Annotated in this window: 105 protein-coding genes, 2 pseudogenes and 1 riboswitch (2 of these 108 cut by a window edge); of the genes and pseudogenes, 64 read left to right on the top strand and 43 right to left on the bottom strand. The window is 71.3% G+C overall.

What is annotated here, in order from left to right:
- Positions 1 to 933, top strand: the 3' portion of a protein-coding gene (locus OG758_RS39325; RefSeq protein WP_326714230.1) for a flavin reductase. Its footprint begins 804 nt before the window's first position; only the last 933 of its 1,737 coding nucleotides appear in the window; its start codon lies off the left edge, out of view; its stop codon occupies positions 931 to 933.
- A gap of 429 nt (positions 934 to 1,362) precedes the next feature.
- Here OG758_RS39325 and OG758_RS39320 read toward each other — a convergent pair whose 3' ends face one another.
- Positions 1,363 to 1,506 (bottom strand): hypothetical protein, encoded by a 144-nt coding sequence (locus tag OG758_RS39320; protein WP_326714229.1) that lies wholly within the window; start codon positions 1,504 to 1,506, stop codon positions 1,363 to 1,365.
- 243 nt (positions 1,507 to 1,749) lie between these two features.
- Positions 1,750 to 2,172, bottom strand: a complete 423-nt coding sequence (locus OG758_RS39315) for a YjbQ family protein (protein WP_326714228.1) — start codon at positions 2,170 to 2,172, stop codon at positions 1,750 to 1,752.
- Between the two features lie 121 nt (positions 2,173 to 2,293).
- Here OG758_RS39315 and OG758_RS49170 point away from each other — a divergent pair, with 121 nt between their 5' ends.
- The 6 genes from OG758_RS49170 to OG758_RS39290 all read left to right on the top strand — a co-directional run bounded on the left by OG758_RS49170 (position 2,294) and on the right by OG758_RS39290 (position 7,697).
- Positions 2,294 to 2,377 carry a putative leader peptide gene (locus OG758_RS49170; protein WP_350495123.1) on the top strand — a complete coding sequence of 28 codons (84 nt, stop codon included), beginning with the start codon at positions 2,294 to 2,296 and terminating at the stop codon, positions 2,375 to 2,377.
- A gap of 147 nt (positions 2,378 to 2,524) precedes the next feature.
- Positions 2,525 to 3,427, top strand: a complete 903-nt coding sequence (locus OG758_RS39310) for an ABC transporter permease (RefSeq protein WP_326714227.1) — start codon at positions 2,525 to 2,527, stop codon at positions 3,425 to 3,427.
- Positions 3,400 to 4,176: an ABC transporter ATP-binding protein gene (locus OG758_RS39305; RefSeq protein ID WP_326714226.1), complete on the top strand. Its 777-nt coding sequence runs from the start codon at positions 3,400 to 3,402 to the stop codon at positions 4,174 to 4,176. The genes OG758_RS39310 and OG758_RS39305 overlap by 28 nt, the downstream gene beginning before the upstream one ends.
- Before the next feature lie 137 nt (positions 4,177 to 4,313).
- Complete coding sequence (locus tag OG758_RS39300; protein ID WP_326714225.1) at positions 4,314 to 5,357, top strand: ABC transporter substrate-binding protein; 1,044 nt, start codon at positions 4,314 to 4,316, stop codon at positions 5,355 to 5,357.
- 2 nt (positions 5,358 to 5,359) lie between these two features.
- The gene (locus tag OG758_RS39295; RefSeq protein ID WP_326714224.1) at positions 5,360 to 6,541 is read left to right on the top strand and encodes an LLM class flavin-dependent oxidoreductase; all 1,182 of its coding nucleotides are present in this window, start codon (positions 5,360 to 5,362) and stop codon (positions 6,539 to 6,541) included.
- Between the two features lie 55 nt (positions 6,542 to 6,596).
- Entirely contained in the window at positions 6,597 to 7,697 is a 1,101-nt protein-coding gene (locus OG758_RS39290) for an NAD(P)-binding domain-containing protein (RefSeq protein WP_326714223.1), read from the top strand.
- A 57-nt stretch (positions 7,698 to 7,754) separates the two neighbouring features.
- Here OG758_RS39290 and OG758_RS39285 read toward each other — a convergent pair whose 3' ends face one another.
- Positions 7,755 to 9,569, bottom strand: a complete 1,815-nt coding sequence (locus OG758_RS39285; RefSeq protein ID WP_326714222.1) for an ABC transporter ATP-binding protein — start codon at positions 9,567 to 9,569, stop codon at positions 7,755 to 7,757.
- Positions 9,570 to 9,662: 93 nt separating this feature from the next.
- Between OG758_RS39285 and OG758_RS39280 the strand changes: the two genes are divergently transcribed.
- The 4 genes from OG758_RS39280 to OG758_RS39265 all read left to right on the top strand — a co-directional run bounded on the left by OG758_RS39280 (position 9,663) and on the right by OG758_RS39265 (position 16,298).
- Positions 9,663 to 10,106: a MarR family winged helix-turn-helix transcriptional regulator gene (locus OG758_RS39280; protein WP_266667935.1), complete on the top strand. Its 444-nt coding sequence runs from the start codon at positions 9,663 to 9,665 to the stop codon at positions 10,104 to 10,106.
- Positions 10,107 to 10,144: 38 nt separating this feature from the next.
- Entirely contained in the window at positions 10,145 to 13,063 is a 2,919-nt protein-coding gene (locus OG758_RS39275) for an FAD-binding and (Fe-S)-binding domain-containing protein (protein ID WP_326714221.1), read from the top strand.
- A 234-nt stretch (positions 13,064 to 13,297) separates the two neighbouring features.
- Entirely contained in the window at positions 13,298 to 14,455 is a 1,158-nt protein-coding gene (locus OG758_RS39270; RefSeq protein ID WP_326714220.1) for an RNA-guided endonuclease InsQ/TnpB family protein, read from the top strand.
- 361 nt (positions 14,456 to 14,816) lie between these two features.
- Entirely contained in the window at positions 14,817 to 16,298 is a 1,482-nt protein-coding gene (locus OG758_RS39265; RefSeq protein WP_326714219.1) for a Gfo/Idh/MocA family protein, read from the top strand.
- 52 nt (positions 16,299 to 16,350) lie between these two features.
- Here the strand turns inward: OG758_RS39265 and OG758_RS39260 are convergent, their stop codons facing one another.
- From OG758_RS39260 to OG758_RS39250, 3 genes are all read right to left on the bottom strand, one after another.
- On the bottom strand, positions 16,351 to 17,736 hold the full coding sequence (locus tag OG758_RS39260) for a cation:dicarboxylate symporter family transporter (protein ID WP_326714218.1): 1,386 nt from the start codon (positions 17,734 to 17,736) through the stop codon (positions 16,351 to 16,353).
- A 188-nt stretch (positions 17,737 to 17,924) separates the two neighbouring features.
- Positions 17,925 to 19,580, bottom strand: a complete 1,656-nt coding sequence (locus OG758_RS39255; RefSeq protein ID WP_326714217.1) for a peptide-N4-asparagine amidase — start codon at positions 19,578 to 19,580, stop codon at positions 17,925 to 17,927.
- 87 nt (positions 19,581 to 19,667) lie between these two features.
- Positions 19,668 to 20,411, bottom strand: a complete 744-nt coding sequence (locus tag OG758_RS39250; RefSeq protein ID WP_326714216.1) for a L,D-transpeptidase family protein — start codon at positions 20,409 to 20,411, stop codon at positions 19,668 to 19,670.
- Positions 20,412 to 20,598: 187 nt separating this feature from the next.
- Here OG758_RS39250 and OG758_RS39245 point away from each other — a divergent pair, with 187 nt between their 5' ends.
- On the top strand, positions 20,599 to 22,590 hold the full coding sequence (locus tag OG758_RS39245) for an ABC transporter ATP-binding protein (protein WP_326714215.1): 1,992 nt from the start codon (positions 20,599 to 20,601) through the stop codon (positions 22,588 to 22,590).
- Positions 22,587 to 24,377, top strand: coding sequence for an ABC transporter ATP-binding protein (locus OG758_RS39240; protein WP_326714214.1), 1,791 nt, complete (start codon positions 22,587 to 22,589; stop codon positions 24,375 to 24,377). Before OG758_RS39245 ends, OG758_RS39240 begins: the two co-directional genes overlap by 4 nt.
- A gap of 32 nt (positions 24,378 to 24,409) precedes the next feature.
- On the opposite strand, the gene OG758_RS39235 is transcribed toward OG758_RS39240, so the two are convergent.
- The gene (locus OG758_RS39235) at positions 24,410 to 25,204 is read right to left on the bottom strand and encodes a metal-dependent hydrolase (protein ID WP_326714213.1); all 795 of its coding nucleotides are present in this window, start codon (positions 25,202 to 25,204) and stop codon (positions 24,410 to 24,412) included.
- Positions 25,205 to 25,361: 157 nt separating this feature from the next.
- Between OG758_RS39235 and OG758_RS39230 the strand changes: the two genes are divergently transcribed.
- The 3 genes from OG758_RS39230 to OG758_RS39220 all read left to right on the top strand — a co-directional run bounded on the left by OG758_RS39230 (position 25,362) and on the right by OG758_RS39220 (position 29,357).
- Complete coding sequence (locus OG758_RS39230; RefSeq protein ID WP_326714212.1) at positions 25,362 to 27,875, top strand: DEAD/DEAH box helicase; 2,514 nt, start codon at positions 25,362 to 25,364, stop codon at positions 27,873 to 27,875.
- Positions 27,876 to 27,942: 67 nt separating this feature from the next.
- A complete protein-coding gene (locus OG758_RS39225) occupies positions 27,943 to 28,815 on the top strand; it encodes an acyl-CoA thioesterase (RefSeq protein WP_326714211.1) in 873 nt (290 codons plus the stop codon).
- On the top strand, positions 28,812 to 29,357 hold the full coding sequence (locus OG758_RS39220) for a tetratricopeptide repeat protein (protein ID WP_326714210.1): 546 nt from the start codon (positions 28,812 to 28,814) through the stop codon (positions 29,355 to 29,357). The genes OG758_RS39225 and OG758_RS39220 overlap by 4 nt, the downstream gene beginning before the upstream one ends.
- 37 nt (positions 29,358 to 29,394) lie before the next feature.
- On the opposite strand, the gene OG758_RS39215 is transcribed toward OG758_RS39220, so the two are convergent.
- Both OG758_RS39215 and OG758_RS39210 read right to left on the bottom strand, forming a co-directional pair.
- The gene (locus OG758_RS39215; protein WP_326714209.1) at positions 29,395 to 30,381 is read right to left on the bottom strand and encodes a DUF6397 family protein; all 987 of its coding nucleotides are present in this window, start codon (positions 30,379 to 30,381) and stop codon (positions 29,395 to 29,397) included.
- Positions 30,382 to 30,491: 110 nt separating this feature from the next.
- Entirely contained in the window at positions 30,492 to 30,890 is a 399-nt protein-coding gene (locus tag OG758_RS39210; protein WP_116500198.1) for a roadblock/LC7 domain-containing protein, read from the bottom strand.
- 96 nt (positions 30,891 to 30,986) lie between these two features.
- Between OG758_RS39210 and OG758_RS39205 the strand changes: the two genes are divergently transcribed.
- On the top strand, positions 30,987 to 31,415 hold the full coding sequence (locus OG758_RS39205) for a PPOX class F420-dependent oxidoreductase (protein ID WP_326714208.1): 429 nt from the start codon (positions 30,987 to 30,989) through the stop codon (positions 31,413 to 31,415).
- A gap of 85 nt (positions 31,416 to 31,500) precedes the next feature.
- Here OG758_RS39205 and OG758_RS39200 read toward each other — a convergent pair whose 3' ends face one another.
- The 5 genes from OG758_RS39200 to OG758_RS39180 are packed head-to-tail and all read right to left on the bottom strand — an operon-like array spanning position 31,501 to position 36,330.
- A complete protein-coding gene (locus OG758_RS39200; RefSeq protein WP_326714207.1) occupies positions 31,501 to 32,106 on the bottom strand; it encodes a GTP-binding protein in 606 nt (201 codons plus the stop codon).
- Positions 32,087 to 32,518, bottom strand: coding sequence for a DUF742 domain-containing protein (locus OG758_RS39195; protein WP_326714206.1), 432 nt, complete (start codon positions 32,516 to 32,518; stop codon positions 32,087 to 32,089). Before OG758_RS39195 ends, OG758_RS39200 begins: the two co-directional genes overlap by 20 nt.
- A gap of 16 nt (positions 32,519 to 32,534) precedes the next feature.
- Complete coding sequence (locus tag OG758_RS39190) at positions 32,535 to 32,972, bottom strand: roadblock/LC7 domain-containing protein (RefSeq protein WP_326714205.1); 438 nt, start codon at positions 32,970 to 32,972, stop codon at positions 32,535 to 32,537.
- The gene (locus tag OG758_RS39185) at positions 32,969 to 35,500 is read right to left on the bottom strand and encodes a sensor histidine kinase (protein ID WP_326714204.1); all 2,532 of its coding nucleotides are present in this window, start codon (positions 35,498 to 35,500) and stop codon (positions 32,969 to 32,971) included. Before OG758_RS39185 ends, OG758_RS39190 begins: the two co-directional genes overlap by 4 nt.
- Positions 35,501 to 35,556: 56 nt before the next feature.
- Entirely contained in the window at positions 35,557 to 36,330 is a 774-nt protein-coding gene (locus tag OG758_RS39180) for an MHYT domain-containing protein (RefSeq protein WP_266566994.1), read from the bottom strand.
- A gap of 225 nt (positions 36,331 to 36,555) precedes the next feature.
- Here OG758_RS39180 and OG758_RS39175 point away from each other — a divergent pair, with 225 nt between their 5' ends.
- Positions 36,556 to 37,155 (top strand): class I SAM-dependent methyltransferase, encoded by a 600-nt coding sequence (locus OG758_RS39175; RefSeq protein WP_326714203.1) that lies wholly within the window; start codon positions 36,556 to 36,558, stop codon positions 37,153 to 37,155.
- Here the strand turns inward: OG758_RS39175 and OG758_RS39170 are convergent.
- A complete protein-coding gene (locus tag OG758_RS39170; RefSeq protein WP_326716180.1) occupies positions 37,152 to 37,931 on the bottom strand; it encodes an alpha/beta fold hydrolase in 780 nt (259 codons plus the stop codon). The two genes, OG758_RS39175 and OG758_RS39170, sit on opposite strands and share 4 nt — an antisense overlap.
- Before the next feature lie 136 nt (positions 37,932 to 38,067).
- Here OG758_RS39170 and OG758_RS39165 point away from each other — a divergent pair, with 136 nt between their 5' ends.
- The 4 genes from OG758_RS39165 to OG758_RS39150 all read left to right on the top strand — a co-directional run bounded on the left by OG758_RS39165 (position 38,068) and on the right by OG758_RS39150 (position 41,675).
- Positions 38,068 to 38,613, top strand: a complete 546-nt coding sequence (locus OG758_RS39165; RefSeq protein ID WP_326714202.1) for a PadR family transcriptional regulator — start codon at positions 38,068 to 38,070, stop codon at positions 38,611 to 38,613.
- A gap of 71 nt (positions 38,614 to 38,684) precedes the next feature.
- Positions 38,685 to 38,981: a hypothetical protein gene (locus OG758_RS39160; RefSeq protein ID WP_326714201.1), complete on the top strand. Its 297-nt coding sequence runs from the start codon at positions 38,685 to 38,687 to the stop codon at positions 38,979 to 38,981.
- A gap of 179 nt (positions 38,982 to 39,160) precedes the next feature.
- Positions 39,161 to 40,096 carry a hypothetical protein gene (locus tag OG758_RS39155; protein WP_326714200.1) on the top strand — a complete coding sequence of 312 codons (936 nt, stop codon included), beginning with the start codon at positions 39,161 to 39,163 and terminating at the stop codon, positions 40,094 to 40,096.
- A 175-nt stretch (positions 40,097 to 40,271) separates the two neighbouring features.
- Positions 40,272 to 41,675: a tannase/feruloyl esterase family alpha/beta hydrolase gene (locus tag OG758_RS39150; protein WP_326714199.1), complete on the top strand. Its 1,404-nt coding sequence runs from the start codon at positions 40,272 to 40,274 to the stop codon at positions 41,673 to 41,675.
- 9 nt (positions 41,676 to 41,684) lie between these two features.
- On the opposite strand, the gene OG758_RS39145 is transcribed toward OG758_RS39150, so the two are convergent.
- Both OG758_RS39145 and OG758_RS39140 read right to left on the bottom strand, forming a co-directional pair.
- Entirely contained in the window at positions 41,685 to 41,867 is a 183-nt protein-coding gene (locus tag OG758_RS39145) for a hypothetical protein (protein ID WP_326714198.1), read from the bottom strand.
- Between the two features lie 281 nt (positions 41,868 to 42,148).
- Positions 42,149 to 43,204, bottom strand: a complete 1,056-nt coding sequence (locus OG758_RS39140; RefSeq protein ID WP_326714197.1) for a fatty acid desaturase family protein — start codon at positions 43,202 to 43,204, stop codon at positions 42,149 to 42,151.
- A gap of 250 nt (positions 43,205 to 43,454) precedes the next feature.
- Between OG758_RS39140 and OG758_RS39135 the strand changes: the two genes are divergently transcribed.
- From OG758_RS39135 to OG758_RS39125, 3 genes are all read left to right on the top strand, one after another.
- Entirely contained in the window at positions 43,455 to 46,397 is a 2,943-nt protein-coding gene (locus tag OG758_RS39135) for a DEAD/DEAH box helicase (RefSeq protein ID WP_326714196.1), read from the top strand.
- On the top strand, positions 46,394 to 47,731 hold the full coding sequence (locus tag OG758_RS39130; RefSeq protein ID WP_326714195.1) for an SWIM zinc finger family protein: 1,338 nt from the start codon (positions 46,394 to 46,396) through the stop codon (positions 47,729 to 47,731). Before OG758_RS39135 ends, OG758_RS39130 begins: the two co-directional genes overlap by 4 nt.
- 164 nt (positions 47,732 to 47,895) lie before the next feature.
- Positions 47,896 to 50,088 carry an alpha-N-acetylglucosaminidase gene (locus OG758_RS39125; protein WP_326714194.1) on the top strand — a complete coding sequence of 731 codons (2,193 nt, stop codon included), beginning with the start codon at positions 47,896 to 47,898 and terminating at the stop codon, positions 50,086 to 50,088.
- Positions 50,089 to 50,150: 62 nt separating this feature from the next.
- Here OG758_RS39125 and OG758_RS39120 read toward each other — a convergent pair whose 3' ends face one another.
- Positions 50,151 to 51,380, bottom strand: coding sequence for an acyl-CoA dehydrogenase family protein (locus OG758_RS39120; protein ID WP_266667975.1), 1,230 nt, complete (start codon positions 51,378 to 51,380; stop codon positions 50,151 to 50,153).
- Between the two features lie 164 nt (positions 51,381 to 51,544).
- Here OG758_RS39120 and OG758_RS39115 point away from each other — a divergent pair, with 164 nt between their 5' ends.
- On the top strand, positions 51,545 to 52,201 hold the full coding sequence (locus OG758_RS39115; protein ID WP_326714193.1) for a TetR family transcriptional regulator: 657 nt from the start codon (positions 51,545 to 51,547) through the stop codon (positions 52,199 to 52,201).
- Positions 52,202 to 52,211: 10 nt separating this feature from the next.
- Here OG758_RS39115 and def read toward each other — a convergent pair whose 3' ends face one another.
- Positions 52,212 to 52,766, bottom strand: a complete 555-nt coding sequence (gene def, locus OG758_RS39110) for a peptide deformylase (RefSeq protein WP_326714192.1) — start codon at positions 52,764 to 52,766, stop codon at positions 52,212 to 52,214.
- A 141-nt stretch (positions 52,767 to 52,907) separates the two neighbouring features.
- On the opposite strand from def, the gene OG758_RS39105 reads away from it, so the two are divergent.
- The 5 genes from OG758_RS39105 (at position 52,908) to OG758_RS39085 (ending at position 57,364) form a co-directional block, all read left to right on the top strand.
- Entirely contained in the window at positions 52,908 to 54,146 is a 1,239-nt protein-coding gene (locus tag OG758_RS39105) for a Mur ligase family protein (protein WP_100597528.1), read from the top strand.
- A gap of 23 nt (positions 54,147 to 54,169) precedes the next feature.
- Entirely contained in the window at positions 54,170 to 54,898 is a 729-nt protein-coding gene (locus OG758_RS39100; RefSeq protein WP_266566966.1) for a type 1 glutamine amidotransferase, read from the top strand.
- Positions 54,899 to 55,041: 143 nt separating this feature from the next.
- Positions 55,042 to 56,067 carry a 6-phosphofructokinase gene (locus tag OG758_RS39095; protein WP_326714191.1) on the top strand — a complete coding sequence of 342 codons (1,026 nt, stop codon included), beginning with the start codon at positions 55,042 to 55,044 and terminating at the stop codon, positions 56,065 to 56,067.
- 103 nt (positions 56,068 to 56,170) lie between these two features.
- Complete coding sequence (locus OG758_RS39090; protein ID WP_326714190.1) at positions 56,171 to 57,121, top strand: cytochrome c oxidase assembly protein; 951 nt, start codon at positions 56,171 to 56,173, stop codon at positions 57,119 to 57,121.
- Between the two features lie 84 nt (positions 57,122 to 57,205).
- Positions 57,206 to 57,364, top strand: a complete 159-nt coding sequence (locus OG758_RS39085; RefSeq protein WP_326714189.1) for a hypothetical protein — start codon at positions 57,206 to 57,208, stop codon at positions 57,362 to 57,364.
- Between the two features lie 38 nt (positions 57,365 to 57,402).
- On the opposite strand, the gene OG758_RS39080 is transcribed toward OG758_RS39085, so the two are convergent.
- On the bottom strand, positions 57,403 to 57,804 hold the full coding sequence (locus OG758_RS39080; RefSeq protein WP_326714188.1) for an SSI family serine proteinase inhibitor: 402 nt from the start codon (positions 57,802 to 57,804) through the stop codon (positions 57,403 to 57,405).
- A gap of 188 nt (positions 57,805 to 57,992) precedes the next feature.
- On the opposite strand from OG758_RS39080, the gene OG758_RS39075 reads away from it, so the two are divergent.
- On the top strand, positions 57,993 to 58,715 hold the full coding sequence (locus OG758_RS39075) for a lysophospholipid acyltransferase family protein (RefSeq protein WP_326714187.1): 723 nt from the start codon (positions 57,993 to 57,995) through the stop codon (positions 58,713 to 58,715).
- A 92-nt stretch (positions 58,716 to 58,807) separates the two neighbouring features.
- Here OG758_RS39075 and OG758_RS39070 read toward each other — a convergent pair whose 3' ends face one another.
- The 7 genes from OG758_RS39070 to OG758_RS39040 all read right to left on the bottom strand — a co-directional run bounded on the left by OG758_RS39070 (position 58,808) and on the right by OG758_RS39040 (position 65,143).
- Positions 58,808 to 60,319 (bottom strand): alpha/beta hydrolase, encoded by a 1,512-nt coding sequence (locus OG758_RS39070; RefSeq protein WP_326716179.1) that lies wholly within the window; start codon positions 60,317 to 60,319, stop codon positions 58,808 to 58,810.
- A 296-nt stretch (positions 60,320 to 60,615) separates the two neighbouring features.
- Positions 60,616 to 61,371 carry an urease accessory protein UreD gene (locus tag OG758_RS39065; RefSeq protein ID WP_326714186.1) on the bottom strand — a complete coding sequence of 252 codons (756 nt, stop codon included), beginning with the start codon at positions 61,369 to 61,371 and terminating at the stop codon, positions 60,616 to 60,618.
- The gene (ureG, locus tag OG758_RS39060; RefSeq protein ID WP_326714185.1) at positions 61,368 to 62,045 is read right to left on the bottom strand and encodes an urease accessory protein UreG; all 678 of its coding nucleotides are present in this window, start codon (positions 62,043 to 62,045) and stop codon (positions 61,368 to 61,370) included. The genes OG758_RS39065 and ureG overlap by 4 nt, the downstream gene beginning before the upstream one ends.
- A 59-nt stretch (positions 62,046 to 62,104) precedes the next feature.
- Positions 62,105 to 62,779, bottom strand: coding sequence for an urease accessory protein UreF (locus tag OG758_RS39055; protein ID WP_326714184.1), 675 nt, complete (start codon positions 62,777 to 62,779; stop codon positions 62,105 to 62,107).
- A 19-nt stretch (positions 62,780 to 62,798) separates the two neighbouring features.
- Complete coding sequence (locus OG758_RS39050) at positions 62,799 to 64,520, bottom strand: urease subunit alpha (RefSeq protein ID WP_326714183.1); 1,722 nt, start codon at positions 64,518 to 64,520, stop codon at positions 62,799 to 62,801.
- Positions 64,513 to 64,824, bottom strand: a complete 312-nt coding sequence (locus tag OG758_RS39045) for an urease subunit beta (protein WP_326714182.1) — start codon at positions 64,822 to 64,824, stop codon at positions 64,513 to 64,515. Before OG758_RS39045 ends, OG758_RS39050 begins: the two co-directional genes overlap by 8 nt.
- 16 nt (positions 64,825 to 64,840) lie before the next feature.
- Positions 64,841 to 65,143, bottom strand: a complete 303-nt coding sequence (locus OG758_RS39040; protein WP_326714181.1) for an urease subunit gamma — start codon at positions 65,141 to 65,143, stop codon at positions 64,841 to 64,843.
- Between the two features lie 365 nt (positions 65,144 to 65,508).
- Here OG758_RS39040 and OG758_RS39035 point away from each other — a divergent pair, with 365 nt between their 5' ends.
- On the top strand, positions 65,509 to 65,670 hold the full coding sequence (locus tag OG758_RS39035; RefSeq protein WP_326714180.1) for a hypothetical protein: 162 nt from the start codon (positions 65,509 to 65,511) through the stop codon (positions 65,668 to 65,670).
- A gap of 194 nt (positions 65,671 to 65,864) precedes the next feature.
- Here the strand turns inward: OG758_RS39035 and OG758_RS39030 are convergent, their stop codons facing one another.
- Positions 65,865 to 66,143 (bottom strand): type II toxin-antitoxin system Phd/YefM family antitoxin, encoded by a 279-nt coding sequence (locus OG758_RS39030; protein ID WP_326714179.1) that lies wholly within the window; start codon positions 66,141 to 66,143, stop codon positions 65,865 to 65,867.
- Positions 66,144 to 66,373: 230 nt separating this feature from the next.
- On the opposite strand from OG758_RS39030, the gene OG758_RS39025 reads away from it, so the two are divergent.
- The 5 genes from OG758_RS39025 (at position 66,374) to OG758_RS39005 (ending at position 69,541) form a co-directional block, all read left to right on the top strand.
- Complete coding sequence (locus tag OG758_RS39025) at positions 66,374 to 66,730, top strand: hypothetical protein (RefSeq protein ID WP_326714178.1); 357 nt, start codon at positions 66,374 to 66,376, stop codon at positions 66,728 to 66,730.
- 193 nt (positions 66,731 to 66,923) lie between these two features.
- Entirely contained in the window at positions 66,924 to 67,559 is a 636-nt protein-coding gene (locus OG758_RS39020) for an ATP-dependent Clp protease proteolytic subunit (RefSeq protein WP_326714177.1), read from the top strand.
- A gap of 7 nt (positions 67,560 to 67,566) precedes the next feature.
- Positions 67,567 to 67,875 (top strand): hypothetical protein, encoded by a 309-nt coding sequence (locus OG758_RS39015; protein WP_326714176.1) that lies wholly within the window; start codon positions 67,567 to 67,569, stop codon positions 67,873 to 67,875.
- A 353-nt stretch (positions 67,876 to 68,228) separates the two neighbouring features.
- Positions 68,229 to 68,406: riboswitch (cyclic di-AMP (ydaO/yuaA leader) on the top strand.
- Between the two features lie 3 nt (positions 68,407 to 68,409).
- Complete coding sequence (locus OG758_RS39010; RefSeq protein ID WP_326714175.1) at positions 68,410 to 68,883, top strand: C40 family peptidase; 474 nt, start codon at positions 68,410 to 68,412, stop codon at positions 68,881 to 68,883.
- Between the two features lie 103 nt (positions 68,884 to 68,986).
- Positions 68,987 to 69,541 carry a DUF6328 family protein gene (locus OG758_RS39005; RefSeq protein WP_442810377.1) on the top strand — a complete coding sequence of 185 codons (555 nt, stop codon included), beginning with the start codon at positions 68,987 to 68,989 and terminating at the stop codon, positions 69,539 to 69,541.
- A gap of 54 nt (positions 69,542 to 69,595) precedes the next feature.
- On the opposite strand, the gene OG758_RS39000 is transcribed toward OG758_RS39005, so the two are convergent.
- Positions 69,596 to 70,030 (bottom strand): ATP-binding protein, encoded by a 435-nt coding sequence (locus tag OG758_RS39000; RefSeq protein WP_326714174.1) that lies wholly within the window; start codon positions 70,028 to 70,030, stop codon positions 69,596 to 69,598.
- 273 nt (positions 70,031 to 70,303) lie between these two features.
- Between OG758_RS39000 and OG758_RS38995 the strand changes: the two genes are divergently transcribed.
- The gene (locus tag OG758_RS38995; RefSeq protein ID WP_326714173.1) at positions 70,304 to 71,185 is read left to right on the top strand and encodes a helix-turn-helix domain-containing protein; all 882 of its coding nucleotides are present in this window, start codon (positions 70,304 to 70,306) and stop codon (positions 71,183 to 71,185) included.
- A 9-nt stretch (positions 71,186 to 71,194) separates the two neighbouring features.
- On the top strand, positions 71,195 to 71,431 hold the full coding sequence (locus tag OG758_RS38990; protein WP_326714172.1) for a DUF397 domain-containing protein: 237 nt from the start codon (positions 71,195 to 71,197) through the stop codon (positions 71,429 to 71,431).
- Here OG758_RS38990 and OG758_RS38985 read toward each other — a convergent pair.
- A complete protein-coding gene (locus tag OG758_RS38985) occupies positions 71,415 to 72,575 on the bottom strand; it encodes an 8-amino-7-oxononanoate synthase (protein WP_326714171.1) in 1,161 nt (386 codons plus the stop codon). The two genes, OG758_RS38990 and OG758_RS38985, sit on opposite strands and share 17 nt — an antisense overlap.
- 210 nt (positions 72,576 to 72,785) lie before the next feature.
- On the opposite strand from OG758_RS38985, the gene bioB reads away from it, so the two are divergent.
- The 3 genes from bioB to bioD are packed head-to-tail and all read left to right on the top strand — an operon-like array spanning position 72,786 to position 76,046.
- On the top strand, positions 72,786 to 74,006 hold the full coding sequence (bioB, locus tag OG758_RS38980) for a biotin synthase BioB (RefSeq protein WP_326714170.1): 1,221 nt from the start codon (positions 72,786 to 72,788) through the stop codon (positions 74,004 to 74,006).
- Positions 73,999 to 75,330 (top strand): adenosylmethionine--8-amino-7-oxononanoate transaminase, encoded by a 1,332-nt coding sequence (locus OG758_RS38975; RefSeq protein WP_326714169.1) that lies wholly within the window; start codon positions 73,999 to 74,001, stop codon positions 75,328 to 75,330. Before bioB ends, OG758_RS38975 begins: the two co-directional genes overlap by 8 nt.
- 5 nt (positions 75,331 to 75,335) lie before the next feature.
- A complete protein-coding gene (bioD, locus tag OG758_RS38970; RefSeq protein ID WP_326714168.1) occupies positions 75,336 to 76,046 on the top strand; it encodes a dethiobiotin synthase in 711 nt (236 codons plus the stop codon).
- Between the two features lie 21 nt (positions 76,047 to 76,067).
- Here the strand turns inward: bioD and OG758_RS38965 are convergent, their stop codons facing one another.
- Entirely contained in the window at positions 76,068 to 76,406 is a 339-nt protein-coding gene (locus OG758_RS38965) for a fic family toxin-antitoxin system, toxin component (RefSeq protein ID WP_326716177.1), read from the bottom strand.
- A 49-nt stretch (positions 76,407 to 76,455) separates the two neighbouring features.
- Positions 76,456 to 76,683 carry a toxin-antitoxin system HicB family antitoxin gene (locus tag OG758_RS38960; protein ID WP_100597555.1) on the bottom strand — a complete coding sequence of 76 codons (228 nt, stop codon included), beginning with the start codon at positions 76,681 to 76,683 and terminating at the stop codon, positions 76,456 to 76,458.
- Between the two features lie 177 nt (positions 76,684 to 76,860).
- On the opposite strand from OG758_RS38960, the gene OG758_RS38955 reads away from it, so the two are divergent.
- The 8 genes from OG758_RS38955 (at position 76,861) to OG758_RS38920 (ending at position 86,538) form a co-directional block, all read left to right on the top strand.
- Complete coding sequence (locus OG758_RS38955) at positions 76,861 to 77,658, top strand: ABC transporter ATP-binding protein (protein ID WP_326714167.1); 798 nt, start codon at positions 76,861 to 76,863, stop codon at positions 77,656 to 77,658.
- A gap of 10 nt (positions 77,659 to 77,668) precedes the next feature.
- Complete coding sequence (locus OG758_RS38950) at positions 77,669 to 80,236, top strand: ABC transporter permease (RefSeq protein WP_326714166.1); 2,568 nt, start codon at positions 77,669 to 77,671, stop codon at positions 80,234 to 80,236.
- Positions 80,237 to 80,307: 71 nt separating this feature from the next.
- On the top strand, positions 80,308 to 81,198 hold the full coding sequence (locus tag OG758_RS38945; RefSeq protein ID WP_326714165.1) for an LLM class F420-dependent oxidoreductase: 891 nt from the start codon (positions 80,308 to 80,310) through the stop codon (positions 81,196 to 81,198).
- Positions 81,199 to 81,265: 67 nt separating this feature from the next.
- Positions 81,266 to 81,691: a GNAT family N-acetyltransferase gene (locus OG758_RS38940; RefSeq protein ID WP_326714164.1), complete on the top strand. Its 426-nt coding sequence runs from the start codon at positions 81,266 to 81,268 to the stop codon at positions 81,689 to 81,691.
- A 196-nt stretch (positions 81,692 to 81,887) separates the two neighbouring features.
- Positions 81,888 to 83,228 (top strand): hemolysin family protein, encoded by a 1,341-nt coding sequence (locus OG758_RS38935; RefSeq protein WP_326714163.1) that lies wholly within the window; start codon positions 81,888 to 81,890, stop codon positions 83,226 to 83,228.
- On the top strand, positions 83,225 to 84,238 hold the full coding sequence (locus tag OG758_RS38930; RefSeq protein ID WP_326714162.1) for a hemolysin family protein: 1,014 nt from the start codon (positions 83,225 to 83,227) through the stop codon (positions 84,236 to 84,238). The genes OG758_RS38935 and OG758_RS38930 overlap by 4 nt, the downstream gene beginning before the upstream one ends.
- A 79-nt stretch (positions 84,239 to 84,317) precedes the next feature.
- Positions 84,318 to 85,106, top strand: a complete 789-nt coding sequence (locus tag OG758_RS38925; protein WP_326714161.1) for an SGNH/GDSL hydrolase family protein — start codon at positions 84,318 to 84,320, stop codon at positions 85,104 to 85,106.
- A 286-nt stretch (positions 85,107 to 85,392) separates the two neighbouring features.
- The gene (locus tag OG758_RS38920; protein WP_326714160.1) at positions 85,393 to 86,538 is read left to right on the top strand and encodes a CapA family protein; all 1,146 of its coding nucleotides are present in this window, start codon (positions 85,393 to 85,395) and stop codon (positions 86,536 to 86,538) included.
- Positions 86,539 to 86,550: 12 nt separating this feature from the next.
- Here OG758_RS38920 and OG758_RS38915 read toward each other — a convergent pair.
- Positions 86,551 to 87,309 (bottom strand): annotated as a pseudogene (locus OG758_RS38915) (DUF72 domain-containing protein); the annotation flags it as partial.
- Positions 87,310 to 87,437: 128 nt separating this feature from the next.
- Between OG758_RS38915 and OG758_RS38910 the strand changes: the two are divergent.
- The 3 genes from OG758_RS38910 to mug all read left to right on the top strand — a co-directional run bounded on the left by OG758_RS38910 (position 87,438) and on the right by mug (position 90,292).
- Entirely contained in the window at positions 87,438 to 87,740 is a 303-nt protein-coding gene (locus OG758_RS38910; RefSeq protein WP_326714159.1) for a DUF1876 domain-containing protein, read from the top strand.
- Positions 87,741 to 88,283: 543 nt separating this feature from the next.
- Positions 88,284 to 89,726 carry an adenylosuccinate lyase gene (purB, locus tag OG758_RS38905; RefSeq protein ID WP_326714158.1) on the top strand — a complete coding sequence of 481 codons (1,443 nt, stop codon included), beginning with the start codon at positions 88,284 to 88,286 and terminating at the stop codon, positions 89,724 to 89,726.
- A 5-nt stretch (positions 89,727 to 89,731) separates the two neighbouring features.
- Positions 89,732 to 90,292, top strand: a complete 561-nt coding sequence (mug, locus tag OG758_RS38900; RefSeq protein ID WP_326716176.1) for a G/U mismatch-specific DNA glycosylase — start codon at positions 89,732 to 89,734, stop codon at positions 90,290 to 90,292.
- Positions 90,293 to 90,337: 45 nt separating this feature from the next.
- On the opposite strand, the gene OG758_RS38895 is transcribed toward mug, so the two are convergent.
- The 4 genes from OG758_RS38895 to OG758_RS38880 all read right to left on the bottom strand — a co-directional run bounded on the left by OG758_RS38895 (position 90,338) and on the right by OG758_RS38880 (position 93,402).
- Positions 90,338 to 91,144 (bottom strand): SAM-dependent methyltransferase, encoded by an 807-nt coding sequence (locus OG758_RS38895; protein WP_326714157.1) that lies wholly within the window; start codon positions 91,142 to 91,144, stop codon positions 90,338 to 90,340.
- Between the two features lie 90 nt (positions 91,145 to 91,234).
- Positions 91,235 to 91,669, bottom strand: coding sequence for a hypothetical protein (locus OG758_RS38890; protein WP_326714156.1), 435 nt, complete (start codon positions 91,667 to 91,669; stop codon positions 91,235 to 91,237).
- 63 nt (positions 91,670 to 91,732) lie between these two features.
- On the bottom strand, positions 91,733 to 92,470 hold the full coding sequence (locus OG758_RS38885) for an ABC transporter permease (RefSeq protein WP_326714155.1): 738 nt from the start codon (positions 92,468 to 92,470) through the stop codon (positions 91,733 to 91,735).
- Between the two features lie 2 nt (positions 92,471 to 92,472).
- The gene (locus OG758_RS38880; RefSeq protein WP_326714154.1) at positions 92,473 to 93,402 is read right to left on the bottom strand and encodes an ATP-binding cassette domain-containing protein; all 930 of its coding nucleotides are present in this window, start codon (positions 93,400 to 93,402) and stop codon (positions 92,473 to 92,475) included.
- Positions 93,403 to 93,510: 108 nt separating this feature from the next.
- Here OG758_RS38880 and OG758_RS38875 point away from each other — a divergent pair, with 108 nt between their 5' ends.
- The 3 genes from OG758_RS38875 to OG758_RS38865 all read left to right on the top strand — a co-directional run bounded on the left by OG758_RS38875 (position 93,511) and on the right by OG758_RS38865 (position 96,725).
- On the top strand, positions 93,511 to 94,752 hold the full coding sequence (locus OG758_RS38875) for a sensor histidine kinase (protein ID WP_326714153.1): 1,242 nt from the start codon (positions 93,511 to 93,513) through the stop codon (positions 94,750 to 94,752).
- A 45-nt stretch (positions 94,753 to 94,797) separates the two neighbouring features.
- Positions 94,798 to 95,448, top strand: a complete 651-nt coding sequence (locus tag OG758_RS38870) for a response regulator transcription factor (protein ID WP_326714152.1) — start codon at positions 94,798 to 94,800, stop codon at positions 95,446 to 95,448.
- A 119-nt stretch (positions 95,449 to 95,567) separates the two neighbouring features.
- A complete protein-coding gene (locus OG758_RS38865) occupies positions 95,568 to 96,725 on the top strand; it encodes an ROK family transcriptional regulator (RefSeq protein WP_326714151.1) in 1,158 nt (385 codons plus the stop codon).
- Positions 96,726 to 96,815: 90 nt separating this feature from the next.
- On the opposite strand, the gene OG758_RS38860 is transcribed toward OG758_RS38865, so the two are convergent.
- Together OG758_RS38860 and OG758_RS38855 are read right to left on the bottom strand one after the other, a co-directional pair.
- On the bottom strand, positions 96,816 to 97,583 hold the full coding sequence (locus OG758_RS38860; protein WP_227293472.1) for a GntR family transcriptional regulator: 768 nt from the start codon (positions 97,581 to 97,583) through the stop codon (positions 96,816 to 96,818).
- A gap of 258 nt (positions 97,584 to 97,841) precedes the next feature.
- Positions 97,842 to 98,720, bottom strand: coding sequence for an RNA polymerase sigma-70 factor (locus OG758_RS38855; protein WP_326714150.1), 879 nt, complete (start codon positions 98,718 to 98,720; stop codon positions 97,842 to 97,844).
- Positions 98,721 to 98,903: 183 nt separating this feature from the next.
- On the opposite strand from OG758_RS38855, the gene OG758_RS38850 reads away from it, so the two are divergent.
- On the top strand, positions 98,904 to 99,734 hold the full coding sequence (locus OG758_RS38850; RefSeq protein ID WP_326714149.1) for an alpha/beta fold hydrolase: 831 nt from the start codon (positions 98,904 to 98,906) through the stop codon (positions 99,732 to 99,734).
- A 516-nt stretch (positions 99,735 to 100,250) separates the two neighbouring features.
- Here the strand turns inward: OG758_RS38850 and OG758_RS49165 are convergent.
- Positions 100,251 to 100,607: pseudogene (locus OG758_RS49165) on the bottom strand (EamA family transporter); the annotation flags it as partial.
- Positions 100,608 to 100,654: 47 nt separating this feature from the next.
- Here OG758_RS49165 and pdxR point away from each other — a divergent pair.
- From pdxR to OG758_RS38830, 3 genes are all read left to right on the top strand, one after another.
- Complete coding sequence (pdxR, locus tag OG758_RS38840; RefSeq protein WP_326714148.1) at positions 100,655 to 102,133, top strand: MocR-like pyridoxine biosynthesis transcription factor PdxR; 1,479 nt, start codon at positions 100,655 to 100,657, stop codon at positions 102,131 to 102,133.
- 175 nt (positions 102,134 to 102,308) lie between these two features.
- Positions 102,309 to 103,892, top strand: a complete 1,584-nt coding sequence (locus OG758_RS38835; RefSeq protein WP_326714147.1) for an alkaline phosphatase D family protein — start codon at positions 102,309 to 102,311, stop codon at positions 103,890 to 103,892.
- Positions 103,893 to 103,988: 96 nt separating this feature from the next.
- Complete coding sequence (locus OG758_RS38830) at positions 103,989 to 105,440, top strand: GNAT family N-acetyltransferase (protein WP_326714146.1); 1,452 nt, start codon at positions 103,989 to 103,991, stop codon at positions 105,438 to 105,440.
- Between the two features lie 88 nt (positions 105,441 to 105,528).
- Here OG758_RS38830 and OG758_RS38825 read toward each other — a convergent pair whose 3' ends face one another.
- Positions 105,529 to 106,740, bottom strand: a complete 1,212-nt coding sequence (locus OG758_RS38825; RefSeq protein WP_326714145.1) for a trans-sulfuration enzyme family protein — start codon at positions 106,738 to 106,740, stop codon at positions 105,529 to 105,531.
- A 60-nt stretch (positions 106,741 to 106,800) separates the two neighbouring features.
- On the opposite strand from OG758_RS38825, the gene OG758_RS38820 reads away from it, so the two are divergent.
- Positions 106,801 to 107,295 (top strand): Lrp/AsnC family transcriptional regulator, encoded by a 495-nt coding sequence (locus OG758_RS38820; protein ID WP_326714144.1) that lies wholly within the window; start codon positions 106,801 to 106,803, stop codon positions 107,293 to 107,295.
- A 35-nt stretch (positions 107,296 to 107,330) separates the two neighbouring features.
- Positions 107,331 to 109,034, top strand: coding sequence for a DUF885 domain-containing protein (locus OG758_RS38815; protein ID WP_326714143.1), 1,704 nt, complete (start codon positions 107,331 to 107,333; stop codon positions 109,032 to 109,034).
- Positions 109,035 to 109,089: 55 nt separating this feature from the next.
- Here OG758_RS38815 and OG758_RS38810 read toward each other — a convergent pair whose 3' ends face one another.
- Positions 109,090 to 109,575: a rhodanese-like domain-containing protein gene (locus tag OG758_RS38810; protein WP_326714142.1), complete on the bottom strand. Its 486-nt coding sequence runs from the start codon at positions 109,573 to 109,575 to the stop codon at positions 109,090 to 109,092.
- Positions 109,576 to 109,721: 146 nt separating this feature from the next.
- On the opposite strand from OG758_RS38810, the gene OG758_RS38800 reads away from it, so the two are divergent.
- On the top strand, positions 109,722 to 110,177 hold the full coding sequence (locus OG758_RS38800; RefSeq protein WP_116500112.1) for an Lrp/AsnC family transcriptional regulator: 456 nt from the start codon (positions 109,722 to 109,724) through the stop codon (positions 110,175 to 110,177).
- Positions 110,178 to 110,204: 27 nt separating this feature from the next.
- Here OG758_RS38800 and OG758_RS38795 read toward each other — a convergent pair whose 3' ends face one another.
- Positions 110,205 to 111,485 carry the 3' end of an SMC family ATPase gene (locus tag OG758_RS38795; protein WP_326714141.1) on the bottom strand. The gene runs 1,716 nt beyond the window's last position, so 1,281 of the gene's 2,997 nt are visible here — the last part of the coding sequence; its start codon lies beyond the right edge, outside the window; the stop codon is at positions 110,205 to 110,207.

Below are 111,485 nucleotides of genomic sequence, written 5' to 3'. Positions count from 1 at the left end.
GGCGTGTTGCGCGGCGGGGTCACCCCGACCGTGCGGCATCCCGTCGCCCGCCTCACCTCCGGCCGGCACGTCCTCGGCATGGCCGACGCCGTCGTCCTCAACGACCCGATCACCGGCCAGGGTTCGAACAACGCGGCCCAGGCCGCCACCCACTACCTCGACAGCATCCTCCGCCATGGCACCGCCGAATTCACCCCGCAGTGGATGCAGCGCACCTTCGACAACTTCTGGCGCGGGTGGGCCCAATGGGCCGTCGGCTGGACCAACTCCCTCCTGACCGACCTGCGCCCGCACCACCGCGAACTCCTTTCCGCAGCGGCCGAAATCCCCTCGGTCGCCGGCGCTCTCGCCGCCGGATTCGACGACCCGCGCACCTTGTACCGCTGGTGGTTCGAGGAGGCCGAGGCGCACCGCTTCCTCGCCGAGAAGCGCGCCCAGCACGCCGCCCGCTTCAACGGCCGCGAACTGCGCCGCGCACTGGGCCAGTACGCCACCGGCGTGACCGTGGTGACGGCCCGCGCCCCCGACGGCCGCAACGTCGGGATGACCGCGAACTCCTTCACCTCCGTCTCCCTGGACCCGCCCCTCGTCCTGTGGTGCCCCGGCAAAAACGCCCCGAGCCTCCCGGACTTCACCGACGCCTCGCACTTCGCCGTCCACGTACTGGCCGCCGACCAGCACCACCTCTCCCGCCAGTTCGCCACCCCGGCCGACGACAAGTTCCGCGGCACCCCCACCACCCCCGGCATCGCCGGCACCCCCCTCCTGGGCGGCGCCGTCGCCCGCTTCCAATGCCGCACCGTCCAACGCCTGGACGCCGGCGACCACATCATCTTCCTCGGCGAGGTCGAACAGTACGAGGCCGACGGCGGCACCCCTCTGGTGTTCCACTCGGGGTACTACCACGTGGCGACGAAGCATCCGGATCTGTGAACGCGTAAGCGGAACTGCGGCGCCCAGGGCCATGTCCGTCTGTCCGTCCGCCGGCCTGTCGCGGTCAGGCCGACACCTGCCGGCCGTGCACCTGGCAGGTGTCGAAGAGGTGGGGGCAGCTCGGCGAGGGTGGTCCACGACCACGGAACCCCAGCCCCGCACCGCCGCTGAAAACGTGAACATCCTGACCGGCGGTTCTCACCCGGCTCTGACCTTGACCACGGCGGCGGCTTACCTCCGTGCGCAGGCGTGACGGACCCCGCCTGGCAGCCGTCGGCACGCCGGTTCCCGCCTCCCCGGGACCGGCCGCTGCCGTGGCGGCCCCGAGCAGCACGCCCAGGTGAGACGCACGCCCTCGACGCCGGCCCGAAGGAGGGAGACATGGGTGACCGTGATGATTCCGACGACGCCCTGAGCGACCTGAGCGGCCTACGGCTTCTGCTGGCTGGTCGAGGTCCACGAGCTGGCCCGCCGCTCCACGTGGACCTCCAACGACCCGGGCTGGCACGTCTCCTGGCTCGGCTCGGTCACGGTCTTCACCGTGCTGCTGATGCTGCTCGTGCTCTGCGTCATCGGCCCGCTCGCCCCCCTCGACGTTCGCTGGCTCAGCACGGGGGCGCCATGACGTACCCGCTGTACGTGCTCCACGACGAGGTCGGGTACACCGCGATCCGGGCGTTCCACCACGACGTTCCGCGGTGGCGCCGCAGCTGATCGCGCTGGTGGTGGTGCTGCTCGCTGTCCTACGCGGTGGCCCGGTGGGTGGAGAAGCGGCGCTTGCTGGACGTGCCTCCTGCGGTCCGAAACGAGTCGGTTCTACGCGAGGAAGCTCAACCGCACCTGACGGTCCGCGTTGTCCTTGTTCGTGTCCACCAGGCACACCGACTGCCACGTGCCCATTTCCAGGGCGCCGGCGATCACCGGGAGGGTGGCGTGGGGCGGGACCAGGGCCGGGAGGACGTGGTCGCGGCCGTGGCCCGGGGAGCCGTGGCGGTGCTGCCAGCGGTCGTCCGCGGGGAGCAGGGAGTGGAGGGCGGTGAGGAGGTCGTCGTCACTTCCCGCGCCCGTCTCGATGACGGCCACGCCGGCGGTCGCGTGGGGCACGAAGATGTTGAGCAGGCCGTCGCGGCCCGCGGCGACCTCGCTCAGGAAGCTCTCGCAGTCGTGGGTCAGGTCGACGACCCGCTCCGCGGAGCCGGTGGATACGTTCAGGATGCGCGTGGTGAAGGCGTCGGACATGCGTCCATCCTCACTCATCGGGCGCCGTCCGCGCCCGAACCGGGACCGTCACCTGATACTGCGCGTCCATCCATCGAGACGGCATTGACCTTGCGTCGACAAGGTGGCTACTTTCTGCGGCATGTTGCGTTCAGTCCTGCTCACCACGCGCGGTCACATCGACCTGCTGCGGGTGGCCTCCGCCGCGTGTCGCCGCGGCTGCTGACGCCCTTTCCCCGCATCTCCGGCTACGTCGCGTAGCCCCGTACGCCCCTGCCTCGCCCCTGCGTGAACTCACGTGTCGGCGCTGACGCATACGCGTACCCCTTTCACCTTCACCGCTGCCCTCCCCTGCCTTCTGCGTGGAGCACCCATGAGCATCAGCCATGCCCCGCCGGATCCGGACGTCGTCACCGAGTCGCCTGCCCCGGAAGCCGTCCCGGCCGATTCCGATGCCGATTCCGTCGGCCGTCCCGAGCTCGTCCGTCTCGTCCCCTCCTCCACCCGACGCACTCGGGTCCCGCGGTGGCTGCGCCGCACCTCCGGACCCGTCCTGCTGCTCATTCTGTGGCAACTCCTCAGCGGCACAGGCGTGTTGACCGCCGATGTCCTGGCCTCGCCCGGCACCATCGCCCGGGTCGCCGCTGATCTCTTCTCCGACGGGTCGCTGCCGAACGCCATGGGGGTCTCGCTCCAGCGCGTCGCGATCGGCCTGCTGTTCGGGGTCGTCGTCGGTACCGGACTCGCGCTCGTCTCAGGCCTGTTCCGGGTCGGCGAGGATCTCGTCGACGCAAGCGTGCAGATGCTGCGGACCGTGCCGTTCGTAGGGCTGATCCCGCTGTTCATCATCTGGTTCGGGATCGGCGAGGCGCCGAAGATCGCCATCATCACGCTCGGCGTCTCGTTCCCCCTGTATCTGAACGTGTACGCCGGAATCCGCGGCGTGGACGCGCAGTTGATCGAGGCCGGGGAGTCGCTCGGACTCTCCCGCCGGGGTCTCGTACGCCATGTGGTCCTGCCGGGCGCGCTCCCCGGCGCCATGACCGGGCTGCGGTACTCGCTCGGCATCTCCTGGCTGGCCCTCGTCTTCGCCGAGCAGATCAACGCGGACGCCGGCATCGGCTTCCTGATGGTGCAGGCCCGCGACTTCCTGCGGACCGACGTCATCGTCGTCTGCCTGATCGTCTACGCGTTCCTCGGCCTGCTCGCCGACTTCGTCGTCCGTACCCTCGAAAGGCTGCTGCTGCAATGGCGACCGACGTTCACCGGCCGGTGACCACCCCCAAGTCCCCGTCCACAGAGACTCGTTCGGCCGTACGTGTGGAGGGACTCACCCGCTCCTTCGGCGGGCGTGCCGTCATCGACCGCCTCGATCTCGACGTGAAGCCGGGCGAGTTCGTGGCGCTGCTCGGCCGCAGCGGCTGCGGCAAGTCGACCCTGCTGCGCATCCTCGCCGGGCTCGACCGCGACATCGAGGGCACCGTGCTCGTGCCGCGCCGCAAGGCCGTCGCATTCCAGGCGCCGCGTCTCATGCCGTGGAAGCGGGTGTGGCGCAATGTACTGCTCGGGTTGCCGGGCAAACCCGAACGGGCTCGCGCCGAGCGGGCGTTGAAAGAGGTCGGCCTCGACCATCGCACGCACGCGTGGCCCAAGACCCTGTCCGGCGGCGAGGCCCAGCGCGCGTCGCTGGCCCGCGCTCTGGTGCGCGAGCCCGATCTGCTGCTGCTCGACGAGCCGTTCGGCGCACTCGACGCGCTCACCCGCATCAAGGCGCAGCGCCTCGTCGACGAGCTGTGGCAGCGACGCGGCTGCGCCGTCCTCCTGGTCACGCACGACGTCGAGGAGGCCGTCCTGCTCGCCGACCGTGTGCTCGTGATGGACGAAGGCGTCATCGCGTACGAGACCGAGATCGATCTGGAGCGTCCGCGCGGGATATCCGACCCGCGCTTCGGCGAACTGCGCGCCGAGCTGCTCCAGCGACTGGGGGTCGACGTGCCGGAGACGCCCTCCCCTGCTGGCACCTGACGTTTCGCCAGGCTCTCCACCCCTCCCCTGCACACACCACCCGTACCGGCGCACCGCCCTACGGCCATTCCGGCCTGCGCCGACAGACCGACGCCGGCCATGACCTACCGGCCATGAACCCACGAAACGGACTCCCCATGCGACGACGCCTCGCCTCTGCTCTGCTGATCCCCCTGGCCCTGCCGCTCGCCGCCTGCTCCGGTACCTCCGCCGCCGACACGTCCACCGGTGGCTCGGGCGGCGGCCGGACCGACGGGAAGGGAGCCCTCACGCTCAACGTCGGTGACCAGAAGGGCGGTTCGGAAGCCGTACTCCGGGCCGCCGGCGAGCTCGACGACCTCGACTACAAGATCCGCTGGTCGACCTTCACGTCCGGGCCGCCACTCCTTGAGGCCCTCAACGCCAAGGCCGTCGACATCGGCGGGGTCGGCAACACCCCGCCCGTCTTCGCGGCCGGCGCCAACTCGAAGATCAGCATCGTGGCGGCCAGCCACGGGACCGCGAAGGGCGACACCATCCTCGTCCCGAACGACTCGAAGCTGAAGAAGCCCGAGGATCTCAAGGGCAGGTCCATCGCCGTGGCGCAGGGCTCGTCCGCGCACTACCAGCTGGTCGCGTCCTTGAAGAAGGCCGGTCTTTCCCTGAAGGACGTGCAGGTCAAGTACCTCCAGCCGGCCGACGCGCTCGCCGCGTTCACCGGCGGCAAGGTGGACGCCTGGGCTGTCTGGGACCCGTACACCTCCCAGGTCCTGCGCGGGAAGCAGGGGCGGGTACTCACTGATGGGGACGGGCTCACCAATGGGCTCGCGTTCCAGGTCGCGGCGCCCTCCTCGCTCAAGGACAGCAAGAAGGCCGCCGCGATCGGCGACTATCTCAAGCGGCTCAAGCGCGCCCAGGACTGGGTCTTCAAGCACCCCGAGGCATGGGCAAAGGTCTGGGCGAAGGACACCGGGCTGCCCTACGACGTCGCGCTGGACGCGGTGAAGCGCACCAACGGCACCCGGGTCACCGTCGCCGTCGACAAGCCCGCCATCGCCTCGGAGCAGCAGATCGCCGACACCTTCGCGACGCTGAAGCTGATCCCCCGGAAGGTCGACTTCGCGTCGTTCGTGGACACCCGCTTCAACGGTGGTCTGCCGGCGTCGACGACCGCGCCCCGCACCTTCGACAAGGAGTCCTGACGATGAGCGTCCACCTTCACTGGTTTCTGCCGACCGGCGGCGACGGCCGCACGCTCGTGGACCGGCACGCCTACACCGACGGGGGCGTCAAGCGTTCGCGGATCGCTCCGGTCAGCGGCGTGCGCGCGCCCGACATCGACTATCTGACCCAAATAGCCAAGGCCGCCGAGCAGTTGGGGTTCGAGGCGGTCCTGACGCCGACGGGCACGTGGTGCGAGGACGCCTGGCTGACGACGGTGGCCCTCGCCCAGCACACGGAGCGGCTGAAGTTCCTGGTGGCGTTCCGGCCCGGGGTGATCTCACCGGTGCTCGCCGCCCAGATGGCGGCGACGTATCAGCGGATCACGCGCGGGCGGCTGCTCCTGAACGTGGTGACGGGTGGGGACTCGACCGAGCAGCGGCGCTTCGGCGACCATCTGGACCACGACCGGCGCTACGCGCGGACCGACGAGTTCCTGTCGGTCGTGCGGGGTGTGTGGAGCGGGCAGCCGTTCGACTTCGACGGTGAGCACTACCAGGTGGAGGGCGGTCTCACCGCGCTGCCGCCGGACCCGCTGCCGGAGATCTTCTTCGGCGGTTCGTCGGCCGCGGCGGGCCCGGTCGCCGCCCGGCACACCGATGTCTATCTGACCTGGGGCGAGCCGCCCGAGCAGGTGAAGCAGAAGATCGACTGGATCCGGGGGCTCGCCGAGAAGGAGGGGCGCACGGTCCGCTTCGGGATCCGGCTGCACACCATCTCGCGCGACTCGTCGGCGGAGGCATGGGCGACGGCGAACCGGCTGCTCGACGACCTGTCGCCGGAGACGGTGGCCGCCGCTCAGGAGGCGCTCGGCCGCAGCGAGTCGGTCGGGCAGCAGCGGATGCTGGCGCTCCACGGGGGTTCGCGCGACGACCTGGAGATCTCCCCGAACCTGTGGGCGGGCGTCGGTCTGGTGCGGGGCGGCGCGGGCACGGCGCTCGTCGGCAGCCACTCCGACGTCGCGGACCGGATCGAGGAGTACCACGCGCTGGGCGTCGAGCACTTCGTCCTGTCCGGCTATCCCCATCTGGAGGAGGCGTACTGGTTCGGGGAGGGCGTGATCCCGGATCTGGCGGCGCGCGGTCTGCTGCCGCGGATACCGGCGTCGCCGCTCACCAGGCCGGCCGTCGGTGGCGCGCCGCTTCTGGTCGCCGGGGGCCGGTGAACCGTCGCGCGCCCACTGCGGGAAGATCCACGGCCCCGGTGCAGTTAGTAGAAGCGTGAACGATATCGGGGTGCGGGACTCGGCGGACGTACGCGAGGTCGACGTGGTCGTCATAGGCGCTGGACAGGCAGGACTGTCCAGCGCCTATCACCTGCGCCGGGCCGGCTTCGAGCCGGAGCGGGACTTCGTCGTGCTCGACCACTCCCCTCGCCCCGGCGGCGCCTGGCAGTTCCGCTGGCCTTCGCTGACGTACGGCAAGGTGCACGGCATGCACGCGCTGCCGGGCTTGGAACTGACCGGCGCGGACCCGGCCCGGCCGTCGTCGGAGGTGATCGCGGCGTACTTCGCCTCGTACGAGGCGACGTTCGACCTGCGGGTGCGGCGTCCCGTCGATGTGCGTGCCGTGCGGGAAGGGGACGGCGGGAGGCTGCTCGTCGAGACGTCCGACGGAACGTGGTCGACGCGGGCGCTGATCAATGCGACGGGGACCTGGGACCGGCCGTTCTGGCCGCGCTACCCGGGACAGGAGACGTTCCTCGGGCGTCAGCTCCACACCGCGATCTACCCGGGCCCCGAGGCGTTCCGCGGACAGCGGGTGATCGTGGTGGGCGGCGGCGCCTCCGGGACGCAGCACCTGATGGAGATCGCGCCCTACGCTGCCGCGACGACCTGGGTGACGCGCCGGCCGCCCGTCTACAACGAGGGCCCCTTCGACGAGAACCTCGGCCGCGCGGCCGTCGCCCTGGTCGACGAGCGGGTCCGGGCGGGGCTGCCCCCGCAGAGCGTGGTGTCGGTGACGGGGCTGCCGCTGAACGACGCGATCCGGCAGGCACGCGCCGACGGTGTGCTCGACCGGCTGCCCATGTTCGACCGGATCACGCCGTCCGGCGTGGAGTGGGACGACGGCCGGCGGGTCGACGCGGACGTCATCCTGTGGGCCACGGGCTTCCGGCCCGCGATCGAGCATCTGGCACCACTGAAGCTGCGCGGTCCCGGCGGCGGCATCCAGGCCGAGGACACCCGGGTGGTCGCCGATCCGCGGATCCATCTGGTGGGCTACGGACCTTCGGCCAGCACGATCGGCGCCAACCGCGCGGGACGCGCGGCCGTACGGGACATCAAGCGCCTGCTGGCCGAGGCGCCGGTCGCCGTGTGACACCCCGAACGGGACGCCCCCGCGCGGCCCGACGTCACCCGCGGGCCCGTCCACTGCCTAGCGTGCGGGCTCCAGTTGGGAGTCTCTGCGGACCAGGGCGGCATAGCGGCCGTCCCGCTCCAGAAGCTCCTCATGGGTGCCGCGCTCGGCCACCTGCCCGCCGTCGAGAACGACGATCTGGTCGGCGCTCCGGATCGTGGAGAGCCGGTGGGCGATGGTCACGGTCGTGCGGTTGGCCGACAGCGCGTCGATGGCCTCCTGCACGGCGAACTCGGTGCGGGTGTCCAGTGCGCTCGTCGCCTCGTCGAGGATGAGGATCGGTGGGTCGCGCAGGATCGTGCGGGCGATGGCCAGGCGCTGCTTCTCGCCGCCGGAGAACCGGTGGCCGCGCTCGCCGACGACGGTGTCGTACCCGTCGGGCAGGGAGGCGATGTGCTCGTGGATCTGGGCCGCCCTGGCCGCCGCGTGCAGCTCCTCCTCCGTGGCGTCGGGCTTGGCGAAGCGGAGGTTCTCCGCGACGGAGGCGTGGAAGAGGTACGTCTCCTGGGAGACGACTCCGACGGCCCTCGCCAGGGTGTCGAAGTCCAGGTCACGCACGTCCACTCCGTCGAGAGTGACGCGGCCGCCGGTGACGTCGTACAGACGCGGCACCAGGTAACTCAGCGTGGACTTGCCGGAACCGGTGGGGCCGACGACGGCCAGGCTGCCGCCCGCGGGGACGGTGACGTCGATCCCGTCGAGTATCGCCGCGCTCTTGCCGTCGGGGGCGTCGTATCGGAACTCGACGTCCTCGAAGCGGACTTCGCCCTTGATCGTGTCGAGGCGGACGGGCTTCTCGGGCTCGGTGATGTCGATCGGCAGGTCGAGGTACTCGAAGATGCGCTGGAAGAGCGCCAGCGAGGTCTGAATCTGGACGCCGGTGGCGAGCAGGCTCACGGTCGGCCGGAACAGGCCCTGCTGGAGCGAGACGAAAGCGACCAGGGTGCCGATCGAGACCGAGGGACCGCCGAACTGGAGCGCGACGCCCGCGACCCAGTAGATGACGGCGGGCATGGCGGCCATGACGATCGTGATGACGGCCATGCGCCAGCGCCCCGCCATGTTCGACCGGACCTCGAGCCCGACGAGCTGCTCGGACTCGTCGGCGAACGACCGGGTGAGCGAGTCGGCGCGGCCCATGGTGCGGCCGAGGAGGATACCGCTCACGGAGAGGGACTCGGTGACCGTGGCGGCCATCGCGGCCATCTGCTTCTGGCGTTCCGTGGTGATCTTCTTGCGCTCGCGGCCGACACGGCGGCTGATCCACACGAAGACGGGCAGCAGGAGGAGCGAGACGGCCGTGAGCCGCCAGTCGAGCGCGACCATCGCCACAATGGTGGCGACCACACTCGTGAGGTTCGAGACCAGGGACGTGGCGGTGGAGGTGACCGTCGCCTGCATGCCACCGATGTCGTTGGCGATGCGGGACTGGACCTCGCCCGTGCGGGTCCTGGTGAAGAAGGCGAGCGACATGCGCTGGAGCCGGCCATACACGGCGGTGCGCAGGTCGTGCATGACGCGCTGGCCGACCGTCGTGGAGATCAGGGTCTGCAGGACGCCGAAGATGCTGGTCATGACGGCGCTGAGGATCATGCCCAGGGCGAGCAGGCTCAGCAGGCCCGTGCGCCCTTGCGGGATCGCGGTGTCGAGGATCTCCTTGAGCAGGAAGGGCGTGGCGACCGAGACCAGCGAGGCGGCGCCGACGAGCAGGCCGACCAGCGCGAGGCGGGCGCGGTAGGGACGGAAGAGGGCCAGGATGCGGCGCATCTGCCGCGGCTCCGGCGACGTGGTGTCGGAGGGCGACGGCGTCCAGCCGGGTTCGTCGTGATGCATGAGCCTCCTACGAGTGGCGATTCAAGGTCTCAGGGAGCATAGCTCATTGTTACCTATACTCACAATGCACAAGGTCCTGATATTGTTCCGCACATGAGTACCCCGGACGCCGACGGCCTTCTCGCGGAACAGCTGCTCCGGCTGACCCGGCGGCTGCAGCGGATCCAGAAGCGCTATCTGGAGCCGGTCGGGATCACGCCCGCCCAGTCCCGGCTCCTGCGCACCCTCGTGCACTACGACACACCGCCGCGCATGGCCGACCTCGCCGAGCGCCTCGAAGTCGTGCCCCGCGCCGTGACGACCCTGGTCGACGGCCTGGAGACGGCCGACCTGGTGCGCCGGGTGCCCGATCCCACCAACCGCAGGGTGATCCGCATCGAGCTCACCGAACAGGGCCGCAAGGCGCTGCGTGAGCTGCGCAGCGCGCGCAGGACCGCCGCAGAGGACATCCTGGCTCCATTGAGCCCCGACCAGCGCGCCCAGCTGGGCGTCCTGCTGAACGCGCTGTTCGAGACACCGTACGACCACCGCTGTTAGCCCCGGGCCGACAGCGGCCGAGGAGAGGTTGGAGAGGCATGCCCCTGCTGGAGCCGAAGCCGCAAGCGCTGCGCCCGGGACCGCACGCGGGAGGCCCGGCGCCCGACCGGGTGCCGGACGCGCAGGCCGGCGGGACCCCCGAGCCGCTGCGCTCCGAGCTGTCCGGGCTCCTGGGGACGGACAAGGTCCTCACACACATCTCCGACCTCGTGCGGTACGCGTCCGACGCGAGTCCCTACCGTTTCGTGCCCCAGGTCGTGGTGGTCGCCGAGGACATCGACGACGTGTCGGCCATCCTGTCGTACGCACACGGCAAGGGCCGCGAGGTGGTCTTCCGCGCGGCGGGCACCTCGCTGAACGGGCAGGCACAGGGCGAGGACATCCTCGTGGACGTCCGCAAGCACTGGGCAGGCGTCGAGGTCATCGGTGACGGCGAGCGGGCCAGGATCGGCCCGGGCACGACGGTCGTACGTGCCAACATGACGCTCGCGCGGCACGGGCGCGTGCTCGGCCCGGACCCGGCCAGCGCGATCGCCTGCACCATCGGCGGGGTCGTCGCGAACAACGCCTCGGGCATGACGGCGGGCACCACCAGGAACTCGTACCGGACAGTCGCCTCGCTCACCTTCGTGCTGCCCTCGGGCACCGTGGTGGACACGGCCGACCCCGACGCGGACGCGCTGCTCGAGCACGCGGAACCGGCCCTGTGCGTGGGCCTGTTGGAGATCAAGCGCGAGATCGAGGCCGACGCGGAGCTCGTCGCCCGTATCCGCGCCAAGTACGAGATCAAGAACACCAACGGCTACCGCCTGGACGCGTTCCTGGACGGCGCGACCCCGGTGGAGATCCTGCGCGGCCTCATGGTGGGGTCCGAGGGGACGTTCGGCTTCATCTCCGAGGTCGTCTTCGACACGCTGCCCCTCGACCGGAAGGTGTCCACGGCGCTGCTGTTCTTCCCCTCGCTGCCCGCGGCGGCAGCGGCGGTCCCGCTGTTCAACGAGGCGGGCGCGATCGCCGTCGAGGTGATGGACGGCAATACGCTGCGGGCCTCGGTGCGTGTGGAGGGGGTGCCCGCCGACTGGGCGCGCCTGCCCAAGTCGACGACGGCGCTCCTGGTGGAGTTCCGCGCCCCGGACGAGCACGCCCAGGAGCGTTACGAGGCGGCGGCCGCCGAGGTGCTGGACAGGCTCGAACTGGTGGCGCCCGTGGCCTCGGTGACCAACGCGTTCACGCGGGACGCGAAGACGATCGGTGGCTACTGGAAGGCCCGCAAGGCGTTCGTGACGGCGGTCGGCGGATCACGCCCCTCCGGGACGACGCTGATCACCGAGGACTTCGCGGTGCCGCCGTCACGCCTGGCCGAGGCGTGCGAGGCGCTCCTCGAACTCCAGACGCGGCACGGCTTCGACGCCGCCGTCGCCGGTCATGCGGCGCACGGCAATCTGCACTTCCTGCTCGCCTTCGACGCGGGCAGGCCCGAGGACGTCGAGCGGTACGCGGCGTTCATGGACGAGTTCTGCCGCCTCACCGTCGAGCGCTTCGACGGTTCCCTCAAGGCCGAGCACGCCACGGGGCGCAACATCGCGCCGTTCCTGGAGCTCGAATGGGGCGCGAAGGCCACGGAGTTGATGTGGCGCACCAAGCAGGTCATCGACCCGGACGGCGTCCTCGCGCCGCGTATCGTCCTCGACCGCGATCCCAAGGCCCATCTGCGCGGCCTCAAGACGATCCCCAAGGTGGAGCTGATCGCCGACCCGTGCATCGAGTGCGGCTTCTGTGAACCGACGTGCCCCAGCGAGGACCTGACGACCACGCCCCGCCAACGGATCGTCCTGCGCCGCGAGATGATGCGCCAGCCGTCCGGTTCGCCGGTCGAGGACGGTCTCGTCGAGGCGTACGGGTACGACGCGGTGGACACGTGCGCGGGCGACTCGACCTGCAAGCTGGCGTGCCCGGTCGGCATCGACACGGGCGCCTTCATGAAGGAGTTCCGGCACGCGCGGCACACCCCGCGCGAGGAGAAGGTGGCCGCGTTCACGGCGAAGAACTTCAAGGTCGTGGAGGCGTCGGCGCGGCTCGCCGTGGCGGCCGCCGGAAAGATCGGCGACCGGCTCCTGACCTCCGTGACCCAGGCCGCCCGCAAGGCCGTCCGCCCCGACCTCGTACCGGAGTGGCTGCCCGAGATCCCCGCTGCCGCCGCCCGGAAGCTGCCGCGCACCGCGCGCGTGGGGGCCGCCGCGGTCTACTACCCGGCCTGCGTCAACCGCATCTTCGGCACCCCGGGGGACGTGTCCCTCGCGCAGGCCATGGTCGCCGTCTCCGCGCGCGCGGGGCGGTCGGTCTGGATTCCGGACGATGTCGCGGGGACATGCTGCGCCACGATCTGGCACTCGAAGGGCTACGACGAGGGCAACACCGTCATGGCGAACCGGATCGTCGAGGCGGCCTGGGGCTGGACCGCCGGCGGCAGACTGCCGCTCGTCGTCGACGCCTCGTCGTGCACGCTCGGCATCGCCCATGAGGTCGTCCCCTATCTGACGGACGACAACAGGGAGTTGCACAAGGAACTCAAGATCGTCGACTCGATCGTGTGGGCGGCGGACGAGCTGTTGCCGCACCTGACGGTGCACCGGACGGTCGGTTCGGCGGTCCTTCATCCGACGTGTTCCATGGAACACCTGGGCGATGTGGCACAGTTGCGGGCCGTCGCCGAGGCGTGCGCCGACGAGGTCGTCGTCCCGGACGACGCGGGGTGCTGTGCCTTCGCAGGCGACCGGGGCATGCTCCACAAGGAACTCACCGAGTCGGCCACCCGCAAGGAGGCGGCCGAGGTGACCGCCCGTGGCTTCGACGCGCATCTGTCGGCGAACCGGATGTGCGAGGTGGGCATGGATCACGCGACGGGCCGCAGCTACTACTCCGTGATCGTGGAGCTGGAGCACGCGACGCGTCCCTAGGGTCTGTCGCGCCGCGTTCGCGTCGTCCGCCCGGAGGCGCATGGATACCGACTTGAAGGACCTGTCGCCACATTCCGGCCGTGCGCCCGCAGGGGCGTGGATCCAGATTCCAGCGTGATCTAGCGTGGGCCCCCGGGCGTTTGCGCCCGGGAGGAATCGCTTCTCTGCGCTGCTCTGACCTGCACGTGTGTATGGATCTGCACTGTTGTCAGTGCCCTCCGTTAGGTTGGCCCGGTGAAGATCGTGGTGCAGGTGAAGCTGATCCCGGAGGCCGAGCAGGCCGCCGCGCTGTCGGCGACCCTGACAGCGTGCAACGACGCCGCGAACTGGGTGTCGGTGGTGGCGTTCGAGCACGGTGTGCCGCGTGAGTACGAGCTGCGCAAGCACACCTACGCCGAACTCAAAGCCCGTGGCCTCGGCGCGCAGGCAGCGCAGCACGTGATCAAAAAGGTGCGCGACTCCTACACCACGCTCAAGGCGAACGTGCGGGCGGGGAACCTCGGCAAGGAAGGCACCAAGCGCCGCCGCAAAGCCGAGTCCAAGCCCATCTCGTTCCGGCCAGACGCAGCGCAGCCCTTCGATGACCGATGTCTGTCCTGGCAGTTGGACGCACAGACGGTGTCCATCTGGACCACCAGCAAACGCCTTCGGGGTATCCGGTTCGCCTGCTCCACCGACGCGCTCAAGACGCTCCAGGACCACCGGCGGGGCGAGTCGGACCTGATCGAACGAGACGGCGTCTTCTATCTGATCGCCACCTGCGACGTGCCCGAAGCCGAAACCTACGAGCCGGACGGGTTTGTCGGCGTGGACCTGGGCATCGTCAACATCGCCACCACCTCCACCGGCTACCAGGCCGCCGGACGCGGCCTCAACCGCTACCGCAAGCGGCAACTCGTCTTGCGGGCCAAACTCCAGAGAAAGCGCACCAAGTCCGCCAAACGCAGGCTCAAGGAGCGCTCCCGCCGCGAGCAGCGGCATGTGAAGAACACCAACCACGTCATCGCCAAGACGATCGTGACCGAGGCTGAACGCACCTCGGCCGGGATCTCCCTGGAAGAACTCAAGGGAATCCGGCAGAGGGTACGGCTCCGCAAGCCCCAACGGGTCGCACTCCACTCCTGGGCCTTTGCCCAGCTCGGGGAATTCATCGTCTACAAGGCCCGCCGGGCGGGCGTCCCGCTGGTGTTCGTCGATCCGGCGTACACGTCGCAGATGTGCTGCGAGTGCGAGCACGTCGACCGGCGTAACCGTGTGGACCAGGGCCTGTTCATCTGCCGGGGCTGCGGCGTCGTTGCGCACGCTGACCGCAATGCTTCCCACAACATCGCCTCCCGTGGTGTAGCTGTGTGGAATGCGGGGCGTGAGTCACGCGCCCCTGCCACCCCATAAGGGGTGTCTGGACGGAGGAGCCCACCCGACAGCCAGTTGGGGACCTACCTCCAAACCCGGTCCTTCAGGGCCAGGTCAAGTTGACGGCCACGCTCGTGGACAGGGTCCCCGCCCATGGGCGGGGACCGCGGCAAGCTGCGCGGCGGCGAACGCGGCGGTCAGGATCCCCCGATGAGGCGGCAGTGAAGCATGTCGCCACGCGGGATGCGTGAGAGCGCGGACGCCTCCCCGCTACCCATGAGTCCCAAAGAGTCCGTAAAGAAAGTCCAACTCCCTGACCACTTCTGTCCCTTGCGCCCCGGTGTCGTCCCCTCCAGGGTGGCTAGCGCTTGCAGCGCACCCACCCATCGATGGAGGTCCGATGCACGACGACAACGCGACACCGGCACCCGACGCGAGCCACGAGCACCCCGAGCATTTCGAAGACGACAGCGCCGGGCAGTCCCGCAGGTCCGTCCTGAGGACGGCCGGCATCGCCGGGGCGGGGCTCGGACTCGGCGCGTTCACCGGTGGCGTGGCGCAGGCCGCCGACGGGCAGGCCGAGGCCGGGCGCGGCGGGGCCGGGGCGACGGCCGCCGAGGCTCCGGCCCGGAAGGGCGAGACCATGGTCGGCGTGCCCTTCGAGGGGCGTTCCACCGTGCGGGTCGGCATCATCGGGCTCGGCAACCGTGGCGGCAGCATGATCGATCTGTTCCTGGCGATCCCTGGGGTCCAAGTGGTCGCGCTCTGCGACCCGGTGAAGGACAAGACCGCGCGTGCGGCGGCCAAGGTGACAGCCGCGGGGCAGCCCGCCCCGGCGACGTACACCAAGGGCGATCACGACTTCGAGAACCTGTGCAAGCGGGGCGACATCGACTTCGTGTACGCGGCGACGCCCTGGGACTGGCACTTCGAGATGGCGAAGACGGCGATGCTGAACGGCAAGCATGTTGGCGTGGAGTGTCCGATCGCACTCCAGCTCGACCAGCTCTGGGAGTTGGTCGATCTCTCCGAGCGCACCCGCAGGCACTGCATGCAGCTGGAGAACTGCTGCTACGGCAGGAACGAGATGCGAGTCCTGCGGATGGCGCACGCCGGCAAGTTCGGCGACCTGCTGCACGGAGCGGGCGCCTACAACCACGACCTGCGCGGCCTGATGTTCGACCCCGACTACTACGAGGGGCCGTGGCGGCGCCTGTGGCACACGCGGCTGCGCGGCGATCTGTACCCCAACCACGGCTTCGGCCCGGTCGCCAACTACATGGACATCAACCGCGGTGACCGCGTCACGCACATCTCCAGCTTCGGAACGCCCTCGCTGGGCCTCGCCCAGTACCGCGAGGCCCACATGCCGAAGGGTGACCCGAGCTGGAAGGAGACGTACATCGAGTCCGACCGCACCATCAGCCTGGTCCAGACGGCGAAGGGGCGCGTCATTCGGCTCGAACACGATGTGTCCACGCCCCACCCCTACTCGCGGATCAACAACCTCGGCGGCACGAAAGGTGTGTTCGAGGACTACCCGGAGCGGATCTATATAGAGCCGGACCACACGAATGACTCCTGGGGTGACTTCTCCAAGTACACCGACTTCGACCACTGGCTGTGGAAGGAGCACTCGAACCCGCCGGGCGGCCACGGCGGCATGGACTACATCATGGTGTTCCGTCTGATGCAGTGTCTGCGGGTGGGTCTGGTACCGGACTTCGACGTGTACGACGCCGCTACGTGGACGTCTCCGGTGCCGCTGAGCCACTTGTCCATCAAGGCGAAGGGTGCGCCTCAGGCGATCCCCGACTTCACGCGCGGGATGTGGAAGAAGGCGCGGCCTGGGGTGGATTCCGAGAAGCCCGAGGGGGCCTGACGGCGCGGGGGCCCGGCACACGGGCGCGCGTGTGCCGGGCCCCCGCTCGGGCTCACCCCACCGGCTTCGCGGCGGATTTGGAGTCCTGGGGCTTCGCGAGTTCCGGCGACTTGACCGGCTCGTCGCGGTCCTCTTCCGGTACGAACGGGATCTCGCCGCCCAGCACCTTCTTGGCCTTGGTCATGTCGAGCGCGCCCTCCCAGCGGGAGACCACGAAGACGGCCACGCAGTTGCCGAGCAGGTTGGTCGAGACGCGCATGGCGTCCATGATGCGGTCGACGCCGAGCAGCAGGGCGACGGCACCCGCCGGGATGACCCCGAGTGCCGACGCCGTGGCCGACAGGGCGAGGAAGGCCGAACCGGGCACCCCCGCCATGCCCTTGCTGGTGAGCATCAGAACGATCACCACGGTGATCTGCTGGCCGAGCGAGAGGTCCACGCCGACGGCCTGCGCGATGAACAACGTACCGATGGAGAGATAGATCGACGCCCCGTCGAGGTTGAACGAGTACCCCGTCGGCAGGACCAGGCCCACCGCGTCGTCGCGGCAGCCGGCGTGGCGCAGCTTCTGCATCATGCGGGGCATGACCGTCTCACTGGAGGCGGTGCCGAGCGCGAGGAGCAGTTCCTCGCGCGTGTAGCGGACGAACTTCCACAGGCTCAGTCCGGTGACCGCCTTCATGGCGAGGCCGAGGAGTACGAGGAAGACCACGGCGACGGCGTAGCAGACCCCGATGAGCTTGCCGTACGTCGACAGGGCGCCGAGGCCGTACTCCCCCACCAGGTGCGCCGTCGCCCCGAACACGGCGAGCGGGGCCAGCTTCATGATGAAGCCGACGACGGCGAAGACAACTTCCTGGCCCTGCTCGATGGCGGGCAGGATCGCGGGGACCTTGGTGTTGCCGAGATGCAGCAGCGCGGCGCCCACGAGGCAGGCGAGTACGAGCACTTGGAGCAGCGAGTTCTCGGCGAAGGCGCCGACCGCGCTGTCGGGGAGCGAGTGCAGGATGAAGTCGCCGGTCGACGGGAGGGAGCCGCCACCGGTCTTGTCCGCCACGGCGGAGGCGTCCAGCTTGGATGGGTCGACGTTCATGCCGACGCCGGGGCCGGCCAGGTTTCCGGCGAGCAGTCCTACGACGAGGGCGACGGTCGTCGCCACCTCGAACCAGAGAAGGGCCTTGAGTCCGATGCGGCCGAAGGCCTTGAGGTCTCCGGCCTTGGTGATTCCGGCGACGACCACGCAGAAGACAAGGGGCGCGATCATCGCCTTGATGAGACGTACGAAGCCGTCGCCGAGCGGTTGGACGGCTGTGCCCGCGTGGGGCCACAGCCGTCCGACGACGACTCCGATCACGAGTGCGCAGGCGACCTGCGCGAACAACGAGGTGCGTAGTACGCGTGCGGCGCGTCGCGGCAGGGACGGTACGGACTGCGGCACGGGGCATTCCTCCGGAGCAATGTCAGTGACTTGTGCGGATTCTGCTATGCGGAAACTAGATTCCAATATCTGTTCCGCGAAGCGTCACTATGTCGGAGTGGCGGCTCTCGTAGAAGACCCCGATGTCACATCGGCCTAAATCTTGGATATTGCTCCAAGGCCTGAGCGCCCGTGCCTGACCGTGCCCCTCAGCAGCGCCTGCGGTCCACCGTCAGCGCGCCCTGCGCCGTGGCCAGCTCGCGGTCGTAACAACCGTCGGGGCTGGTCAGACGGTATCGCTCACGGCTGGTGCCGACAGCGTGCCGTTCGTCGCGCGGAACGTTCGCCGTGTACGAGGCGTCGCCCGTGTAGCTGTCGTCGAGCACCGTCCACGCCGTGCGGCCCGCGCCCGTGCCCCGTCCCGCCTCCGCCCGGTCGCCGAGTTCGATCACGGTCCGCAGCCGGTTGTCCGTGTCGAGCGTGGTGGCGCCGTCCATCGTGTAGGTCCGGTTCGTACGAAGGGTGTTACGGCCGGAGACGACGGTCTGGCGGTCGGTCCAAGTCCCCTTCAGGGCGTCGTCGTTCTCGCCGTCGGTCCATCGGTGCGTGGACGTGCTGGTGAGATCGCGGGTGACGGTGGTGGCGACGCGGCCGTGCGAGGTGTTCACGTAGCCGGACACCGTCAGCCTGTGCCCGCCCTTCGCGTCGAGACGGTGCTCGTCCGTGCCGGGCGTGTACGTCGTCGAGCTGTCCGGCTCGCTCTCCTTGTGGCCGGTCAGCGCGCCGGTGACGCGCGCACTCCCGCCGTCCTGCCAGACGAGCACGTTGACCGGGGCGCTCCAGCCGCTCTGGCCCTTCGGGACACCCACGACGGAGACGTCGACCTGGTGCGGACGGCCGTCGTCGAGGAGTCCGGCGAACGGCGTCAGGTCGTACTGCAGGGGCCGGACGTCGAAGGCTCCGGGGGCCGGAATCACGTACCAGAGGAAGGGGTTGGACCAGCCTCCCGTCCAGACGTTCGGGAACGGCGAGGCGATGCCCGCGAGTTGGCCGTCCACGGAGATCTGCACCTCACGGTACGGGCCGCCGTCCGCCTTGCACGAGTACGGGACCTCGTTCGGCACCGCCAGGTACCAGAACTCCTCGCAGCCGCCGCCCGATCCGGTGGCGTACACCTCGGCGACGATGCGCTCGCTGTTGCGCGGGGTGGTGAGTCTGCCCTGGTCGAGGGTGAGTACACGGTCGGGGGTGTCCGTGGCGGGCTGACGCTTCGCGTGCGGCTCGGCGGCGTAGAAGGTGAGGGTGGCCTTGACCTCGATGACGCCGGTGTACGTCTCGTCGACAACGTTGCCTATGAGCATCTCGACCGGCTGGTCGGCCCGCAGGGTGTCGCTGTAGCGGGTGACGTCCTTCTCCACATTCCAGGCGATGCCGTCGGGCGAGGGCTCGGGGGTGGAGGTGCGCAGGACTTCGACGCCACCTATGTGCAGATAGCCGAGACGGTCGAACTGCCGCCCCTTGACCTTGCCTTCGAGGCGCAGGACAACCTTGCTCCACCGGTCGCCGCAACCCTTGGGCGGGGTGTAACTGCCCTTGTAGGGCGTGAAGTCACGGAACTCGGTCTCCGCGAGCGTCACGCGGCAGGACTTGGTGGCGGGCTTGGCCACCGATGGCGTGGCGGTGATCGGGTCGTGCCAGTCGGTGCCGAACTCCGTTGGCGGGGCGGCGGGTTGGGGTGCGGCGGGATGGCTGTCGGCGGAGGCCTCGGCGGGATGGGCTTCGGCGGAGGCGGCGGTGGCCTGGCCGACGAGGACTGTGGCCGCGAGGGCCACCGCGGCCAGCATGGACATGACGCGTCTTCTCATGAGGGGTGTTGTACGGGGCGGACGCGGCCCCCGCAACAGCCCGTGCCAATGCCGGGCGACGCGCCAGCCCTTCAGCCCTTCAGCTCTTCAGCCCTTCAGTGACGCCTTGTCGCCCATGACCACGACCGGGTGCTGCGTGGGGTCGATCGTGCGCAGCAGGTACTCCATGCCGGACTTCGACAGGCTCACGCATGCCGATGTGCCGCTGCCGTGGTCCATGTGGAGCCAGATGCTGCCGCCCTTGGTCTGCCCCTGGGGCCGGGTCGGGTCGTTCGGCGCGGTGCCCTTCACGCGGTTGTAGTCGATGGCGATGACGTAGTCGAAGTCGTGCCAGTGCGACTTGGCCCAGTAGTGCGGGGCCTGGAACGACGCGGCCTGCGTGTAGGGCAGCTTCGCGCCCGGGTCGGCGAGCACACCGCCCGCGTCGGTGAGCGTGAACACTCCTATGGGGCTTCGCTTGTCGCCCTCGCGGTGGTCGGCGGTCCAGCCCTTCTTGCCGTTGTGGGCGGGCCAGCTGCGCGTCTTGTCCCAGGTGGAACCGGACTTCGTGTAGAGCACGACGGTCGAGTCACCCGAGTTCTTGCCGTCGCCGTAGACCGCGACGACCTGTCCCGCGTTCTGCGGGATCTTCGACTGGAGCTGGTCCCCGACGTCGGGAATGCGCTTCAGGTCGACGGCCGGGCGGTCCTCCTGCCGGGAGTCGCCGCCCGACGCGGCCTTGCGCTCGGTCCCGTCACCCCCGCTCGAACCGCCGCAGGCGGACAGGGTCATGAGAAGGACGCTGCAGGCCGCCGCAGCGACCGCCGTTCGAACCGTACCCGCGTTACGCATGCGGTCCATGGTCGCACCACGCACCAGGTGCCCCCGACCGGCCCTGCCCCCGGCGTCGAACACGGGCCGAAACTTGGCCCCACGGCGGAAAACCGTTTGCCTCCGGTGCCTGAATCCCGCGAACCTTGCACGGTTTGTTCCGTCCGTACCCCCGACTTCGCACTCCCCTTCCAAGCCCTGGGACACCATGCAGATCCACGATCTTCCGTATCCCGACCCGGGCCTGCCAGACGCCCGCTCCGGCCCCCGTTTCCTGCTCTGGCTCGGCCGGAATCAGCTCGGCGGCCAGCTCAAGTCCCTCTACTGGGGACTCCTGCACTTCCTGTCCGTCGCCTCCCTTCCCTACGGCGTCGGCTTCGCGGTGCAGGCCGTGGTCGACGGCTCAGGCTCACGGCTCACCCTCGCGGGCGGCCTCATCCTGCTCCTCGGCGCCGCGCTGGCCCTCGGCGACACGATGCTGCACCGGACGGCGGTCACCAACTGGATCACCGCGGCCGCCCGGGTCCAGCAACTCCTCGCCCGCAGGACGGCGGCCCTGGGTGCCGCGCTGACCCGGCGGGTCGCCGCCGGTGAGGTCGTCGCCGTCTCCACGGGCGACGTCGAGAAGATCGGCTGGTTCGTCGAGGCGCTGTCGCGTTTCGCCGCCGCCGCGCTCACCGTCGTCGTGGTCTGCGTCGGGCTCGTCCTCTACCAGCCGGCGCTCGGCATCGTCGTCGCCGTCGGCATGCCGGTCCTCGCGCTCGCCGTCCTGCCGCTCCTCCCTCGCGCCACCCGCCGCGCCGACCAACAGCGCGAGAAGGCGGGCCGCGCCACGGAACTCGCCTCGGACACCGTCGCGGGACTGCGTGTCCTGCGCGGCATCGGCGGTGAGGAACTGTTCCTCGACCGCTACCGCCGCGCCTCGCAGGAGGTCCGTACGGCCGCCGTGCGCAGCGCGCGCATGTGGTCCCTGATCTCCGCGGTCCAGGTGCTGCTGCCGGGCCTGCTGCTGATCGCGGTCGTCTGGTACGGCATCGAACTGGCCCGCCAGGGCCGGATCACCGTCGGTGAACTCGTCACCGTGTACAGCGCCGTGATGATCCTCAACTACCCGTTGCGGCACTTCGAGGAGATCGCCATGGCGTACTCCTTCTCGCGCCCCTCGGCCCAGCGCGCGGCGCGCGTCCTCTCCCTCGAACGGGTCACGGAGCCGGGCGGACTCCGCGCCGCCGAGGCACCGGCCGGTGACCTGTACGACCCGGTGACGGGGCTGCTGGCCCCCGCGGGCCGGCTCACCGCCGTGGTGTGCGGCGACCCGGACCTCGCGGGCCGACTCGCGGACCGACTCGGGGGACACCCCACGGACGCGGACACGGGGACCCGTTCGGCATCGGCATCGGCATCGGCTTCGGCTTCGGCTTCGGCTTCGGCTTCGGCTTCGGGTGACGGGTCAGGGTCCGGCTCGGATTCGCATTCCGGCTCCGGAAGCGACCCCGCCAAGGCGGCAACGCCCGTCACCGCGCTGCCCTCCGTGCTGCTCGGCGGGGTGCCGCTCGACGAGCTGCCGCTCGACACAGCCCGCACCGCCGTGCTCGTCCAGGACAAGGACCCCGTACTGCTGTCGGGCACGCTCGCCGAACTGCTCGACGTCCCGTCCTCGGGATCCGTGCGTCCCGCGGAGGCGCTGGCCGCGGCACAGTGCGCCGATGTGCTGGACGCCCTCTCGCAGGCGTCCCTCGACGACGACCCGATGAACGCGCGGATCACCGAGCGCGGCCGTTCCCTCTCCGGAGGCCAGCGGCAGCGGCTCGCTCTTGCGCGGTCCCTGGTCACCGACCCGGAGGCACTGGTCCTCGACGAGCCGACGTCCGCCGTCGACTCCCACACCGAGGCCAGGATCGCCGAGGGCCTACGGGCGCTGCGTAGCGGGCGTACGACCGTCGTACTCACCTCGTCACCGCTGCTGCTCGACCGCGCGGATCGAGTCGTCCTGGTCCACGAGGGCACGGTCGCGGCGGTCGGTGAGCACCGGGAGCTGGTGCTCACCGAGCCCCGGTACCGGGCCGTCGTGACCCGCGAGACCGACGAGGAGGCGGCGTCGGCGGCACTGTCCCGGAACGCCGGCACCTCTCCGCACGGCGAACCGGGCCTCGGCGACGCCGGCATCGAAGAACTCACCGAGATCGAGGAGACGGCATGATCGGCCTGGCGGCACCGGCCTACGACCCGGCGGCCCCGACCACGGCGAACACCCTGCCCGTCGGCGCCCCGGCGACCGTGCGGTCCTACGTCCGCGAGCTGTACCAGCGGCACCGCCGCGCGTTCCTGCTGCTCATCGGCGTGAACACCATCGCCGTCGTGGCGTCGATGGTCGGCCCCTATCTGCTCGGCGCCCTGGTCCAGGACGTCTCCGACGGCACGGACCGGCTGCATGTGGAACACCTGGGCAGCACCATCGCCGTGTTCGTCGTCGCGCTCGTCCTCCAGGCCGTGTTCGTGCGGCAGGTGCGGCTGCGGGGCGCGATGCTCGGCGAGCGGATGCTGGCGGACCTGCGCGAGGACTTCCTCGTACGAGCGGTCGGCCTGCCGCCCGGCGTGCTCGAACGGGCCGGCACCGGTGACCTCCTTTCCCGTATCACCACCGACATCGACCGGCTCGCCAACGCGATGCGCGAGGCCGTTCCCCAGCTGTCCATCGGCGTCGTGTGGGTGGGGCTCCTCCTCGGCGGTCTCGCCGTGACCGCGCCGCCTCTGGCACCGGCGGTCCTCGTCGCGGTGCCGCTGCTTGTCGTCGGCTGCCGCTGGTACTTCAAGCGGGCCCCGTCCGCCTACCGCTCGGAGGCCGCCGGCTACGCCGCGGTGGCCGCGGCCCTCGCGGAGACCGTCGACGCCGGGCGCACCATCGAGGCCCACCGGCTCGGCGACCGCCGCGTGGCCATGTCCGACCGGCGGGTCAAGGAGTGGACGGCGTGGGAGCGCTACACGCTCTATCTGCGGTCGGTGTTCTTCCCGGTCATCAACGCCACCCATGTGACGGTGCTGTGCTCGGTGCTCCTGATCGGCGGTGTCTTCGCACTCCAGGGATGGATCGGCGTCGGGCAGCTGACCACGGGCGCGCTCATCGCCCAGATGCTGGTCGACCCGCTGGGCCTGATCCTTCGCTGGTACGACGAGCTCCAGGTCGCCCAGGTGTCGCTGGCCCGGCTCGTGGGCGTCAGGGACATCGAGCCGGACGCGGGCGACGCCTCGGTGGCGCCGGACGGCCGGCACGTGCAGGCCGACGACGTCCACTTCGGGTACCGGGCGGGCGTGGACGTCCTGCGCCAGGTGTCCCTCGACGTGCGGCCCGGGACGCGGCTCGCGCTGGTCGGTCCGTCCGGAGCGGGCAAGTCCACGCTCGGCCGGCTGCTCGCCGGGATCTACGCGCCGCGCACCGGGCAGGTCACGCTGGGCGGCGCCGAGCTCTCCCGGATGCCCGCCGAGCGCGTGCGCTCGCATGTGGCGCTGGTCAACCAGGAGCACCACGTGTTCGTCGGCTCCCTGCGTGACAATCTGCGGCTCGCGCGCACCGGGGCCGAGGACGCCGAGCTGTGGGCGGCTCTCGGCGCGGTCGACGCGGAGGGCTGGGCGCGGGCGCTCGACGGAGGCCTCGACACCGAGGTCGGCTCGGGCGCGGTGGCGCTGACCCCGGCGCAGGCTCAGCAGATCGCCCTGGCACGCCTCGTCCTCGCCGATCCGCACACCCTGGTCCTGGACGAGGCGACCTCGCTGCTCGATCCTCGGGCGGCCAGGAACCTGGAGCGTTCGCTCGGCAGGGTCCTTGACGGCCGCACGGTCGTCGCGATCGCCCACCGGCTGCACACGGCTCATGATGCGGATGTGATCGCCGTGGTGGAGGAGGGCCGGATCAGGGAGCTCGGCAGTCACGACCAGTTGGTCGCGGCCGACGGCGCGTACGCCGCGTTGTGGCGGTCCTGGCACGGGTGACCGCCCGGGCAGGACTGGGCGTGCGCGGCGGCTCAGATGACGTTGAGCGCGGCCGCGCACCCCACTCCGCCGAGCAGCATGAACACCGGCATCAGCACCTTGAGCTCGACCCAGCTGCCCGCGCGGAAGCGCATCATCTTGGGCGGACCGATCGGGTACCAGCGCTTGCGGCCGATGGGGATGGGCCACAGGACCGGGCAGCCGGAGACCGTGAGCGCGTCCCCGATGTCGTGCACCAGGGCGCCCAGGACGATGGGCAGACCCAGCCACAGGTACTCCTGGCCGGGCTGCGTGAACAGCCAGTCCGACCCGTTGCCCGGCTTGTCGAGGATTCCGGCGAGTATCCAGGCGCTGGTCCCGGCGAGCAGCCACACCAGGACGTCGCTGCTGGAGCCGCGTGCCGCCCGCCACAGCAGGCCTTCGATGGCGAGCACCATGTGGACGAAGAGGAGGGCGAGGACCGCCCAGCGCCCGCCGTAGATCGCCGCGGCCGAGGCGCCGGCTCCGATGAGGACCGCCCACAGCCAGGTGTGCGTGAGGGTGCGGTGTCCGCCGGAACGGCGAGGGTCGCCCTTCATACGGGTCGCCTTGTAGACCGCGTACGACAGCTTGTCGACGATCTCGCACAGGCCGCGCGACACGGGGCCGAAGGCCCGCGAGATGGTGGCCGCCTTGTGGTCCAGGTCGGGGGCGAGGGCTGCGCCCGCGCAGATCAGTGCCCCGACGAGCACGACGGGCCAGGGCATGGGGTGCCCGGCGGCGGCCGCGGCCGCGCCCACCCCCAGCCAGGCCGCTGCTCCTGACAGCGAGTGTGCCGGTCCCATCATGGCTGCGTTCCGCCCCATTCCACTTGTGCAGGTGCCCAGTTGTCCCCACCCGGGTCACCGCGTCTTGACGCTCCGTCGGCGCCACAGCGTACCTTTCGTGATCTTCGTACGGGCAACCGATTGCCGGATCGGGTCGGAAGGCAGGCAAGATGGGTGTGTGACCCTTATCGATCAGCTGCCGCAGACCGCCGACCCCGACGCCCTCTATGAGGCTTTCGAGTCGTGGGCCGAGGAGCGCGGGATCACCCTTTATCCCCACCAGGAGGAGGCGCTGATCGAGGTGGTGTCGGGGGCGAACGTGATCGTCTCGACGCCCACCGGGTCCGGCAAGAGCATGATCGCCGCCGGTGCGCACTTCGCGGCGCTCGCGCGGGACGAGGTCACCTTCTACACGGCACCGATCAAGGCGCTGGTCTCCGAGAAGTTCTTCGAGCTGTGCAAGCTCTTCGGCACGGAGAACGTCGGCATGCTGACGGGTGACGCGTCGGTCAACGCCGACGCCCCCGTGATCTGCTGCACCGCGGAGATCCTCGCGTCCATCGCGCTGCGCGACGGGGCGCGGGCCGACATCGGCCAGGTCGTGATGGACGAGTTCCACTTCTACGCGGAGGGCGACCGCGGCTGGGCCTGGCAGATTCCCCTGCTCGAACTCCCCCAGGCGCAGTTCATCCTCATGTCGGCGACGCTCGGCGACGTCGCCATGTTCGAGAAGGATCTGACACGGCGCACCGGCCGCCCCACGTCCGTTGTCAGCTCCGCGACGCGTCCGGTTCCCCTTTCCTACGAGTACCGGCTCACGCCGCTCACGGAGACGCTGACCGAGCTGCTCGACACCCGGCAGGCCCCGGTCTACATCGTGCACTTCACGCAGGCGCAGGCCGTCGAGCGCGCGCAGGCACTCATGAGCATCAACATGTGCACGCGCGAGGAGAAGGAGAAGATCGCCGACCTGATCGGCAGCTTCCGCTTCACCACCAAGTTCGGCCGCAATCTGTCGCGCTACGTGCGGCACGGGATCGGGGTGCACCACGCGGGCATGCTGCCCAAGTACCGGCGCTTGGTGGAGAAGCTCGCGCAGGCCGGCCTCTTGAAGGTCATCTGCGGTACGGACACGCTGGGCGTGGGCGTCAACGTGCCCATCCGTACCGTACTGTTCACCGCTCTGACGAAGTACGACGGGACGCGGGTACGGACGCTGCGCGCGCGGGAGTTCCACCAGATCGCGGGCCGGGCCGGGCGGGCCGGGTTCGACACGGCGGGCCTCGTCGTGGCGCAGGCGCCCGAGCACGTCATCGAGAACGAGAAGGCGCTCTCGAAGGCGGGGGACGACCCGAAGAAGCGCCGCAAGGTGGTCCGCAAGAAGGCGCCCGAGGGCTTCGTCGCCTGGTCCGAGAACACTTTCGAGAAGCTGATCGGCTCGGCTCCGGAGCCGCTGACGTCCCGCTTCCGGGTGACGCACATGATGCTGCTCGCGGTCATCGCCCGCCCCGGCAACGCCTTCGCCGCCATGCGCCATCTCCTCGAGGACAACCACGAGCCGCGCAAGCAGCAGCTGCGGCACATCCGCCGCGCGATCGCCATCTACCGCTCGCTCCTCGACGGCGGCATCGTGGAGAAGCTCGACGAGCCCGACTCCTCGGGCCGGATCGTGCGCCTGACGGTCGATCTCCAGCAGGACTTCGCGCTCAACCAGCCGCTGTCGACGTTCGCCCTCGCCTCCTTCGACCTGCTTGACAAGGACTCGCCGTCGTACGCGCTCGACATGGTGTCCGTCGTGGAGTCGACACTCGACGACCCGCGGCAGATCCTCGCCGCCCAGCAGAACAAGGCGCGCGGTGAGGCCGTCGCGGCGATGAAGTCCGACGGCGTCGAGTACGAGGACCGTATGGAGCGGCTCCAGGACGTCACGTACCCGAAGCCCCTGGACGAGCTGCTCTACCACGCGTACGACGTGTACCGCAGGAGCCACCCGTGGGTGGGCGACCACCCGCTGTCGCCGAAGTCCGTGATCCGTGACATGTACGAACGGGCCATGACCTTCACGGAGTTCGTGTCCTTCTACGAGCTCGCCCGCACCGAGGGCATCGTGCTGCGTTACCTCGCCGGCGCGTACAAGACGCTTGAGCACACGGTCCCCGACGACCTCAAGTCCGAGGACCTCGAGGACCTGATCGCCTGGCTGGGCGAGATGGTCCGCCAGGTCGACTCCAGCCTCCTCGACGAGTGGGAGCAGCTCGCCAACCCCGAGGTCATGACGGCCGAGGAGGCCCAGGAGAAGGCCGACCAGGTCAAGCCGGTCACGGCCAACGCGCGCGCGTTCCGTGTGCTCGTCCGCAACGCCATGTTCCGACGGGTCGAGCTGGCCGCCCTCGACAACGTCGACGAACTGGGCGAGCTGGACGCCGACGCGGGCTGGGACGCGGACGCCTGGGGCGAGGCCATGGACAAGTACTGGGACGAGTACGAAGATCTCGGCACCGGTCCCGACGCCCGCGGGCCGAAGCTGCTGCAGATCGAGGAGGACCCCGCGCACGGCCTGTGGCGGGTGCGCCAGACGTTCGCCGATCCGAACGGCGATCACGACTGGGGCATCAGCGCCGAGGTCGATCTCGAGGCGTCCGACGCGGAGGGCCGTGCGGTCATCCGTGTCACGGATGTCGGCCAGCTGTAGGCCCTGACCCGGTCGCGCACCCCGGACGCAGCACTCGGAGCGTGGCGCAGAGATGAGAGAACAACGCATGACGAACCCAGCTGAGCGGCTCGTCGACCTGCTCGACCTGGAGCAGATCGAGGTCAACATCTTCCGGGGCCGCAGCCCGCAGGAGTCTCTGCAGCGGGTCTTCGGCGGCCAGGTGGCCGGCCAGGCGCTCGTCGCGGCGGGCCGCACCACCGAGGGCGACCGGCCCGTGCACTCCCTGCACGCGTACTTCCTGCGTCCGGGCCGCCCCGGCGTGCCCATCGTGTACCAGGTCGAACGGGTCCGCGACGGCCGGTCGTTCACGACGCGCCGCGTCACCGCCGTGCAGCAGGGCCGCACGATCTTCAATCTGACCGCCTCCTTCCACAAGCCCGAGGACGGGAGCTTCGAGCACCAGCTGCCGCCGGCGCGTGAGGTTCCCGATCCGGAGTCCCTGCCGACGATCGCCGACGAGGTCAAAGCCCATCTGGGCGCGCTGCCCGAGACGTTGGAGCTCATGGCGCGGCGCCAGCCCTTCGACATCCGGTACGTGGACCGGCTGCGCTGGTCACCCGAGGACATCGAGAGCGCCGAGCCGCGCAGCGCGGTGTGGATGCGCGCGGTCGGGCCCCTCGGCGACGACCCGCTCGTGCACACCTGCGCTCTCACGTACGCGAGCGACATGACCCTCCTCGACGCCGTGCGCATCCCCGTGGAACCGCTGTGGGGGCAGCGCGGTTTCGACATGGCCTCGCTCGACCACGCCATGTGGTTCCACCGTCCCTTCCGTGCGGACGAGTGGTTCCTGTACGACCAGGAGTCGCCGATCGCGGCGGGCGGCCGCGGTCTGGCGCGCGGCCGGATCTACGACGCCGATGGACACCTCCTCGTGTCCGTGGTGCAAGAGGGCCTCTTCCGGAAGCTCGGGGAGTGACCCGATCCGACCGGGACGCGTCGCTCGCCCGGGCCGTGCGGCTGCGCGAGGACGGCCTGCGCGAAGAGGCCCGCGAGCGGCTCGTCGAGCTGTCCGCCCGGTTTCCCGGCGACGCCGAGATCGCGTACCAGACTGCCTGGGTCCACGACGCCCTCGGACTCGAGGCGGATGCCGTCCCCTACTACGTGCGGGCACTCGCCGGCTCCGGCCTGGGTGCGGACGACCGGCGTGGCGCTCTGCTCGGTCTGGGCAGCACGTACCGCACTCTGGGCCGCTACCCGGAGGCGGTCGCCACGCTGAGCGGCGGCGTCACCGAGTTCCCGGAGGACAACGCCCTCCGGACGTTCCTGGCCATGGCCCTGTACAACGTGGGCCGCGCGCACGACGGGATGCGGCTGCTGCTGACCGTTCTCGCGGCGACGAGCGGCGATCCGGACCTCATCTCGTACCGGCCGGCCATCGAGCACTACGCCAAGGACCTCGACGCCACGGAACTCAACGCCACCGACCTCGACGCCACAGGTCTCCACGCCGTCGAGTAGGCCCGCGCCTGCGAACTGCCGCTTCCGCAGGCCCGGTTCAGGCTCCTCTGCGGCGGAGCCAGCCGAACAGTCCGCGCGATGGGCGGGGTGGCTCGGCCTCGACCAGACGCTGCTCGCCCGTCCCGGTCGCCCCTCCCGTCGGCGCGTCATCCGGCTCCGGCGGGGCCACTCCACTTGAGTACGTGGTCGGCGCGAGTGGTTCTTGGTGCGCGGCGACGGGAGTTCCCGCGTTCGGTCGCGGCGCGGGCCGCAGGCGTCGCGCCTCCGCCAGGCTGAGCAGCAGGCTCGCCCTGAGCCAGCTGATCTCGTGCGGGTCGTCCGCTGTCATGATCCGCTCGGCGATGCGTGCCGATGGCGAGTCGGGCGCCCCGTGTCCGGTCGACTCGGGCCGCAGTTTGTTCAGATAGCCGCGCTCGTACGGGCACTTGACGAGTTCCAGGACCGTCACCGGGTCCAGGAGGGACGCGACGGCTGCGGCGCGCTCCCATGCGTCCGCGCTCTGCCCGAGCAGGTGGCCCGCGTGCCGCGACCGCCAGTTCCGGGGCCGTAGGTCGATCCCCGCGTCGAGGCGGGCGCGCATTCGGTCGGGTGCGCGCCCCGTCATCAGCGGTGCGTTGACCTCGGCCGTCGCGAACTCCCTCAGCTCTTCGGCGAGATAGAGCCAGACCACGGCTCGGTACCGGTTGAGGTAGAAGCGGACCGGCGTCAGCATTCCCGCGCGGGCGAGCCGGGTGAACCTGGCCGTGGTGATGTCCATGAGGCCCGCGCCTTCCGTGGTCCCCACGGCCCGGACATGCTCCCGCAGCGAATCCGGGAAGCCCGCGGTGTCACGCACCCGCTCGATCTCCTCGCGGGCCACGCGCCGGCGCCCGCCGTCATGGGCCAGTACGGTGCGAACACGTCCGAGTCGTACCGCCAGCTCGAACTCGCCCCGTTTCAGCCCCAGTTCGCGAGCCGCCCTGCTCTGCGCGAGCGAGGCGGCGGGTACCCGCGTGGCCGGTGTCGCGATGGTGTTGCCACCCATGTCTGATCTCCCCCGTGAGTCGTGATCGCTCCCGGGAAAAACCGTAGCCCGAATCCCACCCGCGCCGCCGAGCCTGTGGATAACTCTGATCGGCCTGACGTTTACGCAGGTCAGGAGCCTTCTGCTCGACGGGCTCCCACACCGAGGTGCTCGCCGACCCGATTGACGAGCAGCGTCATCTCGTAGGCGACCTGGCCGATGTCGGCCTCGGCCGAACTGAGGACGCACAGGCAGCTGCCGTCGCCCGCCGCCGTCACGAAAAGGACGGCGTCGTCGAACTCGACCATCGTCTGCCGGACGCCACCGGCACCGAAGTGCCTCCCGGATCCCTTGGCCAGGCTGTGCAGACCGGACGACACGGCCGCCAGATGCTCGGCGTCCTCACGCCTGAGGTCGCTGCTCGCTCCGGTGACCAGACCGTCGTTGGACAGGACAAGGGCGTGGCGCACATGCTCGACACGCTCTGTCAGGTCGTCCAGCAGCCAGCCGAGCCCCTCGTTGTCCGCCATGATCCCGTCTCCCCCATTCCCGATCGCTCCCCTACCCGGAGGATCTGTCTCGCCAGCCTTCCCCACGCCCGGCGTCTCGGCAAGCAGGATGACCCCATGGCACACAAGATGACCGATGAGGAATGGCGGGCGTTCGTCTCCGAGGGGACCCGTACCGCCAAGCTGTCCACCGTACGGCCCGACGGCAGCCCGCACATCGCGCCCGTCTGGTTCGTCCTCGACGGCGAGGACCTCCTGTTCAACACCGGCAAGGACACCGTGAAGGGCCGCAATCTCGCCCGGGACGACCGGGTGGCCCTGTGCGTGGACGACGACCGGCCGCCGTTCTCCTTCACGGTGATCGAGGGCCGCGCCGAACTCATCGAGGACCTGGGGCAGTTGCGGGCCTCGGCCGCCAGGATCGGCGGGCGATACATGGGCGAGGACCGCGCCCAGGAGTTCGGCGAGCGCAACGGCGTGCCCGGCGAGCTCCTGGTGCGCGTGCGGATCGAGAAGGTCGTGGCCCTCGCGGGACTCGCCGACTGACAACGGCGCACCCCTCCGGGCGGGGCTCGCCGACTGACAACGGCGCACCCCTCCGGGCGGGGCTCGCCGACTGACTACGGCGCACTCAGCCCACGGAGTCGAGGAGCCGGGCGGTGTGCATCCGCCCGGCGTACTCGACGAGCCGGATCAACACCTCCTTTCCCGAGTCGCGGTCACGGGCGTCGCACAGCACGACGGGTGTCCCGCGGTCCAGGTCGAGAGCACGCGACACCTCGAGGGCACCGTAAGTACGGGCGTTCGTGAAGCAGTTGACCGCCACCACGAACGGGATGTGGCGGTGCTCGAAGTAGTCCACGGCGGGGAAGCTGTCCTCGAGCCGGCGGGTGTCCGCGAGGACGACGGCGCCCAGCGCGCCCTGCGAGAGTTCGTCCCAGAGGAACCAGAAACGGTCCTGGCCCGGCGTGCCGAACAGGTAGAGCGAGAGGTCGGAGCGGATGGTGATGCGGCCGAAGTCCATGGCGACGGTCGTCGTGGTCTTGCGCTCCACGGCTCCGGTGTCGTCCACGTGCTGGCCGAGCTCGCTGAGCAGTTCCTCGGTGCGCAGCGGTCGGATCTCGCTCACGGCGCCGACCAGGGTGGTCTTGCCCACCCCGAACCCGCCCGCGACCAGGATCTTCAGAGCCAGGGCGGAGTTGTCGGCGTTCGTCTCTTCAGAGTGCTCGGAGGCCATCGATGACTTCCCTCAAGATCTTTTCGTCGGGTAGCTGAGCGGGCGGCACGGGCCGGCTGACCTTGACGCAACCCATGTCGAGAAGGTCGCCCAGGAGCACCCTGACCACCCCTACGGGGAGGTCGGTGCCCGCGGCGAGTTCGGCGACCGACTGCGTCTCGGTGCGGCACAGCTCGATGAGCGCCCTGTGCTCGGGGCCGAGCGCCGTGTCGTCGTCCTTGCCGGGCGCGGCGTCGTCGAGCTTGACGAGTGCGATCAGGTCGAAACGCACCCCTCTGGGCCCGGGTGAGGTGCGCCCGCCGGTCATCGCGTAGGGGCGGACCAGGGGCCCGGCCTCGTTGTCGTACCACTGGCTGCCCGACCGGTCCGAGTTGCCCCGTCCCTGGTCGTCCCTGTGCCCGTGATCGTTCATCGTCGTGGCCGTCCGGTCATCCGGCGGCGGGCGGGTGCGCGGCGAACCGCGGTGGGGTGTAGAGGTGTTCGCCGACCCGCTTGACCATGCGGGCCATCTCATAGGCGACGAGGCCGATGTCGGCGTCGGCCGTGCTGAGGACGGCGAGGCAGGAACCGTCGCCCGCGGCCGCGACGAAGAGGAAGCCGTCGTCCATCTCGACCATGGTCTGGCGGACGCCGCCCGCTCCGAAGTGCCGGCCGGCCCCCTTGGCGAGGCTGTGGAAGCCGGAGGCGACGGCGGCCAGGTGTTCGGCGTCCTCGCGGCCGAGACCGCTCGACGCGCCGACGGCGAGCCCGTCGTTGGACAGGACGACCGCGTGCCTCAGCTCGGCCACGCGCTGCACCAGGTCGTCGAGGAGCCAGTCGAGTTCTCCGGACCGGGGCGCGGCGCCCGTGGTGGGCTCCTGGATCATGTGGGATCTCCTTCGGTGCTTTCGCTGCCGGACACGGGTCCTGAGCCGGCTCCTGGTGGGCGGCCGCCGCCCCGGACCCAGCCGTCACGGAAGGCCGCCATGCGCTGCCGTGCCTGTTCGGGTGTCCGTGCGTCGGGTTCCTGGTGCGGTGCGGCGCCGTTCTGCTCCTGGGGTCGCTCGCGCAGCTGGGGCGCGAGGCTCGCCTGCCGCACCCGCTTGGGCAGTCCGTCCGGTGATGCGTCGTCGGCGTTGTTCGCGGGCTGCCTGTGCAGGCGCAGGGCGGTGACTCCCGGGGGCGGTGGGGCGGCGTGAGCCGTGTCGGCGTCCGGCACGGCGTGTACGGCGGCGGCGATGGCGGGGCGCGGCCCCTGGGCAGGCACGGAGTTACCGTTCATATGGGGTGCTTCCGGGTCGGGCACGCGCGCGTAGTGGTGCTCCGTCGCGTGTTCCTGGGTGGTGTCCGCCCGTTCCGGGGTTCCGGTGTGCAGCAGGGGTGTGGGCAGCAGGACGACCGTGGTGGTGCCGCCGTAGGGCGAGGTACGCAGGTGCACCTTGATGCCGTGGCGGTGGGCGAGCCGGCTGACCACGAAGAGCCCGAGCCGGTCGCTGTCGAACAGGTCGAGCGCTTCGGAGTGGGCGATGCGGTTGTTGGCCTCGGCGAGGGTCTCCTTGCCCATGCCGAGGCCCCGGTCCTCGATCTCCAGGGCGTAGCCGTTTCCGACGGGTTCGCCGCTGACCCGCACCTTGGTGTGCGGTGGGGAGAACTGGGCGGCGTTCTCGACGAGTTCGGCCAGAAGGTGGGTGAGGTCGGCGACCGCCGCGCCCTCTACTGAGGCGGCGGGCAGTTGCCGTACCTCCACACGCGCGTAGTCCTCCACTTCCGAGACGGCCGCGCGGACCACGTTGGTCAGCGAGACGGGGGTGCGCCAGGCGCGGCCCGGGGCGGCTCCGGAGAGGATGATCAGGCTTTCCGCGTGGCGCCTCATGCGGGTCGTGAGGTGGTCGAGGCGGAAGAGGTCGCTGAGTTCGTTCGGGTCCTCGGCCCTACGCTCCATGGTGTCGAGGAGGCCGAGCTGACGGTGCACGAGGACCTGGCTACGGCGGGCGAGGTTGACGAAGACCCCGGAGATCCCGCTGGCGAGTTCCGCACGTTCGGCGGCGGCGCGCAGGGCTGCCCTGTGCACCGTGCCGAGCGCCTCGGCGACCTGTCCGGTCTCGTCCTCGGCGGGAGGGCCTTCCGGCGCCTCGGCACGGACGTCGATCTCCTCGCCGGCGCGCAGTTTCCGCATGGCGTGCGGAAGTTTGCGCCGAGCGATCTCCAGGGCGCTGTTGCGCAGGCTGATCAGTTCGATGACCAGGCCCCGGCCGATGCGTACGGAGATCACGAGGGAGGCGGCGACGGCCAGCAGGCCGAAGAGGACCGCGGCGCCCGCGGGCGTGAGCAGTCCGCGGGTGAACGGATCCGCCCGGACCCCGGCCGTGCGCGCCGCGTCCGTCTCGATCGAGCGGAACCAGTTCTGCACGGTCGTGTGCGCGCTGTCCCAGGTGAGTGCGGGTGCCGCGGCGAGCGCGGCACTGCCGGGCCTGGCGGCGAGCGCCTTGTCCTCGACGGCGCGTACGTCGCCGTACGCGCTCCCCTCCACGAGGTTGCGCCAGGCGGTCCGTTGCGGTGCCGGGAGGTCGGCGACCGCCGATTCGACGAGGGTCCGCCGGGTGTCGACCGCTCCGGTGAACAGCCGCAGCCGTGCGCCGTCCAGAGAGCCCGCGAGCCGTGCGGCGGCCAGCAGGGAGTCCTCGCGGGCGAGCATCTCGCCGGACCGTGAGAACTCGAGCAGCACGCGCGCGTCGGAGCCGAGCCGGTCGTCCTGGATCCCGGTCACCGCGCCGGTCACCGCGAACGCCGAGTCGATCGTCTTCGTGTACTGCCCGTACACGCCCTCCCAGCCGGTGCGTCGGCCGAGCACCGCGCTGCGCACGGAGCGCAGCTTCTCGGCGCCGGTGACGAACACCGAGAGGCGCTCACCGACCCGGGCAGGCAGATCGGCTCCGTCCGCGACGGTGTTGCCGTCGCCTAGGCGGAGCTTCGCCACGGCCTTGTCGGTCGCCGAGGTGCGCTTCCTGAGGGCGTCACCTCGGTCGCCCGCCGGCTTGGCGGCATAGGCGACGGCGGCGGTGCGTTCGGCCTGGAGCGCGGCGACCGCGTCGGCGACGGGGCCGCGGACCGTGGAGTCGACCCGCTGCAACTGCCGCATACGGGCGACGTCCTGGGCGGTGGTGACCGTCGCGTACGCCCACAGGGCGAGCAGCGAGACGACGGGCACCATCAAGAGGCACACGATCTTGGCGCGGACGGTGCGAGGCCGCAGCCCTCGGCCGCCCGCGCGCGTGGGAGGCACGGTCGGAGCGGGCGGGTCGTCCGTCGCGTGGTCCTCTTGCGCGGGCGGTCCGGCGTGCGCGCGCCGTCCGCGCGCCGGGGGCGCGGACTTGGGCGGCGCGCCGTTGATGGGGGTCCTACGGGGTGTACGCATGGCCTCCTCGCTCGTGGTGCGCTCGTGGTGGGAAGGGTCGTGGCGCCGGTCCGGCGTCAGCGGGCGACGCTCTCGACGGGCCGCTGGGCCGACGCGGAGGCCTCGCGCTCCCCCGTGGTGGGTGACAGCGCGACGAACGCGGACGTCAGGAAGAGGTAGGACCCGAGGCCGACGGCGAGGGGGAAGATGAACTGCATCGCCGTGGCCCCGGGCAGGGCCGCTGCGGAGGACGCGACCTTCACGCTCACCGCCATCATTCCGGTGTAGTGCATGCTGCTCACCGCGCCGCCCATGACGAGGGAGGCGACCGCGACAGCGGCGGGCGACTTGATGTTGAGTCCGGCCCAGAGGGCGGCCGTCGCGGCGACGACGGCGATGGAGACGGAGAGCCCCACGAGCAGCGGGTCGTAGCGCACCTGGCCGTGCAGGCGCAGCGCCGCCATGCCCAGGTAGTGCATGCTCGCGACGCCGAGTCCCGTGGTGAGCCCGCCGAGGGCGAGGGCGCGGTTGCGGTCGCGGCTGTAGCCGACGGCGAAGACGCCGACGCCCACGACGGCCACGGCGACGACCAGGCTGAGGACGGTGAGCGGCACGTCGTAGCGGATCTCCGTACCGGTGACGCCGAAGCCGAGCATCGCCACGAAGTGCATCGTCCAGATGCCCGTGCCGATCGCGGACGCCGCGGTGATCAGCCAGTTGCGCCGCGAACGGCCGGTGGCGCCGAGGGCGCGGACGGTGCAGCGCAGACCGAGCGCGGCGCCGATGGAGGCCATCACGTATGACAGCACGGGGGTAAGCCAGCCGAAGGTGGCGTGGTCCAGGTGTCCCATGGCTCCGGGACGCTAGACCTCTCGGGGGCGCAGAACAGGGGCGCATTTCGAAAGCTGCTGGAATATGACAGAGAGACGCGCGTGAACGATCGCGTCAGGCTCGAACATGTGCACCGTCCGCGCATGCGGCGGTTTCGGTTCGCATCGGTTCTCATCGGTCGCTTGCGGAGTTTTCGATCCCTCGCACCCGCCCACGCGCGCCGGCACGCGAGGGATCATGGGGTCATGAGCGACGACCACACGCACGTACAGGAGTTCTTCTCGGCCCGCGCGGCCCGCTGGGACACACGGTTCCCCGACGACGGTCCGCGCTTCGAGGCGGCCGTCGCCGAGCTGGGGCTCCGCGCGGGCGACCGGGTGCTCGACGCGGGGTGCGGCACGGGACGCGCCCTGCCGGCCCTCAGGGACGCCGTGGGACCCTCGGGGGCCGTCCTCGGGGTCGACCTGACGCCCGCGATGCTGGAGGCCGCCGCGCGGGCGGGACGGGATCGCGCCGGCTCGCTGATGCTCGCCGACGTGACGCGCCTGCCCGTACGGTCCGAGTCGCTCGACGCCGTCTTCGGTTCCGGCCTGGTCGCGCACCTGCCACAACCCCAGGAGAATCTGCGGGAGTTGGCGAGGGTGGTGCGCCCGGGTGGACTCCTCGCGCTGTTCCACCCCATCGGGCGGGTGGCACTGGCCGCGCGACAGGGCCGCGAGCTCACCCCGGACGACCTGCGCGCCGAACCGAACCTCCGCCCGCTGCTGGCCGGTTCGGGCTGGCGGATGACCTCATACGTGGATGAGGACGCCCGTTTCCTGGCGCTGGCGGAGCGCCGGGGCTAACGCGTGCCGGGCGACGCTGGAGCGTGGTCCGCGACCGCCGTGGCGAAGGCCTCCGCGTTGTCGAACATGACGTTGTGCCCGGCGTCGGGCACGGTGCGCACGCGTACGCCCGCGGCCTCGAGGCCCGCGCGGTCCGCGAGTTCGCCGCTGCGCGCGCCCTGCAGATACAGCCGGTCGATGTCGAGGTCCATGAGCATCCGCCGCATGGTGGGACGGGTGCCGTGGGCGAGTCCGACGGCGGTGCGGTGCAGGGCGAGGGGGTCCGCGAGACGCATGGTGGCCGCCCACAGGGGACCGACCTTGGCGAGCACGCGCGCGTGGCCGACGCCGTTGACGTACTCGTCCTCTCCGTAGGAGGCGATTCCGCTGCTGCCCTCCACGCGGGGAGGGTACGGGTCCAGGTTCGCCTCGGTGAGCACGAGCCGCGAGACGAGGTCGCGGCGCCGGTGGGCGAGAACGATCGCCACGGCGCCACCCATGCTGTGCGCGACGAGCTCGGCCCCGGACACGCCGGCCGCGTCGAGAGCGGCCGCCAGAGCATCGGCGTGGTCGTCCAGCGAGTACCCGAAGTCGGCGGGCCGGTCACTGATGCCGTGCCCCGGCAGATCGACGAACAGCGAATGCCTGCCCGCGAGTTCAGGCCTGCCGGCGATGTGCGCGTGGTAGACGGTCGAGGCCGAACCCAGCCCATGGACGTACACCAGCGGAGCCCCGTCCCCGTCGGCCGCGACCCATCGGATACAGCTCCCCTGCGAGTCGAACCGGGCCTGCTTCATCATGCGCTCCCACTCCCTCTCCCCAGCAACGGCACAGCCCCGCGCTTACGAGGCACTCCGTAAAGCATACATCGGAGCCGATGTATTGCTAGATCGATGTACACCGGACTCGGAGGGAGTGCGGCACAATGGGGGCATGCTGGAACTCGCCATCCTCGGCTTCCTCCACGACGCGCCCCTGCACGGATACGAGCTGCGCAAACGGATCACGGCACTGACCGGCCACGTGCGGCCCGTCGCCGAGAGCACGCTCTATCCGGCGATCAAGCGCCTGGAGAAGGCGGGCCTGCTCACCCGCGAGACGCAGCCGGGATCGGTCGCGGCACAGCGCCACGTCCTCACCCTCACGGCAGCGGGCCGGGAGGAGCTCCGCGGCAGGCTGGCGGAGCCCGGCCGGGCCGACATCACCGACGAGAACCGCTGGTTCACGGTCCTCGCGTTCCTGCGGCACCTCGACGACCCGGCGGCGCAGGCGACCGTACTCGCGCGCAGGCTGGCGTTCCTGGAGGAGCCGGCCAGCTTCTTCTACGAAGGCGAACGACCCCTGCGCGCAGAGGAGCTGGACGACCCGTTCCGCCGCGGCATCCTCACCATCGCCCGCGCGACCAGCCGGGCCGAACTGGTTTGGCTGCGCTCCACCCTGACGGACTTGCGGGCACGCGCGGAGACAAAACTCTTCTGACGCTCGAACTCCCACTCTACGTTGGGGATGTGACGCACCGTCGCACACCACACTGGGGGAAGGTGGCGTACATGTTCGACAGACTCCGCAAGGCCTTGGCCACACGGACGCCGGCCGGCGCGAGCATCGCGACACCGCCGCGCAAGCGGCCGCCCAACCTCTTCGAGGCGGCGGCCACCTATGTGTCGGCATCCGTCGAGGACGACGAGGACAGGCTCGCCGAGGCCGCGACCTGGGTGTCTCCTGAGGCCCTGACGTTCGGCATCAACGAACTCGCGTGCCGCGCAGTCGTCGCGCTCGCACGGGAACGCGACGAATCGCCCGAGGCGGTGGCACGGGCGCTGCTCGGCCTGCCTGCCGCCACCTGACCGGCGCCTCCCGTCGGACCTCCACAAGAGGCACACGAAGTGCGCACGGGATCTTGGCATGGTCCACCCACCGGGCGCCACACCGGGTCCCCGGGAAGAATTTCCAGCTCAACGCCCTCGACGATCTCCACCGCGACTGGTTAGGGTGCGCCGACAGACGAAGCTAAGGGGAGGCTGGCATGGCCGGGACGGACGACGCGGTCGCCGCCGGGGACGACGCGCTGTACGTACTGACGGCGGTGTTGCTGACCCCTGCGAAGTTCCCCAGTGTGCTCGGGGACGACTACCCGGAGGCATGCGCCACCCTCGGGCTCGCACCCCTCGCCGACGGGTACGGACTCGTACTCGGGCAGGACGGGGCGGGGGCGCGCTGGACCGTCGTCATCGACGATGTGTCCCTGGTCGCCGTCGCCATCGCGTCCTGGGACTGCGGCATGGAGTACGAGTTGTCGCCCGACGAGGGGGCGGTGGTCTCGGCCCTGCCGGGATGGCCGCTCGCCCTGTCCGTGTCCGCGCCGGGCGTCCCCGACCCGCACGACCCGGAACACGACCCCGAGATCATGGACGGTCCGCCCCTCACTCCGCCGAACACGGAGACGTGGGGACCGGCCCAACGCCGCCTCGGCGCCGACGAGATCGCCCTCCAGTGGGCGTCCTGGCGGGAGCAGATCGACGACAGTGCGTTTCTGACGGACGACGCGGACGACGTGGGCGGCGCCTCTGCTGCGGAGGGGGCAGACGGCACGAACGCCGACAGCACGCCCGCCCCCACCACCACCGATTCCGGCGATGCCGCCACGGCCACCGCCTCCGGAAGCGACACCGAGGCGCAGAGCACCCGCGCCCCGCACGCCGGCATCCGGCGGGTCCTCGCCGAGGTGCGCGCCTACGTGGACAGCCCGCCACCCCTGGGCCGTGTCCGGTCGGCGTTCGCGTCCGGCGATGCCCGGACGCTTCGGGCCGACGGTCCCGGCTGGTCGATGGTGGCCCGGACGGACGACATCGCGTTCGTGCTCCTGGACGACGAGCCCGGTGAGGTGCTGCCCGTGGGGCGGGGCCCCGAGCTGCCCGGCCTCCTGGAAGCGCTCGACAAGATGGCCGTGCGACCCTCCTGACCCCTCCCGCAGCGGGCCACGCAGCCCGCTGCGCGCCGGCCGCCCCATACTCCCCACCCCACATACCGCTCCCCTCCCCCATGTGGCGCCGGCCCATGGCCCGGCGACTGGTCCCGCCCGCACGATGGCCCCGCTCGTCACCCTTGCCGGTCCCTCGTCGTCGCGGAGGCTCACCATGCGCGTGTCCGGAACAGTCCCCCTCTTTGCCACGGCCCTGCTGGCGTTGGCCGCCTCGGGGCCGGTGCCCGCGGGGGCCGCCGTGGAGAGCGGCGGAGGCGGGGCGCACTGCGCGCGCCAGGAGAGGGTGCACGTCCCGGGTGCCGCCCTTCAACAGAGCGCCTGCCTGGACGACTTGACGACAGCGGCTCTGACCGGAACCCCGTACACCGACACCGCCGACCAGGCGGGCCTCACCGCGAAGGGGACCCGCAACCCGTCAGGCGTCCCCGGTTCGCAGATCGACGGGTACTTCCCGGACGACTCCACGTCGAACGCGACGCACGGCTGGCGGCACGATGCCCAGTTCGTGATCAGGCTGCCCGACCACTGGAACGGCGGCCTCGTGGTGACCGGCTCACCCGGCAACCGTAAGCAGTACTCGACGGACGCGGCGATCTCCGACCGTGTCCTGGCCCAGGGATACGCCTACGCGGCGACCGACAAGGGCAACACCGGACCCGACTTCTACCGCGACGGAAAGCGTCCCGGCGACGCGATCGTCGAGTGGAACAACCGGACCACCCAACTCACCAGAGCGGCGAAGAAGGCCGTCGCCCAGCGCTACGGGCGGGCTCCGCGGCGGACCTACATGACCGGCATCTCCAACGCCGGTTATCTGACGCGCTGGCAGCTGGAGAACCATCCCGAGCTGTACGACGGAGGCGTGGACTGGGAGGGCACCCTCTGGACCGCGGACGGCCCGAACCTGCTCACCTCACTGCCGACCGCCGTCTCCTACGGGCTGGGGAAGGCCGACGCCGACGATCTGTACCGTGTGGGCTTCGCGCGCGGGTCGGAATTCCTTTGGGCCTACCACCAGAAGGCCTACTGGGGGATCACGCAGAAGATCTACCGCGCCGAGTTCGACCCCTCGTACGACTCCAAGTGCCCCGGCCCATCAGCGGGTTCGACGACGGACGAGCTGCTCGCACCGTGCGCGTCCGACGCCTCGTACGACTACGCGGCACGCCCCGCCTCGGTCCACCGGGCCGTCGCACGGGTCGCGCTGAGCGGGCGGATCGGCAAGCCGCTGATCACGCTCCAGGGCGACCTGGACACCCTGCTGCCGATCGCGTCCGACGCCGATGTCTACGGACGGATGGTCGACGACCGGGGGCGCGGCCGCCTGCACCGCTCGTACACCGTGCAGGACGGCACGCACACCGATGGCCTCTACGACACCTATCCCGACCGGCTGCGGCCCGTGCTGCCCTGCTACCGGTCCGCGTTCGACGTGCTCACCGCGTGGGTGGAGGACGGCGCGCGGCCGCCCGCCGACCACGCGATCGCCAGGCCGGCGAGCGGCGACGTCGTCAACAGCTGCTCGGCGACGGCAGTGGCAGCTGCCACCCGCCCGTAGCGCCGTCCGTCAGCGGCCCAGCTCCCTGCGCGAGGCGCGGCGGAGCCTGCGCCGCTGGGAGGGGTCCAGCGCCAGGTAGGCCGCCGTGGGCACCCCGAGAATGATCAGGAGTGACGCCCACCAGGGCAGCCAGATCAACAGGATGAGTCCGGCCGCCACACCTCCTGCGGCGATCTTCGCGTTCCTCGACATGTCCGTCGCCTCCTTCGGGGGCTGCAAACCGCCCCGCCATGAGAGGCGGGCCCCCGCCTCTACTCTCTGAAACGGACTCGCGGCCCGGGCGGTTCCTGTTCACGACCCTGAGACACCCCTGAGCCTCCAGCCTGACGCACCCCTGAGCCCCGCGCAGCCCCGGAGAACACGCACCTCTGAGCCCCGCGCAGCCCCAGGCAGGACGCACAGCCCTGAGCCCCGGGCGAGGAACCCGGGGCTCAGGGCTGTGCAGGGCGACCGGACCCGCCCCGGACAGTGCCTCACTCCATGCGCAGCGGCTCCCCGACCTCGTACATGTGGCGCAGGGCCTGCCGGTAGGAGTCGACGAGCCCGGTCTCGGTGAAGGGAATGCCCAGGTCGCGGCAGTGGGCCTTGACGAGGGGCTGGGCCAGGCGCAGGTGGGGGCGGGGCATGCTCGGGAAGAGGTGGTGCTCGATCTGGTAGTTGAGGCCGCCGAGGAACCAGTCGGTCAGTGCGCCGCCCTTGATGTTGCGGGAGGTGAGGACCTGCCGGCGCAGGTGGCCCCAGCGTTCGCCGTCCGGGTCCGGCATCTCCATGCCCTTGTGGTTCGGTGCGAAGGCCATACCGAGGTGCAGGCCGAACAGTGCCTGGTGGATCGCGGCGAAGGCGAGGGCGTGGCCGAGCGGCATGGTGGTCAGGAGCAGGGTCACGTAGCCGATGACGTGGGCGACGAGGAGCAGTCCCTCCACGGCACGCTCGCGCGGGGGCTGGCGGCGCAGGTCCTGGAAGCCGTACAGCTTCAGGGCGAGGCCCTCCAGGAGGGTCAGCGGGAAGAACAGCCAAGCCTGGTTGCGGGTGAGCCAGCGGCGGAATCCGGAACGGGTCGCGGCCTGCTTGCTCGTGAAGACGAGGACGTCGGCGGCGACGTCGGGGTCCTTGTGGATGTGGTTGGGGTTGGCGTGGTGCCGGTTGTGCTTGTCGTTCCACCAGCTGTAGCTCATGCCGAGCAGGAGATTGCCGTGGATGAGCCCGATGACCCGGCTCACGGCGCGGTTCCCGGTGATCTGCGCGTGGCCGGCGTCGTGCCCCACGAAGGCGGTGCGCGCGCACAGCACCGCGAGGACCGGCGCGAGCGCGAGGACCCACCAGGAACCGCCGATGAGGGCCATGCCCGTGCCGACGGCGGCGAGGGACAGGGCGTTCAGCGCGATGTTGCGCACGTACCAGCCGGTGCGCCGCTCCAGGAGATCCTGGCTCTTGACGGTGCGCAGCAACGGCGTGAACTCGCTTCCTTGCGGCTGCGTCCCGGCCGCTCCTGAGGAATGGTCCACTACGGGTTCGACGGCCAGGGTCATGGCGAGGTCTCCGGTATCTGGGCATGGCGGTGGGCGTGGCGAGGGAAGAGGGGAAAGGCGTACTGTCCGGACGCCCTGCTCACTGGACGGCCCGACCTCAACAAACCTAGGAATCGGAGGCCTTGGGCACCATGAGGCCACCACCCGACCGAGCGCGGGGGTAGCACCGCCCCCGAAGGGGGGCTACCTACACCCCTTTCGGGAGGGAGTGACTGGCGTCACCTTGTGATGCGGCACATCGAGCGGAGTCATGGGGTACCCTCGGCGATTCGGCCCGGTAGTCAAATTTGAGGAATACGTCATCGCTGCCCACAGGCGTCCCGTGGCAACACTCCCCGAGATCTCCGAACTGGTCCGCTGCTGCGTTGTCTTCGTGCCCGGTGACCCGGCACGCGAAGGAAGAGTCGCCTTCTGGCGCCCCGATGGCGAACGGCCTCCGCACACCGAGGCCGGCACGCCCGAGGAGCTGAGCCTCGCCGTGCCCGGAGACACCGGTGCCGAGCGCGAGTCCGTACCCGCCGTCCTGCTGCCCGTACGCGCCGCGCTGCCGGTCCTCACGCGCGCGCGTGCCACCGCGCAGGCGCACCCGACCGCCGTCTTCTGGGGCGCCGCCACCGTGCTCGCCCTCCAGTTCGCGGCGCGCGGCCTGCTGCTGCCCGGGCTCACGCCGACCGATCACGACGCCTGGCGCGCGGGCCCGCTTCGGGCCGAGGACCTGGAGCGGGTCGGGGAACTGGCCGCCGCGATGCCGCCCGAGGCTCACGCGACACCTCTGGACGGTCCGGGTCCGCTGCGCCTCCCCGCGCCCGAGGCGCTGCTGCGCGCCTTCCTCGACGCCGTCGCCGACACCCTGCCCCGCTCCCCCGCGGCGAGCCTCGCGGCGGGCGCGCGGCCCTTCGCCGCGCCCGAGCCGCAGCGGGTGCCCGAACATCGCGCGTGGGCCGCCGATGTCGCCGCGGGACACGACGCGGGCGTGCGGATCTCGCTGCGTGTCGAGGTACAGGGCCTCGATCGCGCCGCACCGGGAACCGAGGACGAGGAGCACGTCGCCTTCCGCGCCGTGCTCCAGATGCACAGCGTCAGCGACCCCGCGCTGGTCGCCGACGCCGCCGAGGTCTGGGCGGCGTCGGGCGCTTCGGCCAAGGCGTTCGGGCCGCGGGCCCGCATGGACGCTCTGCTCGCGCTGCGGCGCGCAGCCCGTGCCTGGGCGCCCCTCACACCCCTGCTCTCGGCGGCCGTCCCGGACACGCTCGATCTCGCGGACGAGGAGATCACCGACCTGCTGGGCGCCGGTGCGCGGGCCCTTGCGGCGGCGGGCGTCGACGTGCACTGGCCCCGGCAGTTGGCGCGGCGGCTGAGCGCACGCGCGGTCATCGGCCCTCCGGACGAGGGGCCACCCGGAGAGGAAGACCCGGACCGCCTCCGGAGGGACACCCCGTCGTTCCTCGCGGCGGACGCGCTCCTCGCGTTCAACTGGCGCTTCGCGCTGGGCGACCAGGAACTGAGCCGGGAGGAGCTCGACCGGCTCGCCGAGGCCAACCGGCCCGTGGTCAGGCTGCGCGACCAGTGGGTCCTCATCGACCCCGAGGAGGCCCGGCGCGCCCGCGAGCACCAGGACCGCAAGGTCACGCCGATCGACGCGCTCGGCGCGGTCCTGACCGGCTCCACGGACATCGACGGCCGCCGCGTCGACGTCCACCCGACGGGCTGGCTTGCGGAGCTGCGGGAGCGGCTCGCCGACCCGGAGGGCATGGTGCCCGTCGGACAGCCCGCCGCGCTGACCGCCGACCTGCGCGACTACCAGCTGCGCGGCCTGAACTGGCTGGCCCGGATGACATTCCTCGGCCTCGGCGCCTGCCTCGCCGACGACATGGGCCTGGGCAAGACGATCACGCTGATCGCCCTCCACCTGCACCGGCAGACCACCCCGGAGACCGCCGCCCCGACCCTCGTCGTCTGTCCCACGTCCCTCATGGGCAACTGGCAGCGCGAGATCGAGAAGTTCGCGCCCGGCACCCCCGTACGCCGCTTCCACGGCGGGCGCCGCAGCCTGGAGGACCTCGCCGCCGGGGAGTTCGTGCTCACCACGTACGGCACGATGCGGCTCGACGCCGCGCAGCTCGCGGGCGTCGACTGGGGCATGGTCGTCACCGACGAGGCACAACACGTCAAGAACCCGCACTCGGCGACCGCGAAGGAGCTGCGGACCATCGGCGCACGCGCGCGCGTGGCGCTCACCGGCACCCCTGTGGAGAACAACCTGTCCGAGCTGTGGGCGATCCTCGACTGGACGACCCCGGGGCTGCTCGGAAAGGTCGGCACGTTCCGCACGCGTTACGCGCGCGCGGTGGAGGAGGGCAAGGACCCCGCCGCCGCCCAGCGCCTGTCCCAACTGGTGCGTCCCTTCCTCCTCAGACGCCGCAAGTCGGACCCCGGCATCGCGCCCGAGCTCCCGCCGAAGACCGAGACCGACCGCGCCGTGTCGCTCACCACCGAGCAGACGGGGCTCTACGAGGCCGTGGTGCGCGAGACGCTCGCCGAGATCTCCGGAGCGGACGGCATCGCCCGCCGCGGACTGATCGTCAAACTCCTCACGGGGCTCAAGCAGATCTGCAACCACCCGGCCCAGTTCCTCAAGGAGGACGAGCCGCGCATCCCCGGCCGCTCCGGCAAGCTGGAACTGCTCGACGAACTGCTCGACACCATCCTCTCCGAGGACGCGAGCGTCCTGGTCTTCACGCAGTACGTGCAGATGGGGCGCCTGATCGAGCAGCATCTGGCAGCTCGCGGCGTGGCCTCGCAGTTCCTCCACGGTGGCACTCCCATCGCCGCGCGCGAGGCGATGGTGGGGCGCTTCCAGGAGGGCGAGGTGCCGGTCTTCCTGCTGTCCCTGAAGGCAGCGGGTACGGGCCTCAACCTCACCCGCGCCGAACATGTCGTGCACTACGACCGCTGGTGGAACCCCGCCGTCGAGGCGCAGGCGACGGACCGCGCGTACCGGATCGGGCAGAACAGGCCGGTGCAGGTCCACCGCCTGATCGCGGAGGGGACGATCGAGGACCGGATCGCCGACATGCTGGTCCGCAAGCGGGAGTTGGCCGACGCGGTGCTCGGCTCCGGCGAGACGGCCCTGACCGAACTGACCGATTCCGAACTGGCCGATCTGGTCGAGCTGCGAGGGGGCGCGCGATGACGGACCGTCACGACTACGACGACGACCTGTTCGACACCGAAGGCAACAGCAAGGGAGCCGACGCATCGGATGAGGAACGTGTCTTCGCGGCGCTGGCACCCGTCCAGGGGCGCGGATTCGCGCAGTCGTGGTGGGGGCAGACCTGGCTCAAGGCACTGGAGGACACGGCTCTCGACCTCCAGCAGCTGAAGGCGGGGCGCCGGCTCGCGCGCGCGGGGTCCGTGGGGGCGGTCTCGGTGCGGCCCGGGCGGGTCACCGCGGTAGTCGGGGACCGGGGCGGCGCCGTGCACCGCGCCGACGTGCTGCTGCAACAGCTGAGCGAGGAGGAGTGGGACCGCTTCCTCGGGATGGCGGTCGAGCGGGCGGGGCACATCGCGGCGCTGCTCGACCGTGAGATGCCGTCGCACCTGGTCGAAGACGCGGCGGCGGCCGGTGTGGAACTGCTGCCCGGTATCGGCGACTTGGAGCCGCGCTGCGGGTGTGACGCCTGGGACCACTGTGCCCACACGGCGGCGCTCTGCTATCAGCTGGCCCGTCTCCTCGACCAGGATCCGTTCGTACTGCTGCTGATGCGCGGGCGTGGCGAGCGGGTGCTGCTCGACGAACTCCAGGTACGCAGCGTCGCGTCCGCCTCGGCCGGGTCCGCCGACGAGGAGGCCGACGAGGAGCCGGTGGACGCGGACGGCGTCGACGCGACGGAGACGTTCGCGGCGGGGAGCATACTGCCGCCGCTGCCCGCCGCTCCCCCGGTGCCGTCCGAGGCGGGGCCCGTACCGTCCCTGGACACGGATACGGAGCCGCCCACCGGAACGGATGTGGCGGCGCTGGAGTTCCTCGCGGCGCGGGCGGCCGCCGAGGCGCACCGAATGCTGACGGATGCACTGACTGCGGGCCACGAACTCCGGGCGCCAAATGACGAATTGACGATCCATCAAGATGCCGTGCGGCTGGCCGCGGGCGCCCCCGAGGCGTGGATCGGGGCCCGGCTCGCGGAGGGGTCGGGGCGGGACGGCGAGGGTCTCGCGGCGGCCGTGCCGGCGTGGGAACACGGAGGCACCGCCGGCCTGTCCGTCCTGGAGGACGAGTGGACGCCGGACGCGGAGACCGCGGCACGCGCGCGTACGGCTGTCGAAGCGGCCTGGGACGCCGGGGAGCGCCCGCCGTTGTCGGCGAGCCGTAATCGGTGGACGGCCGCCGACACGGGCACACAGATCCGCCTCGGCCGCGACGGCCGCTGGTGGCCGTTCCGCGAGAACCGCGGCCGGTGGCTCCCGGCGGGCCCGGCGGCCCATGACCCGGCCGCGGCGCTGTCGGCCGCCGTCGGGGACGAGTGACGTCCGGCCGGGGTGGACACGTGCCTGTGTCCACCCCGGCGGCCGGCCCTGCCCGCCCACCGGGCTCCGCAAGCGCTTGCCCCCGCTCCCTACCGAACCCTCCCCGCCCTCCGTAAGATCCCCGGCGCAAGTGGTCCAGTCCACTCACGCGCTTGGAGTGCTCCATGAACCTCGGTCGCCGTACCGTGCTCACCGCCCTCGGCTCCGCCGCCGCACTCGCCGCGTCCGCGACCGGTGCCGCCGCCGAGAGCGCGGCGGCCTCCCGCACCCCGGCCGCCGACGCCCTGGCCCGGCTGCTGCCGCACCACCACGACCAGGTCACCTTCCGCACCGTCCCCCGCCCTGCCGGTGGCACGGGCGACGCGTTCAGGGTGTCGGGGTCCAGAGGCCGCATCCTCGTCGAAGGCACCACGCCCGCCGTGCAGTTGACGGGCTTCCACCAGTACCTCCGCCACCACGCCCACGCTCACTTCTCGTGGAACGGCGAGCAGACCGAGTCCCTGCCGGCGCGGCTGCCCGGCCTCGCCGCACCCCTGACGCGCGGCGCGAACGTCGCCCACCGGTTCGCCTTCAACGACACCAACGACGGCTACACAGGCCCGTATCACGGCTGGGACTACTGGGAGCGCGAGCTCGACGTCCTCGCCTTGCACGGCTTCAACGAGGTCCTCGTGTACCTCGGCGCCGACACCGTCTACCACCGCACGTTCCAGCAATTCGGTTACGGCGACGCCGAGATGCGCGCGTGGATCGCGGGCCCGGCCCACCAGCCGTGGTGGCTGCTCCAGAACATGTCCGGGTTCGGCGGCCCCGTGTCGCGGCGGCTCCTCGACCGGCGTGCGGTGCTCGCCCGCAGAGTCGTCCGCCGGATCCGCGAACTCGGCATGACCCCGGTGCTCCCCGGCTATTTCGGCACCGTCCCGCCCGGCTTCGCCGACCGGAACCCGGGCGCGCACACAGTCCCCCAGGGCGATTGGGTCGGCTTCACGCGCCCCGACTGGCTCGACCCGCGCGACCCGCACTTCGCCAGGATCGCGGAGATGTTCTACCGCGTGCAGAGCGAATTGCTCGGCGACACCGCCATGTACAAGCTCGACCTGCTGCACGAGGGCGGCAAGCCGGGTGACGTGCCGGTCGGCGAGGCCGCCAAGGCGGTCGAGAAGGCGCTGCGCACCGCCCATCCCGGCGCGATCTGGAACGTCCTCGGCTGGCAGACCAACCCTCGCCGCGACATCCTCGACGCCGTCGACCGCTCGAAGATGTTCATCGTCGACGGCCTCTCCGACCGCTTCCCCTCGGTGACCGACCGCGACAAGGACTGGGCGGGCACGCCCTACGCGTTCGGCTCGATCTGGAACTTCGGCGGACATACGACGATGGGCGCCAACACCCCCGACTGGGCTTCGCTGTACGAGAGTTGGCGCACCAAGGAGAACAGCGCCCTGGACGGCATCGCGCTCATGCCCGAAGGCGCCGACAACAACCCGGCCGCGTTCGCCCTCTTCAGCGATCTGCCGTGGACGGACGGCCCGGTCGAGCTGAAGAGCTGGTTCGAGCAGTGGCCGGTGCAGCGCTACGGCGGGCACGACGCGCACGCGGTGACCGCCTGGGACGTCCTGCGCCGCACCGCGTACGGCACCACGCGCGCGGACAGCTGGAGCGAGGGCCACGACGGCCTGTTCGGCGCCCGGCCCGATCTGGACGTCTCCAGCGGGGCGTCCTGGTCGCCGGGCGCGCTGCGCTACGACCCCGGCGAGTTCGCGCGCGCCCTGCCGGAACTGCTCGCGGTCGCACCGGGCTTGCGCCGCAGCTCCGCGTACGCCTACGACCTGATGGACGTCACCCGGCAGACGATCTCGCACCGCAGTCGCATCCTGCTGCCGCGGATCAAGGCCGCGTACGACGCCAAGGACCGCGCGGCGTTCGAGGAGCTGACGGGCGAGTGGTTCACGTGGCTCGGGCTGCTGGAGGAGACCGTCGCGACGCAGCCGCGGCACCTGCTCGGGCGCTGGATCGCCGACGCGCGCGCGTGGGGCGCCGACGAGGAGGAGCGAGACCGTCTCGAGTACGACGCGGTGTCCCTGGTGACGGTGTGGGGTCCGCGTTCGGGCGCCGACGACGGGGGTCTGCACGACTACGCGAACCGCGAGTGGGCCGGGCTCATCGGCGGCCTCTACACACTGCGCTGGCGGACCTATTTCGACGGACTCGCGGCCGCCCTCGCCGACGGCACGACACCGCGGCCGGTCGACTGGTACGCCCTTGAGGACGGCTGGGTCCGAGACCACCCGGCGTACTCCGCACGGCCCTCGGGCGACATCGTCCGTATCGCCCGCAAGGTCGCCGCACAGCTCTGACCACGCGGCACGACCGCTGAAGCCGGTGCCCTCCGCCGCGCGAAGGGCACCGGCCGATTCGGCTAGCGGATCGGCAGACCCGAGAGGGTGCGGGCGATCACCAGGCGCTGGATCTCGCTGGTGCCCTCGAAGATCGTGTAGATCGCGGCGTCGCGGTGCATGCGCTCGACGGGGTACTCGCGGGTGAAGCCGTTGCCGCCGAGGATCTGGATGGCCTGGCCGGTGACCTTCTTGGCGGTCTCGCTCGCGAAGAGCTTCGACATGGAGCCCTCGGCCGACTCGAACTTCTTGCCCGTGGTCGCCATCCAGGAGGCACGCCACACCAGGAGCCGCGCCGCGTCGATCTGCGTGCGCATGTCGGCGAGTTGGAAGGCGACGCCCTGGTTGTCGATGATCGGGCGGCCGAACTGCGTACGCGTCCTCGCGTACTCCAGAGCCTCCTCGTAGGCGGCGCGGGCCGTGCCCACCGCCATCGCGCCGACGGCCGGGCGGGACGCCTCGAACGTGGCCATGGCGGCGTTCTTCACGCGCTCGCCGCCACCGGCCTTGGCGCGCTCACGGGCGCGTGCCATGCGCTCGTCGAGCTTGTCCTTGCCGCCGAGCAGGCAGGAGCCGGGGACGCGTACGTCCTCGAGGACGACCTCGGCGGTGTGCGAGGCGCGGATGCCGTGCTTCTTGAACTTCTGACCCTGGGACAGACCCGGCGTGTTCGGCGGGACGATGAAGGAGGCGTGACCCTTGGAGCCGAGCTCGGGGTCGACGACGGCGACGACGACGTGGACGTTGGCGATGCCGCCGTTGGTCGCCCAGGTCTTGGTGCCGTTGAGCACCCACTCGTCCTTGGCCGCGTCGTAGACGGCGCGGGTGCGCATGGAGGCGACGTCGGATCCGGCGTCCGGCTCGGACGAGCAGAAGGCGGCGACCTTGACATCGTTGGCGTCGCCGTACATCTGGGGGATCCAGGTGCCGATCTGCTCCTCGGTGCCGTTGGCGAGGACGCCGACCGCGGCGAGCCCGGTCCCGACGATCGACAGGGCTATGCCCGCGTCACCCCAGAACAGCTCCTCCATGGCCATCGGGATGCCGAGACCCGTCGGGTCGAAGAACTGCTGCGCGTAGAAGTCCAGGGAGTAGATTCCGATCTTGGCGGCTTCCTGGATGACCGGCCACGGCGTCTCTTCGCGCTCGTCCCACTCGGCGGCCGCGGGACGGATCACATCGGCGGCGAACCCGTGGAGCCAGTCCCTGACTTCCTTCTGCTCGTCGTTCAGATCCATCGTGAACTCGGCCATGACCCCTCCAGCACTGCGTACACTTCACACGTTACTTGCGGTAACGGCAGTCTGTTACTCGCCAGTAGCCCCTGTCAACTCCCGGCAGCCCGTTCGATGCCCCCAGGGCGTCGAGTGTTACGTTTCCCGTGCGTCAGGCCATCGCACGGGCGGGGAGAAACCTCATGGAGACCACACAGCGGACGGAACAGCAGACGTCTGCCGAGCGCCGGCGGCGTGAGCTGCTGGAGGCCGCGGACCGCGTGGTGCTCCGCGACGGGCCCGGTGCGTCCATGAACGCCATCGCGGCCGAGGCGGGCATCACCAAGCCGATCCTCTACCGGCACTTCGGCGACAAGGGCGGCCTCTACGCCGCGCTCGCCAAGCGCCACACCGACGCGCTCCTCGCCTCGCTGCGGGCCGCGCTCGACGCCCCGGCAGAGCGCCGGGAGCGGGTCGAGGCGACGCTCGACACCTATCTCGCGGCGATCGAGGCACGCCCCCAGGTGTACCGCTTCCTCATGCACCCCTCGGAGAGCGTGTCCGAGAGCGCGGCGCCGGGCGAGCAGGGCTTCTATGTGGGCAAGCACTCCGCTCCCCTGCTGCGCCGCATGGGCGAGGAGCTCGCCGAGGTCATCGAGGAGCGCGTCGACCTCGGCCCCGGAAGCCAGCAGCTCGCGCGGGTCTGGGGCCACGGAATCGTCGGCATGATGCACGCCGCGGGCGACTGGTGGCTCGGCGAAAGGCCCTGCTCGCGGAGCGAGTTGGTGCGCAGCCTCGCCGACCTGCTGTGGGGCAGGCTCGCGGCGGCGGGCGACAAGACGGGCGGGCCGGGGTTCTAGCCGGGAGGCTCTAGGACGCCGCCGTGCCGGTCGCCCAGGAGGCGCGCGCCGCCTGGCGCAGCACCCTGCGGCGACGCCACCCCGTGACGTGGTCCGTGTAGACCCGCCCCTCCAAGTGGTCGCACTCGTGCTGGAGGCAGCGGGCGAACCAGCCCGTGCCGTGCACGACCAGGGGCTCTCCCCGCAGGTCCACGCCCTCGACGAGGACATGGTCGAAGCGGGGCGTGCCCGCCTCCAGGCCCGGCAGCGAGAGACAGCCCTCCGGGCCGCGCACGACCACGCCGTCCGCCTCGACGAGGCGCGGGTTAACGATGTGCCCGAGGTGGCGGACGTCCTCGTCGTCGGGGCAGTCGTACACGAACACCCGCGCGGACTCACCGATCTGGTTCGCCGCGAGGCCCACGCCCTGGGCGGCGTACATCGTCGCGAACAGGTCCTCCACAAGACGGCCGAGCGAGGGCCCGAAATCTGTCACCTCCTCGCAGGGCGTGTGCAGCACGGGATCACCGAGCAGGGTCAGGGGTCGTACGCGCCCGGAGGCGCCCGGGATCGAGCCGTGTCGCATGGCCGTAAGGGTACGGTCAGGGCGAGCCCCGGATCCGGGGTGGTGCCGCGGTTCGGGCGCAAAGGTGGATCTCGATAGGCTGACTCCACCAAGCGATGCCGGGGGCAGGCGCGGCGCCGTACGCAAGGAGGATCCAGAACGATGTCAGGCAACTCGGAGCCGCTGACTCCGCGGGCCAAGCTGGCCGTCACGGCGGGCAAGGCGGCCGCGGCGGTGTCCCGCGCGGCGGGCCGCGGCAGCGGATCGGTGATCGGCGGCAAGGTCGCGCTCAGGCTCGACCCCGAGCTGCTCGGGCGGCTTGCGCAGCATCTGGACGTGGTGCTCGTCTCGGCGACGAACGGCAAGACCACCACCACGCGGCTGATCGCGGAGGCCCTGCGCGCCGCCGGCCCCGTGGTGTCGAACGCGCTCGGCGCGAACATGCCCGCGGGCATCACGTCGGCGCTCGCCGGCGGCTCGGACGCGAAGTTCGGCGTGATCGAGGTCGACGAGAAGTACCTCGCGGGCGTCGCCCGCGACACCGCTCCCAAGGCGATCGCGCTGCTCAACCTCTCGCGCGACCAGCTCGACCGTGCCGCCGAGACCCGCATGCTCGCCGAGAAGTGGCGCGAGGGCCTGGCCGGTTCGAAGGCGATCGTGATCGCGAACGCGGACGACCCGCTGGTCGTCTGGGCCGCGTCCTCCTCGCCGAACGTGGTGTGGGTCGCCGCCGGCCAGGAGTGGAAGGACGACGCGTGGTCCTGCCCGTCGTGCGGCGGCGTGATGCAGCGCCCCGGCGACGACTGGTACTGCGGCGAGTGCGGCTTCCGCCGTCCGACGCCCAGCTGGGCACTCCAGGGCGACTACGTCCTCGACCCGCACGGCTCGGCCTGGCCGATCCACCTCCAGCTCCCCGGCCGCGCCAACAAGGCGAACGCGACCTCGTCGGCCGCCGTCGCCGCGTGCTTCGGCGTGCCGCCCCAGGTGGCCCTCGAGCGCATGTACCAGGTGCAGGCGGTCGCGGGGCGCTACGACGTCGTGCAGTTCCTCGGCCGTGACCTGCGTCTGCTGCTCGCGAAGAACCCGGCGGGCTGGCTCGAAACGTTTTCCCTGATCGACCCGCCGCCCACCCCGGTGATCCTTTCGGTCAACGCGCGCGGCGCCGACGGCACCGACACCTCCTGGCTGTGGGACGTCGACTACACCCGTCTGGCCGGTCACCCGATCTTCGTGATCGGCGACCGCAGGCTCGACCTCGCCGTGCGGCTCGAGGTCGCCGGTCTGGACTTCCGGGTCTGCGAGAGCGTCGACGAGGCGGTGCAGTCCGCCCCGCCCGGGCGGATCGAGCTGATCGCCAACTACACCGCGTTCCAGGACGTCCGCCGCCGCGTCGGCAACTGAGACCCCGCAGAGGATTCATGAGCATGAGCGACAACGGCCTTCGTCTGGTCTGGGTCTACCCCGACCTCCTGAGCACGTACGGCGACCAGGGCAACGCCCTCGTCGTGGAGCGCCGCGCCCGCCAGCGCCGCCTCGACGTGCACCGGATCGACGTGCGCAGCGACCAGCCGGTACCCACCTCCGGCGACATCTATCTGATCGGCGGCGGTGAGGACCGGCCGCAGCGTCTCGCCGCGGAGCGGCTGCGCCGCGACGGCGGTCTCCAGCGGGCCGTGGCCAACGGCGCGATCGTCTTCTCGGTCTGCGCCGGTTACCAGATCCTCGGCCACGAGTTCATCAACGACCTGGGCGAGCGCGAGCAGGGCCTCGGCCTGCTCGACGTGGTGTCCACCCGTGGTGAGGGCGAGCGGTGCGTCGGCGACGTACTGGGCGACATCGACCCGCAGTTGGGGCTCCCCCCGCTGACGGGCTTCGAGAACCACCAGGGCATCACGCACCTCGGCCCGTCGGCGCGCCCCTTCGCCCGCGTGCAGATCGGCAGGGGCAACGGCACGGGTGACGGCACGGAGGGCGCGTTCAACGACACCGTGTTCGGCACGTACATGCACGGCCCCGTCCTCGCCCGCAACCCGCTGATCGCGGACCTGCTCCTGAAGCTGGCCCTCGATGTCAACGCGCTCCCGCCGGTCGACGACCGCTGGTACGAGGCGCTGCGCAACGAGCGGATCACGGCGGCACAGCAGCCCGCCTGATCACGCTCCCGCACAAGTGAGCGGGTCAGTCCAGCAGGCGGACGCCTGGTGCGGCCCCGCCCCCTCCCGCCGGTAGGGTGGCGGGGATCCAGCCCGGACGACGTGGTCCGGTCATCGGCCCACGTTGCAAAGGTTTTCGGGCTATGCGTATTGGTGTCCTCACCTCCGGCGGAGACTGCCCCGGCCTGAACGCCGTGATTCGTTCGGTCGTGCACCGTGCCGTCGTCGACCACGGCGACGAGGTCATCGGCTTCCACGACGGCTGGAAGGGCCTGCTGGAGTGCGACTACCGCAAGCTCGACCTGGACGCGGTGGGCGGCATCCTCGCCCGCGGCGGCACGATCCTCGGCTCGTCGCGGGTCCAGCCCGCGCATCTGCGCGACGGCGTGGAGCGGGCCAGGGGCCATGTCGCGGATCTGGGTCTTGACGCGATCATCCCGATCGGCGGAGAGGGCACGCTGAAGGCGGCCCGCCTCCTGTCCGACAGCGGCCTCCCGATCGTCGGCGTACCGAAGACGATCGACAACGACATCGCCGTCACGGACGTCACCTTCGGCTTCGACACGGCCGTCGGCGTCGCGACCGAGGCACTCGACCGTCTCAAGACGACCGCGGAGTCCCACCAGCGCGTCCTGATCGTCGAGGTCATGGGCCGTCACACCGGCTGGATCGCGCTGCACTCGGGCATGGCCGCGGGCGCCCACGCCATCGTCGTGCCGGAGCGCCCCTTCGACATCGAGGAGCTGGCCGCGAAGGTCGGCGAGCGGTTCTCCGCGGGCAAGAAGTTCGCCATCGTCGTCGCCGCCGAGGGCGCCAAGCCCGCCCCCGGTTCCATGGAGTTCGACGAGGGCGCCAAGGACATGTACGGCCACGAGCGCTTCGCGGGCATCGCCACGCGGCTCTCCGGTGAGCTGGAGCAGCGCCTCGGCAAGGAGGCCCGCCCGGTGATCCTCGGTCACGTCCAGCGCGGCGGCACCCCCACCGCGTACGACCGGGTGCTCGCCACGCGCTTCGGCTGGCACGCCGTCGAGGCCGTGCACCGCGGCGAGTTCGGCATGATGACGGCGCTGCGCGGCACGGACATCGTGATGGTGTCGCTCGCCGAGGCCGTGGAGACGCTGAAGACGGTTCCGCAGGAGCGGTACGCCGAGGCGGAGTGCGTTCTGTAGTCCGTGCCCGAAGAGTCTGCCCCCGGTCGCTGCCGCGACCGGGGGCAGTTCTACTCTGGTGCGGACAGACAGCCCACAACCAGTACCAATCAGGAGCCGGCGGATGGATCACAGCGGGCACGGCATGAACATGGATCTGCCGCCGTTCACGCTGGGGCGAGGCCTCGAATGGTCGGCGGACCCCTTCTTCCTGATCGGGTGCCTGGTGGCGCTCGGGCTGTACGGCTGGGGTGTCGTGCGGCTCGCGCGGCGCGGTGACAGCTGGCAGGTGGGCCGCACGCTGTCGTTCGTCGTCGGTGTGCTGACCGTGATGCTGGTGATGTGCACCAAGCTGAACGACTACGGCATGGTCATGTTCTCCGTGCACATGGTGCAGCACATGGTGATCAGCATGCTGTCGCCGATCCTGCTCCTGATGGGCGCGCCGATCACGCTCGCGCTGCGGGCGATGCCGGTGGCGCGGCGCGGTGCCAAGGGGCCGCGCGAGCTGCTCCTGATGTTCCTGCACAGCCGGTACATGCGGATCATCACGCATCCCGCGTTCACGATCCCGCTGTTCATCGCGAGCCTGTACGCGCTCTACTTCACGCCGATCTTCGACACCCTGATGGGTTCGAAGATCGGACACCTCGGCATGATGGTGCACTTCCTCGCCGTCGGCCTGGTCTTCTTCTGGCCGATCATGGGCGTGGACCCGGGCCCGCACCGCCCCGGCTACGTGATGCGGATGCTGGAGCTCTTCGCGGGCATGCCCTTTCACGCGTTCTTCGGCATCGCGCTGATGATGGCGTCCGGGCCGATGATCGGCACGTACGAGCACCCGCCGGCCTCGCTCGGGATCGACGCGCTGGCGGACCAGACGGCGGCGGGCGGTATCGCCTGGGCGTTCAGCGAGGTGCCCTCGGTGCTCGTGCTGCTCGCGCTGCTGTTCCAGTGGAAGAAGTCCGAGGACCGGCAGGCACGCCGCAAGGACCGGGCCGCTGACCGTGACGGCGACCAGGAGCTGGCCGCGTACAACGCGTACCTCGCCTCACTGAACACCCGCGGGCAGTAGCGCCCGGCGCCCCTGAGGGGTGACCATGGTGTTCAGCAGTGGTCCGGGCGCTACGCCGTCCGGGTTGCCGGGAGGAGGCGGGCCATGCCCGGAGCGATGAAGACGATGGGGGTGCTCACCGTCGGCGCCCTCGTCGCGGTGACGGCCTACACGGTGGCACTCGGGAGCAACGGCTGGCTGTGGTTCGGCTGGGTCGTCCTCGGTCTGCTCACCCTCGGGATGGCCGCGTCGCGCAGCACCTGACGCCTGGCGCGGTGCCGCGCGAGAGCGGGTCCCGGGCGTCAGAAGCGGAAGACGGATCCGGTCGACGCTTCCATCGTGCACGCGTTGGCGAACGTCTTCTGCCAGGTGATCTGCTTGCCGCGGTACGTGCCCCTCGCACTCACGGTGACCGGGGCGTAGACCTGGGTGCACAGCTCCGGGTCCGCGACGAGCGCGTCCAGATTCCCGTGCGCCCTGTCGAGTGCGCCGCACGCCTCGGACGCGTGCGGGTGGTGACCCCACGCCTCCGGCTCGCAGCGCAGGAGCTCACCGCGCATCCACGAGCCCTGGTCCCCGGAGACGGTGAGGAAGACCCCCTGGGCCGCGGGCGGGTCGGTGGCGGTGGCGCGGGCGGGGCCGGCAGCGGTGACGGCCGCGGCGAGGGCCGTGAGGGCTGCGGCGACGAGAACGGGCGGACGCATGCGGGACCTCCGGTGAGGGTGCGGGACGAAGGGAGGCCAGGGCACTCCCTGCGCCGTGCGGCCGCCAAGCGGACGCGCCGTTCGGTCCCCCGGCCGGAGGTCCGGCGAGGTCCGAACGGGCTCTCGCGCGCGGGCCGCCGATTGGTTACTGTGCGCACGCATCTGGATCCACGGGGAAGGCGACCAGCATGTTCTACCGACTGCTCAAGTACGTGATTCTGGGCCCACTGCTGCGGCTGGTCTTCCGGCCCCGGATCGAGGGGCTCGAACACGTGCCGGAGTCGGGCGCGGCGATCGTCGCGGGCAATCACCTGTCGTTCTCGGACCACTTCCTGATGCCGGCCATCCTGAAGCGGCGCATCACGTTCCTGGCGAAGGCGGAGTACTTCACGGGGCCCGGCATCAAGGGCCGGCTGACGGCCGCGTTCTTCCGCAGCGCCGGCCAGATCCCCGTGGACCGCTCCGGCAAGGAGGCGGGCCGGGCGGCGATCCGCGAGGGCCTCGGCGTGCTGAGCAAGGGCGAGCTGCTCGGGATCTACCCGGAGGGCACGCGCTCGCACGACGGGCGGCTCTACAAGGGCAAGGTCGGCGTGGCCGCGATGGCCCTCAAGGGGCAGGTCCCGGTGATCCCCTGCGCGATGATCGGCACCTTCGAGGCACAGCCGCCCGGCCAGGTCATCCCGAACCTCCACCGTGTGACGATCCGCTTCGGCGAGCCCCTGGACTTCTCGCGCTACGCGGGCATGGACGGCGAGAAGGCGATCCTCCGCGCGGTCACGGACGAGATCATCTACGCGATCCTCGGCCAGTCCGGCCAGGAGTACGTCGACAAGTACGCGGCCGACGTCAAGGCCGAGGCCGAAGCGGCCAAGGAGAAGGCACGGAAGTTCCCGCGGATGCCTCTGAGCTGAGCCCGGGGCGGTTCGGGCGCCCGGCGACGGCACGAGGACGGCCCGGCCTCTGGGGGAGGCCGGGCCGTCACAGGTTCACCGCGGGACGGTGGTTACGGCTTGGGCGTGGCGTGCGGGGCGCACGTCACGTCCTTGCTGTCCGTCTTGCCGGTGAGCAGGTAGGTGTCGACCCGGTCGTTGATGCACGGGTTGGTCAGGCCGGTGACACCGTGGGAGCCCGCGTCCTTCTCGGTGATCAGGCGCGAGCCCTTGAAGCGCTGGTGCAGCTCGACGGCGCCCTTGTAGGGGGTGGCCGCGTCACGCGTCGACTGGACGATCAGGACGGCGGGCAGGCCCTTGCCGGTCTTCACGTTCACGGGAGTCTGCTGCTTGGTGGGCCAGGTGGCACACGGCAGGTTCATCCACGCGTTCGCCCACGTCATGAACGGATAGTCCTTGTTCAGACGCGTGTTGTCGCGGTCCCACTTGTTCCAGCTGGTGGGCCACTTGGCGTCGGCGCACTCGACGGCCGTGTAGACCGCGTTGCCGTTCTCCGACGAGGCGTTGCCCGCGGTGTCCGACATGTCGGGGGCCGCGGCGTCGACGAGCGCCTGGGTGTCCCCGGCGACGTACTTGCTCCACACCTGCGCGACCGGCACCCACGACGAGTCGTAGTACGGGGCGCTCTGGAAGAAGCCGATCAGCTCGGCGGGGCCGACGACGCCGCCGATGGGGTTCTTCTTGGCGGCGGCGCGCAGCTTCAGCCACTGGGCCTCGACCTTGGCCTGCGTGTCACCGAGGTGGAAGGAGGCGTCGTTCTTCGCCACCCACGACGTCCAGTCGTTCCAGCGGCCCTGGAAGGCGACGTCCTGGCCGAGGTTGGCCTCGTACCAGATGTTGTCGCGCGACGGGTCGACGACGCTGTCGACGATCATGCGGCGGACGTGGCCCGGGAAGAGCGTGCCGTAGACGGCGCCCAGGTACGTGCCGTAGGAGACGCCCAGGTAGTTGAGCTTCTTCTCGCCGAGGGCGGCGCGGATGACGTCGAGGTCGCGCGCGGTGTTCGGCGTGGTCATCTGCGGCAGCATGTCGCCGCTCCGCTCGGCGCAGCCGTCCGCGTACTCCTTGGCGAGCTTGCGCTGGGCGAGCTTGTCGGCCTCGGAGTCGGGGACCGGGTCGGCCTTGGGGGCCTTCACGAACTCCTGCGGGTCGATGCAGGAGATCGGCGCGGAGTGACCGACGCCGCGCGGGTCGAAGCCCACGAAGTCGTACGCCTTCGAAGTCTTCGTCCACAGCGGGTTCTTGGAGGTCACGCGCGCCGGGAAGCGCATGCCGGAGCCGCCGGGGCCGCCCGGGTTGTAGACGAGGGCACCCTGGCGCTCGTCCTTGGTGCCGGTGGAGCCTATGCGGTCGACGGCCAGCTTGATCTGCTTGCCGTACGGCTTCGCGTAGTCGAGCGGCACCGTCACCCAGCCGCACTGGATGGGCTTGGCTATGCCCCAGTCGGCGGGGCAGTCCTTCCAGTCGATGCCGGCCTTGGCGGCACGGGCCGCCGCGACGGCCGCACCGCGGGCCTCACGGTCCTGGCCGGTCCGGGAGTCCGCGCTCGCCACCGGCGCCGCCATCGCTCCGGCAATCAGGGTCGCCGCCACCAGGGTTCCGGCGGAGCCGATCACCGCCGTCCGGCTGCTTCGACTGGTAAGTCGAGTCCGTCTCAACTGAGGCCTCCGTACATCGATTCGATCGATACTTCGATCGGGTTCTCGATCAGTACGGGGATCCTCGCGCCTGCACCGTCCCTGACAACAGAGACAGTTGACGTTCTTTACCAATCCGATAAACGGTATAACTCGTCCCGGTGAGCGGAATGGGCCCGTACGGTCGTTTGGTTCGGACCGGCCGGGCCCACTTGAGCCGTCGCTCAGGCCAGGCGACGCAGGGCGTCGTCGAGTGTTCCGCGCAGCCGCAGCGCGTCGGACGCGAGGGCCGTGACCAGGACCGCGGGCCCGGCGAGCGGCGTCAGCGCGGCGTTCTCGCCGAGCAGCGCGGGAGGCGGTCTGTCCTTCTCGAACTCGGGCTTCACGACCACGAGTTGCCCGAGCGCCCGGTGCCCCCCGAGCACGGCGGGGCCGTCCCAGCCGCCGGGTGCGCCGGGACCGCAGGCCAGCTCCTGATCGAGCAGCGGCCGCCCCTCCCGGTGGACGGTGAGCCGGCTGGTGAGCCGGCCGGGCTCCTCAGCTGTGCGCCCGAGCACCTGCTCCTCACGCAGCACGAGCCGGGCACCCGGGGCGAGTTCGGCCCGCGTGGTGACGCGCAGGTCGCTCGCGCACGCGGAGATCAACTGCTCGGGCAGCCAGTGCAGTTCGGCCCCGTCGTCGACCGTGAGACGAACGTCGTAGCGCGCCTCGCCCTTGGCCTGGCCGGGCAGGGCGATCGTCGCGGCGACGGACCCGATGCGCAGGCGGGCACCGGCCGTCGCATGCGCCTCGACACTCATGTGGTCGCCGCCGAGTGGCCCGCTCATCGCACCGACGAGCATGACGCGCGCGTCGGGACCGGTCGAGCGAATGCGGCGCAGGGCCAGGGCGCCCTCTGCGTCGAGGACGGGCAGACAGGTGCCGCCCCGGCCGTCGTCGCTCGCCGTGATGCGGGCCGTGGAGCGTACGCCTGCTGTCATGCCGCCCACGCGGTGAGCTGTCCGCGCACCCAGTCGGCGACCTCGCGCACACCGTCGGCGGAGCGCAGGGACTGGAGGACGACGGGGAGTTCGGCGCGCTGCGCCTTGGCGTCGGCGGACATCCGGGCGAGGTCGGAGCCGACGTACGGGGCGAGGTCCGTCTTGTTGACGACGAGCAGGTCGGCGGTGGTGACTCCGGGGCCGCCCTTGCGCGGGATGTCGTCGCCGCCGGCGACGTCGATGACGAAGACCTGCGCGTCGACGAGGCCGCGAGAGAACGTGGCGGTGAGGTTGTCGCCGCCGGACTCGACGAGGATCAGGTCGAGCGGCCCGACCTCGTCCTCCAGGTCCTCCACGGCCTCCAGGTTGGCGGAGATGTCGTCGCGGATGGCGGTGTGCGGGCAGGCGCCGGTCTCCACGGCGGTGATGCGCTCGGGCGGCAGCACGGCCTCGCGGAGCAGGAACTCGGCGTCCTCACGCGTGTAGATGTCGTTCGTCACGACGGCGAGGGACAGCTCGTCGCGCAGCGCACGGCAGAGCGCGGCGACGGTGGCCGTCTTCCCGGAGCCGACCGGGCCGCCGAGGCCGATACGGAAGGCGCGGCGGGTGCCGTCGGGACGGCGGGCGTCGGCGCTGGCCGCGGCGGGGCCGTCGTGCGAGTGGTCGAGGTGCATGGTGTTACTCCAATCGTTCTGTGTGGAGGACGGGGCGCCCTGGGGCGCCAGGTCGCGCCCTACGACGCGAACAGGCGCACAGCCCAGGCCGCGTGGGCCTCGGCCCCCACCTCCAGCAGCGGCGCGGACGCCGCGGGCAGTGAATCCACCCCTTCGGTGACGGCGCGTGCCGCCGCCTCGGCGGCCGCCGTCGCGACGCGGTCGATGTCGTCCGCGAGGCGCGCGAGCCCTGCCGTCGCGTCGAACGGATCGAGGCTGAGCAGCCTGACCGTCGCGGTGGCGGGCCCGCTGACGCTCTCGTACGCGGAGCAGTAGGCGGCGTCGACGGGGCCGAGGCCCGCGGCCCGCGCGGTGAGGCCGAGGACCACCGGCTGGTGCGCCCCCTTGGGGAACCGCCGGGCGAGCGCGTCGAGTTCGGGATGCGGCCAGGCCGCGCGCGCGGCGCGCATGAGCTGTCTGCCGAGCCTGCGCGCCGCGGTGCGCAGGGCGGGCGAAGGCGTACGGGCGTCAGCGGCCTCGTCCAGGGTGACCGGGTCGAGGCCGAGCGCGGCGGCGGCCGCCAGGGACGCCGACACCAGCCCCGTGGTGTGCAGACGGCCCCGGCAGAATTCCTCCAGGCTCGCCGCGCCGGTGATGCGTCCCGCCTTGACGGCGGCCTCCGCCCCGCCGGAGTGGGCATGCCCACCGGCAGGGAAGCGGCCGTCGGCCAGGACGAGTAGTGCGGCTCGTGTCATGACTCTTCTTCTCGGCCCGTCAGAACAGGAAATACCGCTGGGCGAGCGGCAGTTCGGCGGCGGGCGCGGGCTCGACGAGTTCGCCGTCGATGGTGACGGCGAAGCTGTCGGGGGCGACCTCGACCCGCGGCAGCGCGTCGTTCTCCCGCATGTCCGCCTTCGTGCGTCCCCGCGTCGAGCGGATCGGCACGAACTTCCTGTCGAGACCGAGGCGTTCGGGCAGACCGTCGTCGAGGGCGGTCTGCGTCACGTAGAAGAACGAGTTCGAGGCGGGGGCCCTGCCGCGGGCACCGAACATGGGGCGGGGCAGGACGGGCTGCGGCGTGGGGATGGACGCGTTGGCGTCGCCCATTTGAGCGTACGCGATCTGGCCGCCCTTGATGACGAGCTGCGGCTTGACGCCGAAGAACTGGGGGTCCCAGAGCACGAGGTCAGCGAGCTTGCCGGTCTCGACGGAGCCGATCTCGTGGTCGATGCCCTGTGCGACGGCCGCGTTGATCGTGTATTTGGCGACATAGCGACGGGCGCGCCGGTTGTCGGCGCGGGTGTCGCCAGGGAGTTGGCCGCGGCGGCGCTTCATGACGTGCGCGGTCTGCCAGGTCCGCAGGACGACCTCGCCGATGCGGCCCATCGCCTGGGAGTCCGAGGACATGATCGAGATGGCGCCGATGTCGTGAAGGATGTCCTCGGCCGCGATGGTGGTGGGCCGGATCCGGGACTCGGCGAAGGCCAGGTCCTCGGGGACGGCCGGGTTGAGGTGGTGACAGACCATCAGCATGTCGAGGTGTTCCTCGACGGTGTTGACGGTGTGCGGCCGGGTCGGGTTGGTCGAGCTCGGCAGCATGTTGGGCAGCGAGACGGCCGTGATCATGTCGGGCGCGTGTCCGCCGCCCGCGCCCTCGACGTGGAAGGCGTGCAGGGTACGGCCGGCCACGGCGTCGAAGGTGGCGTCGACGAAGCCCGCCTCGTTCAGGGTGTCCGTGTGGACGGCGAGCTGCGCGCCGGTGTCCTCACAGACGTTCAGGCAGGCGTCGATGACGGCAGGGGTCGCGCCCCAGTCCTCGTGGATCTTGAAACTGACGGCGCCCGCGCGCAGTTGGGCGTACATCGACTCGGCGGACGTGGTGTTGCCCTTGCCGAGGAAGCCGATGTTGACGGGGCTCGACTCCATCGCCTCGAACATGCGGGCAAGATGCCACGAACCAGGTGTGATCGTGGTCGCCTTGGAGCCCTCGGCCGGGCCGGTACCGCCGCCGATGAGCGTGGTGACACCGGAGGAGAGCGCCTCGTCGACGATGGTCGGCGAGATGAAGTGGATGTGGGTGTCGATGGCGCCCGCGGTGACAATCTTGCCGTTGCCCGCGATGATCTCGGTCTCGGGGCCGATGACGAGGTCGGGGTGGACGCCGTCCATCGTGTCCGGGTTGCCGGACTTGCCGATCGCGGTGATCCGGCCGTCCCGTATACCGATGTCGGCCTTGACGATGCCCCAGTGGTCGATGATCACGGCGCCGGTGATGACGGTGTCGGGGGCGCCGTCTGCGCGCGTAGCGCGTGACTGGCCCATGGACTCGCGGATCACCTTGCCGCCACCGAACACCGACTCGTCACCGGAGAGTCCGGGGCCGCCGGAGCGGTCCTCCTCGATCTCGATCAGCAGGTCGGTGTCCGCGAGGCGGATGCGGTCGCCTGTGGTGGGGCCGAACAGGTCGGCGTAGGCGGCGCGGGAGAGTTCAGCCATCGAGGGCACCTCCGGTCTCGCCCCGCAGGCCGGGAACGATGCGCCGGCCGGCCAGGGGCACGAGTTCGATGTCGACAGGGATTCCGGGCTCGAAGCGCACGGCGGTCCCTGCGGCGACGTTGAGTCGCAGACCGTGCGCTGCGGCACGGTCGAACTCCAGACCGGGATTGGCCTCGGCGAAGTGGTAGTGGGAGCCGACCTGCACGGGCCGGTCGGCGGCGTTGAGCACGGTCAGACGGGTGACCTCGCGGCCCTCATTGAACACGACGGGCTCGTCCGCGAACAGGATCTCTCCGGGGATCATGGAAGCGCTCCCCCCGTCAGACGATCGGGTCATGGACGGTGACGAGCTTGGTGCCGTCGGGAAAGGTCGCCTCGACCTGCACATCGTGGATCATCTCGGGGATGCCCTCCATGACGTCGTCGCGCGTGAGCACCTTGCGACCGGACGACATGAGTTCGGCTACGGTCCGGCCGTCACGCGCGCCTTCGAGAATGTGCGACGTGACCAGAGCGATCGCCTCGGGATGGTTGAGCTTCAGACCCCGGGCCCGGCGCTTATCGGCCACATCGGCGGCCACATGAATGAGCAGTCTCTCCTGCTCGTGCGGGGTCAGTTGCACGGCTCCCACCTCACAGTCCTTCACTCCGGACCGTGCGGGGCCCGGCTGCCGCGGCCACCGCGACGGGTATAGATGTAACACGCAAGAAATGCACATGATCTTGTGCACCCCGGCTACAAAAGCCCCTGGTGACCTGCGGTGCAGGCTAATTGCGGGGAGTTTCAACGAGGTTAACCACCCCTTGACCCGCCCATGACTGTCAGCTGGGCTCACCCATACGCATGAGGGCCTGCAGGCTGTTCCGCAAATTTTCGACATGCCCTCCTCGAACAGCGCCGCCGCGCGGCTCCAGCCGGCCGTGACCGCCGAAGCCGCCATGGCCGCCGAAATCCCGAAGGGCACGCAGGTGCGGGGGGCCATCGGCGGTGAGGATACTGCCGCCGCCCGAACCGGTCGGCCGTATCGGCCAGTTCACGCCGCCGGGCGCGGGCGGAACGCCGCTGCGCTCGGGCTCGTACTTCGACGGGGCGCGGGCCTTGACGCCCGCTGTCACGTCGGCGGCCCGTGCGGGGCTCGGGCTCGTATAAGTACTGCTCGGCGGGCTGCGCAAGAAGCGGGGCGGCGCCGACGAAGGGGCCAAGGAGTCCAAGTCGCTTGATCCAGGCCCCGCTTGAGGCCTGGCATACGCATCCGACCTACCAGGTCATCAGGTCAGCCGGATTTGCCGGACCTCACCGACCTGACCGGCCTCCCGTCCTGACCGACCTCCGAACCTCCCGACCTACCTGACCTCCGGCCCCCGGTGCTCCGCGGCGATGCCGAAGCGGTGGCGGTCGCCGCCGGTGGACGAGGTCGAGCCGATGCCGGAGACGGAGCTGATCACTTGCTCGTCCTCCGGCTCCCCCAGGGCCTCCAGGCGCTCGAGATCGGCCGCGGAGACCAGCGCGACGAGCGGCTTGCCGTGCCGGGTCACGACGACGCGCTCCCCGCCGTACACGACGCGGTTGATCAGATCGGCGAGCTCAGCGCGGGCTTGCGTCACCGGAATCTCGTAGGCCATGTCCTCCAGCTTAGACCGGGCCCGCAGGACGGACACGGTCCGTGACTGCACGCCGACCCACAGGTGCGACGGCGGCCCGGGCGGGGCGGTTCCGACCGCTGCCGTTGTCAGTGGCCGCGCGTAGCGTCGACGTGTCAACTGTTCGTGCTGCATGGCTGCTTGCGCGGATCCGACGGAGCCCCGCCCGGAACAGCGCCCGCGGCGGGGCCTCGCGCGCCTAGGCTCCGCGCATGGAACAGAGCGAGATCATCTTGCGCGCAATCGGCGTCCTGACCGAGACCCAGGAAATGGTGCGCCGGCTCAGCAAGGATGCCGAGCCCGACATCGAGGCCGAGGACGCCCAGCTCGGGCGCCTGGTGACAGAGGTGTTCCCCTCCATCGAGATCCCGGCGGAATCGAGCGTGGAGGAGGCGGCGGAGGCCACCGTCGCGGCACTGATGCCGGTGACGATCTCCCTGGTGGGCGCCTTCGCGTTCCTCTTCTCCGAGCTCGCCGAGGTGCATGACTCGGGCCGGACGGACATCAAGACCGCCGACCTCCTGCAACACCTCGCGCTGCGCCTGTCCAGGTCGGACGACAACCAGTAGCCACGACACAGGAGAACGGAGCAGGGGGTCGGCCGGCGCCTCGGGGCGCGGGCCGGCCCCTTTTCGCGTCTCCCGCAGCCCGAGCCCTCCTTTTCGCGCTCCTCGCCCCCTGCCCCCTACCCGGCCATCCGTACGTCCTGTACATTTTTTACAGAAGCAGCGACAGAGTTCCGCGCTCACGGAGGCATGTGCCATGAACCGACCTTCCGCCCGCTATGTGCTGCCCGAGTTCACCGAGCACACCTCGGCCGGGCACCGCACCCTCGATCCGTACTCCAAGCTCCTGGAGGAGCGGATCGTCTTCCTGGGGACGCCGATCGACGACACCTCCGCGAACGACGTGATGGCGCAGTTCATGCACCTCGAGTACGCCGCGCCGGACCGGGACATCTCGCTGTACATCAACTCCCCCGGCGGCTCGTTCAGCGCGATGATGGCGATCTACGACACGATCCGGTTCGTCAGCTGCGAGGTCGAGACCGTGTGCCTCGGGCAGGCCGCCTCCGCCGCCGCCGTGCTCCTGGCGGCCGGGACACCGGGGAAGCGGGCCATGCTGCCCGGCGCGCGCGTGGTGATCCATCAGCCGGGGCTGCCCGAGCCCGCGCAGGGCCAGCCGAGCGACCTGGAGATCCAGGCCCGTGAACTGGTGCGTATGCGCGCCCAGCTGGAGGAACTGCTCGCGCGGCACACCGGGCAGAACCGCGAGCGCATCGCCGCCGACATCGAGCGGGACACGATCCTCCGGGCCCAGGACGCCGTGGAGTACGGGCTCGTGGACCGGGTCATCGACAACCGCAAGACGTCCGGTTCGGCCCCCGGCGCCAGGTGAGCCGGCGATGCTGCCGCCCGAACTGCCCCCGCTGCCCGCGCTGACGCGCGCCGAGTGCGAACTCCTCGACCGCTATCTGGAGGTGGTCGATCTGCTCGGCAGGATCAACCCGGCCCGGAGCGACCACACGTATGGCGGACTGCGCGCTGCGCAAGCGCTCGTCGGCAGGGCGACGGCCCTCAGGGACGCCCTGACGCTCATGCATCAGCGGGGCGAGAGCGAGGTCCACGCGACGACGCTGGCTCGGGCTTTGCGGGTCCTGGACGGAGAAAGGAGGTCACAACGGGTCACAGTTCCGCCGGAGCCGGTCAATTGACGGTGCATTCGAGACTGGAGCGGTCGAGGCGAACCGTCCGGACCCGAGCCGAAACGGACCAGAAGAGGTACCCACATACGGAGTAGCCGGTACTAGCACTTGCGAACCGGAAAAGTTGCGCGGAACGCCTACGCGGAATCAGAGATTCCGCCTTCCGCTGCTGGTGCGGGCGTCGTCGGGACCCCTGCACCAGGGTGGAAAGGTGCGCTGTCCACCCGAACAGGCCAGTCGTGAGGACACTCACTTAACGCCGATTCGGCGCTGCGTTCGCGCCGTTCGTGCGTGAAGATCCCTTCCGACGACAAGCCCCCGCCGCCGCGGCGGGGCGGTCCGTGCGGACGCCGAGTCCTGCCGCCGTACGGATGCCAGGTCGACAGGAGTGGATCGGCAGGAGTGGAGGACCCGAGCACGACGGGCCGCCGGAGCTGTTTTCCGGGCCGGCCCTTGGGGTGAAGCCGCACATCGCGGCCGGGCAACTTCGCCAGCCCGAATCCGACAGGTCATCCTTCACAGGCGGCTGACGAAGGGTTGCGCATGACTGCGCTCAATCGTGTCCCGTCGCTGCTCGCCCGGGCCGGAACCGCCTCGGCCCTCACGCTCGCCGTAGCGGGTGGCAGCCTGCTGGTCCCCGGAGCCGCCCCCGAAGCGGAAGCCGCGCCACCGGCGACGAAAGCACTCCAGATCGCGGCCTCCAAGAGGGGAAGCCCCTACCGGTGGGGCGCCACTGGGCCGCACACATTCGACTGCTCGGGCCTGACGCTCTACTCGTTCAAGGCCGCGGGCAAGAAACTGCCCCGCACCGCCGCCCAGCAGTACAACAAGACCCGCCATGTCTCCGCGTCCCATCGAAAACGCGGTGACCTGGTCTTCTTCCACTCGGGCCGCGGCGTCTACCACGTCGGCATCTACGCCGGGAAGGGAAAGATCTGGCACTCGCCGAAGACCGGTGCCGTGGTGCGGCTCGAGCGGATCTGGACGAGGAGCGTCTGGTACGGGCGCGTGCGCTAGCGCCGTCTGACGGGTCCCCCGGGCGCCCGGGGGACCCGTCAGGCGCCGGAGCGTGCTCACGCCCGCCCGCCTCGGAACCGCGCGATGGGGTACTCGTGGTCGTATGGACGAGGACCGAAGGGCTTGCGACGAGGACGCCCCACGCCCGGGCCCGCCGAGCGGCGGCCAGGACCGGCACGAGACGCCGCTGGAGCGCGCGGACCGGAACTTCGGCGAGCTGCTCCAGGAACTGAGGGTCACCCAGACGGGCGTGCAGATCCTCTTCGCGTTCCTGCTGACGCTGGCGTTCACTCCGCGGTTCCCGTCGCTGGACGCCGTGCAGCGCGCGACCTACATCGCGACGCTGCTGCTCGCGGTGCTCGCCGCCGCGCTGTTCACGGCGCCCGCGGCGCTGCACCGCGCGCTGTTCCGGCGCGGCGCCAAGCCTCAGATCGTGCAGATGTCCTCGCGGCTCGCCACGGCCGGCCTGAGCGTTCTGGTGCTCGCCCTGACCGGGTCCGTGCTGCTCGTCGTGGACGTCACGGCGGGGCGGGCGGCGGGGATCGCGGCGGGAGCCGGCACGTTCGCGGTCTGTGTGGGCCTGTGGGGTGTGCTGCCGCGTCTGGTGCGGCGCTCGCTCACGCGGGCGCAGGAGGAGACGGACACACCGTCCCCGTAGCCGCCTTCATACCTGCCGGCCTTCACACCTGTTGGCCTGCACGCCCGCCGGCCTTCACACCTGTTGGACAGGGACCGTCCACGGCAGGGCGATCCATACGGTCTTGCCGCCTTCGGGGGTGGGCCTGACCGACAGGCTTCCGCCGCACTCGGCGGTCAGCCAGCGGATGATCACCATGCCGCGCCCGTTGTCCTGCTGGACGGCGGCCGGGAGCCGCTTCGGGTAGCACGGGTGGCTGTCCGTGACACCGATGCGCAGGTGTTCGTCGCGCTCCAGCTGCATGTCGACCTTGAAGACGGGCGACTGTCCACGGGTGTGCATCACGGCGTTCGTGGCGAGTTCGGAGACGATGAGCCGGACCGTGTCGGCGGCTTCCGCGTCGCGCGGCATGCCCCATTCGGCGAGTACGTCGCTGACATATGTGCGGGCCGAGAAGACCGAGGCGGGATCGCTCGGCAGAGTGACGGATGCTTCCTGGTGATCTGCCATGGCGACGTCGTCCCTTTTTTCGCCGGGGCCTGAATCCGACACATGGCGGATGACTCGAGGCGACCCCCGGACTGGTGCTTCGCGCCAGAGTGCCACTCCCGCCCGGCCGGTGGAGCCGATCCCCCGAGATATGCATATATCTGTCGCTCGAAGCGGTGAACTCTGCGTGGGTGGACCGCATTTGGGCGTACGCCGCCGACTTCCTCTACCGTCGCCTCAGAACACCGATCCGCCGGGCCTGAAGGAGCCGGGCCGCAGGTCCGAGGAGACAGGATGAAACACGGTCCGGCGGTGCGCCGCCGCAGACTCGGCGCGGAGCTGCGCGCGCTGCGTGCCCGCGCGGGACTCACAAGTGGCGAGACGGCCCGGCTGGTCGGCTGGCACCAGTCGAAAGTGAGCCGTATCGAGACCGGGCGCAGCGGCGTGAAAGCGTCGGACGTGCGCCTCCTGCTCGACGCCTTCGAGGTCGCGGACTCCGGCCTGCGGGATCTACTGGTCGCGCTGGCGGGGTCGGGGGACGACGGCGGCCAGCACTGGTGGCACGCCTACCGGGACCTTCTGCCGCCCGCCTACCGGGACTTCATCAGCCTGGAGTCGCAGGCGTGCCGGGTCAGGACGGTCGAGACGTCCGTCGTGCCGGGCCTCCTCCAGACGCCCGACTACGCGCGTGCGGTGACCAGGGCCGCGCTCGGCGGGCTGCCGGACGGGCAGGTAGACGCCCTGGTCGAGGTGCGGATCGCCCGGCAGGACGTGCTGCGTTCCGCGTCCCCGCTCCGGCTCAGCGCGGTGCTCGACGAGGCGGTGCTGCGGCGCCCGGTGGGCGGTCCCCGGGTGATGGCGGAGCAGCTGCGTCAGCTGGCCGCCGTGGCGAAGCTTCCCCATGTGCGGCTTCAGGTACTGCCGTTCACCGCAGGGGAGCATGTCGGACTCACCGGCCCTTTCGTTGTGTTCTCATTTCCGAACACTTCCGATCTGGACGTAGTAGTTCTCGACCATTTGACGAGTAGCCTCTACCTCGAGCGGAAAGAAGACCTCAAGGCGTACACGGACGCCTTTGACACCCTTCGGATCCACGCCCTTTCGCCCGGGGACTCGTTGGATTTCATCGCCGGGATCGCCGGAGCGCATCGCCCTCCGGACTGTGAACGCACGTAAGGAGGCACCATGTCAGCACTGCCTCGGTACGTACCATCCGCCGCCGTTCCCAGCACCTCTCTGCACGACGCGCCATGGCGGCGAAGCAGCCGAAGCACCGGAATGAACAACTGCGTCGAGACGGCTCCGCTGCACCGCGGCCCTTCGGCCGGACTCCTCGCCGTACGCGACTCCAAGCACACGGCCGGACCCGCCCTGCTGTTCTCGCCCTCCGCATGGGAGGGGTTCCTCAACTCCTTGCGATGAATGCCGAGTCGGGAGCCTTGCGGCTGATCACCCGCACGGCCTGGGCGATTTGATCGTCGGTCAGGTCGGCGCGGGCGGTCAGCCGCAGCCGTGAGATGCCGTCCGGCACCGACGGGGGACGGAAGCAGCCGACGGCGAGGCCGGCTTCGCGGCAGTCCGCCGCCCAGCGCACCGCCTCCTCGGGGGACGGCGCGCGCACGGAGACGACGGCGGCGTCGGGCCGTACGGCCTGGAGCCCCTCGGCCGTGAGCAGTTCGTGCAGCGAGGACGCCACGGCGCGGGCCCTTTCGGCGCGCTCGGGCTCGCGGCGCAGCAGGCGCAGGGCCGCGAGCGCGGCGCCGGCCGCCGCGGGCGCGAGGCCCGTGTCGAAGATGAACGTCCGTGCGGTGTTGACGAGATGGTCGATCACCCGCGCCGGACCGAGGACGGCGCCGCCCTGGCTGCCGAACGACTTGGAGAGGGTGACGGTGACGACGGTGCCGTCGGCGCCCGAGAGCCCCGCCGCCTGCGGCGCGCCCCTGCCGCCGTCGCCGAGCACACCGAGTCCGTGCGCGTCGTCGACGATCAGACCTGCCCCGAACTCCCTTGCCACTCGCGCGAGTTCGGCCAGTGGAGCCGCGTCGCCGTCCACCGAGAAGACGGAGTCCGAGACGACGACGGCCTGTCCCTGATGCGTGTCGAGGGCCTTGCGGACGGCGTCGGGGTCGGCGTGCGGGACGACCTGCGTCGCGCCGCGGGCGAGCCGGCAGCCGTCGATGAGGGAGGCGTGGTTGCTCGCGTCCGAGACGATCAGCGAGCCGTGCGGGGCGAGAGCGGTCACGGCGGCGAGGTTGGCGGCGTAGCCGGACGACAGGACGAGCGCCGCCTCGAAACCGCAGAACTCGGCCAGTTCGCGCTCGAGTTCGGCGTGCAGCTCCGTGGTGCCCGTGACGAGCCGCGAGCCGGTGGCGCCGCCACCCCAGCGCAGCGCCGCGTCCGCCGCTCCTCCGGTGATCTCGGGGTGTCGCGTGAGGCCGAGGTAGTCGTTGCTCGCGAGATCGAGGAGGGGGTTCGATGACGGGCGGGGGCGCAGCGTGCGGACGAGTCCGGCGCCGCGGCGCACGCGCTCCTGCTCGTCGATCCAGCCGAACGGCGATCCCGCCATGTGAGTCCCTCCGCCCGGCCGTCGAGCGACCGGTTCTCGAGTGGGGTGTGCTGTCCCGTGCCCACTGCTGATTGGACAGTTTTGTAGGCAGTGCACAGACAGTAGCGGGACATCCAGCCGCCCAGGGTGTGGCAATACCCACACCTCGAACCGGCAGAGTTGTGCAAAGCCTCCTTGGCCTGAGCAGGGCACGTAGGTCAGGATCGGGCCATGGACCTGCTGAACACGCTGGTGGACAAGGGGCTGCGGCGCGAGCTGCCCAGCCGTGAAGAAGCGCTCGCCGTTCTGGCGACTTCCGACGACGAACTGCTCGATGTGGTGGCCGCGGCCGGCAAGGTGCGGCGGCAGTGGTTCGGCCGGCGGGTGAAACTCAACTATCTGGTCAACCTCAAGTCGGGACTGTGCCCCGAGGACTGCTCGTACTGTTCCCAGCGGCTCGGGTCCAAGGCGGAGATCCTCAAGTACACATGGCTGAAGCCCGACGAGGCGTCGAAGGCCGCGGCCGCGGGTGTCGCGGGCGGCGCGAAGCGGGTCTGTCTGGTGGCGTCCGGGCGCGGCCCGACGGACCGGGACGTCGACCGCGTCTCGGAGACCATCGGCGCGATCAAGGAACAGAACGAGGGCGTCGAGGTGTGCGCCTGCCTCGGTCTCCTCTCCGAGGGCCAGGCCGAGCGGCTGCGCGGCGCGGGCGCCGACGCCTACAACCACAACCTCAACACCTCCGAGGGCACCTACGGCGACATCACGACGACGCACACCTACGCGGACCGCGTCGACACGGTGCAGAAGGCCCACGCGGCCGGTCTGTCCGCCTGCTCCGGGCTCATCGCGGGCATGGGCGAGAGCGACGAGGACCTGATCGACGTCGTCTACTCGCTGCGCGAACTCGACCCGGACTCGGTGCCGGTCAACTTCCTGATCCCCTTCGAGGGCACGCCCCTCGCCAAGGAGTGGAACCTGACGCCGCAGCGCTGCCTGCGGATCCTCGCGATGGTCCGCTTCGTCTGCCCCGACGTCGAGGTGCGGATCGCGGGCGGGCGCGAGGTGCACCTGCGCTCGATGCAGCCGCTGGCGCTCCACCTCGCCAACTCCATCTTCCTCGGCGACTACCTGACGAGTGAGGGCCAGGCGGGCAAGGCGGACCTGGACATGATCACGGACGCCGGGTTCGAGGTCGAGGGCACCGACCAGGTGACGCTGCCCGAGCACCGGGGCGGGCCGTGCGGTTCGTCCGAGACGGAAGCGGCCTGCGGTTCCGGTGCGCATGCGGCATGCGGTTCCGGCACGGGTTCGGCCTGCGGTTCCGGTGGGGGCTGCGGCACCCATGAAGAAGCTGCGGAGTCCCCGGTCGCCGAGGTCCCCGAGGCGCGCACGGACCTGGTCGCCGTACGCCGCCGGGGTGCCGGTACGGATCTCGCGCCCAATGCCTGAGCGGTCCGGGGCCGCGGTGACGGGGCTGCCCGTGGCGGAACTGCTCGACCTCGACCGGCGGCACGTCTGGCATCCGTACGGTCCGATGCCTGGGCGGCAGGAGCCGCTGGTCGTCGAGTCGGCGGCCGGGGTACGGCTCCGGCTCGCCGACGAGGGCGGTGAGAGCGGTGAGAGCGGTCAGGGTGCCGAGCTGGTCGACGGGATGTCGTCGTGGTGGTCGGCGATCCACGGCTACAACCACCCCGTGCTCAACGAGGCGGTGCGCGACCAGCTCGGCCGGATGAGCCACGTCATGTTCGGCGGGCTCACGCACGAGCCCGCCGTCGGGCTCGCGAAGCGTCTTGTCGACATGTCGCCGGAGGGGCTCGAGCATGTGTTCCTCGCCGACTCGGGCTCCGTGTCCGTCGAGGTCGCGATCAAGATGTGCCTCCAGCACTGGCGTTCCCTCGGGCGGCCGGAGAAGCGCCGTCTGCTGACGTGGCGCGGCGGCTATCACGGCGACACCTGGCAGCCGATGGCGGTCTGCGACCCCGAGGGCGGCATGCACGAGCTGTGGTCGGGGGCGCTGCCGCGGCACGTGTTCGCCGACGCCCCGCCCACCGAGTACGAGCAGGCCTACGCGGATCATCTGCACGAGCTGATCGGGCGGCACGCCCATGAGCTGGCGGCCGTGATCGTGGAGCCCGTGGTGCAGGGCGCGGGCGGGATGCGGTTCCACTCCCCCGCGTATCTGCGGGTCCTGCGCGAGGCCTGCGACGCGCACGACGTGCTCCTCGTGTTCGACGAGATCGCCACGGGGTTCGGCCGGACCGGGGCGCTGTTCGCCGCGGAGCACGCGTCGGTGACGCCCGATGTGATGTGTGTCGGCAAGGCGCTGACCGGCGGCTACATGACGCTGGCGGCGACGCTGTGCACGGCGCGTGTGGCGGACGGGATCTCGCGCGGCGACGTGCCGGTGCTCGCGCACGGGCCCACGTTCATGGGGAACCCCCTCGCCGCCGCGGTGGCCTGCGCCTCGATCGACCTCCTGCTCGGGCAGGACTGGGCGACGGAGGTCAAGCGGATCGAGTCGGGGCTGAGGGAGTCGCTCGGCGCTGCCTCGGAACTGCCCGGGGTGCGCGATGTGCGCGTGCTCGGCGCGATCGGTGTCGTACAGCTGGATCACGAGATCGACATGGCGGCTGCCACGCGGGCGGCGGTGCGCGAGGGCGTGTGGCTGCGGCCGTTCCGCGACCTCGTGTACACGATGCCTCCGTACATCACGGGGGACGAGGATCTGGCACGGATCGGCCGCGCGGTGTGCGCGGCCGCGCGGGAGGGCTGAACAGCATGACGGTACTGGTGGTCACGGGGACCGGAACAGAGATCGGCAAGACGGTCACGACGGCGGCCGTGGCGGCCGCCGCGCTGGCCGCGGGGCGGTCGGTGGCCGTCCTGAAGCCGGCCCAGACCGGGGTCGGGCCCGGTGAGCGCGGGGACGCGGACGAGGTCACGCGCCTGGTGGGCGGCGGGGTGACGGCCGTCGAACTGGCGCGGTACCCCGAGCCGTTGGCGCCCGCGACGGCCGCGCTGCGCGCCGGCCTCCCCCCGGTGCGCCCGCACGAGGTGGCCGACGCTGCGGCGAAGCTGGCGACGGACCACGACCTCGTCCTGGTCGAGGGCGCGGGCGGGCTGCTGGTGCGGTTCGACGCGGACGGGGGCACGCTCGCGGACGCCGCCAGGCAGCTCCGAGCGCCGGTCCTCGTCGTCGCGGCGGCGGGGCTCGGCACGCTCAACTCGACGGCCCTGACGACGGAGGCCCTGCGCGCCCGGGACCTGACGCCGCTCGGCGTGGTCATCGGCAGCTGGCCGGAGCACCCCGACCTCGCGGCCCGCTGCAACCTCGCGGACTTCCCCGAGGTCTCGGGGACGAAGCTCCTCGGCGCGATCCCCGAAGGGGCCGGTACGCACCCCGGCTTCCGTGCATCCGCGCCGAGTTGGCTGGCGCCGGAGCTGGACGGTACGTGGGACGCGGCGGCGTTCGCCGCGAGCGCCGGGTAGTCCTGGTGCGTGCCTAGCGGCTCACAGGCTCCATCTGCGCAGTTCCTCCGCGATGTCGTGCACGCTCGCCCCGCCGTCCTTGACCAGGCGGGCCAGTTCCCTGACCTGGTCGGGCGACGTGGCGACCTTCAGGCCGCTCGCGACGAGATAGGCGTACGCGACGGCCGACGCGAACATCGCGTTCGAGCGTTCGAGGGCGGGGACGTGGAGGAGCAGCTGGAGCAGTGCGGCGGCCCGCGCCTGTGGGCTGTCGTACACGGCGGTCCCGAATATCTCCGCCTCGTGCCGGCTGACGGCGGCGACGAGCGCGCCCCAGTCGGTTACCTGAGGGTCTCCGGGGGTCTTCTGTTCGGCGATCATGAGAAGCCAGGCCAGGTCGATCCGCACGTTCTTCGATTCGCTCAAGGGCTCAGCGTCGGCCTTCGCGCTCCGCGCCGAATTCCTCGGCGAACACGGATTCGTACTGCTTCATGAAGTCGGCGGCCGCCTCGACGAACGTCCGGCCGAGCTCGCCCGCGTCCTGTCTGACCAGCTCCTCGATGTACCGGTTCACACTCACGCCGCGTGCCAGCGCACGCTCCCGCGCGGCTCGGGCGGTGTCCTCGTCCACCCGTACGTTCAGCTGAGTCTTCGCCATGACTTCACGCTAGCGCCGACGCGCTAGCACCGGCAAGGAGACACCGAATGTGCCCCTTACACGCGTATCTGGAGCCCGACCTCGGAGGGATACCGCGCGTGTGACGCACCGCACTAGTCTCGTACGCGACACGGGAGTCGGTACGGCCAGGACGACGGCGAGACCCAGGAGGCGGCCTTGTCCACAGCGGCAGCAGAACAGCCCCACGGCCTGGTGGAGGCGGGCGACGTCGCCGCGCGCGCCCGGGGCCTGACCAAGGCGTACGGGTCCGGGGAGACCGCCGTCCTCGCGCTCGACTCGGTCGACGTGGACATCGCGCGCGGCCGGTTCACGGCGGTCATGGGCCCCTCGGGGTCGGGCAAGTCCACGCTGATGCACTGCCTGGCCGGGCTCGACTCGGTCTCCGCCGGCCAGGTGTGGCTCGGGGACACCGAGATCACGGGCCTGCGCGACAAGGAGCTGACGCGGCTGCGGCGCGACCGGATCGGCTTCATGTTCCAGTCCTTCAACCTCATTCCGACGCTGAACGCGGCGGAGAACATCACGCTGCCGATGGACATCGCGGGCCGCACCCCGGACGCGGAGTGGCTGAAGCAGGTCATCGACACGCTGGGCCTCGGCGACCGGCTCAAGCACCGTCCCGCGCAGCTCTCCGGAGGCCAGCAGCAGCGGGTGGCCTGCGCGAGGGCGCTCGCCTCGCGACCGGAACTGATCTTCGCGGACGAGCCGACCGGGAACCTGGACTCGCGCGCGGGCCTCGAGGTCCTCGGGTTCCTGCGCGAGGCGGTGGACGACCTCGGGCAGACCGTCGTGATGGTGACGCACGACCCCGGCGCCGCGGGCCACTCCGACCTGGTGCTCTTCCTCGGTGACGGCCGCCTCGTGGACGAGATGCCGCAGCCCACGGCGGAAGCGGTCCTGGAACGCATGCGTCTGTTCACCGGGGGCAACACCCCCCACAACTCCCAGCCGTAGAGGGGCCGCTGTGCTGAAGGCGACGCTCAGGAGTTTCCTCGCGCACAAGGGCCGACTGGTCCTGTCGGGGCTCGCCATCGTCCTCTCGGTGGCGTTCGTGGCGGGCAGTCTGGTCTTCTCGGACACGGTCACCCGCACCTTCGACCGGCTCTTCGCGTCCACGTCCGCCGACGTGCAGGTGAATCCGAAGCAGGACTCCCTCGGCGAGACAGTGCCGACCGGGGCGGTCGAGACCGTCCCGGCCCGGCTCGCCCGGCAGATCAGGTCCGTCGACGGCGTGGCCGCGGCCAGGGTCGACGCCGCCGCCGAGAACATCACCGTCGTGGACGACCGGAACAACTCGGTCGGCCCGACCAGCGGCGCCCCCACCATCGCCACCAACTGGTATGTGACGGACCGCAGTCCGGTCCGCCTGACCTCGGGCCATGCCCCGCGCGGCAGTGGCGAGGCGCTGCTCGACGCGGACACCGCCGACAAGAAGCACGTCCGTATCGGCGACTCCCTCACCGTCCTCGCGCAACCGGGCTCCTTCACCGTCCGGATCGTCGGCATCGCGACCTTCCGCACCACCAACCCCGGCGCCGCGCTCGTCTTCCTGGACACGGCGACGGCACAGGCGAAGCTGCTCGGCGGGACGGACCGCGCGACGAGCATCTCCGTGGACGCGGCGCCCGGGGTGAGCGACGCCGCGCTGAAGGGGCGGATCGCCCGACAGCTCGGTTCCGGCTACGACCTCAAGACCGCAAGTGAACAGGCCACGTCGGACGCGGCGGACCTCGGCTCGTTCCTCGACGTGATCAAGTACGTGATGCTCGGCTTCGCCGGGATCGCGGTCCTGGTCGGGATCTTCCTGATCGTGAACACGTTCTCGATGCTGATCGCGCAGCGCACGCGCGAGCTGGGACTGCTGCGCGCGCTCGGCGCCGACCGGCGGCAGGTGCGTCGCTCCGTCCTGACGGAGGCGGTGTTGCTCGGCCTGGCGGGCTCGGTGCTCGGCCTCGCGGCGGGCCTCGGGCTGGCGCTCGGCCTCATCCGGCTCATGAGCGCGTTCGGGATGAACCTGAAGTCGACCGAGATGGTGATCGGCTGGGGGACGCCCGTCGCCGCGTTCGCGGTCGGCGTCGGGGTCACGTTCGTGGCCGCGTATCTGCCGTCGCGGCGTGCGTCCCGGGTCTCCCCCATGGCGGCGCTCGCGGACGCCGAGATCGCGGGTGCGGGGCGGCCACTGCGGGTGCGCGCGGTGGCCGGAGCGGTGGTCGGCGTGGCGGGGGTGGCCGCTCTCGCCGGCTGTGCCGCGGCCACGAAGACGGCGAGCGCCTCGCTGCTCCTGATGGTCGGCGTCGTCCTGACGCTGCTGGCCACGGTGATCGCGGGCCCCTTGCTCGTACGTCCCGTGATCCGCGTCCTGGGCGGCGCGTTCCCCGCCGTGTTCGGCTCGGTGGGGCGGCTGAGCCAGCGCAACGCGCTGCGCAACCCGCGGCGCACCGGGGCCACCGCGGCCGCGCTGATGGTCGGGCTCGCTCTGGTGGCGGGCATGTCCGTGGCGAGCGCGTCGATGAGCAAGTCGTTCGACGAGCAGATCGACAAGACCCTGGGCGCCGACTTCACCGTCCAGAACGCCAACTTCACGCCCTTCCCCAAAGAGGTCACTGACAAGATCCGCGCCACGGAAGGGGCGGGGCTCGTCGTGCGACAGCGGTTCGTGCCGCTCGCGGTGCGTCTGCCGGACGGCAAGCGCGTGAAGACGACGGCCGCGGGTTACGAGGCACAGCTCGACGACGTCGCGCACATCACGTACTCCCAGGGCGACTCGGCGGCCGCGCTCGCGCCCGGGAAGGTCGCGATGGACGCGGGGTTCGCCAAGGAGCACCACGCGCGCGTGGGCACGGTGGTGCCCGTGGACCTGCCCGGCGGACGCACGGACCGGCTCACCGTCGCGGCCCTCACCGACCAGGGCGGGGGCGACGGATTCGGCATGTCCGGCGGCCTGTTCATGGGCATGGGGACGCTGGAGAAGTTCCTGCCCGACGGCCAGGACTCGGCGGTGTACGTGAACGCCTCCCCCGGCACGGGCGCGGACGTGCTCCGCGCCCGTCTGGAGAAGGCCCTCGATCCGTACCCACAGGTACAGGTCCGCGACCTGGCCGACTACAAGAAGCTCGTGCACGACCAGATCGCGGTGCTGCTGTACCTCGTGTACGCGTTGGTCGGGCTCGCGATCGTCATCGCCGTCCTGGGCGTCGTCAACACCCTTGCCCTGTCGGTCGTCGAGCGGACACGGGAGATCGGTCTCCTCCGCGCCATCGGGCTCTCCCGGCGCCAGTTGCGGAGGATGATCCGCCTGGAGTCCGTGGTGATCGCCGTGTTCGGCGCCGTGCTCGGGCTCACGCTCGGTGTCGTGTGGGGGCTCGCCATCCACGAGGTGCTCGCCCTCCAGGGCATGGAGGCGCTCGCCATCCCGTGGGGCACGATCGTCGCGGTCGTGGTCGGCTCGGTCGTCGTGGGGCTCGCGGCTGCCCTCCTTCCGGCGCTGCGCGCCTCGCGCATGAACGTGCTGGCGGCCATCGCCCACGAGTGATGTACTCGCCGCACGGTCTCCCGGCCGTCCAGCTCCACCGAGTGCAACTCGCCCGAGACCGAGGAGAGTTCATGAGTCGCGCGTTCCGCTTCGGCGTCAACATGGTCACCCCCGCGTCCGGCGACGAGTGGCGCAAGCGCTGCCGCAGGGCCGAGGAGCTCGACTACGACGTGATCCTCGTCGCCGACCACCTGGGCGTGCCCTCGCCGTTCCCCTCCCTGGTCGCCGCCGCAGAGGCGACCGAGCGCCCGCGTGTGGGCACGTTCGTCCTCAACGCCGGCTTCTGGAACCCGGTGCTCCTCGCCCGCGAGGTGGCGACCACGGACGCGCTCACCGGCGGCAGACTCGAACTGGGTCTGGGCGCAGGCTACGTACAGGCGGAGCACGAGGCGGCCGGGCTGCCCTGGGGGTCGCCCGGTGAGCGAGTGGACCATCTGCGGCGCGTCGTGGAGGAGCTGGACCGGCTGCTCGGGTCGGACGAGCATCAGCCTCAACCCGCGCAACACCCCCGCCCGCCGCTCCTGATCGGCGGCAACGGCGACCGGATGCTGAAGCTGACGGCCGAGCACGCACAGATCGCGGCGTTCACCGGGGCGCGCTCCGTCCCCGGCCACCCGGGCGGGAAGCTCCAGCACCTCACCCCTACGGAGCTGGACGAGCGCGTCGCCACGTACCAGCGCTTCGCGGCGGGGCGCGCGGAGCCCGCCGAACTCAATCTGCTGATCCAGATGGTCACGGTGACCGACGACCGGCGGGCGGCGATCCGGCCGGTTCTCGACCACATCCCGCAGTTCACGGAGGACGAGGCGCTGGACCTGCCGCTGCTGCTCGTCGGCACGGTCCGTGAGATCGCCGACCAGGTGCGCGCGCAGCGCGACCGCTACGGGTTCACGTACATCACGGTCCTGGAGCCGTACATGGAGGCGTTCGGTCCGGTCATCGAGGAGCTGCGAAAGGCCTGAGCCGGGGCGCTGTCCGCATCGTGAAAATGGCGCGCGGGCCCGGCCGCCCGGTGATGGGATCGGCCCCATGAGTGACCTTCGGATACGGGCCGCGACGCCCGACGACCTCGATGCCGCCCTCGCCTTCTGGAAGCTGGCCGCCGAGGGCACGAGCATCAGCGACGACCGCGCGGGCGTGGAGCGGCTCGTCGCCCGCGACCCCGAGTCGCTGCTGCTCGCCGAGCGCGACGGGGAACTGGTGGGGACCGTCATCGCCGGCTTCGACGGGTGGCGCTGCCATCTGTACCGGCTCGCGGTGCATCCGGACGTGCGGCGGCAGGGCGTGGGGTCGGCGCTGCTCGCGGCCGCGGAGGAGCGGTTCGTCGCGCTCGGCGGGCGGCGGGGCGACGCGATGGTCCTGGACCGCAACGAGCGCGCGCAGCACGCGTGGCGAGCCGGGGGTTACGCGCCGGAGCCGCAGTGGACGCGCTGGGTCAAGCACCTCACTGACTGACACCCTCCGGGGCCGGGGCGACGGCGTCCCGGCCGCACGGGCTTTGCCGATCCTTTACCATGGTCGCTCCACTTGTCCTGCTTCTCTCTCTTGAAAGGTGTGAGCGTCCGCCCATGGGCGAGCCTCCCAGTACCCGGCGCCTGCGACATCGCGCGATACCCACCGCCCTGCCCGATCATGGGACGGAGGTGACCCGATGACCGAAGTGCTCCTGCTCGCCGTGGCGGTGCTGCTCTCGCTGGCCTGCGGTGCGTTCGTCGCTGCCGAGTTCTCCCTCACCACCGTCGAGCGTTCCGGCCTCGAGCGCGCCGTCGAGCGCGGTGAGCGGGGCGCCGCCGGCGCCCTCAAGGCCGTACGGAACCTGACCTTCCAGCTCTCCGGCGCCCAGCTCGGCATCACCGTGACCAATCTGGTCGTCGGCATGCTCGCCCAGCCGTCCGTCGCCAAGCTGATCACGGGCCCCCTGGAGAGTCTCGGGCTCTCCCGGACCGCCGCCGCCTCGGCCGCGCTGGTCATCGGCACGGCTCTGTCGACCGTCTTCCTGATGGTCGTCGGCGAGCTCGTCCCCAAGAACTGGGCGATCTCGTCGCCGCTGGCCGTCGCCAAGCGCGTCGCGACGCCCCAGCGCCTGTTCAGCGCCGCGTTCCGCCCCTTCATCACGCACCTGAACAACACCGCGAACCGGGCGGTACGCCGCATCGGCATCGAACCCGCCGAGGAGCTGGCCTCCGCGCGCGGACCGCAGGAACTGGTGGCCCTGGCCCGCCACTCCGCCAAGGAGGGCGCCCTCGAGGCGGACACCGCCGAGCTGTTCATGCGCACCCTGAACCTCGCGGACCTCACCGCGGAGAACGTGATGACGCCGCGCGTCCAGGTCGTGGCGCTCGACGCGCAGGCCACCTGCGAGGACGTGGCGAACGCGACCCGGGCCACGGGCCTGTCCCGGTTCCCCGTCTACCGCGGCAACCTCGACTCGGTCGTCGGCGTCGCGCACATCAAGGACGTCCTCGCCGTGCCCGCGGAACTCCGGGGCCGCCGTTCCGTGTCCGATCTGATGCGCGAGCCGCTCCTCGTACCCGAGACCCTGACCGTCGACCGGCTCCTCGACCGGCTCTCCGGGAAGCGCACGATGGCCGTCGTCATCGACGAGTACGGCGGCACCGCGGGCGTCGCCACCGTGGAGGACATCGTCGAGGAGGTCGTCGGTGAGGTGCGGGACGAGCACGATCCGCACGAGACACCTGACCTCGCCCCGGCGGGCGCGGACGACGAGGGCCGCGCCCTCTACTCCGCCGACGGCGCCGCCCGCACCGACCAGCTGCAGCGGGTCGGCCTGCGCGTCCCCCACGGCCCCTACGAGACGCTCGCCGGCCTGGTAGCCACCGAGCTCGGCCGGATCCCGGCCGTCGGCGACAGCGTCGAGGTGGCCGGATGGCGGCTCGACGTCGTGGACGCCGCGGGCCACCGCGCGGCCCGCGTCCTGCTGCACGCGCCGCGGGCCGAGCAGTCCGACGACGCACCGGAGGGGGACCGATGACCGCGATCCAGCTCCTGATCGGCCTGGCGACGCTCGTCGTCAACGCCTTCTTCGTAGGCGGCGAGTTCGCCCTGATCTCCGTACGCCGCAGCCAGATCGAACCGCACGCGGACGAGGGCGACCGGCGGGCGAAGAGCGTCCTGTGGGGCCTTCAGCACGTGTCGGCCCTGCTGGCCGCGGCGCAGCTCGGCATCACGCTGTGCACCCTGGTGCTCGGCATCGTCGCCGAACCCGCCATCGCCCATCTCCTCGAGCCGGTGTTCGACGCGGTCGGCGTGCCGCACGGCCTGGTCCACCCGATCTCGTTCGTGATCGCGCTGACGGTGGCCACCTATCTGCACATGCTGCTCGGCGAGATGATCCCGAAGAACGTCGCACTCGCCGAGCCGGTGCGCAGCGCGCTGCTCCTCGGGCCGCCCCTGGTGACCTTCGCGAGGGCGCTGCGCCCGGTGATCTTCACGGTCAACGCCTTCGCGAACGGGCTGCTCAAGCTGTTGCGTGTCGACGTCAAGGACGAGGTGTCCGCGACGTTCTCGGACGACGAGCTCGCCCGTCTCGTCAAGGACTCGGGCGACGCGGGACTCATCGACGACCGCGCCCAGGAGCGCCTGCGCGACGCGCTCGAACTGGGCCGCCGCCCGGTCAGGGACGTCGTCCTGCCGCTGGAGCGGGTGGTCTACGCGCATGTGGGCGTCACGCCCGAGCAGCTCGAGCAGCTGTCGGCCCGGTCGGGGTTCTCGCGCTTCCCCGTGGTCGACGACAACCGCCGCATCGTCGCCTATCTGCATGTGAAGGACGCCCTGGACGCATCGCCGCGCGATCTGCCGTTCCGGATTCCGGACATGCGGCCGATCGCGCGCGTCCGCGAGACGACGCCGCTCGACGACGTCCTCTCCGCGATGCGGGGCAGCCGTACGCATGTGGCGGCGGTCCTCGGCTCGGACGGGCGGCTCGCGGGTCTGGTGACGATGGAGGACGTCCTGCGGGAACTGTTCGGCCAGCCCGTGTGATCTCCGCGCCGTGTGCCCGACGTCGGGCACACGGCGCCCCGTCGGCTGTCCCAGGGCCCGGGTTACCATCGCTTCCGCCATGCAGAAAAATGCCAACCACACCAGTTACAGCAGCCTCGTCACGATCGGTGACTCGTTCACCGAGGGCATGTCCGACCTGCTGCCCGACGGCTCCTACCGCGGCTGGGCCGATGTACTGGCCGGCCGGATGGCGGCCCGCACCCCCGGGTTCCGCTACGCGAACCTCGCCGTGCGGGGCAAGCTCATCGGCCAGATCGTCGACGAGCAGGTGGACGTCGCGGCCGCGATGGGCGCCGATGTCATCACGCTGGTGGGCGGGCTCAACGACACCCTGCGCCCCAAGGTCGACATGGGCCGGGTACGCGGGCTCCTCGAAGAGGCCGTCGAGAAGCTCGCGCCGGCCTGCGAGCAGCTCGTCCTGATGCGCAGCCCCGGCCGCAACGGGCCCGTGATGGAGCGCTTCCGGCCGCGCATGGAGGAGCTGTTCGCCTGCATCGACGACCTCGCGGCGCGGCACGGCGCGGTGGTCGTGGACCTGTACGGGCCACCCGCCCTCGGTGACCCCCGCATGTGGGATGTGGACCGGCTGCATCTGACGGCGGAGGGGCACCGCCGGGTCGCCGAGGCCGTCTGGCAGGCGCTCGGCCACGAGCCCGAGGGCGACTGGCAGTCCGTGCTCCCGCCGACCGCGCCGCCGGGGTGGGGCACGCGCCGCCTCGCCGACGTCCGCTTCGCCAAGCAGCACCTGGTCCCGTGGATCGGCCGCCGCCTGACGGGCCGCTCCTCCGGCGACGGCCGCCCGGCGAAGCGCCCCGAGCTGTTGCCGTACGAGGCTCCGCGCGGCTGACCTGCCGTGACGGGGGCGGCGCGCGGCGGGCGCCCCGCGCTCGTAGCAGCGTGATTCGGGTGGCCTGCGGCACCGCCTCTGCGTCGTCCTCGTCGTTCGCGCTCGCTTCGGCGAGCCGTGCACAGGTACGTGAGAGTTCCGGATTCCTCAGTCCCGGCCAGTGCAGAGGGTGACGGTCTGCCGTCCCCCGGCCAGGAACGCGGGCGTCGTGCGCACCTCGGCCGGCTGAGCACGGCGGCGTCGCGGCTCCCGTGACATCCCGGTGGCAGGGTTCTAACGTGGAGGGATGCAGGGTGATCTGATCACGCTGTGCCTCGCCGGCGACGTGATGCTTGGGCGGGGCGTCGACCAGATACTTCCGCACCCCGGTGATCCGGCACTGGCGGAGACGTACGTCCGGGACGCCCGCTCCTACGTCGAGCTGGCGGAGGTCGCGAACGGCCCGCTTCCCCGCCCGGTCGATTTCTCCTGGCCCTGGGGTGACACGCTGCGGCTCCTCGACCGGGCCGCTTCCGACGCCGTCGTGCTCAATCTGGAGACCAGCGTCACGCGGAGCGACGACTTCGCACCCGGCAAGGCCATCCACTACCGCATGCATCCCGCCAACCTGCCCTGCCTCATCGCCGCTCGCCCCGACGTCTGCGTCCTGGCGAACAACCACATCCTCGACTTCGGCCGCCGCGGGCTCGCGGAGACCCTCGACGCGCTGGCGGGCGCCGATATCGCCTCAGCGGGTGCGGGACACGACGTGGACGCGGCCCGGCGGCCGGCGATCGTCCCCGTCAAGGGCGGCCGGCGGATCCTGGTCCACTCCTTCGGCATGTCGTCCAGCGGAATCCCGCCGAGCTGGGCCGCCGCGGTGGACCGCAGTGGGATCGACTACGTGGCCGAGGCGTCGGACGCCGCAGCGGCGTCGGTGGTCACCCGGATCCGGCAGGTGAAACGACCGGGTGACATCGTCATCGCCTCGATCCACTGGGGTTCCAACTGGGGCTACTCCGTTCCCAGCGACCAGGTCCGCTTCGCGCACGCACTCGTCGACGGAGGCGCGGACGTCGTCCACGGGCATTCCTCGCACCATCCCCGGCCGCTCGAGCTGTATCGGGGAAAGCTCATCGTCTACGGCTGCGGCGACCTGGTCAACGACTACGAGGGCATCTCCGGCTACGAGAACTACCGCGACGACCTGCGGCTGCTCTACTCCCTCTCGCTGGAGCCGCGCACCGGCGGACTCCGCGAACTGCGCATCACGCCCTTCCAGACCCGGCGGATGCGGCTTCGGAGGGCGTCGGCGAAGGACTGCCACTGGCTTCAGGACCGCCTGGGCCGGATCAGCCGCGGCTTCGGCTCGCGCATCGCGTACGACCCGGACGGCATCCTCACCCTCGGCGTCGACGGGTCGCCCGTACAGAACGGTGCCCGGCCGGCATAAGCCTGAGAGGGACGACGGCGTCCGGCTCACCGTCCGGCCCAGCGTGGCCGCGGCCCGTGCGAACCTCGCAGCGTCGACGACGGCCGCACCGCCTACGTCGTTGTTGAAGTACACGTACACGTCGTCCTGGTCCGGCCAGGCGTCGGCGATGCGTCCGGCCCAGGACTTCAACGCCTGCCGGCCATAGTGGGGCGGCGGCTGGGCGATGCCGCCGTGGAAGCGTACGTACCCCCAGGACGCGGTACGCCACAGCGGCGTCACCGGCCGCGATCCCCGGTCCGCCCAGCACAGCGCGCTGCCGTGCCGCTCAAGTACCGCCCGAAGCTCCCGCCCCGCGTCCCACCACGAGGTGTGCCGCAGTTCAACGGCTACCCGAACCGTGCTTGAAAAGCAGCCCAGGCACGCATCCAGCGCCCCGACGTCCTCCCGGAGGTGGGGCGGCAATTGCAGCAGTACGGGCCCCAGGCGGTCACCGAGGCCCTCGGTACGGTCCAGCAGACGGTGCACCGGCTCCTCGGGGTCGTGCAACCGCTTCATATGGGTCAGATAGCGGCTGGCCTTGACCGCCATGACGAACCCCTCAGGCGTCCGCTCCCGCCAAGACCCGAAGATCTCCTTCGTCGGAAGCCGGTAGAAGGCGTTGTTGTTCTCGACGGTCGCGAATCGCCGGGCGTACTCCTCCAGCCACAGCCGCTGCGGCAGACCGGTCGGGTAGAGAACGCCGCGCCAGTCCGCGTACTGCCACCCCGAGGTTCCGACGAGCATGGCCATGCACGACCCGTACCCGCGAGAAATGGGTATATCCATACCTGAACATGCCGAAATCGCCAAATGGGCCCGCACGGAGGGATTCTGGAAACTGCTGGAATCAGAGGGACCGGAGCCTGAGGAGGCACGTCATGACACACGCCGAAGAGTGGCAGGTCGGCGTCTACCTGACCGAGGAGGACGGCATCACCAAAGCCCGGGCAGTGCTCGCCAACGGGAAGACGCAGATGGTCGGACGCGGAAAGGCACGCTGCAATCCCCAGGACGTGGACATCCCCGCGATAGGGGACGAGCTCGCGGCGAGCCGGGCGATGCGCGACCTGGCAGGTCAGCTGATGCACGCCGCCGACCGGGACCTGGCGGCGGTGGGCGCCGTACCCGATCTGCCGCGCACCGCCTACGGCTGGCCGGATGACGCGGGCCTGGTCAGGTAGGCGGCCTCGCCGCCACGGCTGAGCGCCGTACCGTTCCGGCATGCACGATCCCGCGGCACCGGCACCGAGGACGCGGGCTTCGCGGCCCTGCACGACGTGGCCCCGCTCCAGCGCCGCACACATCCGAGCCACCTGGAGCGGAACGGCGAGCATGGAGGACGCAGCCCAGGCATTGGGCATGTCAAGGTCGAAGGGTACGACCTCGTCCGCCGCGAACAGTTCCCCTGCCGGGGACTACGGTTCAGCCGCACTCCCCGAGCCGTCACCACGCCGATGCTCCGCGTACTCGAAAGCGGTGAACCGGAATGCAACCTCCCCGAGACGAGCACAGCACCTGCTCCTGAGCTGACGCACGACGAGGCCCCGAGCTCCTCGGCGGGGCCTCGTCGTGCGTCCCCCTCAGCCGCCCGTCTCACACACACGTCTCACACGCGTCTCACGAACGTGGCGCGACGAGAACGGCCATGGAGCCTCTGACCTGTACGTTCCTACATCAAGTGGACGGTGCGGAGCCTGTATGGACACCCGGTAAACTCCGTACACGTGACTGCTGCGCCTGCAAAGCCCCGTATCCCGAATGTTCTCGCCGGACGCTACGCCTCCGCCGAGCTCGCCACTCTCTGGTCCCCCGAGCAGAAGGTGAAGCTGGAGCGTCAGCTCTGGCTCGCCGTGCTGCGCGCGCAGAAGGACCTCGGGATCGAGGTGCCGGACGCCGCTCTCGCCGACTACGAGCGCGTCCTCGACCAGGTCGACCTGGCCTCCATCGCCGAGCGCGAGAAGGTCACGCGCCATGACGTGAAGGCCCGCATCGAGGAGTTCAACGCCCTCGCCGGCCACGAGCAGGTCCACAAGGGCATGACGTCCCGCGACCTGACGGAGAACGTCGAGCAGCTCCAGGTCCGCCTCTCCCTCGAACTGGTCCGCGACCGCGCCGTCGCCGTCCTCGCGCGCCTCGGCAAGCTGGCCGGCGAGTACGGCGAGCTGGTGATCGCGGGCCGCTCGCACAACGTCGCGGCGCAGGCCACGACCCTCGGCAAGCGCTTCGCGACCGCCGCCGACGAGCTGCTCGTCGCGTACGCCCGAGTCGAGGAGCTGCTCTCCCGCTACCCGCTGCGCGGCATCAAGGGCCCCGTCGGCACCGCGCAGGACATGCTGGACCTGCTCGGCGGCGACGCGGCGAAGCTCGACGAGCTCGAGCAGCGCATCGCGGGCCACCTGGGCTTCTCGCAGGCGTTCACCTCGGTCGGCCAGGTCTACCCGCGCTCCCTCGACTACGAGGTCGTCACCGCGCTCGTGCAGCTCGCGGCCGCGCCGTCCTCGACTGCCAAGACGATCCGCCTGATGGCCGGGCACGAGCTCGTCACCGAGGGCTTCAAGCCGGGCCAGGTCGGCTCGTCCGCGATGCCGCACAAGATGAACACCCGCTCCTGCGAGCGCGTCAACGGCCTCATGGTCATCCTGCGCGGCTACGCGTCGATGACCGGGGAACTGGCGGGCGACCAGTGGAACGAGGGCGACGTCTCCTGCTCCGTGGTGCGCCGTGTCGCGCTGCCGGACGCGTTCTTCGCGCTCGACGGTCTTCTGGAGACGTTCCTGACGGTGCTCGACGAGTTCGGCGCGTTCCCGGCCGTCGTCGCCCGTGAGCTGGACCGCTACCTGCCGTTCCTCGCCACGACGAAGGTCCTGATGGCGTCGGTGCGGGCGGGCGTCGGCCGCGAGGAGGCCCACGAGGCCATCAAGGAGAACGCCGTCGCGTCGGCCCTCGCCATGCGCGAGCAGGGCGCCGAGCGCAACGAGCTGCTCGACAAGCTCGCCGCGGACTCCCGGATCCCGCTGGACCGCGCCGGGCTCGACGAGCTGATGGCCGACAAGCTGTCGTTCACGGGCGCCGCGAGCGACCAGGTCGCCACCGTCGTCGCGCGCGTCGAGGAGATCGTCAAGCATCACCCGGAGGCCGCCGGTTACGCGCCCGGAGCGATCCTCTGACCCGGCTGACCCCCGCGGACCTGGAGGCCGCCCGTGACCGCATCGTTCCCGATGTGGTCGCGAGCGGCCTCTCCGTGCTTTTCTGCGGGATCAACCCGGGCCTGATGACAGCGGCGACCGGCCACCACTTCGCGCGCCCCGGCAACCGCTTCTGGCCGGTGCTCCACCTGTCCGGGTTCACGCCCCGCCAGCTGGCCCCCGCCCAGCAGGAGCAACTCCTGTCGTACGGGCTCGGGATCACGAACGTCGTCGCGCGGGCCACGGCGCGGGCGGACGAGCTGAGCGCGCAGGAGTACCGCGACGGCGGCCGCCTGCTGACCACCAAGGTGGAGCGGCTGCGGCCGTGCTGGCTCGCGGTCGTGGGCGTGACGGCGTACCGGTCGGCCTTCGGGGAGCCGAAGGCGAGGATCGGCCCGCAGGAGCGGATGATCGGCGCCACCCGGGTGTGGGCGCTGCCCAACCCCAGTGGTCTGAACGCGCATTGGACGGCGGCGACGATGGCCGAGGAGTACGGACGGTTGCGCGCCGCCGCCTCGGGGGACGACGCGGCGGGGCTCCCCGGCTGACGCGGCGCGTGAAGGGTTGCGCCGTGGCTTGCGTCACGGCATGCGTCAGGGCTTGCGGGCCACGACACCGAACTGGGCGACGAGCGGACCCTCGTCGGCGCCGTCCGTCCGCCAGCGGGCGCAGGAGACGAGGCCCGGCTCCAGGATGTCGAGTCCGTCGAGGAAGCCCTCGATCTCGGCCCGGCCGCGTGCGGTGATCGGCGGCGTCGCGTTCTCGTTCCAGAAGCGCATCGCCGCCTCGTTTCCCTCGCCGCCCAGCTCCAGCGTGGGGTGCGTGAGCACGAGGTGGCTGCCGGAGGGGACCGCGTCCAGGAGGTGGCGCACGATGGACGTGGCCTCGGCGGTGTCGAGGATGAAGTTCAGAATGCCGAGCATCATGACGGCGACCGGCCGGCCGAGGTCGAGAGTGCCGGACGCGGCGCGCAGGATGGCCGCGGGGTCGCGCGCGTCCGCGTCCACATAGCTGGTGGCGCCCTCGTCCGTGCTGGTGAGGAGCAAGCGGGCGTGCGTGAGGACGATCGGGTCGTTGTCGACGTAGACGACGCGGGAGTCGGGGGCGATGCGCTGGGCGACCTCGTGGGTGTTCTCGGCGGTGGGCAGGCCCGTGCCGATGTCGAGGTACTGGCGGATGCCTGCCCGGCCGGTGAGGTGGGTCACGGCGCGGCCGAGGAACGCCCGGTCGGCGCGCGCCACTTCGCCGATGCCGGGGTACATGGAGGTGACGTGGTCGCCGACCTGTTCGTCCACCTCGTAGTGGTCCTTGCCGCCGAGCCAGTAGTCCCACACGCGGGCGTTGTGCGCGATGTGGTTCGCGGTCCGCTCCCCCGGCTCCTGCCCGCTCTGCTCGCTCACGTGCTCTCCCTCACCTCGGTCGTGCCATGATCCGATGCCAAGATCCCATGGTGGCACGGCAGTTCCCGCCTGCTGGGTCCAGGCGCGTCATCAGGGCGGGTCCACGTCCGTGACGGCGGCTACGAGCCGGAACGGCAGGTCCTCGGCGCCGAGCGGGATGCCCAGCACGATCCACCGGCCGTCGGCCTGCCACACCTGGACGTCCGGCACATACGCGCTGAGCGCGGCCCAGGGCTCCGGTATGTCCTCGCCGCCCTCGACCGCGCGCAGGCTGACGCTCCACAGGCTGAACCACTGCGGCTCCCCCCAGCGCTCGGTGAGCATCGAGGAGAGCCCGTCCCGGTCGGCGACCCACTGGTCCTGAGCGGCGCCCTCGGGGGCCGGCTCCCGGAGCTCGTCGCACGTCGCCAACTCCGCGATGTGATAACCCGGTCCGCCGGAGCCCGCGTCCGATCTGCCGTGCTCCGCGGGGAACTCACGGGAGCGCAGCAGGTCGATCGTCGCGAGATGCTGTGCGGTGCTCATGACGTCCAGTAAAGCGGCCACCACTGACATTTGGCGGGGCGTCCGGCGGTTACGAGCCTGCCGTCACGCGTCCCTGCGGCGCAGCGCCCACCAGCCGGCGAGGAGCGCGGCCGCCGCCCACCCGGCGGTGACGGCGAGCCCCGTCCACGGCCCGAGTGTGCCGACCGGGTCCTGGTGCAGGACCTGTTGTCCGGCGTGGTCCGGCAGGAAGTCGGCGACGGAGGCGGCCATGTCACCCACGACGAAGGACACGATCAGGATGAACGGGATCAGCAGGCTCAGGACGGCGACCGCGCTGCGCAGGACGACGGTGAGACCGGCCGCGAACAGGGACATCAGGGCGAGATAGAGGCCGCCTCCGACGCAGGCGCGCAGCGCGCCCGGATCGCCGAGTCCGAGGGCGTAGGACCCCATGAACGCCTGACCGGACAGGAACGTGACGAACGAGGTGAGCAGGCCCACCACGATGGCGAGGGCACCGACGACCGTCATCTTCGCGGCGTAGAGGAGATTCCTGTTGGGGACCGCCGCGAGGGAGACACGCAGGGCTCCGTTGAGGTACTCGGACGACACGGCGGTCGTGCCGAAGGCGATGGCCGCGATCTGGCCGAAGTTGAGTGCGTAGAAGGCACCGAAGAGGAGGTCGGCTCCTTCGTTGTCGGCCTCGGCCTGTCCGACCGCGGCGGTGGCCAGGATGGTGATGGCCACGGTCGCGGCGAAGACCGCGACGAGTGAGCCGGCGCTGGCGCGCACGGACCTCACCTTGATCCATTCGGAACGCAGCACGGCGGTGGTCGACATCGTCAGGCCTCCTGGAGAGGGGTCGCGGCGGACGCGAACTCGGTGTCGTCCGCGGTGAGGGAGAGGTAGGCGTCCTCCAAGGAGGCTGATTCGTCGGCGAGTTCGAGGACGGGGATGCCGTCCGTGGCGGCGAGCGCGCCGATCTCCTCGGCGCGCGCGCCTGCGACGGTCCAGCGGCCGTCGCCGGCTGCCACGGCTTCGAGTCCCTTCCGGCGAAGTGCGGCGCGCAGGCTCTCGGGGTCAGTCGTGCGGACGCGGACGCGCCGTTCGCTGTGCGCGTCGATGAAGTCCCGCATCGGGGTGTCGGCGAGGAGCCTGCCCCGGCCCAGGACGACGAGGTGGTCGGCGAAGGTGGCGGTCTCGTTCATGAGGTGGCTGGAGACGAGGACCGTGCGGCCTTCGCGGGCGAGGCTCCGCATCAGTTCGCGGATCCAGATGATGCCTTCGGGGTCGAGGCCGTTGGACGGCTCGTCGAGCATCACGACCTGCGGGTCGCCGAGGAGTGCGGCGGCGATGCCGAGGCGCTGGCGCATGCCCAGCGAGAACGTCCTGATCCGGCGTGCGGCGACGGCCGCGATGCCGGCGAGCTCCAGGACCTCGTCGACCCGGCGTACCGGAATGCGGTGGGAGGCGGCAAGAGCGCGGAGGTGGTCGCGGGCGGTACGGGAGCCGTGGGCCGCCTGGGCGTCGAGGAGGGCGCCGACCTCGCGCAGGGGTTCGCCGAGCGTCGCGTAGGGGCGACCGCCGAGTGTGGCGGTGCCCGACGTGGGCCGGTCGAGGCCGAGGACGAGGCGCATGGTGGTGGACTTCCCGGCGCCGTTCGGGCCGAGGAATCCGGTGACCCGGCCGGGCCCGACGCTGAACGTCAGGCGGTCCACCGCACGGGTCGTACCGTACTCCTTGGTGAGCTCTTGGACGTCGATGCTGGTCATGGCTCCAGCCTTCCGGCCGCGCCCCCGCCCGGTCCTCCCCCGGGCGTGGAGAGCGTCTCCCCCATGAGGGGGAGCCGTCCGCACCCGCACCGCTGGCACGATGGCGGCATGTCCCGCCTCCTCGCGCCGCTGACCCGCGCGGTCACGTACACCCGCTGGCTGCACCTCCTCGTCGGCGCGATCATCGCCCTCGTGTGCGGGTTCGTGTACCCGGGGTTCACCCGGCCGGGGTACGGGCAGTGGGTCCTGATGCTGCTGATTCCGGTCCCGCTCCTTATGGCGGCCGCCGTGATCCCCGTGGTGCGCAGGGCCGAGGGTCTTCAGGCCCGCCTGATGCTGTTTCCCGGTGCCCACGCGCGCGTGGAGGGCAGTTCGGGTTCACGGGAGGCGGGCGTCTCCGTGGCGCCGTCGGCGTCGTGGCGGGACCGGGGCAGGACCGCGGTGTGGTTGGTGCTGCGTCTGTGGGCCGGCTGCGCGGTCGCGTTCGTGACCGGCCAGCTCATGGCTCTCGCCCTGGAACTGGTCGACGCCACGTCGGGCGGCCCCGCCGAGGCCGAGTCCCTCATCCCCGTACCGGGGCACGGCTGGGCGTACGCGCTGCTCGTGCCGGTGCCGCCGCTGGTGCTGCTGGGAGTGGTCGCACTCGCCGGGCGCATGATGGCCTGGGCCGCGCTCGGTCTGCTCGGGCCGACGGCGGCGGAGCGTCTGGCCGCCCTGGAGGAGCGCACCGAGCAGCTGCTCGAACGCAATCGCATCGCCCGCGAACTCCACGACTCCATCGGGCACGCGCTGACCGTCGCCGTCGTCCAGGCCGGCGCGGCGCGGGCGGCCGCCGATCCGGCGTTCACCGACCGGGCCCTGGACGCCATCGAGGAGACGGGCAGGGCGGCCCTCGAGGACCTGGAGCGCGTCCTGTTGGTGCTGCGCGAGTCGGAGCAGCCCGCGAGCCGTCGGCCCACGCTCACGGAGGCGGACCGCCTGCTGGACTCGGCGCGCGCCTCGGGCGCCGAGGTCGACGCGGAGGTGCTCGGCGCGCTGGACACGGTGCCCGGTCCCGTCTCCAGAGAGGGCTACCGCATCCTCCAGGAGGCACTGACGAACGTGCTGCGCCACTCGGGAACCGTCCCGATCCGGGTCGCCGTCACGGTCGACGACGCCCGCCTGTGGCTCGACGTACGCAATCCGCTTCCCACGGGCGCACCAGTGAACGGCCGGGGCAGCGGTGCGCTCGCGGGAGGCGGCAGCGGTTTGCGGGGCATCCGTGAGAGGGCGGCGCTCCTCGGCGGCCGGGCGCGGACGGGTCCCGACGAGGGGCAGTGGCGGGTGCACGTCGAGCTGCCGCTCGGCTGATCCCCGTCCGCATGTAGGCCCCGACCGCTCCCCTAGGCTGTCCGGATGCCGCTCACCGTGCTTCTTGTCGACGATGAACCGCTGGTCCGCGCGGGGTTGCGTGCCGTGCTCTCGGCGCAGCCGGACATCGAGGTGGTGGGCGAGGCGGCCGACGGCGCCGCGGTGATCCCGCTCGTCCGACAGCTGCGTCCGGATGTGGTCGCCATGGATGTGCGCATGCCTCTCCTGGACGGGATCGAGGCCACGCGCGCGGTGCTGCGCAGTGTGTCCGAGCCGCCCAAGATCCTGGTCATCACGACGTTCGAGAACGACGAGTACGTGTACGGGGCGCTGCGGGCGGGCGCCGACGGGTTCCTGCTGAAGCGGTCGCGGCCCGCCGAGATCGTGAACGCGGTCCGGCTCGTGGCCGAGGGCGATTCCCTGCTGTTCCCCGCGGCCGTGCGGAGGCTCGCGGCCGAGTACGGCAACACGTCGGCACGCGAGGCGATGGACCGCGCCGCGCTCACGGAGCGGGAGGCGGAGGTGCTGCGCCTGATGACGCGGGGCCTGTCCAACGCGGAGATCGCCGTGCGGCTCGTCGTCGGCACGGAGACGGTCAAGTCGCATGTGAGCGCCGTCCTCGCCAAGCTCGGGGCACGGGACCGGACACAGGCCGTCATCGCCGCGTACGAGTCCGGTTTCGTGTCGCCCGGCTGAGTGCCCCTTCATCTCGCCCGGCTGAGCGTACCGGGACACAGAAGTGCACCCGCGCTCGCCGGTGTCCGCCGCGGCGAGTACGATCCGCCCAACACGCGCGCGAGCTGGGAGGACGGACGTTGGGGCGGCTGACCGGCGGGGACCCTTCCCTGCTACGGCGGATCAACTCCGCGGTGGTGCTGCATGCCCTGCGCGCCACGGATCTCGCGACGCTCACGGAGATCACCCGGGTCACCGGGCTTTCCCGGCCCACGGTCGAGGGCGTCGTCGAAGGGCTCATCGCGGCGGGGCTCGTCGTCGAGACGGCCGTCGACGACAGCGGGACGCGGCGCCAGGGGCGGCCCGCGCGACGGTTCCGCTTCCGGGCCGAGGCGGGGCATCTGCTCGGTCTGGAGATCGGCCCGCACCGCGTGGCCGCCGTTCTGTCGGACCTGGACGGCAAGGTGCTCGGCACGGCCGCGAAGGACGTCGACGAGACCGCTCCGGCCGACGAGCGCCTCGAGCGGCTGCGGACCGCGGTCGCGGACCTGCTGCGCCGCGCGGGCGTCGCCCGGAACTCGCTGCGGGCGGTCGGTGTCGGCAGCCCCGGCATCGTGGAGGCCGACGGCACCGTGCGCCTCGGCACCGCCCTGCCGGAGTGGACGGGGCTGCAGCTGGGCGAGCGGCTGCGGCGCTCCTTCAAGTGCCCGGTCCTGGTGGAGAACGACGCGAACGCGGCGGCGGTGGCCGAGCACTGGAAGGGCGCGGCGACCGAGTCCGACGACATCGTGTTCGTGCTGGCGGGGCTCAGCCCGGGCGCCGGCGCGCTGATCGGCGGTCGGCTGCACCGCGGGTACGGCGGCGCGGCCGGGGAGATCGGCGCACTGCACCTCCTGGGGCGCGAGGTGCGCCCCGAGACGCTGCTCTCGACGACGGACGAGCCGCTGCACCCGCTCGACGAGCAGGCCGTCGCGCAGGTCTTCGCTCTCGCACGCCAGGGCGACGAGCGGGCAGGCGCGGCTGTCGACCGGTTCCTCCAGCGCCTGGTGCACGACGTGGCGGCGCTGGTGCTCGCCCTCGACCCGGAGCTGGTCGTCGTGGGCGGCTGGGCCGCCGGCCTGGACGGCGTACTGGAGCCGCTGCGCCAGGAGTTGGCCCGGTACTGCCTGCGTCCGCCGCGCGTGGCCCTGTCGGTTCTGGGCGAGGCGGCGGTGGCGACCGGGGCGCTGCGGCTCGCGCTGGATCATGTCGAGGAGCAGCTGTTCGCCGTCGAGGGAACGGTCACGGCGCGCCGCTAGCCGGAAACACACAGACGCCGAAGGCCCACCGTGGAGGATCATGGTGGGCCTTTACGGAACGCGACGCGCGCGGGTCTCGCCGCGCGGGTGTCAGGAGGCGCGGCGGTCCGGGCCGTGGTGGATCTCGACGCCGCCCGAGTCGCCGAAGGTGAGGCGGCAGGTGTCGGCACGGTAGGTGGCCACGGAGACCGCGGCCGTCTCGCCCTCGCTGAAGAACCGGGTCGTGACGACGAGGACGGGCGCGCCCGGCAGCCGGTCGAGCTCCTTCGCGTCGTCGGCACGGGCCGAGCCCAGCTCGACGGCGCGGTCCTGGCCCTCGAGCCCGAGCCGCCCCAGTTCGCGGAGCACGACACGCGCGCGTGAGGGCCCGGACGGGGCGTCTATGGCGGAGAGTTCGGGCACGGACGACGACGGTACGTAGAGCAGCTCGGCAGCGACGGGCTGGCCGTGCGACACGCGTGTACGGCGCACCCGGTGGACGCGCTCGTCGGGGGCGGTGCCGAGGATGCGGGCCACGGCCGCCGGCGGCACCGCGGGCTCGCTGTCGACGGCCTGCCAGGCTTCACCGTCGGCGGCGCCGGGCCACTCCTGGTCGTCGGACGAGTCGACCGCCACGCCCACGCGGGGCGGGGCGACGGTGGTGCCGACGCCACGGCGGCGCTGGAGCCTGCCTTCGAGTTCGAGCTGTTCGAGCGCCTGGCGGAGCGTGGCACGGGCGACTCCGAAGCGGGCCGCGAGGTCCCGCTCGTTCGGCAGGATCTCTCCCACGGCGAACTCGGAGTCGAGTGCCTCGGTCAGCACGGTCTTGAGGTGCCAGTACTTCGGCTCCGGCGCCGTTTCCAACTGCGTGGTCCCCACCCTGTCCTCCGCAATCGCCGTGTCCCGGCGGCGTTTAGCGCCCTTGTTTATTAAAGGTTCCTGCACTATCTCTGCGAGGGTAGGCCCGCCCTCCGACTTGGTCAAGACCAATCCTCGGTCCGCTCCGGGGCCCGCGGGGGTTCCGCCGCTGAGCGTTCATGCGGTCCGCAGAGCGTTCACACCGCGTTCGCGAAACGACGAAAGCCCCCGCCCGGTCGGGGCGGGGGCTTTCGTGACGCGGACGCCGCAAAGGGGACGTCAGGCGAGCGACGCGAGCTTGTCCGGGTTACGCACGATGTATACGCACTGCACGTGGCCGTCGGCGACATCGACCTGGAAGACGCTGTCCGGCTTGCCGTCGACGAGGGCGAGCACGGCAGGCCCTCCATTGAGCTCCACGATCCGGAAGGTGAATCCGGCGCCGCCGCCCTTGGCGGCCCCGAGCAGGAAGCGGCCCACCTTGTCGGCGGACTCGATGACGCGCAGCGGCGCCTTGGACTTGCCGCCGCTGTCGCCGACGAGACGCGCGTCGGGCGCGAGGAGCGTCATCAGACCCTCCAGGTCCCCGCCCGTCGCGGCCGCGAGGAAGCGCTCGGTGAGGTCGCGCTGCTCGACGGGGTCGACGTCGAAGCGCGGCCGGCGCTCGTCCACGTGCTTGCGGGCACGTCCCGCGAGCTGGCGGACGGCGGACTCGCTGCGTTCGAGCGTCGTGGCGATCTCGGCGAACGGGAACCCGAACGCCTCGCGGAGGACGAACACGGCGCGCTCCAGCGGCGAGAGCGACTCCAGGACGACGAGGACGGCGAGCGACACCGACTCGGCGAGTACGGCCGCCTCCGCGGTGTCGGGCGCGGTCGGCCCGAAGTCGGTGACCAGCGGCTCCGGCAGCCAGGGACCCACGTACGCCTCGCGCCGGACCTGTGCCTGCCGCAGCCGGTCGATGGCCAGGCGGGTGGCGACGCGGACGAGATAGGCGCGTGGTTCGCGCACCTCGTCGCGGTCGGCCTGCGCCCAGCGCAGCCAGGCGTCCTGGACGACGTCCTCGGCGTCGGCCACGCGGCCCAGCATGCGGTAGGCGACCCCCATCAGGACCGGCCGGTGCTCTTCGAAGACCTCAATCACGGTGTCGGTTGCCACTCCTCCATCCCAACGGACGGGGCGGCGCGTGTCCAGGCGGAATCGATGCGGCGGTGACCACAAACGGCTCGGTACCGGGCCCCTCTCGCCCCTTCCCCCTTGAACTGGAGGCTACTGAGCGGTAATTGTTGCTGACAAGCCGTCTAAGGAACCGTCGCTCGGGCGTCGGGGACAGGGAGCGACATGGCCACAGAGGTGTCCTTCAGCATCGAAACCCCCGGTGGCCCCCGTGAGGTGACCGTCGCGTACGAACGCGTGGGCACCGGGGAGCCCCTGCTTCTCCTGCACGGGATCGGCCACCACTGGCAGGCCTGGGCTCCCGTGATCCCGGTCCTGGCCGCCGAACGCGATGTGATCGCGATCGACCTGCCGGGCTTCGGCGCCTCTCCCGCGCTGCCCGACGGCGTCGCCTACGACCTTCCGACGGTGACGGCCACGCTCGGCTCGTTCTGCGCGGCTCTCGGCATCGAGCGGCCCCATGTGGCCGGCAACTCCCTGGGCGGTCTGCTCGCGCTGGAGCTCGGCCGCGAGAAGCTCGTACGGTCGGTCACCGCGCTGTCGCCCGGCGGGTTCTGGTCGCAGGCCGAGCGCCTTTACGCGTTCGGCACGCTGCGCGCGATGCGGCAGGGCGCACGGGCCCTGCCGGTTCCCGCGATCGAGCGGCTCGCGCGGTCGGCCGCGGGCCGGGCGGCCCTGACGAGCACCATCTACGCCCGTCCCGGCCGCCGTTCAGCCGATGCGGTCATCGCGGAGACGCTGGCCCTGCGCCACGCTCCCGGGTTCGCGCAGACCCTCGCCGCGGGTCTGGAGGTGCAGTTCACGGACGACGTGCCGGACATCCCGGTGACCGTCGCCTGGGGCACCCGCGACCGGCTGCTGCTGCGCCGCCAGGGCATCAGGGCCAAGCACGCCGTCCCCGGGGCCCGCCTCGTGCGGCTGCCCGGCTGCGGTCACGTCCCCATGAGCGACGACCCGGCGCTCGTCTCCCGCGTCATCCTGGACACCAGCCGCTGACCGCATCCCGAACACCCCGGAGCCGAGCGCCACTCCGGCGCCGACGAGCGCGCTGCCGACGGCCTGCGCGACGCCGTACGCCCCGGTGCCGGCGAGCGGCGCGGTGCACGCCGCCGCCACGGGGATGAGCCCGGAGAACAGCGTGGCGCGCTCGGCGCCGACGCGCTGGATGCCGATGTACCAGCACACGAAGCCGATCACCGTGACGACGGCGGCCTGCCACAGCAGCGCCGTCGCCTCGCTGACATCGGGCACGCGGAGCATGTCCGTGCCGTCGAGCACCGCGCCGGCGAAGGCCGACTCCAGGGCGGCGACCCCGCAGACCGTGCAGGACAGCAGCTTCGGGCCGAGGGGGCGCAACACCGGCACCGCGAGGACGGCGAAACCGACCTCTCCGATGAGGGCTCCTACGGAGAACAGGAGACCGGCCGTGTCCGTGCGCCCCCAGCCCTGGACGGTGAACGCGCCGACGGCGACCAGCAACGCCCCGTAGAGGACGACCCGTTGGGGCCGACGGCCCGCGAGCAGAGGAACGAGTACCGCCACGACGACCGGGGCGCACCCGACGAAGACACCTGGGACGGCCGGTTCGGCGCTGCGCTCCGCGGCGAGCACCGCGAGGTTGAAGCCGACCATCCCGACGGCCGCCAGCAGGGCGAGCCGCCCCCATTGGCGCCCGGTGAGGTGGCGCAGCGGCGCCGTGCCGCCCCTGCCGAGCAGCGGCAGCAGAAGCAGGCAGGAGAGGGCGTACCGGAGGAACTGGCCGCCCGCGTAGGGGTAGTCCCCGAGGACGCTGTTGGCGGTGAAGGAGGCGCCGACGAGGACGCAGGCGAGGGCGGCCGGCAGAGCCCCTCGGATCGAGTGCGCGTTCATGGCCCTGACGCTAAGGAGGACGGCGGCCCGGATTAAGGTCCACGTTCATGACGTCATCGGGGACCAATCCGGGTGCGGCCGGTCCAGACGCTGCGGAAGCCGGTATCCAACCGCCGTCCGCCGCCTGGGAGTTACTGCTGCCCGCCGCATCGGCGCCCGCACGCGCGCGTGGCCGCGGGCTCCAGGCGGCGCTGCGGGACGCCGTCAGGTCGGGGCGGCTCGCGCCCGGGACACGCTTGCCGTCGAGCCGCGATCTCGCGACGGATCTGGGCGTCTCGCGCGGGCTGATCACCGAGGCGTACGAGCAGTTGACCGCCGAGGGGTATCTGCGCACCGGGCGCGGTGCGGGGACCTGGGTGGGCGGGGCGGTGCGCGCCGCGGCGACGGCCGGTGTGCGGGACCTGGCGCCCCGTCCGCCGGGCACCCGGGCCGACTTCGTGGCGGGCAGCCCCGATCTGTCGCTGTTCCCGCGCGCCGCGTGGGCGGCGGCGCAGCGCGGCGTGCTGGCCGAACTGCCGCACCACATGCTGGGCTACCCGGACCCCCGGGGCATCCCCCGGCTGCGTACCGCGCTGGCCGAACTCCTCGCGCGGCGGCGCGGCGTGGTCGCCGATCCGGAGCGGATCATCGTCTGCTCCGGGGTGGCACAGGCGGTGACGCTGCTCGGATTCGTGCTGCACGCGCGCGGGGAGCGGTCCGTGGGCGTCGAGGACCCGGGGAGCCCCGATCTCGGTTCGCTGTTCGCCTCGGCCGGTGTCGGCACGACCGCGCTCCCGCTGGACGGCGAGGGGCCGGCGATCGGGCCGCTGCGGGACTCGGGTGTGCGCTCCGCGGTGACGACGCCGTCCCACCAGTTCCCCTCGGGCATCGCCTACTCACCGGCGCGCCGCGCTCAACTCCTCGACTGGGCACGGTCGGTGGACGGTCTCGTCATCGAGGACGACTACGACGGGGACTTCCGCTACGACCGCGCGCCAGTGGGCGCGCTTCAGGGCCTCGACCCGGAGCATGTCGTGTACACGGGATCGGTGAGCAAGTCGCTCGCTCCCGGGCTGCGGCTCGGCTGGATGGTCGTGCCCGCGGGGCTGACCGACGAGGTCGTCGAGCGCAAGCGCTACATGGATCTCGGCAATCCTGCCCTCGACCAGGCCCTCCTGGCCCGTTTCGTCGAGCGCGGCGACTACGACCGTCAGCTGCGGCGCTGCCAGCGCGCCTACCGCGAGCGCCGCGACACCCTCGTGGCCGCGCTCCACGCGCACCTGCCGGGCTCTCAGGTGACGGGCATCGCCGCCGGACTGCACGTCATCGCCCGACTCCCCGAGCGCTACGGGCCACAGGAGGAGCTCCTCGAACGGGCCGAGGCGGCCGGGGTCACCGTCCGTCCGCTGACCCACTACGGCACCTCGGGCAGCGGAGACGGCGCGGTGCGCCTCGTCCTCGGCTACGCGCATCTGCCGCCGGCGCGGATCGTGGAAGGCGTACGTCTCCTCGCGCGCGCGGCCCATGAGGGGGCCACGCGCGCCTGAACGGCGGCGTGGTCGTGTGAGGCGATGCAGCGCGCCGGGTTCCCCGATCCCCAGGGGCAGTTGTTCACTTGGGGTTCGCGTGTGCGCCGTGGTGAGCCCGTAGGTGTGGCTTCCCGCGGCGCCCCGCAGTGGTGGCACCGCACTTGCGTCGGAACCCGTTTCTGGAGGCGTATTCATGTCACACCGTCCGCCGAGTTCTCTGCCCGGCCGCCGCGGGGTGCTGCGCGGTTCGCTCGCCGCCTCGGCCGCGCTGGCCCTGCCCGCCGTGGGCGCGGCCGCCGCGCCGGCCTTCGCCCTGTCAGGTCGCCCGAAGGCGGCGTGGGGGGTCCAGGCCGGCGACGTCGGCGCACACTCGGGGCTGATCTGGACGCGCTCCGACCGCCCCGCCCGCATGATCGTGGAAACCTCCGCGACGGAGTCGTTCCACCGGGCCACCAAGTGGCACGGGCCGCTGATCGGCGCGGGCACGGACTTCACGGGCACCACCCGCCTGCGCGGCCTGCCGCCGGGCGAGCAGATCCACTACCGCGTGGTGCTCGCCGACCCGGACGACCCCCGCCGCACGGGCGAACCTGTCACCGGCACGTTCCGCACCACCCCCGTGGGCCGCCGCGACGGGGTGCGCTTCCTGTGGTCGGGCGACATCGCGGGCCAGGGCTGGGGCATCAACCCGGACCTCGGCGGCTACCGCGTGTACGAGGACATGCGCGCCCTGAACCCGGACTTCTTCCTGTGCAGCGGCGACAACATCTACGCCGACGGCCCGATCCTGCCCAGCGTCACGCTGCCGGACGGCCGTGTGTGGCGGAACGTCACGACCGAGGAGAAGTCCAAGGTCGCCGAGACGCTGGCCGAGTTCCGCGGCGCGTTCCGCTACAACCTCCTCGACGAGAACCTGCGCCGCTTCAACGCGCAGGTACCCACGATCACGCAGTGGGACGACCACGAGGTGCACAACAACTGGTACCCGGGCCAGATCCTGGACGACGCCCGCTACACGGAGAAGGACACGAACGTCCTCGCCGCGCGCTCCCTGCGCGCGTTCAGCGAGTACTTCCCCGTGTCCACGCTGCCGCCGGGCGACGACGAGGGGCGCGTGTACCGGGTCCTGCGGCACGGTCCTCTGCTCGATGTGTTCGTGCTCGACATGCGCTCGTACCGCAACGCCAACTCCCCGGGCCGGCAGCCCGACGACGCGACCGGGATCCTCGGTGCGCGACAGCTGGCCTGGCTGAAGCGCGAGCTGTCGCGGTCGCGGGCCGCCTGGAAGGTGATCGCCTCCGACATGCCTCTCGGCCTGGTCGTGGCCGACGGCAAGGTGAACTTCGAGGCCGTCGCCCAGGGCGATCCGGGAGCGCCGCTCGGCCGCGAGCTGCAGATCGCGGAGCTGCTGCGCCACATCAAACACGACCGGATCACGGGCACGCTGTGGCTCACGGCGGATGTGCACTACACGTCGGCGCAGCACTACGACCCGTCGCGCGCCGCGTTCCAGGACTTCGAGCCGTTCTGGGAGTTCGTCTCCGGCCCGCTGGCGGCGGGCGGTTTCCAGGCGGTGAAGCTGGACGCCACCTTCGGCCCCGAGCAGAGCTTCATCAAGGCGCCGGACCGGGCCAACACGTCCCCGATGGAGACCCCGCAGTATTTCGGCGAGGTCGACATCGACGGCGGCAGCGGTGAGCTGACGGTACGGCTGCGGCAGCAGGGCGGCGACGTGCTGTTCTCCAAGGTGCTCCAGCCGGGGCGAGTCGGACAGTAGTCGGCAAACGGGACGTAAGCAGTCTTTACTCATCGGTCACAAAGCGTTCGTGATCACGCAACACCGTTCCTTCACAGTGGCTGCATGAGTCCAGACATGTCTGATGTGAGGCGGACCAGGAACGGCCGCCCCGTCCACCACTGGCGGCGCGACGTCGTCGAGCTCGCCGCCCTGTTCACGGCCGTGGCCGTCGCGGACGCCGTGGCGAACCTCGTCGGTCACGGCCCCGGCGGCCCCGTACTGCTCGCCATCTCGGCCGTGGCGCTCCTCGCCACGGCCGGATTCCACACATGGTGGGCACGACGCCACAACCACGCACCCCCGACAGGCGATACAGACGCCCGGCGGCTCCCCACGGAGCACGCCGGGCAGTCGGAACAGCCCGACACTGAGGTCCGCACGGGCGCCGGCCCGCAGACGACGAACCAGGCCACGGCCACCGCGCTGTGGCGCATGCGGACGACGGTCCGTGACGAGCCGGGGTCGCTCGCGGCACTGTGCACGGCGCTCGCCCCGCTGCGGGTGGACATCCTGAGCCTCCAGACGCACCCGCTGGGTGAGGGCACCGTGGACGAGTTCCTGCTGCGCGCGCCGCAGGAGCTGCCCGCCGCCGAACTGAGCCGGGTCGTGTCCCGGGCCGGCGGCTCCGGCACCTGGATCGAGCGGGCCGACGCCCACGACCTCGTGGACGCGCCCACCCGCATCCTCGGTCTGGCCACGCGCACGGCCCTGGACGCCGCCGAACTCCCGCTGGCACTGCGCCAGTTGCTCGGCCGGTGCACCATCAGGTCACTGCCGGCCACGACGATGAGCGGCCGAATGACGGAGAGCGCACCGGTGGAGGGGGCGCTCGAGGGCACCGTGATAAGGCTCCGGGCCCCCGAAGGCGGCGTGATCACCGTGGAGCGGCCGTATCTGCCGTTCACGCCCACCGAGTTCGCGCGCGCCCGCGCCCTGGTCGAGCTCGACGCGCGGCTCGGCCCGCGCATCCCGCGCAGCCAGGACGTCCTGACGCTCCCCGAGGGCAACGCGATCACCGTGCGCCGGGCCGACTCGAACGACGTGGAGGCGGCCAAGGCGATGCAGGAGCGCTGCTCCCGCGCGACGCTGAGCAAGCGCTACCACGGGCCCGTCGGCGACGCGGACCGCTACCTCAACCACCTGCTCAGCCCCCGCTTCGGCCGCACGCTCGCCGCGCAGACCGCGTCGGGCCGGATCGTCGCTCTCGGGCATCTGCTGTGGGACGGCGACGAGACGGAGATCGCGCTGCTCGTCGAGGACGACTGGCAGCGCCGCGGCATCGGCACCGAGCTGCTCGGACGCCTGGTGGCGATGGCGATCGAGGCGGGCTGCGAGAGCGTGTACGCGGTCACGCAGGCGTCCAACACCGGGATGGTCGCGGCGATGCGCGGCCTCGGACTGCCCCTCGACTACCAGATCGAGGAGGGCACGCTGGTGATCACGGCTCGTCTGGAGGCGACTCCGGTCAGGTCGCGGCTGCCGTACGAGGGACCCCGCGCGGCGTTCGAGCAGGCCGAACAGCACTGAGGACCGGGCCGGCCGGGACCGACTCCACGCGAGCCGGCCCGGACCGGTCCCCTCCTCATTCCGGCCGGTCCGGGCAGGCGGCTCTACTTCACTCCGGCACGCGCAGGCGTGCCGCGGTCGCCCGCCCCGTACCGCCGCCCGGCTCCCCCAGCGCCTGGTCCAGGTCCGCCCACAGGTCCTCGACGTCCTCCAGACCCACCGACAGCCGCAGCAGCCGGTCGCTCACCCCGGCCGACCTGCGGTCGGAGGCGTCGACTATGCGGTGGCTGATGGACGCCGGGTGCTGGATGAGCGAGTCGACGCTGCCGAGGCTGACCGCCGGTGTCACCAGCCGGACCGTTCGGATCACCTCGTGCGGGTCACCCACGGTCTCGAAGGCGACCATCGCGCCGCCGATCCGCGGATAGTGCACGCGCGCGACGCGCGGGTCCCGGGACAGCCGTGCCGCCAGCTCGGCCGCCGTCGCCGACGCGGCCCGCACGCGCACCGGCAGCGTCGCGAGGCCGCGCAGCAGCAGATAGCCGGCGAGCGGATGCAGCACGCCGCCCGTCGCGAACCGCACCTGGCGCAGCTGCCGGGCGAACGCCTCGTCGCACGCCACGACCCCGCCCATGACGTCCCCGTGCCCGCCGAGGAACTTGGTCGCACTGTGCAGCACCAGCCGCGCGCCGTACTCGACGGGCCGCTGGAGCACCGGCGTGGCGAAGGTGTTGTCCGCGAGGAGCGGGACCGTTCCGCAGGAGTGGGCCACGGCCCGCAGATCGAGTTCGGCGAGCGTCGGATTGGCGGGTGACTCCACCATCACGAGCCCGGTGTCGGGCCGGATCGCGTCCGCGATGCCCGCCGGATCGACCCAGGTCACTTCGGTGCCGAGCGCCCCGGCGGTGAGCAGGTGGTCGCTGCATCCGTACAGCGGCCGGACGGCGACGACATGGCGCAGCCCGGCGCCGCTGCGTACGAGCAGCACCGCGGTCAGCGCGGCCATGCCGCTCGCGAAGGCGACCGCGCTCTCGGTCCCTTCGAGCCGGGCGAGCGCGGTCTCGAAGCGGCCGACGGTCGGGTTGCCGAGCCGGGCGTACACCGGCGGGCCCTCGTCGACGACGCCGTCCGCCGCGAACGCGTCGATACGGGCGGCCTCGCCGCGGCTGTCGTACGACGGGTAGGTGGTGGACAGGTCGATGGGCGGGGCGTGCAGCCCGAGTCCGGCGAGGTCGTCGCGGCCGGCGTGCACGGCTTCGGTGGCCAGGGCCCGCCGGTGGGCGGTGCCCGGGCGCGTCCCTGCGTACAGGTCGTTGTCCATGGACGACAGCCTGAACAATGGCCGGGGTTCACCGGCGGAAGTCCGTGCTACGTTCGGCCGATGGCCGATTCCGTCGTACTCGATCCGGTTGACCTGCACATACTGCGCCTCCTTCAGAACGATGCCCGCATCACCTACCGGGACCTCGCCGCGCAGGTCGGTGTCGCGCCGTCCACCTGCCTCGACCGCGTGAGCCGGCTTCGCCGGTCCGGCGTGATCCTCGGGCATCAGTTGCGCCTCGACCCGGCGAAGCTGGGCCGCGGGCTCCAGGCGCTGCTCTCGGTGCAGGTGCGGCCGCACCGGCGCGAGCTGGTCGGCCCGTTCGTGGAGCGGATCCGGGCGCTGCCGGAGGCGAGGTCCGTCTTCCATCTGACGGGCCCCGACGACTATTTGGTGCATGTCGCCGTCCGCGACACCGCCGATCTCCAGCGTCTCGTGCTCGACGAGTTCACCGCGCGCCGCGAGGTGGCGCGCGTCGAGACGCGGCTGATCTTCCAGCAGTGGGAGTGCGGCCCGCTCCTGCCCCCGGCGGCCGACGCCGTCGGTGAATCCTGATGACGCGGCCCCCCACCTCGTACGACGATGGCGGCATGTCAGATTCGCCAGCCACAGCAGCAGCCGTCACCGGACCGCTCCCGCGCGAGGTCGCCGACGCCTACGTCGACGAGCTCATCGCCCTCGACCCCGTCACCGGCACCTACCTCGGTGTGCCCGAGAGCCACAGCAGGCTGCCCGACCTCTCACCCGCCGGTCAGGAGGCCCTCGCCGATCTCGCGCGGGCGACCCTCGCGCGGCTCGACGAGGCCGAGCGCAGGCCCGGCGCCGACCGTGCGATCGAGCGCCGCTGCGGGCGACTGCTGCGGGAGCGGCTCACGGCCGAGCTCGCCGTGCACGACGCGGAGGAGAACCTTCGGGCCGTCACCAACCTGGGCGGCCCCGTGCACAACGTGCGGGAGGTCTTCACCCTCACGCCGACCGCGACGGACGCGGACTGGGCGGCCGTCGCCCAACGGCTGCGCGCCGTGCCGGGGGCGCTCGCCGGATACCGCGAGACGCTGTCGCTGGGCCTGGAGAAGAAGCTCCACGGGGGACCGCGTCCCACCGCCACCTTCATCGAGCAGCTCACCGAGTGGGCGGGCGAAGGGCGCGGCTGGTTCGAGGACTTCGCCGCGGACGGGCCCGACGCGCTGCGCGCCGAGCTGGACGCGGCGGGCGCCGCCGCGACGGCCGCGGTGGTCGAGCTGCGCGACTGGATGCGCGACGTGTACGCGTCCGCGATCGAGGGCTCGCCCGACACGGTGGGCCGTGAGCGGTACGCCCGCTGGTCGCGGTACTACAACGGCACGGACCTCGACCTGGACGAGGCGTACGCGTACGGCTGGGCGGAGTACCACCGCCTGCTCGGCGAGATGAGGACCGAGGCGGAGAAGATCCTTCCCGGGGCGGCGACGCCCTGGGTGGTGCTCGCGCACCTCGACGAGCACGGCACGCACATCGAGGGTGTGGAGGAGGTGCAGCGCTGGCTCCAGAGCGTGATGGACGAGGCGATCGAGGCCCTGGACGGCACCCACTTCGAACTCGCGGAGCGGGTACGGAAGGTGGAGTCCCGGATCGCCCCGGCCGGCAGCGCCGCGGCGCCCTACTACACGGCGCCGTCCGAGGACTTCACGCGGCCGGGGCGCACCTGGCTGCCGACGATGGGCCAGACCCGGTTCCCCGTCTACGACCTGGTCTCCACCTGGTACCACGAGGGCGTGCCGGGCCACCATCTCCAGCTCGCGCAGTGGACGCACGTCGCGGACAGCCTCTCCCGCTACCAGGCGAGCGTCGGCATGGTGAGCGCCAACGCCGAGGGGTGGGCGCTGTACGCGGAGCGCCTGATGGACGAACTGGGCTTCCTCACGGACGCCGAGCGGCGGCTCGGGTATCTGGACGCGCAGATGATGCGCGCGGCCCGCGTCATCGTCGACATCGGTATGCATCTGGAGCTGGAGATCCCGGCGGACTCGCCGTTCCACCCGGGCGAGCGGTGGACGCCCGACCTCGCGCAGGAGTTCTTCGGGGCGCACAGCAGCCGGCCCGCGGACTTCGTGGAGAGCGAACTGACCCGCTATCTGTCCATCCCCGGGCAGGCGATCGGCTACAAGCTGGGCGAGCGCGCGTGGCTGCTCGGCCGGGCCAACGCGCAGGCCAGGCACGGGGACGCGTTCGACGCGAAGGCCTGGCACATGGCGGCTCTCTCGCAGGGGTCGCTCGGCCTCGACGACCTGGTGGACGAGCTGTCCCAGCTGTAACTCCGTTGCGGGCGGCGACTATTGGCGCCGCCCGCACGCGGTCCCTCTCGCGGTGTCAGCAGCCGCAGTTGTCCGAGTCGACCGGCGCCGTCAGCGGGTCGGCGTCGCGTCGCGCGGACCCCTCCCACGTCTCGTACGCGAAGCCCTCCCGCGCCCAGTACTCGAAGCCGCCGAGCATCTCCTTGACCTGGAAGCCGAGTTCGGCGAGGGCGAGGGCCGCGCGCGTGGCGCCGTTGCAGCCCGGGCCCCAGCAGTACGTGACGACGGGCACCGTCCTGTCGAGGAGCTGCCCGGCCTGCTCGGCGATGAGCGCGGTGGGCAGGTGGACGGCACCGGGTACGTGTCCCTGGTCCCACGAGGCGGTGGAGCGGGTGTCGATGACGACGAAGCCCGGGTCCCCGTCGGCGGCGAGCGCCGAGGCGACGTCGGACACGTCGGCGTGGAAGGCGAGGCTCGCGCCGAAGTAGGCGGCGGCCGCGGCGGGGGACGCCGGGGGCACACGGAGCACGGCATTGGGGGTGACGGTGGTGGTCGCGGTCATGATGTCGGCCTCCCTGGCGGATCGCTGCGGGCCGCACGACCGTGCCGCCCTCGACCAGAAATCTACGGTCCGTGGCGATCTTCCTGAAGTGACGATCCCCGGCATCCCTCTTGATAGGCCGGGGATGTCCCTGCTATTCCTGCCACATGACCGGTGAATCCCCGTACACCCCCGATGCCACCGACTGGCGCATCCTCGACGTCCTGCAGCGCGAGGGCCGGGCGAGCTACGCCGAGCTCGCGCGGGCCGTCTCCATGTCCGCGAGCGCCGTCACGGAGCGGGTGAAGCGCCTCGAGGAGGCCGGGGTGATCGCGGGGTACGCGGCGGTGGTCGTCCCCGAGCGGATCGGCCTGCCCATCCTGGCGTTCGTACGGCTGCGCTATCCGAACGGGCACTACAAGCCGTTCCACGACCTCGTCGAGGTGACGCCGGAGATCCTGGAGGCGCACCACGTCACCGGCGACGACTGCTTCGTCATCAAGGTCGCGGCGCGGTCGATGAAGCACCTGGAGGAGGTCTCCGGCAGGATCGGCGCGCTCGGCTCGGTGACGACCAGCGTGGTCTACTCGTCCCCGCTCCCCCGGCGGCCGCTCGGCCACTGACCCGCCGCCGGGCAGCCACGGCCGCGCTCAGGTCCGCTGCCGTACGACCGACCCCGACCGCCCCTTCACGATCTCGAGCTGCGCGTGCACCCGCCGGCGGAGGTCGGCGACGTGGCTGACGATGCCGACGCTGCGGTCCCGCTCGCGCAGGGAGTCCAGGACGTCGAGCACCTCGTCCAGGGTCTGGTCGTCGAGACTGCCGAAGCCCTCGTCGATGAAAAGGGTGTCGAGGCGCACACCGCCCGCCTCGTCCGTGACGACGTCCGCGAGGCCGAGGGCGAGGGCCAGCGACGCGAAGAACGTCTCTCCGCCGGAGAGTGTCGCGGTGTCCCGCTCGCGCCCCGTCCACGCGTCGACGACGTGCAGGCCGAGGCCCGAACGGCCGCGCCCCGTACGGCCGTCGGAGTGCACCAGCGTGTACCGGCCGGACGACATGCGGGCCAGGCGCGCGGTCGCCGCGGCCGCGACCTGTTCGAGCCGGGCCGCGAGCACATAGGACTCCAGCCGCATCTTGCGCTCGTTGTCCGCGGACGTGCCGGCGGCCAGACCCGCCATGCGCGCCACTCGGTCGTACGCGGCGCGCAGCGGCGCGAGCCGTCGCACGGCCGTGGCGCAGCGGACCGAGAGCCGGTCGATCTCGGTGCAGCGACGGTCCGCGTCGTCGCGCGTGGAGGCCGCGTCGCGCACCCTCCGGTCGGCCGCCTCGGCAGTGTGCTGCGCCTCGGGCACATCGGCGGGCGACTGCCGGGCCGCAGCCGCGGTGTCGTCCTCGGCCAGGACGGCACGCACCGAGGCCTCCTCGGACTGGCGGGCGTCGAGCCGGTGTTGAAGGTCTCTGTGCTGGGCGTCGTCCAGGAGGGCGGCGTCCGCGGCTTCCGGCGTGTCGAACCCGGCGCGGAACGCCGCGTCGGCGAGTCGCGCGTCGGCGTCCTTGAGCCGCTTGGCGCACTCGTCGGCGCCGCGGGCGGCGTCCGCGGCGGCCGTGAGCTGCGCGGCGCGGCGCTCCAGCTGCGCGGCACGCGCCCCGACACTGGCCTCCGACCCGCGCGCCTGCACCAACTCGCTCTCCAGGACGCTCTGTTCGCGGTCGACGCTCTCGCGCAGGGTGGCTCGGGCGACGGCACGACGTGCGGCTTCCTGCTGTGCGGCGAGCCTGCGGTCATGCTCGCCCTCGGCCTGTCCGAGGGCCTCACGTGCGGCGTGCAGTCCGGAGGCGAGGCCGCGCGCCTCGGCGTGTCGGGCACGCAACTCCTCGGCCGCACCGGCGAGTTCCAGGGCGGATGTCTCTCCGGCCGTGGCCGTCGCGGC

Source organism: Streptomyces sp. NBC_01474, from assembly GCF_035918215.1.
Classification (GTDB): Bacteria; Actinomycetota; Actinomycetes; order Streptomycetales; family Streptomycetaceae; genus Streptomyces; species Streptomyces aureus.
The sequence above is the reverse complement of the archived record's forward strand: the minus strand, read 5'-3'. Positions and strand labels throughout refer to the sequence as shown.

Excerpts from the sequence above, each read along its gene's own strand:
- OG758_RS39125 (WP_326714194.1), top strand. The coding sequence starts at position 47,896 with ATGAACCTCGGTCGCCGTACCGTGCTCACCGCCCTCGGCTCCGCCGCC.
- OG758_RS38875 (WP_326714153.1), top strand. The coding sequence starts at position 93,511 with ATGTCCCGCCTCCTCGCGCCGCTGACCCGCGCGGTCACGTACACCCGC.
- bioD (WP_326714168.1), top strand. The coding sequence starts at position 75,336 with ATGACGGTACTGGTGGTCACGGGGACCGGAACAGAGATCGGCAAGACG.
- OG758_RS49170 (WP_350495123.1), top strand. The coding sequence starts at position 2,294 with ATGTTGCGTTCAGTCCTGCTCACCACGCGCGGTCACATCGACCTGCTG.
- OG758_RS39005 (WP_442810377.1), top strand. The coding sequence starts at position 68,987 with ATGGACGAGGACCGAAGGGCTTGCGACGAGGACGCCCCACGCCCGGGC.
- OG758_RS39170 (WP_326716180.1), bottom strand. The coding sequence starts at position 37,931 with ATGAAGCAGGCCCGGTTCGACTCGCAGGGGAGCTGTATCCGATGGGTC.
- OG758_RS38995 (WP_326714173.1), top strand. The coding sequence starts at position 70,304 with ATGAAACACGGTCCGGCGGTGCGCCGCCGCAGACTCGGCGCGGAGCTG.
- OG758_RS39065 (WP_326714186.1), bottom strand. The coding sequence starts at position 61,371 with ATGACAGCAGGCGTACGCTCCACGGCCCGCATCACGGCGAGCGACGAC.
- OG758_RS39025 (WP_326714178.1), top strand. The coding sequence starts at position 66,374 with ATGGAACAGAGCGAGATCATCTTGCGCGCAATCGGCGTCCTGACCGAG.
- OG758_RS38930 (WP_326714162.1), top strand. The coding sequence starts at position 83,225 with ATGACCGCGATCCAGCTCCTGATCGGCCTGGCGACGCTCGTCGTCAAC.
- bioB (WP_326714170.1), top strand. The coding sequence starts at position 72,786 with ATGGACCTGCTGAACACGCTGGTGGACAAGGGGCTGCGGCGCGAGCTG.
- OG758_RS39315 (WP_326714228.1), bottom strand. The coding sequence starts at position 2,172 with ATGTCCGACGCCTTCACCACGCGCATCCTGAACGTATCCACCGGCTCC.
- OG758_RS39205 (WP_326714208.1), top strand. The coding sequence starts at position 30,987 with ATGGCACACAAGATGACCGATGAGGAATGGCGGGCGTTCGTCTCCGAG.
- OG758_RS39020 (WP_326714177.1), top strand. The coding sequence starts at position 66,924 with ATGAACCGACCTTCCGCCCGCTATGTGCTGCCCGAGTTCACCGAGCAC.
- OG758_RS38870 (WP_326714152.1), top strand. The coding sequence starts at position 94,798 with ATGCCGCTCACCGTGCTTCTTGTCGACGATGAACCGCTGGTCCGCGCG.
- OG758_RS39245 (WP_326714215.1), top strand. The coding sequence starts at position 20,599 with ATGCAGATCCACGATCTTCCGTATCCCGACCCGGGCCTGCCAGACGCC.
- OG758_RS39310 (WP_326714227.1), top strand. The coding sequence starts at position 2,525 with ATGAGCATCAGCCATGCCCCGCCGGATCCGGACGTCGTCACCGAGTCG.
- OG758_RS38940 (WP_326714164.1), top strand. The coding sequence starts at position 81,266 with ATGAGTGACCTTCGGATACGGGCCGCGACGCCCGACGACCTCGATGCC.
- OG758_RS39200 (WP_326714207.1), bottom strand. The coding sequence starts at position 32,106 with ATGGCCTCCGAGCACTCTGAAGAGACGAACGCCGACAACTCCGCCCTG.
- OG758_RS39265 (WP_326714219.1), top strand. The coding sequence starts at position 14,817 with ATGCACGACGACAACGCGACACCGGCACCCGACGCGAGCCACGAGCAC.
- OG758_RS38920 (WP_326714160.1), top strand. The coding sequence starts at position 85,393 with ATGCAGGGTGATCTGATCACGCTGTGCCTCGCCGGCGACGTGATGCTT.
- OG758_RS39095 (WP_326714191.1), top strand. The coding sequence starts at position 55,042 with ATGCGTATTGGTGTCCTCACCTCCGGCGGAGACTGCCCCGGCCTGAAC.
- OG758_RS39215 (WP_326714209.1), bottom strand. The coding sequence starts at position 30,381 with ATGGGTGGCAACACCATCGCGACACCGGCCACGCGGGTACCCGCCGCC.
- OG758_RS39015 (WP_326714176.1), top strand. The coding sequence starts at position 67,567 with ATGCTGCCGCCCGAACTGCCCCCGCTGCCCGCGCTGACGCGCGCCGAG.
- OG758_RS39280 (WP_266667935.1), top strand. The coding sequence starts at position 9,663 with ATGAGTACCCCGGACGCCGACGGCCTTCTCGCGGAACAGCTGCTCCGG.
- ureG (WP_326714185.1), bottom strand. The coding sequence starts at position 62,045 with ATGCACCTCGACCACTCGCACGACGGCCCCGCCGCGGCCAGCGCCGAC.
- OG758_RS38810 (WP_326714142.1), bottom strand. The coding sequence starts at position 109,575 with ATGACCGCGACCACCACCGTCACCCCCAATGCCGTGCTCCGTGTGCCC.
- OG758_RS38890 (WP_326714156.1), bottom strand. The coding sequence starts at position 91,669 with ATGAGCACCGCACAGCATCTCGCGACGATCGACCTGCTGCGCTCCCGT.
- OG758_RS39295 (WP_326714224.1), top strand. The coding sequence starts at position 5,360 with ATGAGCGTCCACCTTCACTGGTTTCTGCCGACCGGCGGCGACGGCCGC.
- OG758_RS38820 (WP_326714144.1), top strand. The coding sequence starts at position 106,801 with ATGGCCGATTCCGTCGTACTCGATCCGGTTGACCTGCACATACTGCGC.
- OG758_RS38935 (WP_326714163.1), top strand. The coding sequence starts at position 81,888 with ATGACCGAAGTGCTCCTGCTCGCCGTGGCGGTGCTGCTCTCGCTGGCC.
- OG758_RS39320 (WP_326714229.1), bottom strand. The coding sequence starts at position 1,506 with ATGACGCAGAGCACGAGCAGCATCAGCAGCACGGTGAAGACCGTGACC.
- OG758_RS39045 (WP_326714182.1), bottom strand. The coding sequence starts at position 64,824 with ATGATCCCCGGAGAGATCCTGTTCGCGGACGAGCCCGTCGTGTTCAAT.
- OG758_RS39130 (WP_326714195.1), top strand. The coding sequence starts at position 46,394 with ATGACGGACCGTCACGACTACGACGACGACCTGTTCGACACCGAAGGC.
- OG758_RS39150 (WP_326714199.1), top strand. The coding sequence starts at position 40,272 with ATGCGCGTGTCCGGAACAGTCCCCCTCTTTGCCACGGCCCTGCTGGCG.
- OG758_RS39100 (WP_266566966.1), top strand. The coding sequence starts at position 54,170 with ATGAGCGACAACGGCCTTCGTCTGGTCTGGGTCTACCCCGACCTCCTG.
- OG758_RS38835 (WP_326714147.1), top strand. The coding sequence starts at position 102,309 with ATGTCACACCGTCCGCCGAGTTCTCTGCCCGGCCGCCGCGGGGTGCTG.
- OG758_RS38800 (WP_116500112.1), top strand. The coding sequence starts at position 109,722 with ATGACCGGTGAATCCCCGTACACCCCCGATGCCACCGACTGGCGCATC.
- OG758_RS39085 (WP_326714189.1), top strand. The coding sequence starts at position 57,206 with ATGCCCGGAGCGATGAAGACGATGGGGGTGCTCACCGTCGGCGCCCTC.
- OG758_RS39010 (WP_326714175.1), top strand. The coding sequence starts at position 68,410 with ATGACTGCGCTCAATCGTGTCCCGTCGCTGCTCGCCCGGGCCGGAACC.
- OG758_RS39050 (WP_326714183.1), bottom strand. The coding sequence starts at position 64,520 with ATGGCTGAACTCTCCCGCGCCGCCTACGCCGACCTGTTCGGCCCCACC.
- OG758_RS39115 (WP_326714193.1), top strand. The coding sequence starts at position 51,545 with ATGGAGACCACACAGCGGACGGAACAGCAGACGTCTGCCGAGCGCCGG.
- OG758_RS39225 (WP_326714211.1), top strand. The coding sequence starts at position 27,943 with ATGACGAACCCAGCTGAGCGGCTCGTCGACCTGCTCGACCTGGAGCAG.
- OG758_RS39195 (WP_326714206.1), bottom strand. The coding sequence starts at position 32,518 with ATGAACGATCACGGGCACAGGGACGACCAGGGACGGGGCAACTCGGAC.
- OG758_RS39140 (WP_326714197.1), bottom strand. The coding sequence starts at position 43,204 with ATGACCCTGGCCGTCGAACCCGTAGTGGACCATTCCTCAGGAGCGGCC.
- OG758_RS39275 (WP_326714221.1), top strand. The coding sequence starts at position 10,145 with ATGCCCCTGCTGGAGCCGAAGCCGCAAGCGCTGCGCCCGGGACCGCAC.
- OG758_RS39090 (WP_326714190.1), top strand. The coding sequence starts at position 56,171 with ATGGATCACAGCGGGCACGGCATGAACATGGATCTGCCGCCGTTCACG.
- OG758_RS39165 (WP_326714202.1), top strand. The coding sequence starts at position 38,068 with ATGCTGGAACTCGCCATCCTCGGCTTCCTCCACGACGCGCCCCTGCAC.
- OG758_RS39210 (WP_116500198.1), bottom strand. The coding sequence starts at position 30,890 with ATGGCGGACAACGAGGGGCTCGGCTGGCTGCTGGACGACCTGACAGAG.
- OG758_RS39190 (WP_326714205.1), bottom strand. The coding sequence starts at position 32,972 with ATGATCCAGGAGCCCACCACGGGCGCCGCGCCCCGGTCCGGAGAACTC.
- OG758_RS39255 (WP_326714217.1), bottom strand. The coding sequence starts at position 19,580 with ATGAGAAGACGCGTCATGTCCATGCTGGCCGCGGTGGCCCTCGCGGCC.
- OG758_RS38885 (WP_326714155.1), bottom strand. The coding sequence starts at position 92,470 with ATGTCGACCACCGCCGTGCTGCGTTCCGAATGGATCAAGGTGAGGTCC.
- OG758_RS39055 (WP_326714184.1), bottom strand. The coding sequence starts at position 62,779 with ATGACACGAGCCGCACTACTCGTCCTGGCCGACGGCCGCTTCCCTGCC.
- def (WP_326714192.1), bottom strand. The coding sequence starts at position 52,766 with ATGCGACACGGCTCGATCCCGGGCGCCTCCGGGCGCGTACGACCCCTG.
- OG758_RS39030 (WP_326714179.1), bottom strand. The coding sequence starts at position 66,143 with ATGGCCTACGAGATTCCGGTGACGCAAGCCCGCGCTGAGCTCGCCGAT.
- OG758_RS39155 (WP_326714200.1), top strand. The coding sequence starts at position 39,161 with ATGGCCGGGACGGACGACGCGGTCGCCGCCGGGGACGACGCGCTGTAC.
- OG758_RS39285 (WP_326714222.1), bottom strand. The coding sequence starts at position 9,569 with ATGCATCACGACGAACCCGGCTGGACGCCGTCGCCCTCCGACACCACG.
- OG758_RS39075 (WP_326714187.1), top strand. The coding sequence starts at position 57,993 with ATGTTCTACCGACTGCTCAAGTACGTGATTCTGGGCCCACTGCTGCGG.
- OG758_RS39185 (WP_326714204.1), bottom strand. The coding sequence starts at position 35,500 with ATGCGTACACCCCGTAGGACCCCCATCAACGGCGCGCCGCCCAAGTCC.
- OG758_RS39180 (WP_266566994.1), bottom strand. The coding sequence starts at position 36,330 with ATGGGACACCTGGACCACGCCACCTTCGGCTGGCTTACCCCCGTGCTG.
- OG758_RS39080 (WP_326714188.1), bottom strand. The coding sequence starts at position 57,804 with ATGCGTCCGCCCGTTCTCGTCGCCGCAGCCCTCACGGCCCTCGCCGCG.
- OG758_RS39145 (WP_326714198.1), bottom strand. The coding sequence starts at position 41,867 with ATGTCGAGGAACGCGAAGATCGCCGCAGGAGGTGTGGCGGCCGGACTC.
- OG758_RS39135 (WP_326714196.1), top strand. The coding sequence starts at position 43,455 with ATGGGGTACCCTCGGCGATTCGGCCCGGTAGTCAAATTTGAGGAATAC.
- OG758_RS38960 (WP_100597555.1), bottom strand. The coding sequence starts at position 76,683 with ATGGCGAAGACTCAGCTGAACGTACGGGTGGACGAGGACACCGCCCGA.
- OG758_RS38925 (WP_326714161.1), top strand. The coding sequence starts at position 84,318 with ATGCAGAAAAATGCCAACCACACCAGTTACAGCAGCCTCGTCACGATC.
- OG758_RS39235 (WP_326714213.1), bottom strand. The coding sequence starts at position 25,204 with ATGATGGGACCGGCACACTCGCTGTCAGGAGCAGCGGCCTGGCTGGGG.
- OG758_RS38985 (WP_326714171.1), bottom strand. The coding sequence starts at position 72,575 with ATGGCGGGATCGCCGTTCGGCTGGATCGACGAGCAGGAGCGCGTGCGC.
- OG758_RS39175 (WP_326714203.1), top strand. The coding sequence starts at position 36,556 with ATGAGCGACGACCACACGCACGTACAGGAGTTCTTCTCGGCCCGCGCG.
- OG758_RS39160 (WP_326714201.1), top strand. The coding sequence starts at position 38,685 with ATGTTCGACAGACTCCGCAAGGCCTTGGCCACACGGACGCCGGCCGGC.
- OG758_RS38975 (WP_326714169.1), top strand. The coding sequence starts at position 73,999 with ATGCCTGAGCGGTCCGGGGCCGCGGTGACGGGGCTGCCCGTGGCGGAA.
- pdxR (WP_326714148.1), top strand. The coding sequence starts at position 100,655 with ATGACGTCATCGGGGACCAATCCGGGTGCGGCCGGTCCAGACGCTGCG.
- OG758_RS39105 (WP_100597528.1), top strand. The coding sequence starts at position 52,908 with ATGTCAGGCAACTCGGAGCCGCTGACTCCGCGGGCCAAGCTGGCCGTC.
- OG758_RS38990 (WP_326714172.1), top strand. The coding sequence starts at position 71,195 with ATGTCAGCACTGCCTCGGTACGTACCATCCGCCGCCGTTCCCAGCACC.
- OG758_RS38910 (WP_326714159.1), top strand. The coding sequence starts at position 87,438 with ATGACACACGCCGAAGAGTGGCAGGTCGGCGTCTACCTGACCGAGGAG.
- OG758_RS39070 (WP_326716179.1), bottom strand. The coding sequence starts at position 60,319 with ATGGCGGCGCCGGTGGCGAGCGCGGACTCCCGGACCGGCCAGGACCGT.
- OG758_RS39120 (WP_266667975.1), bottom strand. The coding sequence starts at position 51,380 with ATGGCCGAGTTCACGATGGATCTGAACGACGAGCAGAAGGAAGTCAGG.
- OG758_RS39240 (WP_326714214.1), top strand. The coding sequence starts at position 22,587 with ATGATCGGCCTGGCGGCACCGGCCTACGACCCGGCGGCCCCGACCACG.
- OG758_RS38830 (WP_326714146.1), top strand. The coding sequence starts at position 103,989 with ATGTCTGATGTGAGGCGGACCAGGAACGGCCGCCCCGTCCACCACTGG.
- OG758_RS38825 (WP_326714145.1), bottom strand. The coding sequence starts at position 106,740 with ATGGACAACGACCTGTACGCAGGGACGCGCCCGGGCACCGCCCACCGG.
- OG758_RS38815 (WP_326714143.1), top strand. The coding sequence starts at position 107,331 with ATGTCAGATTCGCCAGCCACAGCAGCAGCCGTCACCGGACCGCTCCCG.
- OG758_RS38945 (WP_326714165.1), top strand. The coding sequence starts at position 80,308 with ATGAGTCGCGCGTTCCGCTTCGGCGTCAACATGGTCACCCCCGCGTCC.
- OG758_RS39250 (WP_326714216.1), bottom strand. The coding sequence starts at position 20,411 with ATGCGTAACGCGGGTACGGTTCGAACGGCGGTCGCTGCGGCGGCCTGC.
- OG758_RS38850 (WP_326714149.1), top strand. The coding sequence starts at position 98,904 with ATGGCCACAGAGGTGTCCTTCAGCATCGAAACCCCCGGTGGCCCCCGT.
- OG758_RS38965 (WP_326716177.1), bottom strand. The coding sequence starts at position 76,406 with ATGATCGCCGAACAGAAGACCCCCGGAGACCCTCAGGTAACCGACTGG.
- OG758_RS39000 (WP_326714174.1), bottom strand. The coding sequence starts at position 70,030 with ATGGCAGATCACCAGGAAGCATCCGTCACTCTGCCGAGCGATCCCGCC.
- OG758_RS38880 (WP_326714154.1), bottom strand. The coding sequence starts at position 93,402 with ATGACCAGCATCGACGTCCAAGAGCTCACCAAGGAGTACGGTACGACC.
- OG758_RS39305 (WP_326714226.1), top strand. The coding sequence starts at position 3,400 with ATGGCGACCGACGTTCACCGGCCGGTGACCACCCCCAAGTCCCCGTCC.
- OG758_RS39300 (WP_326714225.1), top strand. The coding sequence starts at position 4,314 with ATGCGACGACGCCTCGCCTCTGCTCTGCTGATCCCCCTGGCCCTGCCG.